Origin of the sequence: Micromonospora sp. WMMB482, from assembly GCF_019038635.1 — a bacterium.
GTDB classification, from domain to species: Bacteria; Actinomycetota; Actinomycetes; order Mycobacteriales; family Micromonosporaceae; genus Micromonospora; species Micromonospora marina.
This window is the reverse complement of the sequence record NZ_JAHOPD010000020.1, coordinates 5,373,594-5,487,469: the sequence shown is the minus strand read 5'-3', so window position 1 is coordinate 5,487,469 and position 113,876 is coordinate 5,373,594. Positions and strand designations below refer to the sequence as shown.

At 73.1% G+C, this 113,876-nt stretch carries 107 protein-coding genes (2 of these 107 cut by a window edge); 43 read left to right on the top strand and 64 right to left on the bottom strand.

Translation table 11 applies throughout. The features are described from left to right. Positions 1-587 carry the 3' portion of a sugar phosphate isomerase/epimerase gene (locus KSK32_RS26805; RefSeq protein ID WP_216933703.1) on the top strand. Its footprint begins 253 nt before the window's first position, so the window shows 587 of its 840 coding nt (coding positions 254-840); the start codon falls outside the window, past its left edge; the stop codon is at positions 585-587. A gap of 217 nt (positions 588-804) precedes the next feature. Here KSK32_RS26805 and KSK32_RS26800 read toward each other — a convergent pair whose 3' ends face one another. The 3 genes from KSK32_RS26800 to KSK32_RS26790 form a co-directional block, all read right to left on the bottom strand. Next, complete coding sequence (locus KSK32_RS26800) at positions 805-2,721, bottom strand: beta-propeller domain-containing protein (RefSeq protein ID WP_216933702.1); 1,917 nt, start codon at positions 2,719-2,721, stop codon at positions 805-807. Positions 2,722-2,823: 102 nt separating this feature from the next. Beyond that, positions 2,824-3,120: a MoaD/ThiS family protein gene (locus KSK32_RS26795; protein WP_018784437.1), complete on the bottom strand. Its 297-nt coding sequence runs from the start codon at positions 3,118-3,120 to the stop codon at positions 2,824-2,826. Continuing rightward, on the bottom strand, positions 3,117-4,232 hold the full coding sequence (locus KSK32_RS26790) for a sialidase family protein (RefSeq protein WP_216933701.1): 1,116 nt from the start codon (positions 4,230-4,232) through the stop codon (positions 3,117-3,119). The genes KSK32_RS26795 and KSK32_RS26790 overlap by 4 nt, the downstream gene beginning before the upstream one ends. A gap of 166 nt (positions 4,233-4,398) precedes the next feature. Between KSK32_RS26790 and KSK32_RS26785 the strand changes: the two genes are divergently transcribed. The 3 genes from KSK32_RS26785 (at position 4,399) to KSK32_RS26775 (ending at position 7,400) form a co-directional block, all read left to right on the top strand. Further along, positions 4,399-4,815 carry an MmcQ/YjbR family DNA-binding protein gene (locus KSK32_RS26785; protein ID WP_216933700.1) on the top strand — a complete coding sequence of 139 codons (417 nt, stop codon included), beginning with the start codon at positions 4,399-4,401 and terminating at the stop codon, positions 4,813-4,815. A 108-nt stretch (positions 4,816-4,923) separates the two neighbouring features. Beyond that, complete coding sequence (locus KSK32_RS26780; protein ID WP_254187201.1) at positions 4,924-5,811, top strand: ABC transporter ATP-binding protein; 888 nt, start codon at positions 4,924-4,926, stop codon at positions 5,809-5,811. Further along, a complete protein-coding gene (locus KSK32_RS26775) occupies positions 5,808-7,400 on the top strand; it encodes an ABC transporter permease (protein WP_216933699.1) in 1,593 nt (530 codons plus the stop codon). Before KSK32_RS26780 ends, KSK32_RS26775 begins: the two co-directional genes overlap by 4 nt. A 1-nt stretch (position 7,401) precedes the next feature. On the opposite strand, the gene KSK32_RS26770 is transcribed toward KSK32_RS26775, so the two are convergent. Beyond that, positions 7,402-7,938 carry a GNAT family N-acetyltransferase gene (locus KSK32_RS26770; protein ID WP_216933698.1) on the bottom strand — a complete coding sequence of 179 codons (537 nt, stop codon included), beginning with the start codon at positions 7,936-7,938 and terminating at the stop codon, positions 7,402-7,404. Positions 7,939-8,045: 107 nt separating this feature from the next. Between KSK32_RS26770 and KSK32_RS26765 the strand changes: the two genes are divergently transcribed. Then, positions 8,046-8,921, top strand: coding sequence for a S9 family peptidase (locus KSK32_RS26765; RefSeq protein WP_216933697.1), 876 nt, complete (start codon positions 8,046-8,048; stop codon positions 8,919-8,921). Positions 8,922-8,929: 8 nt separating this feature from the next. Here the strand turns inward: KSK32_RS26765 and KSK32_RS26760 are convergent, their stop codons facing one another. Beyond that, positions 8,930-9,505: a TetR/AcrR family transcriptional regulator gene (locus KSK32_RS26760; protein WP_216933696.1), complete on the bottom strand. Its 576-nt coding sequence runs from the start codon at positions 9,503-9,505 to the stop codon at positions 8,930-8,932. Between the two features lie 148 nt (positions 9,506-9,653). On the opposite strand from KSK32_RS26760, the gene KSK32_RS26755 reads away from it, so the two are divergent. Both KSK32_RS26755 and KSK32_RS26750 read left to right on the top strand, forming a co-directional pair. After that, positions 9,654-10,673 carry an aldo/keto reductase gene (locus KSK32_RS26755; protein ID WP_216933695.1) on the top strand — a complete coding sequence of 340 codons (1,020 nt, stop codon included), beginning with the start codon at positions 9,654-9,656 and terminating at the stop codon, positions 10,671-10,673. A 17-nt stretch (positions 10,674-10,690) separates the two neighbouring features. Beyond that, positions 10,691-11,107 (top strand): ASCH domain-containing protein, encoded by a 417-nt coding sequence (locus KSK32_RS26750; protein ID WP_216933694.1) that lies wholly within the window; start codon positions 10,691-10,693, stop codon positions 11,105-11,107. 15 nt (positions 11,108-11,122) lie between these two features. On the opposite strand, the gene KSK32_RS26745 is transcribed toward KSK32_RS26750, so the two are convergent. Then, on the bottom strand, positions 11,123-12,250 hold the full coding sequence (locus KSK32_RS26745; RefSeq protein ID WP_216933693.1) for a CaiB/BaiF CoA-transferase family protein: 1,128 nt from the start codon (positions 12,248-12,250) through the stop codon (positions 11,123-11,125). A gap of 114 nt (positions 12,251-12,364) precedes the next feature. Between KSK32_RS26745 and KSK32_RS26740 the strand changes: the two genes are divergently transcribed. After that, positions 12,365-13,771, top strand: coding sequence for an acyl-CoA synthetase (locus KSK32_RS26740; RefSeq protein WP_216933692.1), 1,407 nt, complete (start codon positions 12,365-12,367; stop codon positions 13,769-13,771). A gap of 323 nt (positions 13,772-14,094) precedes the next feature. Then, positions 14,095-14,829 carry a zf-HC2 domain-containing protein gene (locus KSK32_RS26735; protein ID WP_216933691.1) on the top strand — a complete coding sequence of 245 codons (735 nt, stop codon included), beginning with the start codon at positions 14,095-14,097 and terminating at the stop codon, positions 14,827-14,829. A 39-nt stretch (positions 14,830-14,868) separates the two neighbouring features. Here KSK32_RS26735 and KSK32_RS26730 read toward each other — a convergent pair whose 3' ends face one another. Further along, positions 14,869-15,435, bottom strand: coding sequence for a sigma-70 family RNA polymerase sigma factor (locus KSK32_RS26730; RefSeq protein WP_216933690.1), 567 nt, complete (start codon positions 15,433-15,435; stop codon positions 14,869-14,871). Positions 15,436-15,586: 151 nt separating this feature from the next. After that, on the bottom strand, positions 15,587-16,060 hold the full coding sequence (locus tag KSK32_RS26725) for a molybdenum cofactor biosysynthesis protein (RefSeq protein ID WP_216933689.1): 474 nt from the start codon (positions 16,058-16,060) through the stop codon (positions 15,587-15,589). Positions 16,061-16,151: 91 nt separating this feature from the next. Here KSK32_RS26725 and KSK32_RS26720 point away from each other — a divergent pair, with 91 nt between their 5' ends. Next, positions 16,152-17,405: a hypothetical protein gene (locus KSK32_RS26720; RefSeq protein ID WP_289256403.1), complete on the top strand. Its 1,254-nt coding sequence runs from the start codon at positions 16,152-16,154 to the stop codon at positions 17,403-17,405. A 127-nt stretch (positions 17,406-17,532) separates the two neighbouring features. On the opposite strand, the gene KSK32_RS26715 is transcribed toward KSK32_RS26720, so the two are convergent. The 5 genes from KSK32_RS26715 to KSK32_RS26695 all read right to left on the bottom strand — a co-directional run bounded on the left by KSK32_RS26715 (position 17,533) and on the right by KSK32_RS26695 (position 22,284). Continuing rightward, entirely contained in the window at positions 17,533-18,606 is a 1,074-nt protein-coding gene (locus KSK32_RS26715) for a PIN domain-containing protein (RefSeq protein WP_216933688.1), read from the bottom strand. 35 nt (positions 18,607-18,641) lie between these two features. Beyond that, positions 18,642-18,866, bottom strand: coding sequence for a hypothetical protein (locus KSK32_RS26710; RefSeq protein WP_216933687.1), 225 nt, complete (start codon positions 18,864-18,866; stop codon positions 18,642-18,644). Between the two features lie 116 nt (positions 18,867-18,982). Beyond that, positions 18,983-20,572, bottom strand: coding sequence for a DHA2 family efflux MFS transporter permease subunit (locus KSK32_RS26705; RefSeq protein ID WP_216933686.1), 1,590 nt, complete (start codon positions 20,570-20,572; stop codon positions 18,983-18,985). Positions 20,573-20,887: 315 nt separating this feature from the next. Then, the gene (locus KSK32_RS26700; RefSeq protein WP_216933685.1) at positions 20,888-21,514 is read right to left on the bottom strand and encodes a DUF305 domain-containing protein; all 627 of its coding nucleotides are present in this window, start codon (positions 21,512-21,514) and stop codon (positions 20,888-20,890) included. Beyond that, positions 21,499-22,284, bottom strand: coding sequence for a lytic polysaccharide monooxygenase (locus KSK32_RS26695; RefSeq protein WP_216933684.1), 786 nt, complete (start codon positions 22,282-22,284; stop codon positions 21,499-21,501). The genes KSK32_RS26700 and KSK32_RS26695 overlap by 16 nt, the downstream gene beginning before the upstream one ends. Positions 22,285-22,526: 242 nt before the next feature. On the opposite strand from KSK32_RS26695, the gene KSK32_RS26690 reads away from it, so the two are divergent. Then, a complete protein-coding gene (locus KSK32_RS26690; protein WP_216933683.1) occupies positions 22,527-24,584 on the top strand; it encodes a cellulose binding domain-containing protein in 2,058 nt (685 codons plus the stop codon). A gap of 7 nt (positions 24,585-24,591) precedes the next feature. On the opposite strand, the gene KSK32_RS26685 is transcribed toward KSK32_RS26690, so the two are convergent. Together KSK32_RS26685 and KSK32_RS26680 are read right to left on the bottom strand one after the other, a co-directional pair. After that, positions 24,592-25,434: a phosphatase PAP2 family protein gene (locus KSK32_RS26685; protein WP_216933682.1), complete on the bottom strand. Its 843-nt coding sequence runs from the start codon at positions 25,432-25,434 to the stop codon at positions 24,592-24,594. Positions 25,435-25,508: 74 nt separating this feature from the next. Beyond that, positions 25,509-27,149: an MDR family MFS transporter gene (locus KSK32_RS26680; protein WP_216933681.1), complete on the bottom strand. Its 1,641-nt coding sequence runs from the start codon at positions 27,147-27,149 to the stop codon at positions 25,509-25,511. Positions 27,150-27,275: 126 nt separating this feature from the next. On the opposite strand from KSK32_RS26680, the gene KSK32_RS26675 reads away from it, so the two are divergent. The 5 genes from KSK32_RS26675 to KSK32_RS26655 all read left to right on the top strand — a co-directional run bounded on the left by KSK32_RS26675 (position 27,276) and on the right by KSK32_RS26655 (position 33,792). Then, the gene (locus KSK32_RS26675) at positions 27,276-27,866 is read left to right on the top strand and encodes a TetR/AcrR family transcriptional regulator (RefSeq protein ID WP_216933680.1); all 591 of its coding nucleotides are present in this window, start codon (positions 27,276-27,278) and stop codon (positions 27,864-27,866) included. Between the two features lie 87 nt (positions 27,867-27,953). Then, complete coding sequence (locus tag KSK32_RS26670) at positions 27,954-29,285, top strand: low temperature requirement protein A (RefSeq protein ID WP_216933679.1); 1,332 nt, start codon at positions 27,954-27,956, stop codon at positions 29,283-29,285. 21 nt (positions 29,286-29,306) lie between these two features. Beyond that, positions 29,307-30,371 (top strand): SRPBCC domain-containing protein, encoded by a 1,065-nt coding sequence (locus tag KSK32_RS26665; protein WP_216933678.1) that lies wholly within the window; start codon positions 29,307-29,309, stop codon positions 30,369-30,371. Positions 30,372-30,635: 264 nt separating this feature from the next. After that, positions 30,636-32,054 (top strand): non-reducing end alpha-L-arabinofuranosidase family hydrolase, encoded by a 1,419-nt coding sequence (locus KSK32_RS26660; RefSeq protein ID WP_216933677.1) that lies wholly within the window; start codon positions 30,636-30,638, stop codon positions 32,052-32,054. Between the two features lie 28 nt (positions 32,055-32,082). Then, positions 32,083-33,792: a cellulose binding domain-containing protein gene (locus KSK32_RS26655; protein WP_216933676.1), complete on the top strand. Its 1,710-nt coding sequence runs from the start codon at positions 32,083-32,085 to the stop codon at positions 33,790-33,792. 59 nt (positions 33,793-33,851) lie between these two features. Here KSK32_RS26655 and KSK32_RS26650 read toward each other — a convergent pair whose 3' ends face one another. Together KSK32_RS26650 and KSK32_RS26645 are read right to left on the bottom strand one after the other, a co-directional pair. Then, positions 33,852-35,417, bottom strand: coding sequence for a polysaccharide lyase family 1 protein (locus tag KSK32_RS26650; RefSeq protein WP_216933675.1), 1,566 nt, complete (start codon positions 35,415-35,417; stop codon positions 33,852-33,854). A 326-nt stretch (positions 35,418-35,743) separates the two neighbouring features. Further along, the gene (locus tag KSK32_RS26645) at positions 35,744-36,658 is read right to left on the bottom strand and encodes a DMT family transporter (protein WP_289256402.1); all 915 of its coding nucleotides are present in this window, start codon (positions 36,656-36,658) and stop codon (positions 35,744-35,746) included. A 28-nt stretch (positions 36,659-36,686) separates the two neighbouring features. Here KSK32_RS26645 and KSK32_RS26640 point away from each other — a divergent pair, with 28 nt between their 5' ends. Continuing rightward, positions 36,687-38,078 (top strand): PLP-dependent aminotransferase family protein, encoded by a 1,392-nt coding sequence (locus KSK32_RS26640; RefSeq protein ID WP_216933674.1) that lies wholly within the window; start codon positions 36,687-36,689, stop codon positions 38,076-38,078. A gap of 170 nt (positions 38,079-38,248) precedes the next feature. Here KSK32_RS26640 and KSK32_RS26635 read toward each other — a convergent pair whose 3' ends face one another. The 7 genes from KSK32_RS26635 to KSK32_RS26605 all read right to left on the bottom strand — a co-directional run bounded on the left by KSK32_RS26635 (position 38,249) and on the right by KSK32_RS26605 (position 51,932). Further along, a complete protein-coding gene (locus tag KSK32_RS26635) occupies positions 38,249-42,535 on the bottom strand; it encodes a discoidin domain-containing protein (RefSeq protein WP_216933673.1) in 4,287 nt (1,428 codons plus the stop codon). A gap of 97 nt (positions 42,536-42,632) precedes the next feature. Further along, the gene (locus tag KSK32_RS26630) at positions 42,633-45,518 is read right to left on the bottom strand and encodes a discoidin domain-containing protein (RefSeq protein WP_216933672.1); all 2,886 of its coding nucleotides are present in this window, start codon (positions 45,516-45,518) and stop codon (positions 42,633-42,635) included. 113 nt (positions 45,519-45,631) lie between these two features. Further along, a complete protein-coding gene (locus KSK32_RS26625; RefSeq protein WP_216936376.1) occupies positions 45,632-47,257 on the bottom strand; it encodes a glycoside hydrolase family 13 protein in 1,626 nt (541 codons plus the stop codon). 81 nt (positions 47,258-47,338) lie between these two features. After that, complete coding sequence (locus KSK32_RS26620; protein WP_216933671.1) at positions 47,339-48,226, bottom strand: carbohydrate ABC transporter permease; 888 nt, start codon at positions 48,224-48,226, stop codon at positions 47,339-47,341. Positions 48,227-48,229: 3 nt separating this feature from the next. Then, positions 48,230-49,189, bottom strand: coding sequence for a carbohydrate ABC transporter permease (locus tag KSK32_RS26615; RefSeq protein ID WP_216933670.1), 960 nt, complete (start codon positions 49,187-49,189; stop codon positions 48,230-48,232). Between the two features lie 60 nt (positions 49,190-49,249). After that, positions 49,250-50,626, bottom strand: a complete 1,377-nt coding sequence (locus KSK32_RS26610) for an ABC transporter substrate-binding protein (RefSeq protein ID WP_216933669.1) — start codon at positions 50,624-50,626, stop codon at positions 49,250-49,252. 304 nt (positions 50,627-50,930) lie between these two features. Then, the gene (locus tag KSK32_RS26605; RefSeq protein WP_216933668.1) at positions 50,931-51,932 is read right to left on the bottom strand and encodes a LacI family DNA-binding transcriptional regulator; all 1,002 of its coding nucleotides are present in this window, start codon (positions 51,930-51,932) and stop codon (positions 50,931-50,933) included. A gap of 198 nt (positions 51,933-52,130) precedes the next feature. Here KSK32_RS26605 and KSK32_RS26600 point away from each other — a divergent pair, with 198 nt between their 5' ends. Then, complete coding sequence (locus KSK32_RS26600) at positions 52,131-54,131, top strand: glycosyl hydrolase family 28-related protein (RefSeq protein WP_216933667.1); 2,001 nt, start codon at positions 52,131-52,133, stop codon at positions 54,129-54,131. A gap of 51 nt (positions 54,132-54,182) precedes the next feature. On the opposite strand, the gene KSK32_RS26595 is transcribed toward KSK32_RS26600, so the two are convergent. The 4 genes from KSK32_RS26595 to KSK32_RS26580 form a co-directional block, all read right to left on the bottom strand. Next, positions 54,183-54,992 carry a SigB/SigF/SigG family RNA polymerase sigma factor gene (locus KSK32_RS26595; protein ID WP_018784464.1) on the bottom strand — a complete coding sequence of 270 codons (810 nt, stop codon included), beginning with the start codon at positions 54,990-54,992 and terminating at the stop codon, positions 54,183-54,185. Positions 54,993-55,133: 141 nt separating this feature from the next. Beyond that, complete coding sequence (locus KSK32_RS26590) at positions 55,134-55,697, bottom strand: GerMN domain-containing protein (protein ID WP_216933666.1); 564 nt, start codon at positions 55,695-55,697, stop codon at positions 55,134-55,136. Beyond that, entirely contained in the window at positions 55,694-57,043 is a 1,350-nt protein-coding gene (locus tag KSK32_RS26585; protein WP_216933665.1) for a cell wall metabolism sensor histidine kinase WalK, read from the bottom strand. The genes KSK32_RS26590 and KSK32_RS26585 overlap by 4 nt, the downstream gene beginning before the upstream one ends. After that, a complete protein-coding gene (locus KSK32_RS26580) occupies positions 57,040-57,714 on the bottom strand; it encodes a response regulator transcription factor (RefSeq protein ID WP_216933664.1) in 675 nt (224 codons plus the stop codon). The genes KSK32_RS26585 and KSK32_RS26580 overlap by 4 nt, the downstream gene beginning before the upstream one ends. Positions 57,715-57,863: 149 nt before the next feature. Between KSK32_RS26580 and KSK32_RS26575 the strand changes: the two genes are divergently transcribed. The 5 genes from KSK32_RS26575 to KSK32_RS26555 all read left to right on the top strand — a co-directional run bounded on the left by KSK32_RS26575 (position 57,864) and on the right by KSK32_RS26555 (position 60,988). After that, positions 57,864-58,229, top strand: coding sequence for an STAS domain-containing protein (locus KSK32_RS26575; RefSeq protein ID WP_216933663.1), 366 nt, complete (start codon positions 57,864-57,866; stop codon positions 58,227-58,229). A 9-nt stretch (positions 58,230-58,238) separates the two neighbouring features. Next, positions 58,239-58,553 (top strand): GlsB/YeaQ/YmgE family stress response membrane protein, encoded by a 315-nt coding sequence (locus KSK32_RS26570; protein WP_216933662.1) that lies wholly within the window; start codon positions 58,239-58,241, stop codon positions 58,551-58,553. Further along, the gene (locus KSK32_RS26565; RefSeq protein ID WP_216933661.1) at positions 58,550-59,116 is read left to right on the top strand and encodes an STAS domain-containing protein; all 567 of its coding nucleotides are present in this window, start codon (positions 58,550-58,552) and stop codon (positions 59,114-59,116) included. The genes KSK32_RS26570 and KSK32_RS26565 overlap by 4 nt, the downstream gene beginning before the upstream one ends. Then, positions 59,110-59,400 carry a BON domain-containing protein gene (locus KSK32_RS26560; RefSeq protein ID WP_374226730.1) on the top strand — a complete coding sequence of 97 codons (291 nt, stop codon included), beginning with the start codon at positions 59,110-59,112 and terminating at the stop codon, positions 59,398-59,400. The genes KSK32_RS26565 and KSK32_RS26560 overlap by 7 nt, the downstream gene beginning before the upstream one ends. A gap of 139 nt (positions 59,401-59,539) precedes the next feature. Continuing rightward, entirely contained in the window at positions 59,540-60,988 is a 1,449-nt protein-coding gene (locus tag KSK32_RS26555; RefSeq protein WP_216936372.1) for a cellulase family glycosylhydrolase, read from the top strand. A 44-nt stretch (positions 60,989-61,032) separates the two neighbouring features. Here the strand turns inward: KSK32_RS26555 and KSK32_RS26550 are convergent, their stop codons facing one another. After that, positions 61,033-61,935 (bottom strand): diiron oxygenase, encoded by a 903-nt coding sequence (locus KSK32_RS26550; protein WP_216933660.1) that lies wholly within the window; start codon positions 61,933-61,935, stop codon positions 61,033-61,035. Positions 61,936-61,983: 48 nt separating this feature from the next. Between KSK32_RS26550 and KSK32_RS26545 the strand changes: the two genes are divergently transcribed. From KSK32_RS26545 to KSK32_RS26530, 4 genes are all read left to right on the top strand, one after another. Then, on the top strand, positions 61,984-62,700 hold the full coding sequence (locus KSK32_RS26545) for a TetR family transcriptional regulator (RefSeq protein WP_216933659.1): 717 nt from the start codon (positions 61,984-61,986) through the stop codon (positions 62,698-62,700). Further along, complete coding sequence (locus KSK32_RS26540; protein WP_216933658.1) at positions 62,697-62,966, top strand: DUF4873 domain-containing protein; 270 nt, start codon at positions 62,697-62,699, stop codon at positions 62,964-62,966. The genes KSK32_RS26545 and KSK32_RS26540 overlap by 4 nt, the downstream gene beginning before the upstream one ends. Positions 62,967-62,987: 21 nt before the next feature. Beyond that, the gene (locus tag KSK32_RS26535; RefSeq protein ID WP_216933657.1) at positions 62,988-63,626 is read left to right on the top strand and encodes a YdcF family protein; all 639 of its coding nucleotides are present in this window, start codon (positions 62,988-62,990) and stop codon (positions 63,624-63,626) included. An 83-nt stretch (positions 63,627-63,709) separates the two neighbouring features. Continuing rightward, entirely contained in the window at positions 63,710-64,474 is a 765-nt protein-coding gene (locus KSK32_RS26530) for a glycosyltransferase family 2 protein (protein ID WP_289256401.1), read from the top strand. A gap of 106 nt (positions 64,475-64,580) precedes the next feature. Here KSK32_RS26530 and KSK32_RS26525 read toward each other — a convergent pair whose 3' ends face one another. The 4 genes from KSK32_RS26525 to KSK32_RS26510 all read right to left on the bottom strand — a co-directional run bounded on the left by KSK32_RS26525 (position 64,581) and on the right by KSK32_RS26510 (position 70,208). After that, entirely contained in the window at positions 64,581-64,703 is a 123-nt protein-coding gene (locus KSK32_RS26525) for a 50S ribosomal protein L36 (RefSeq protein WP_091575115.1), read from the bottom strand. 109 nt (positions 64,704-64,812) lie between these two features. Further along, positions 64,813-67,401 carry a discoidin domain-containing protein gene (locus KSK32_RS26520; protein ID WP_254187200.1) on the bottom strand — a complete coding sequence of 863 codons (2,589 nt, stop codon included), beginning with the start codon at positions 67,399-67,401 and terminating at the stop codon, positions 64,813-64,815. A 273-nt stretch (positions 67,402-67,674) separates the two neighbouring features. Continuing rightward, positions 67,675-68,994, bottom strand: coding sequence for a PHB depolymerase family esterase (locus KSK32_RS26515; RefSeq protein WP_216933655.1), 1,320 nt, complete (start codon positions 68,992-68,994; stop codon positions 67,675-67,677). Between the two features lie 128 nt (positions 68,995-69,122). Next, on the bottom strand, positions 69,123-70,208 hold the full coding sequence (locus tag KSK32_RS26510; RefSeq protein WP_216933654.1) for a DUF4037 domain-containing protein: 1,086 nt from the start codon (positions 70,206-70,208) through the stop codon (positions 69,123-69,125). A gap of 99 nt (positions 70,209-70,307) precedes the next feature. Here KSK32_RS26510 and KSK32_RS26505 point away from each other — a divergent pair, with 99 nt between their 5' ends. Continuing rightward, the gene (locus tag KSK32_RS26505) at positions 70,308-71,231 is read left to right on the top strand and encodes a 5'-3' exonuclease (protein ID WP_216933653.1); all 924 of its coding nucleotides are present in this window, start codon (positions 70,308-70,310) and stop codon (positions 71,229-71,231) included. Positions 71,232-71,239: 8 nt separating this feature from the next. Here KSK32_RS26505 and KSK32_RS26500 read toward each other — a convergent pair whose 3' ends face one another. Further along, complete coding sequence (locus KSK32_RS26500; protein WP_216933652.1) at positions 71,240-72,127, bottom strand: MHYT domain-containing protein; 888 nt, start codon at positions 72,125-72,127, stop codon at positions 71,240-71,242. A gap of 167 nt (positions 72,128-72,294) precedes the next feature. Beyond that, on the bottom strand, positions 72,295-75,075 hold the full coding sequence (locus tag KSK32_RS26495; protein ID WP_216933651.1) for an RNA helicase: 2,781 nt from the start codon (positions 75,073-75,075) through the stop codon (positions 72,295-72,297). 85 nt (positions 75,076-75,160) lie between these two features. Here KSK32_RS26495 and KSK32_RS26490 point away from each other — a divergent pair, with 85 nt between their 5' ends. Both KSK32_RS26490 and KSK32_RS26485 read left to right on the top strand, forming a co-directional pair. Continuing rightward, a complete protein-coding gene (locus KSK32_RS26490) occupies positions 75,161-75,925 on the top strand; it encodes an HAD family hydrolase (protein ID WP_374226729.1) in 765 nt (254 codons plus the stop codon). Between the two features lie 59 nt (positions 75,926-75,984). Then, complete coding sequence (locus KSK32_RS26485) at positions 75,985-76,947, top strand: DMT family transporter (protein WP_216933650.1); 963 nt, start codon at positions 75,985-75,987, stop codon at positions 76,945-76,947. Here KSK32_RS26485 and KSK32_RS26480 read toward each other — a convergent pair. The 3 genes from KSK32_RS26480 to KSK32_RS26470 form a co-directional block, all read right to left on the bottom strand. Then, positions 76,910-77,836 (bottom strand): diacylglycerol kinase family protein, encoded by a 927-nt coding sequence (locus tag KSK32_RS26480; RefSeq protein WP_216933649.1) that lies wholly within the window; start codon positions 77,834-77,836, stop codon positions 76,910-76,912. The genes KSK32_RS26485 and KSK32_RS26480 overlap by 38 nt on opposite strands. Before the next feature lie 107 nt (positions 77,837-77,943). Next, positions 77,944-78,594 carry a fasciclin domain-containing protein gene (locus KSK32_RS26475; protein WP_374226728.1) on the bottom strand — a complete coding sequence of 217 codons (651 nt, stop codon included), beginning with the start codon at positions 78,592-78,594 and terminating at the stop codon, positions 77,944-77,946. 120 nt (positions 78,595-78,714) lie between these two features. After that, complete coding sequence (locus tag KSK32_RS26470) at positions 78,715-79,413, bottom strand: hypothetical protein (protein ID WP_216933647.1); 699 nt, start codon at positions 79,411-79,413, stop codon at positions 78,715-78,717. Positions 79,414-79,551: 138 nt separating this feature from the next. On the opposite strand from KSK32_RS26470, the gene KSK32_RS26465 reads away from it, so the two are divergent. Continuing rightward, positions 79,552-80,496 carry an ABC transporter substrate-binding protein gene (locus KSK32_RS26465; RefSeq protein ID WP_254187198.1) on the top strand — a complete coding sequence of 315 codons (945 nt, stop codon included), beginning with the start codon at positions 79,552-79,554 and terminating at the stop codon, positions 80,494-80,496. Positions 80,497-80,687: 191 nt separating this feature from the next. Here the strand turns inward: KSK32_RS26465 and tatC are convergent, their stop codons facing one another. From tatC to KSK32_RS26440, 5 genes are all read right to left on the bottom strand, one after another. Then, the gene (gene tatC / locus KSK32_RS26460) at positions 80,688-81,641 is read right to left on the bottom strand and encodes a twin-arginine translocase subunit TatC (RefSeq protein ID WP_216933646.1); all 954 of its coding nucleotides are present in this window, start codon (positions 81,639-81,641) and stop codon (positions 80,688-80,690) included. Between the two features lie 21 nt (positions 81,642-81,662). Further along, a complete protein-coding gene (gene tatA / locus KSK32_RS26455; protein WP_091428102.1) occupies positions 81,663-81,992 on the bottom strand; it encodes a Sec-independent protein translocase subunit TatA in 330 nt (109 codons plus the stop codon). A 216-nt stretch (positions 81,993-82,208) separates the two neighbouring features. Then, entirely contained in the window at positions 82,209-82,457 is a 249-nt protein-coding gene (locus tag KSK32_RS26450) for a hypothetical protein (RefSeq protein WP_216933645.1), read from the bottom strand. Between the two features lie 10 nt (positions 82,458-82,467). Beyond that, positions 82,468-83,475, bottom strand: coding sequence for a YafY family protein (locus KSK32_RS26445; protein ID WP_216933644.1), 1,008 nt, complete (start codon positions 83,473-83,475; stop codon positions 82,468-82,470). Beyond that, positions 83,472-84,470: a YafY family protein gene (locus KSK32_RS26440; RefSeq protein WP_216933643.1), complete on the bottom strand. Its 999-nt coding sequence runs from the start codon at positions 84,468-84,470 to the stop codon at positions 83,472-83,474. Before KSK32_RS26440 ends, KSK32_RS26445 begins: the two co-directional genes overlap by 4 nt. A gap of 190 nt (positions 84,471-84,660) precedes the next feature. Between KSK32_RS26440 and KSK32_RS26435 the strand changes: the two genes are divergently transcribed. Further along, positions 84,661-85,746, top strand: coding sequence for a DUF3866 family protein (locus KSK32_RS26435; protein ID WP_216933642.1), 1,086 nt, complete (start codon positions 84,661-84,663; stop codon positions 85,744-85,746). A 12-nt stretch (positions 85,747-85,758) separates the two neighbouring features. On the opposite strand, the gene KSK32_RS26430 is transcribed toward KSK32_RS26435, so the two are convergent. Then, positions 85,759-86,307, bottom strand: coding sequence for a carboxymuconolactone decarboxylase family protein (locus KSK32_RS26430; protein WP_216936368.1), 549 nt, complete (start codon positions 86,305-86,307; stop codon positions 85,759-85,761). Between the two features lie 236 nt (positions 86,308-86,543). On the opposite strand from KSK32_RS26430, the gene KSK32_RS26425 reads away from it, so the two are divergent. Further along, positions 86,544-87,485 carry a hypothetical protein gene (locus tag KSK32_RS26425; protein WP_216933641.1) on the top strand — a complete coding sequence of 314 codons (942 nt, stop codon included), beginning with the start codon at positions 86,544-86,546 and terminating at the stop codon, positions 87,483-87,485. Between the two features lie 12 nt (positions 87,486-87,497). Here KSK32_RS26425 and KSK32_RS26420 read toward each other — a convergent pair whose 3' ends face one another. The 8 genes from KSK32_RS26420 to arc form a co-directional block, all read right to left on the bottom strand. Continuing rightward, positions 87,498-87,716 carry a hypothetical protein gene (locus tag KSK32_RS26420; RefSeq protein ID WP_216933640.1) on the bottom strand — a complete coding sequence of 73 codons (219 nt, stop codon included), beginning with the start codon at positions 87,714-87,716 and terminating at the stop codon, positions 87,498-87,500. Positions 87,717-87,775: 59 nt separating this feature from the next. Beyond that, positions 87,776-89,134, bottom strand: coding sequence for a Pup--protein ligase (gene pafA / locus KSK32_RS26415; protein WP_216933639.1), 1,359 nt, complete (start codon positions 89,132-89,134; stop codon positions 87,776-87,778). 144 nt (positions 89,135-89,278) lie between these two features. Continuing rightward, complete coding sequence (prcA, locus tag KSK32_RS26410) at positions 89,279-90,112, bottom strand: proteasome subunit alpha (RefSeq protein ID WP_216933638.1); 834 nt, start codon at positions 90,110-90,112, stop codon at positions 89,279-89,281. 54 nt (positions 90,113-90,166) lie between these two features. After that, on the bottom strand, positions 90,167-91,006 hold the full coding sequence (gene prcB, locus KSK32_RS26405) for a proteasome subunit beta (RefSeq protein WP_216933637.1): 840 nt from the start codon (positions 91,004-91,006) through the stop codon (positions 90,167-90,169). Continuing rightward, positions 90,925-91,107: an endonuclease domain-containing protein gene (locus KSK32_RS26400; protein WP_289256400.1), complete on the bottom strand. Its 183-nt coding sequence runs from the start codon at positions 91,105-91,107 to the stop codon at positions 90,925-90,927. The genes prcB and KSK32_RS26400 overlap by 82 nt, the downstream gene beginning before the upstream one ends. A 74-nt stretch (positions 91,108-91,181) precedes the next feature. Continuing rightward, a complete protein-coding gene (locus tag KSK32_RS26395; protein WP_013286106.1) occupies positions 91,182-91,388 on the bottom strand; it encodes a ubiquitin-like protein Pup in 207 nt (68 codons plus the stop codon). Positions 91,389-91,495: 107 nt separating this feature from the next. Continuing rightward, the gene (gene dop, locus KSK32_RS26390) at positions 91,496-93,013 is read right to left on the bottom strand and encodes a depupylase/deamidase Dop (protein ID WP_353939627.1); all 1,518 of its coding nucleotides are present in this window, start codon (positions 93,011-93,013) and stop codon (positions 91,496-91,498) included. Positions 93,014-93,179: 166 nt separating this feature from the next. Continuing rightward, positions 93,180-94,961, bottom strand: coding sequence for a proteasome ATPase (gene arc / locus KSK32_RS26385; protein WP_018784497.1), 1,782 nt, complete (start codon positions 94,959-94,961; stop codon positions 93,180-93,182). Positions 94,962-95,138: 177 nt separating this feature from the next. Here arc and KSK32_RS26380 point away from each other — a divergent pair, with 177 nt between their 5' ends. Continuing rightward, positions 95,139-95,432: a ferredoxin gene (locus tag KSK32_RS26380; protein ID WP_013286103.1), complete on the top strand. Its 294-nt coding sequence runs from the start codon at positions 95,139-95,141 to the stop codon at positions 95,430-95,432. A gap of 59 nt (positions 95,433-95,491) precedes the next feature. On the opposite strand, the gene KSK32_RS26375 is transcribed toward KSK32_RS26380, so the two are convergent. From KSK32_RS26375 to KSK32_RS26365, 3 genes are all read right to left on the bottom strand, one after another. After that, a complete protein-coding gene (locus KSK32_RS26375) occupies positions 95,492-96,064 on the bottom strand; it encodes a hypothetical protein (protein ID WP_013476950.1) in 573 nt (190 codons plus the stop codon). 175 nt (positions 96,065-96,239) lie between these two features. Further along, positions 96,240-97,184, bottom strand: a complete 945-nt coding sequence (locus tag KSK32_RS26370; RefSeq protein WP_216933636.1) for a tRNA (adenine-N1)-methyltransferase — start codon at positions 97,182-97,184, stop codon at positions 96,240-96,242. Then, the gene (locus KSK32_RS26365) at positions 97,181-98,239 is read right to left on the bottom strand and encodes a M50 family metallopeptidase (RefSeq protein ID WP_254188628.1); all 1,059 of its coding nucleotides are present in this window, start codon (positions 98,237-98,239) and stop codon (positions 97,181-97,183) included. Before KSK32_RS26365 ends, KSK32_RS26370 begins: the two co-directional genes overlap by 4 nt. A 214-nt stretch (positions 98,240-98,453) precedes the next feature. On the opposite strand from KSK32_RS26365, the gene KSK32_RS26360 reads away from it, so the two are divergent. The 4 genes from KSK32_RS26360 (at position 98,454) to KSK32_RS26345 (ending at position 104,452) form a co-directional block, all read left to right on the top strand. Further along, on the top strand, positions 98,454-99,365 hold the full coding sequence (locus KSK32_RS26360; RefSeq protein WP_216933635.1) for a PD-(D/E)XK nuclease family protein: 912 nt from the start codon (positions 98,454-98,456) through the stop codon (positions 99,363-99,365). Between the two features lie 830 nt (positions 99,366-100,195). Beyond that, entirely contained in the window at positions 100,196-100,879 is a 684-nt protein-coding gene (locus tag KSK32_RS26355; RefSeq protein ID WP_216933634.1) for a response regulator transcription factor, read from the top strand. A gap of 259 nt (positions 100,880-101,138) precedes the next feature. Further along, positions 101,139-101,903, top strand: a complete 765-nt coding sequence (locus KSK32_RS26350) for an ABC transporter ATP-binding protein (RefSeq protein ID WP_216933633.1) — start codon at positions 101,139-101,141, stop codon at positions 101,901-101,903. Further along, positions 101,903-104,452, top strand: a complete 2,550-nt coding sequence (locus tag KSK32_RS26345) for an ABC transporter permease (protein ID WP_216933632.1) — start codon at positions 101,903-101,905, stop codon at positions 104,450-104,452. The genes KSK32_RS26350 and KSK32_RS26345 overlap by 1 nt, the downstream gene beginning before the upstream one ends. Before the next feature lie 52 nt (positions 104,453-104,504). On the opposite strand, the gene KSK32_RS26340 is transcribed toward KSK32_RS26345, so the two are convergent. From KSK32_RS26340 to KSK32_RS26320, 5 genes are all read right to left on the bottom strand, one after another. Further along, positions 104,505-105,143, bottom strand: a complete 639-nt coding sequence (locus KSK32_RS26340; protein ID WP_216933631.1) for an HAD family phosphatase — start codon at positions 105,141-105,143, stop codon at positions 104,505-104,507. Positions 105,144-105,258: 115 nt separating this feature from the next. Beyond that, a complete protein-coding gene (locus KSK32_RS26335; RefSeq protein WP_216936365.1) occupies positions 105,259-105,999 on the bottom strand; it encodes a neutral zinc metallopeptidase in 741 nt (246 codons plus the stop codon). A gap of 210 nt (positions 106,000-106,209) precedes the next feature. Then, positions 106,210-106,392, bottom strand: a complete 183-nt coding sequence (locus tag KSK32_RS26330; protein WP_216933630.1) for a hypothetical protein — start codon at positions 106,390-106,392, stop codon at positions 106,210-106,212. 178 nt (positions 106,393-106,570) lie between these two features. Further along, the gene (locus KSK32_RS26325; protein WP_216933629.1) at positions 106,571-107,245 is read right to left on the bottom strand and encodes a cation transporter; all 675 of its coding nucleotides are present in this window, start codon (positions 107,243-107,245) and stop codon (positions 106,571-106,573) included. Beyond that, entirely contained in the window at positions 107,242-107,571 is a 330-nt protein-coding gene (locus tag KSK32_RS26320; RefSeq protein ID WP_216933628.1) for a helix-turn-helix transcriptional regulator, read from the bottom strand. The genes KSK32_RS26325 and KSK32_RS26320 overlap by 4 nt, the downstream gene beginning before the upstream one ends. A gap of 87 nt (positions 107,572-107,658) precedes the next feature. Between KSK32_RS26320 and KSK32_RS26315 the strand changes: the two genes are divergently transcribed. The 5 genes from KSK32_RS26315 to KSK32_RS26295 all read left to right on the top strand — a co-directional run bounded on the left by KSK32_RS26315 (position 107,659) and on the right by KSK32_RS26295 (position 110,503). Then, positions 107,659-107,988: a hypothetical protein gene (locus KSK32_RS26315; protein ID WP_216933627.1), complete on the top strand. Its 330-nt coding sequence runs from the start codon at positions 107,659-107,661 to the stop codon at positions 107,986-107,988. Then, positions 107,988-108,410 carry a MerR family transcriptional regulator gene (locus tag KSK32_RS26310; RefSeq protein ID WP_216933626.1) on the top strand — a complete coding sequence of 141 codons (423 nt, stop codon included), beginning with the start codon at positions 107,988-107,990 and terminating at the stop codon, positions 108,408-108,410. The genes KSK32_RS26315 and KSK32_RS26310 overlap by 1 nt, the downstream gene beginning before the upstream one ends. A gap of 3 nt (positions 108,411-108,413) precedes the next feature. Then, a complete protein-coding gene (locus KSK32_RS26305) occupies positions 108,414-108,749 on the top strand; it encodes a YnfA family protein (RefSeq protein WP_216933625.1) in 336 nt (111 codons plus the stop codon). A gap of 75 nt (positions 108,750-108,824) precedes the next feature. Beyond that, a complete protein-coding gene (locus KSK32_RS26300) occupies positions 108,825-109,823 on the top strand; it encodes an RNA polymerase subunit sigma-70 (protein ID WP_216933624.1) in 999 nt (332 codons plus the stop codon). Further along, positions 109,823-110,503, top strand: coding sequence for a DUF6069 family protein (locus KSK32_RS26295; protein ID WP_216933623.1), 681 nt, complete (start codon positions 109,823-109,825; stop codon positions 110,501-110,503). The genes KSK32_RS26300 and KSK32_RS26295 overlap by 1 nt, the downstream gene beginning before the upstream one ends. Here the strand turns inward: KSK32_RS26295 and KSK32_RS33625 are convergent. The 4 genes from KSK32_RS33625 to metH all read right to left on the bottom strand — a co-directional run. Then, entirely contained in the window at positions 110,430-110,738 is a 309-nt protein-coding gene (locus KSK32_RS33625) for a hypothetical protein (RefSeq protein WP_289256399.1), read from the bottom strand. The genes KSK32_RS26295 and KSK32_RS33625 overlap by 74 nt on opposite strands. Then, positions 110,735-110,914 (bottom strand): hypothetical protein, encoded by a 180-nt coding sequence (locus KSK32_RS26290; protein ID WP_216933622.1) that lies wholly within the window; start codon positions 110,912-110,914, stop codon positions 110,735-110,737. Before KSK32_RS26290 ends, KSK32_RS33625 begins: the two co-directional genes overlap by 4 nt. 306 nt (positions 110,915-111,220) lie before the next feature. Next, positions 111,221-112,432 carry a helix-turn-helix transcriptional regulator gene (locus KSK32_RS26285; protein ID WP_216933621.1) on the bottom strand — a complete coding sequence of 404 codons (1,212 nt, stop codon included), beginning with the start codon at positions 112,430-112,432 and terminating at the stop codon, positions 111,221-111,223. Between the two features lie 315 nt (positions 112,433-112,747). After that, on the bottom strand, positions 112,748-113,876 hold the 3' end of the coding sequence (gene metH, locus KSK32_RS26280; RefSeq protein WP_216933620.1) for a methionine synthase. Its footprint extends 2,387 nt past the window's final position; only the last 1,129 of its 3,516 coding nucleotides appear in the window; its start codon lies off the right edge, out of view; it ends in the stop codon at positions 112,748-112,750.

Here is a 113,876-nt window from a genome sequence, read left to right as displayed (position 1 = left end):
CGGACAACCGGCGCGCGATCGACGAGGCCGCCGACCTGGACGCCGCCTGCCTGGTGCTGGTCGTCGGCGGTCTGCCGCCCGGCTCCCGCGACCTGGCCGGTGCCCGGCAGCGGGTCGCCGACGCGCTGGCCGAGCTGGCGCCCTACGCGGGCGAGCGCGGCGTACGCCTCGCCCTGGAGCCGCTGCACCCGATGTACTGCGCCGACCGGGCGGTGCTGTCCACGCTCGGGCAGGCGCTGGACCTGGCCGAGGCGTTCCCGGCCGGGCAGGTGGGCGTCGTGGTGGACACGTTCCACGTCTGGTGGGATCCGGACGTGTGGCGGCAGATCGCCCGTGCCGGGGTGCGGATCGCGAGCTTCCAGGTCTGCGACTTCCTCACCCCGCTGCCGGCCGACGTGCTGCTCGGCCGCGGCATGATGGGCGACGGGCACATCGACTTCCCGCCGCTGCGACGCGCGGTGGAGGCCGCCGGGTACACCGGTGACGTCGAGGTGGAGATCTTCAACGCCGAGGTGTGGGCCACCGACCCGGACCAGGTCGTCGCCACCATGATCGCGCGGTACACCGATCGTGTGCTCGCCGACTGACCCGGCGTGACGAGTCGGGCCTGTCGGAGGATCCAGGTGGCCGCCGACCGCCGCATCGGCGAGCGGTTCGCCGCGCTGGCGTTCGGACCGGAGGGACCGTTCGCCGCACCGGAACGACGCGGGTCCTCCGGGACACGTACCCGGCGGTGTGGCGGGTCGCCGGCTGGATCTGGACCTTCGCGTGCCGGCCCTCGCCGCGCGGCGAGGGCCGTCGGTGTCAGGTCAGCGGCACCCAGGCGAGGGTGGTCATGCCGGACAGGGCGGTCGCCTTGAGACCGGCGTCGGAGACCGTCCAGAGCACACCGTCGACCACCAGCGAGCGGCGGATCGGAGCCCACTCGCCGCCGTCGGCCAGGGCCCCCGGGTGGTCGACGGCGCCGGCGACCGTGAAGCCCTTGTCGCCGATTCGCAGTGCGAGCACACCCCCGGACGGCGGGCGCTTCGTGCCGTCGGCCCGGCCGGTGTCCACGCCCGGCTGCCGCACCGGGAGCACCACCAGGCGCTCCGGCGCCCAGTAGAGGAACGCGTGCGGGTCGTGCTCGGCCTCCGACCAGCCGGCCGGGACGTGGTGCTGGGCGACGCGCGCCGGACGGGCCGGGTCGGCCACGTCGAACAGCGACACCTGGGTGCCCGTTATCCGCCCCCGGTCGGTTGCGTCCTGGCCGACCCCGATCAGGCGGCCGTCACCGGCCGGGTGCAGGTACGCCGAGTACCCGTTGATCTTCAGCTCGCCGGTGACCCGGGGCGCGGCCGGGTCGCGCAGGTCCACGCCGTACAGCGGGTCGGTCTGCCGGAACGTCACCACGTAACCGGTGCCGCCGACGAACCGCACCGCGAAGATCCGCTCGCCCTTGCCCAGGCCGGTCACCGCGCCGACCCGCTTCAGCGTGGCGCCGTCGGCGCGCAGCACGTAGACGCCGGACTGCGATGACGTTCCGCGCCCCGAGGTGTCGCCGGTGGTGGCGGCGACCCGCAGGTGACCGTCCCACTCGGACAGCGCGTACTGGCCGATCAGCCAGCCGGGCACAGACCCGGCGGCGACGAAGCGCGGCGTGCCCGCCGCCGTGTCGAACTGGTAGATCTCGGTGCTGATGTCGCGCGCCGCGGACGGCCCGCCACGCCACATCCGCCAGCGTTGGTCGTTGACGACGTAGAGGCGTGCGCCGTTGCTGTAGACGGTGTCGCCGTCGGCGGCCACGGTGACCGGGTCACCGGAGCCCAGCGCGGACGCGCCCAGGTCGAAGCTGAGCACAGTCACCATCGACGCGCCGGAGAAGCCGGCCGGCCGGCTCACCCGGTCGCAGCCGACCCGCCCGGTGCCGACGGTCCGCACGCTGTCGCGGATCTCGTAGCCGGGCAGCCAGTCGTCGAGCGTGGCCTTGTCGATGACCGCGCGGTTGGCCGCGATCCGCTGCGCGTCGGTCCGGCGGCCGGCAAGGTGGGGGAAGTCGAGCCGGGGCGCGGACCGGATCACGACGCGGGCGGTCGCGCCGACCTGCCGCGCGTCGACCAGGAGACCGTCGATCCGGTACTCCCCGGCCACGCGGGGCGGCCCGGCGAGATCCACCAGGACCAGCCGCGCCTGCGCGTTCGCGCGCTGGACCGCCGGACCGCCCGGCACCGGCCCCCTGACGGCCTGTCCGGCCCTCAGCAGCACGAGCGCCCGGTCGCCGTGCAGCAGCAGGCTCGCCTCGCCACCGGAGAACCGCTCGGCGTCGGGGTCGAGCGCCAACCGGCCGGTCACGCGCCGGGACGCCGGATCGACCACCGACAGCACTCCCCGGCTGACCGTGACGATCCGCTGCCCGTCGGTCTTGACCAGGTCCGGTTCGTCCACGCCTGCTTCGTGCACGTTGGTGCCGGAGAAGTCCGGCGTGGACGCCGACGCCGCGTCCTTGGCGGCGCCGCCGATCGCCGTCGCCCGTTCCGCGCTGAACTGCCGGAGGTCGCCCGGGCCGAACCCCCACGGTCCGACCGCTGCCTTCGCGGCCGTGCGCAGCTGCCGCAGCGCCTCGTCGCAGCTGTCGAAGGCCACCAGCCGCAGCCCGCCGGCCGGCACGACCTGCCCGGTGGGCGACGGGTCGGCGGGCGGCGGTGACGCGGTGCAGCCGGCGAGGACCAATGTGGCGGCCATCGTCCATCGGTACGTCCGGGATGCGTGACGGGTCATGCCGGTAAGACGCGGCGGTGACGAGCGCGGTTCCCGGCCGCGCCGCTCAACCGCCGGTCGCGGCTCTCAACCGCCCGCCATCGCGCCGAGCACGATGAACGGCTCCTTCCCGGCGACCACCTCCTCCGGCAGCGGGTCGTCCGGGGACTCGTTGGAGAGGTCCAGCTCGCAGGCGTAGAAACGGACGAACGGCCGGCGCTTCCCGCTGTGCCGGTCGCGGATCGTGCCCAGCAGCATCGGGTATGCGGCCTCCAGCGCGTCGAGCACCTCCCGCTGCGTGGGCGGCCCGGCCACCTCGACGCGGACCTCGCCGGTGACGTGCGCCAGGTTCTTCAGGTGCGCCGGCAGCACCACCCGGATCACGGCAGCACCTGGACCTCGACCGAGAGCACGCCCGGCAGGTCCCGCACGATCGGCGCCCACGTGTCGCCGCCGTCGGCCGAGTGGTAGACCTGACCGCCGGTCGTGCCGAAGTAGACGCCGCACGGGTCGAGCGTGTCGACGGCCATCGCGTCGCGCAGCACGTTGACGTAGCAGTGCGACTGCGGCAGCCCCTCGGTCAGCGGCTCCCAGTGCTCGCCGCCGGTACGGCTGCGGTAGACGCGCAGCCTGCCCTCCGGCGGGTAGTGCAGCGAGTCGCTGGTGATCGGCACCACGTAGATCGTCTCCGGTTCGTGCGCGTGCACCGCGATCGGGAAGCCGAAGTCCGTCGGCAGGTCGCCGCTGACCTCCCGCCAGTTCGCGCCGGCGTCGTCGGTGCGCATGACGTCCCAGTGCTTCTGCATGAACAGCGTGTCCGGCCGGGACGGGTGCTGCGCGAGCCGGTGCACACAGTGCCCGACCTCCGAGTCCTCGTCCGGGATCTCGCCCGAACGCAGCCCCTTGTTGATCGGCAGCCAGCTCGCGCCGGCGTCGTCGCTGCGGAACGCGCCCGCCGCCGAGATGGCGACGTAGATCCGGTCCCGGTCGGCCGGGTCGAGCAGGATCGTGTGCAGGCACATCCCGCCCGCGCCGGGCTGCCAGGACGGGCCGGTCGGGTGCTGCCGCAGAGCGGTCAGCTCGGACCACTTCTGGCCGCCGTCGGTGGACAGGTAGAGGGCGGCGTCCTCGCCGCCCGCGTACACGGTGTCGGGGTCGTGGCGGGACGGCTCCAGGTGCCAGATCCGCTTGAACTCCCACGGGCGTGGGGTGCCGTCGTACCAGAGGTGCTGCCCCACCTCGCCGGTGTAGGCGAAGTCGTTGCCGACCGTCTCCCAGGTCCGGCCGCCGTCGTCCGAGCGCTGGATCAGCTGCCCGAACCAGCCGCCGGACTGGGACGCGTACAGCCGGTCCGGTTCGACGGGTGAACCGGTCAGGTGGTAGATCTCCCAGCCGCCGAAGTGCGGCCCGTCGACCGTCCAGTCGTCACGCTTGCCGTCCGAGGTCAGGATGAACGCGCCCTTGCGCGTGCCGACAAGTACTCGTACGCCGCTCATGTCTCGTCCTCTCGTCCGAGGGGTTCTCCCCGCACCGACCGTGCGGCTCGCCGAAACTCATCGCTGTCGTACTCCCCGGCTACGACATTTCCTTCCCGGACGCGTGCCGGCGGGGCCGCCACGCCGGTGCGGCCACAATGTCGGGGGCTACGGCTAGCCTGCGCGCATGACCGGTCCCGGAGACGTCCCGCCCGAGCACCTCGACCGCCTGCGGCCGGTCTGTCTCGGCCTGCCGGAGACCTACGAGGAATCGGCCTGGGTGGGCGTCCGGTGGCGCGTCCGCGGTCGCACGTTCGCGCACGTGCTCACCGTCGACCCGGGCCACCAGGCGGCGTACGCGCGGGCCGCGGCGACCGACGAGCCGGTGTGCGTGATGACGTTCCGCTCCCCGGGCGACGAGATCGCCGGGCTGCTCGCGGCCGGGCCGCACTTCTTCAAGCCGGACTGGGCCGCCGACGTGGTCGGCCTGCGGCTGGACGCGGACACGGACTGGACCGAGGTCGCCGAGCTGCTCACCGAGAGCTACTGCGTGCTGGCCCCGAGGAAGTTGGTCGCGCTCGTCGACCGGCCGCCGGGGCCGTGACGGCACGGGCAGGCCTTCCCCGGGGCGGGACACCGGCAGTACGGTGGTCGTGGTGTGCCGGGAAGCCTGGTCGGCGGTCGTTGCCCCGCCGAACCCTGGAGCCGCGCGATGCGAGCGCACCCCGCCGTACACACCCGTGACCTGACCAAACACTACGGCCGCCTGGTGGCCCTCGACCGCCTGAACCTGACCGTCGCCGCCGGTGAGGTGGTCGGCCTCCTCGGCCCGAACGGCGCCGGCAAGTCCACCACCATCCGGCTGCTGCTCGGCCTCGCCCGTCCGACCCGGGGCGCCGCCCGGATCTTCGGGGTGGACGCGGCGGACGTGCGGGCGGCGCACCGGCTGCTGGCGTACGTGCCGGCCGACGTGGCGCTCTGGCCGCAGCTCACCGGTGCGGAGATCCTCGACCTGCTCGCCGCGACCGGTCCCGGCGTGGACACCGGCTACCGGGACGAACTCGTCGAGCGGTTCGCCCTCGACCTGTCCCGCCCGGCCGGCACCTACTCGACCGGCAACCGGCAGAAGGTCGCGCTGGTCGCCGCGTTCGCCACCCGGGCGCCGCTGATGGTGCTCGACGAGCCGACGAGCGGTCTGGATCCGCTGATGGAGCTGCAGTTCCGCCGAGCGGTGGGCGAGGCGCGGGACCACGGGCAGAGCGTGCTGCTCTGCTCGCACCAGCTCGCCGAGGTGGAGGCGGTCTGTGACCGGGTGGCGATCCTGCGGGCCGGCCGGCTCGTCGACATCGCGCCGGTGCCGCAGCTGCGGCGACTGCACCGCAACGAGGTGACGGTACGGTTCACCGGCTCGGCACCGGATCTGGCCGGCGTGCCCGGCGTCGAAGCGGTCGAGGAGCGGGACGGGCTGCTGCGCTTCACCCTCGCCGGCCCGCCCGCCGCCGCGCTGCGCGCCCTGTCCGGGGCGGAGATCAGCACGCTGACCGTGCGCGAGCCCAGCCTGGAGGAGATCTTCCTCGACTACTACGGGGAGCAGGCGTGACGCGCCCGGCCGGCACAGCGGTCAGCCTGCTCGCCGTCCGCGGGATCTGGCGGCCGGCCCTCGTCGTGACCGGCGTGACAGTCGGCATGTCCGCACTGGTGGTGGGCACCTACGCCAGCACCGTGGGCGAGGGCATGGACGCCGCCGCTCTGGAGGCGCTGGCGCACAACCCCGCGATCCGCACCTTGTTCGGCGAGCCGGTCGCCCTGGACACCGCGGGCGGGTTCACCGTGTGGCGCACCGGCATGGTGCTGGCCGTGCTGGTCAGCGTGTGGAGCCTGCTGGCGACCGTCCGGTTGACCCGGGGCGAGGAGGAGGCCGGCCGGTGGGGGCTGCTGCTCGCCGGCCGGCTGACGCCCGCCGCGGTGCTGCGGCGTCACCTGGCGCCGTTGATGGCGACGTCGGCGGTGGCCGGAACGCTGCTCGCGGCCGCGCTGACGATTGCCGGCACGCCGTGGCAGGGTGCGCTGCTGCACGGGGCCGGTCTCGCCTCGGCCGGGGCGTTCGCGGTCGCGGTGGGCGCCGTCGTCGTGCAGGTCCAGCCGACCCGGGCGGCGGCGGCCGGTAGCGGCCTGGCCGTGCTCGGGGCCGGCCTCCTGGCGCGGATGGCCGGCGACTCCGGACCGGCGCTGGCGTGGCTGCGATGGCTTCCGCCGTACGGCCCGCTCGCGCTCACCCGTCCCTACCACGACGACCGGTGGCTGCCGCTGCTCGTGTCGCTGGCCGCCGTCGTCCTGCTGACCGGGGCGGCGCTGGCCCTGTGTGCCCGCCGCGACGTGGGAGCGGGACTGCTGCGCCCGCCGGCCGGCCGGGCGCCGCGACGCGGCCTGCTCGGCTCGGTGCCGGCCTTCGCGGTACGACGCACCCTGCGCCCGCTCGCCGGCTGGTCCGTCGGCGTCGCCGCCTACTTCCTGCTGATCGGCGTGCTCGCCACGTCGCTGACCGGCTTCCTGGAGGAGAACCCCGCCTTCGCCGATCTCGCCGCGCGGGCGGGCTTCGGCGGGCTCGACCGGGTCCGGGGGTACGTGGCCACGCTGTTCGCGCTGCTGGCGGTACCGATCGGCGCGTTCGCCACCGCGCGGTTGAACGCCTTCGTCGCCGCGGAGGCCGCCGGCCGGCTCACGCTGCTGCGGGCCGGTCCGGTCAGCCGGGCCCGGCTGCTCGCCGCCGAGGTGGCCGGCGCGTCCGCCGGGACGGTGGTGCTGGCGCTCGCCGCCGGTCTCGCGACGTGGCTGGGAACGGCCCTGGTCGGCGCCGGCCTGCCGCTCACCGCCGCCCTCGCGGGCACGCTCAACGTGCTGCCGCTCGCCTTGCTGGGTGCCGGGGCGGCCACCCTCGCCGTCGGCGCGGCGCCCCGGCTGGTCGCCGCGCTGGGGATGCTGCCCACGGCGGGTGGTTTTTTGCTGACCGTGGTGACCGAGAGCGTGCGCGCGCCCGCCTGGATCGGCACGCTGTCGCCGTACGCGCATCTCGCCGCCGTGCCCGACGCGGCGCCGAACTGGACGGCTCAGGGCGTGCTGCTCGCGGCGGCGTTCGCCCTGGCCGCCCTGGGCGGCTGGGCCTACGGTCGCCGGGATCTGGCGGGCTGAGTCAGCCGAGCTTCTTGCGCAGCGTCTCGAACGCCAGGTCCGGTCGCAGCGGCACGCCGAACCGCTCGTCGCCGTACGGGAACGGGCTCAGCTCGCCGGTGCGCACGTAGCCGCGCCGCTCGTACCAGGCGATCAGGTCGTCGCGCTGGACGATCACGGTCATCCGCATCTCACCGGCGTGCCACTGCTCGGCCGCGTAACGCTCGGCGTCGGCCAGCAGGTCCCGGCCCACGCCGCCGCACTGCCGGCCGGGGGCGACCGCGAACATGCCGAAGTAGACGTGGTCGTCGCGGCGTTCCAGCTGGCAGCAGGCCACCAGGTCGCCGTCCTGCTCGGCGACCAGCACCACGCCGTCCGGGCCGGTGACCGCACCGGTCACCATCTCCGGATCGGTGCGCTGCCCGGCCAGCAGGTCCGCCTCGTGGGTCCAGCCCTGCCGGCTGCGCTCACCCCGGTATGCCGACTCGATCAGGTCGACGAGGGCGGCCACGTCCTCGGGGCGGGCGACCCGGACGGTACGGGGTGCGGGGCTGGTCATGGCGGTTCTCCACGGTCGGCGACGTACCTGGTCAGCGTACGCACGCGGGTGTCCCGGACGGCGGCCGGGACCACCGGGGGCGGACGGTTCGTGATTCACTGCCCGGCATGGGGACGACGGTCGGCGCGGCGGGCCTGCCCGCGGTGCTCGACCTGCCGTCCGGGCCGGTACGCGGGGGCCTGGTGGTGCTGCACGGCTCGCACGCCGGGCAGCGGTCCTACTACCTCTACGCGCACCTGGCCCGGCTGTTGCCTCCGGCCGGGATCGCGGTGCTGCGTTACGACCGCCGCCCGCGGATCGACGGGCACGATGTGCCGCTGGCCGACCAGGCCGAGGACGCGGTGGCGGCCGTGGCGGAGCTGCGCCGTCACGTCGGGTCGGTCCCGGTCGGGTTGTGGGGTTTCAGCCAGGGCGCGTGGGCGGCGGCGCTGACCGCCGGCCGGCACCCGGTCGACTTCCTGGTGCTGGTCGGGTGCAGCGCGGTGAGCCCGGCGGCCCAGATGCGTCACGGCACCGCCGAGCAGCTCCGCCGCAACGGCTACGGCCCGGCCGACCTCGCCGAGCTGGCCGAGCTGCGCCGCGTCGCCGAGGGCTACCAGCGCGGCGAGGTGCCGCGCCCGGTGGCGCAGGCGGCGATCGACGCGGCGGCGCGGCGCCGGTGGTTCCCGCTGGCGTTCCTGCCGGACGAGCTGCCCGCCACGCCCGGCACCTGGACCGACATGGACTACGACCCGGCGCCGGTGCTGGCGCGGCTGACCTGCCCGGTGCTGCTCTGTCACGGCGAGACCGACGCGTGGATCCCGATCGAGGACAGCCTGGCGGTGTGGCGGCGGGCGGCGCGCGACGCCGAGGTGACGGTGACCCGGCTGGCCGGCTGCGACCACGCGCCCACGCTCGGCGAGGGCGAGGACCTGGACAGCGTCAGCCCCCAGTACGAGCGGGTGCTGCTGGACTGGCTCGACCGGCGGCTGCCTGACGGCTGACCCGGCCGTCAGTCCCGGTACCGCAGCCCGGCGAGCAGCAGACCGACCAGCCGGCGCGCGTCGTAGCGGGGATCGCTGTCCGCGCCGATGCAGAGGTTGCCGACGCCGCGCAGCAGCTGGTACGCGTCGACGTCCCGGCGGATCTCGCCGGCTTCCGCAGCGGCCGCGAGCAGATCGGCGCAGACGGGCACCAGCCGGTCGACGAAGTAGCCGTGCAGCGCGTCGAACTGCCCGCTGTCGGCTCGCAGCGCGGCGGCGAGCCCGTGCTTGGTGACCAGGAGGTCGACGAACTGGGCGATCCACCGGGTCAGCGCCGCGTACGGGGTGGGCCCCTCGGCCAGGCAGGCCGGGCCGGCTTCGGCGCACGCCTCGACCTGGTGCCGGTAGACCGCGACGACGAGGTCGGCGCGGGTCGGGAAGTGCCGGTAGACGGTGCCCACGCCGACGCCGGCCGCGGCGGCGATGTCGCGGACCGGGGCCTCGACGCCGGAGGCGACGAAGACCGCGGCGGCGGCGTCGAGCAGCGAGCGCTGGTTGCGCCGCGCGTCGGCCCGGCGGCGGCCCGGCTCGGTGGTGTCGGTCACGTTCGGCGTTCCCTCCTGGCAGGCGCTTGTTAAGCGGAACAACGTTCCGTATGGTTACCGGAGCAATGTTCCGCATGGCCATGATGCCAGGCGGGACGAAAGATCACCGAGTCAGGCCGCGCCCGTCGCGGCCACCGGAGGGAAACCCATGCAGTACCGCACCCTGGGCCGCACCGGCGTACAGGTCAGCGCGCTCGCGCTGGGCGCCATGAACCTCGGCCCGATCGGCGGCACCACCCAGGAGGAGGCCACCGCGCTCGTCGGCACCGCCCTGGACGCCGGGATCAACCTGATCGACACCGCCGACGTCTACGGCAACGGGCTCTCCGAGGAGATGGTCGGCCGGGCGATCGCCGGCCGCCGCGACGAGGTGGTGCTGGCCACGAAGGCCGCCCTGCCCATGGGCGAGGACCGCAACCGCCGCGGCGGCTCCCGGCGCTGGCTGGTCACGGCGCTGGAGGACAGCCTGCACCGGCTCGGCGTCGACCACGTGGACCTCTACCAGATCCACCGCTGGGATCCGGCCACCAGCGACGAGGAGACCCTGTCGGCGCTCACCGACCTGCGGCAGGCCGGCAAGATCCGCTACTTCGGCACCTCCACCTACCCGGCCCACCGCCTGGTCGAGGCGCAGTGGGCGGCCCGCGAGCACCACCTCGGCCGGTACGTCACCGAGCAGCCCAGCTACTCGATCCTGCAACGCGGCGTCGAGGCGCACGTCCTGCCGGTCACGCAGCGATACGGGCTCGGCGTCCTGGTCTGGAGCCCGCTCGCGTCGGGCTGGCTCTCCGGGGCGATCCGGGCCGGCCGCGAGATCACCACCCACCGGTCCACGTTCATGCCGCAGCGCTTCGACCCGGCGCTCCCGGCCAACCGGGCCCGCCTCGACGCGGTGGAACGGCTGGCCGGTGTCGCCGACGACGCCGGTCTCACCCTGATCCAGCTCGCGCTTGGCTTCGTCACCGCGCACCCCGCCGTGACCAGCGCCATCATCGGGCCGCGTACGCCGGAACACCTGCACAGCCAGCTCGCCGCCGCCGGCACCGTGCTCAGCGCCGACGTCCTGGACGCGATCGACGCGATCGTCGCCCCCGGCGTCGACCTGGCTCCGCAGGAGAAGAACGACACCCCGCCCGCCCTGCTCGACCCGGCGCTGCGCCGCCGCTGACCGCTACCCTGCCGCGCATGGACGCCGACCTGCCCACCTTCGAGTTCGCCTTCCCCGGCCCGCTGCGCGACCAGCTCGTCGCCGCTGTGCTCGACGGGAGCAAGACCACCACCACTGGGCTGCTCCAGGACTACGAGATCGACGGTGAGCCGCTACCCGCAGTCGGCACCCGCTCGGCGGTGATCGACTCCGATGGCCGGCCGGTGGCGGTGATCGAGCTGGTCGAGGTCCGCGTCGTCCGCCTCGGCGACGTCGACCTCGACCACGCCCGGGACGAGGGCGAGGGGTTCGAGACGGTCGCCGCCTGGCGCGCCGGCCACGAACGCTTCTGGCACGGCGACGACTACCGCGGCTGGCTCGGCGACAGCGCGTTCACAGTGGACGACGACACCCCGGCCGTGCTGGAACGCTTCCGGCTGGTCGAGACGCTCTGACGGCGGCCGGACCGGTCACTCCGCGGCGAGCCAGGCGCGCAGTTCGGCGCCGTGCTCGTCCAGGTCCGGGGGCGGCAGGTCGTAGCGGGGCGGCGCCCCGGACAGGCCGATCGGGTTCCGGATCCCCGGCACCCCGCCGGTCGTCACCACCGGGTCCAGGCCCAGCCCCTGGGCCAGCGACACGCCCTCGGCCACCGAGTTGATCGGGCTGCACGGCACACCGGCGGCGCGCAGGTCGGCGAACCAGTCCGCGCTGCCGCGCCGGGACAGCGCCGCCACCAGCAGCGGACGCAGCTCGTCGCGGTGCGCGGTGCGATCGGCGTTGCGGCGGAACCGGACGTCGTCGGCCAGCTCCGGCACGCCGAGCACCCGGCAGAGGGTACGGAACTGCCCGTCGTTGCCGGCGATCACCACCAGTTCGCCGTCGGCGGTGGGCAGCGGCTCGTACGGCACGATGCTCGGGTGCGCGTTGCCCATCCGGTGCGGCGCCGCTGCCCCCGCGACGTAGGCGCTGGTGTGGTTGACCAGCCCGGACAACGCCGAGGAGAGCAGGTCCACAGTGACGTGCTGCCCGCGCCCGGTGGACTCCCGGTGCCGCAGCGCGGCCAGGATCCCGACCGCCGCGTGCAGCCCGGCGATCACGTCGAACACGGCCACCCCGGCCTTGTAGGGCGGGCCGTCCGCGTCCCCGGTGAGGCTCATCAGCCCGGCGGCGGCCTGCACCATGAGGTCGTACCCGGGCAGGTCGGCGCCCCCGGCGTCGCCGAAGCCGCTGATCGAGGCGTACACCAGGCGGGCGTTGCGGGCGGTGGCCGAGTCGTGGTCGAGGCCGAAACGGCGCAGCGCGCCCGGCCGGAAGTTCTGGATCAGCACGTCGGCCCGGTCGGCGAGCCGGTGCGCCAGCGTCAGGTCACCGGAATCGGTCAGGTCGAGCACCAGTGACCGCTTGTTGCGGTTGACCGCCAGGTAGTAGGTGGAGACGTCGTCGCGGACCGGGGGCCGCCAGCCGCGGGTGTCGTCGCCGCCGGGCGCCTCCACCTTGACCACGTTCGCGCCGAGGTCGGCCAGGAGCATCGTCGCGTACGGCCCGGCGAGGATCCGGGAGAAGTCGGCGACGAGCACTCCGTACAACGGACCCGGCATGCCACCCTCCCTCGCCGCCGACCACGATGACACATACCCGACGGCACGCCCGGCAGGGGTGGCCGGCCCGGCTACGGTCGCGGTACATCGGGCGGACATACCGGAAGGGGTGCCGTGACGCTGCTGAGCGGGCTCGCCGAGGCCACCGACGAGCGCCCGGGCGCGGTCCGGGTGGGTGAGCGGTCGCTGTCCTGGGTGGAACTGCGCCGGGCGGCCGCCGCCGTCGCCGACGACCTGCGCGGGTCGGCCCGGGTGGCGGTGCCCGCGACGGCGAGCCTGGAGACGGTGGTCGGCGTGGTCGGCGGGCTGCTCGCCGGAGCGGCGGTGGTGCCGGTGCCGCCCGACGCCGGCCCGATGGAACGCGACCACATCCTGCGCGACTCCGGCGCGCAGCTGCTGCTCGCACCGCCGGGCACGCCGGACGTCGACGCCGGCGCCGACGCGCCGCCGCTCGTGCCGCTGAACCTGGCCCGGCGCTCGGACACCCGGCACCCCGAGCCCGACCCGGCGGCCACCGCGCTGATCCTCTACACCTCCGGCACCACCGGCGCGCCGAAGGGCGCGGTCCTGTCCCGCCGCGCGATCGCCGCCTGCCTGGACGGGCTCGCCGACGCCTGGGCCTGGACCCCGGACGACGTGCTGGCGCACGGCCTGCCGCTGTTCCACGTGCACGGACTGGTGCTCGGCGTGCTCGGCCCACTGCGTGTCGGCAGCCGGGTGCGCCACGTCGGCCGGCCCCACCCCGAGCGGTACGCGGCGGCGGGCGCCACGATGTACTTCGGCGTACCCACGATCTGGTCGCGGATCGCGGCGCAACCGGCGGCGGCGCGGGCGCTGCGCGGCGCCCGGCTGCTCGTGTCCGGCAGCGCGGCGCTGCCCGAGCCGGTCTTCGCGGCGCTGGCCGGGCTGACCGGGCACCGGCCGCTGGAGCGGTACGGGATGACCGAGACCCTCGTGCCGGTGAGCGCCCGCGCGGACGGCCCCCGGCGGCCCGGCACGGTGGGCGTGCCGCTGCCCGGCGTGCACACGCGCGTGGTGGACGAGCACGGCGACCCGCTGCCCGCCGACGCGATGGGCGAGCTTCAGGTACGCGGCGGCACGCTGTTCGACGGCTACCTGAACCGGCCGGACGCCGACGCGGCCACCCGCACGGCGGACGGCTGGTTCCGCACCGGCGACGTCGCGACAGTCGGCCCGGACGGCGCCCACCGGATCGTCGGCCGGGCCGCCACCGACCTGATCAAAAGCGGCGGGTACCGGATCGGGGCCGGCGAGGTGGAGGACGCGCTGCTGGCCCACCCGGGAGTGCGGGAGGCGGCGGTGGTCGGCACGCCCCACCCCGACCTGGGGCAGCAGGTGACCGCGTACGTGGTCGGCGACGGCGTGGCCGAGGCGGAACTGATCGACTTCGTGGCGCGGCACCTGTCCGCGCACAAACGCCCCCGGCAGGTGCGGCTGGTCGGCGCGCTGCCCCGCAACGCGATGGGCAAGGTGCAGAAGTCCCGCCTGACCGAGGTGTGACCGGGCCGCTCATCGGGCCGCGGCCGCGCGGCGGACCTGGCGGCGGGCCTCGTCCGCGGGCACACCCGTGGCACGCAGCAGGTCGTTGGCGACGGTCCGCAACTGCCACACCACGATGGTGCTCAGGTCCAGTCCGCCGGTGTGCAGCGGAGACTGCCGGAGCAGTTCACGAACTCGCGTGTCACAGCGGCCCCTCCCCGGCCCGGCCTACCCGTGCCCGCCGGAGGTAGTCGCCGCCGCACCGGGGCCGGCGCCGCCGGTCGGCGCGGCGTGACCCGCACCCCGCCGGGAACCAGCGCGCCGCTTCCGACGACTATCCCTACATGGTGTGTGAGCAGTGGCGGGAGATCCTGTCGGCACAGCTGGACGGTGAGGCGTCCGGCTCGGAGATCGAGGCGGCCGAGGCGCACCTGACCGGCTGTGCCGGCTGCCGCGGCTGGTTCGAGTCTGCCGCGTCGGTGACCCGGCGGGCCCGTACGCAGCTCGCCCCGCGGGTGCCCGACCTGGTCGACACGGTCCTGGCCGCCGCTCCCCCGCCCCGGCCCGGCCGCCGCCATCGGATCACGCTCGGGCTGCGCGGGGTGCTCGGGCTGCTCGGCGCGGTACAGCTCGTCCTCGGCCTGGCGCAGATCGGCCGGGAGGCGGTCGTCACGCACGCGCACACCTCCGGCCAGCACCTGTGGCACGAGTCGGCGGCGTGGAACGTCGCCGTCGGCGCCGGGTTCCTCTACGTTGCCGCGCGCCGGTCCGCCCCGTCCGGCCTGCTGCCGATGCTCAGCGCGTTCGTCGCCACGCTCGTGCTGCTGTCGGTGAACGACCTGATCACCGGGCAGGTGGCGATGACCCGGCTGGTCAGCCACGGCTTCCTGCTGGTCGGCTGGGCCGTGACGCTGGTGCTGTCCCGCCTCGGCCGGCGCCCCGGCGACACCCCACCCGGCCAGCGCCGGCCGGACCGATCCCGGTGGGCGCTGCCGGCCGAGGAACCGGTCGCACCGGCGCTGCGGCTGGTGCCGCCCGGCCCGTACCCCACACAGGCCCGCGACCGGCGCGCCGCCTGACCGTCCACTCGGCGCGTCGGGGCCCGGCCGGTCGCGGTCTCAGCGGGCCCGGCGGTCGCGGGCGTCGGCGGACCAGGCGGCGACCAGATCCTCCCGGGCGCGGGCCACGCGGGAGCGGATGGTGCCCACCGGGCAGCCGCACACCTCGGCCGCCTCGGCGTAGGACAGGCCGAGCACCTGGGTGGCCACGAACGCCTCCCGCCGGTCCGGCGTCAGCGTGGCGATGAGAGCGCGCAGCACCACTCCGTCCTCTCCGCCGCCGTTCACCGCGCCGGCCGCCTCCGCGGCGGCCTGCCAGTCCGGCAGCGCGGCGACCCGGGGACGGGCGGTCGCCGCCCGCACGTGGTCCACCGCGACCCGGCGGGCGATCGTGAAGATCCAGGTACGCGCCGACGACCGGCCCGCGAAACCGGGCAGGCTGCGCAGCGCGCGCAGGAACGTCTCCTGGGCGAGGTCGTCGGCCTCGCCGGGCCCGGCGAGGTGGGCGAGGAAACGCCACACCGGCGCCTGGAGGGCCCGGACGAACGCGGCCGCGGCCATCTGGTCTCCCCGGGCGGCGCGTCGCGCCCACCCGGTCACCTGCTCGTCGTCGGCGTCCGCGCTCATCCGCGGCCGGCCCGCCGGTCCGGCATGCTCATGCCGGACGGTACGGATACGCGCCCCGCTCGGTTCATTCCCGGTGTCCCTCCTGCGGCGCCGGAGTGCCGGTCACCCGCCGGTTAGTCGGCCGGAGAATGGCAGAAGTTCCCGAACCGGGTCAATCGTCCACGGACACGGTGACCGGCCCGACCCGCAGGACGCCGTCGGTGAGCGGGGCGCACCGGACGCCGCCGCGGTGGCGCAGCGCCTTCCACGTACCGGGGGCGACCACCACGTCGAGCCAGGCACAGGGCGGCGCGGCCCGGTGCACCCGCAGCCGGACCGGACCGTCGCCGGAGTCGAGCGTGAGCACGAGGCCGACCAGCTCGTCCACGGGGATGCCCTCGGTCAGGACGTTGCGCCGCAGCTGGGTGAGGTCCGCGCCGGGCGGCAGCGACTCCCGCGCGATCAGCGTGACGCTCGCCTGCCGGTGCGCGGGACGGCCGAAGTAGCGGTCGCCGACGACGCCGAGCCCGGCGCGTAGCTCCACCCGGTCGGCCAGCTCGCCCGGCGGCGCGGGGGCGGGTCCGTCCGCGGGGCGGCCCACGTACCGGTGCACGGGTGAGGCCAGCAACTGGACGATCCGCGGCATCCCCGAAGTCTAATCGCGGGCATACCAGCGCCAAACCGGACGATAGCCGCGCTCACGTATCCACTCTCTCCGCAGGGGCGTTGTACCAGGCGTGACGGCGAGGCGACCCGATGCGATCGGAGCACATCCGCAGCGGCGGCTGGCCTGGGCGCGACGCGAGAACGAGCGCCGGCGCCAGGCGTACGAGTCGGCGGCCCGGATCTGGCGCCGCCGCGCCGAGCACCTCGACCGGCTGTCGATGGAGGCAGCGGGCTTCCACGGCTGCGCGCTGCCCGACACCGCGCTGCCGGTGCCGCTGGACGACGGCGAGGTCGTCTACCGCGTCCTGCCCGCCGTCGATCTGGTCGAGGCCACGGCCCGGCATCTGCCCGGACTGCCGGCGCCGGGCCGCACGCTCGCCGGCTGTCTCGGCCCGGCCGACGGCCCGCTACCGGCGGGACTGCGCGTGGTCGACAGCGGCGTCGCCGTGGTGACCGACCGGCGGGTGGCCTTCGCCGGGCACGACGTCCGGCGGGACTGGTCCCTGCCGGACGTACGCGGCCTCGGGCATCACCCGGACCGTCCGGTCACCCTGCTGCACGACGCCGACGGCGGAACGCCGGCGGGCCTGCGCGTACCGGCTGCGGGTGCGGCGAACACCAGGTTCTACCTCACCCTCGGCCACGCCGGCGCCACCGGTACGCGGCGGGCGGTCGTCGAGGACGTCGAGGCGCTGCGGTCCGCCCACCGAGCCGCCCGGCCGCGACCACCCCGGCCGCTCGGGCCGTGGGACGCCCCGGCCGAACGGGCACTGTCCCAGCGGCTGGCCGCGGCGGGTGTCGTGGCGATGGCAGTGCTGCTGGGCGTCACCTCCGCCGGCACCTGGACGGCCACCGCCGGGCAGACCGATCCCGCGTACCGGTCCCCCGCCCATCCGGTCGCTCCCGCCACGACGGCCGCGCCTCCCGCTCCCGCGGTGCCGCCCGTGACGACTCCGGTCGACCCGTCGTCGCCGGTGGTCCGGCCGACCCGGCCCGCGCCGCCACCGAAGCGCCCGAACGCGACCCCGGGTTCCGGGGCGCGGGTCGTCACCACCGCACCGCCCGTCGCCGGTTCGCCGCCGGCCCGCGTTGGCGCCCACCCGTCGACGCCTGTCGAGCCGCCCAGCCCTCCTGCCGATCAGGTGACTCCGGTGCCGACCGCGAGCCCGACGGGCGACCCGGGTCCGACCGGAGAGCCCGGTCCCACCGGCGAGCCGAGCCCGACCGTCTCGTCCGAGCCGCCGCCGCTGGACCTGGTCGGCCTGCGGCTCAGCCTGGTGGCAAGGCTCGGCGCGACAGTCCAGGTAGACGCGAACCTCTCCTGACCTGACCCCTGACCCCTGTCGATCTTGCACTTACCGCCCGCAAGATGGGCGATTCATCCCGCTTTCCGGGGTCTGCAAGTGCAAGATCGCGGAGGTGAGGGGCGAAGGGCGGGGCGGGCGGAGTGGGTCAGGGAGTGTGGGGGGTGAGGAGGTAGTCGCCGTCTTCGGGGCTCCAGCGCAGCTCCACGGCGCCACCGGTCGCCGCAGCCTTGCAGAACTGGAGGAAGCTGCGGTAGCCGAGCTTCTTCTCGCTGAAGTCCGGCCGGGCCCGCCGGAGCTGGTCCTTGAGGCCGGACAACGCCACCGCGCCGCCCTCGCCCGCGAGGTCGACCACCACGGAGCGGAGCAACCCGAACGCGACCTCCCGGTCGCCCTGTTCGGGAAGCGACACCTCCGGGTCGCCCTTGGCCGGCCCGGCGGCCAGTTCCACCACGTTGTGCGCCGCGAGGTGGCGCAGCAGTTCCCCGAAGGTGCGGAAACCGTAGTCGGACTCGCTGAACGTGGGATCCTTGCGCAGCAGCGCGCGCTTGAGCGAGGAGGCGGTCACCTCACCGCTGGAGCTGCCCTGCATGCCGGCCACCGTCTGCACGAGCTGCACGGCGAGCGTGTCGACGTCCCGCGCCGACTCGTCCTCGGCCGGTGCGGTCTCCACCGCGCGATCGGGCACCTGCTCCGCCGGTGCGGGGCGGACCGGGCGCGACCGGCGCGCGGCCGGGGGCGGTACGTCGACGCCTTCGAGGCGGTCGTAGTAGAGGAACTCGTCGCAGGCCGGCGGCAGCAACGCGGAGGTGGACTTCTCCACCCCGACGCCGATCACCCGCTTGTTGAGTTCGCGCAGCTTGTGCACGAGCGGGGTGAAGTCGCTGTCCCCGGTGCAGATCACGAACGTGGAGATGTAGCCGCGCTCGAACGCCAGCTCGACCGCGTCCACCGCCATCTTGATGTCGGCCGCGTTCTTGCGCGAGGCGCCCATCCGCTGCGGGATCTCGATCAGCTCGACGTGCGAGCGGGTGAGCATCCGCCGGTCCTCGTCGAAGTACGACCAGTCGGCGTACGCCCGGCGCACCACCACGCGTCCCCGCTCGGCGAGCGCGTCGGCGATCGGCCGGAAGTCGAACGGCCGGCCGCCGTGATGGTCCCGTACGCCCAGGGCCAGGTTCTCGTAGTCGAGGAACAACGCGATCCGGTCTTCGTGATCCACACCGGCAGCCTAGCCTGGCCGGAGCGCCGGGCCGGTCAGCGCCGCTCGTCGCGGTAGAGCGTCTCGCGGCGGGCCACCCGCTGAATCGCGTAGCTGGCGACCAGCAGTACCAGCGCGAGCACCACCTCGACGCCCGCGACGGTGCCCGTGGCGACGGTGAGACCGAGCAGCAGCAGGATCAGCCCGACGACCGCGAGCAGGCCCGCAAGCAGCAACCGGTTACGCCGTCGCGCCGACCGCTGCGCGTCGTCTGCGCTCACGCTGACCGCCTCTCCCCGGCTCCGGTTTCGATCCTAGGCGCTGGCCGGCGTCGCGGTGGCGGATCAAGAAGCCGGGGCCGGACGCGAGCGCGTGCGGCCCCGGGTCACGGCGTCGGTCAGTGGATCGGGACCGGCATCGGACGCTTGTCCTCGCCCGGTTCGGCGTCGAGCAGGTGCGAGGGCTCCCGGCGGCGGGGCAGGAACGCGGCCGGGATGAAGGTCAGCAGCACCAGACCGAACGCGACCCAGAACGTGGTGGAGAAGGAGTCGGCCGCGAAGTCGAGCCCGCGCTCGATCAGCGACGGCGGCACCGGGAACTGCTGGGTCAGCTCGGGCTGCTGCTGGGCGGCGATGGCGAGCTGGGCCTCGGTCAGCGGGGCGCCGGTGGCCGGGTCGGTGACGCCGGGGATCGGCCGCGAGCCGTTCAGCTCGCTGGTGAGGATGACCGACATGATCGCGGCGCCCACCGAACCGCCGATCTGTTGGAGGATGTTGACGAGCGTGGACCCGCGCGCCACCTCCACCGCGGTGAGCGTCTTGAGCGCCGAGGTCATGATCGGCATCATCGTGCCGCCCATGCCGAGGCCCATCACGAACAGCGAGCCGCAGAGCAGCCAGTACGACGTGTCGGTGCCGAGCTGGGTGAAGGTGAAGAACCCGGCCGCGAGGAGCACGAGCGCGAACGGCACCGTCCGGCCGACCGGCACGCGGTCGGCGAGCATGCCGGCGATCGGCATGGTCAGCATCGCGCCGATGCCCTGCGGCGCGATCAGCAGGCCCGCGGCCAGCGTCGTCTCGCCGCGCACCTGGAGGAAGTAGCTCGGGAACAGCAGGCCGGCGCCCATGAACGCGATGATGAACACGAACATGGTGACGGCGGCGATGGTCAGGCTGCGGTTGCGGAACAGCCGCAGGTCGAGCAGCGGGTGCCGGGGCCGGAACGAGTAGAGCACGAAGGCGACCACGAGCGCCCCGCCGACGAGCATCGGCAGCCACACCTTGGTGTCGGCGACGGTGCCGGTCTCGGGCAGCGTGGAGATGCCGTAGAGGAACAGCGCGAGACCCGGCGAGAGCATGAGCATGCCGAGGAAGTCGAACGACTCGGACGGCGCGGCGTTGTCCCGGGGCAGAGCCAGCTGGGCGTAGACGAGCGCGACCAGGCCGATCGGCAGGTTGATCAGGAAGATCCAGTGCCAGCTCGCGACGTCGATCAGCCAGCCGCCGAGGATCGGGCCGGTGATCGGGCCGAGCAGCATCGGAATGCCGAGCACGGCCATGAGGCGGCCGATGCGGTGCGGGCCGGCGGCCCGGGTGATGATCGTCATGCCGAGCGGCATGAGCATGCCGCCGCCCAGGCCCTGGATCACCCGCCAGGCGATCAGCTCGCCGATCGAGTCGGCGGTGGCGCACAGCCCGGAGCCGATGGTGAACAGCGCCAGCGCCACCATGTAGAGGCGTTTCGTGCCGAAGCGGTCGGCGGCCCAGCCGCTGAGCGGGATCACCGTGGCGAGCGCGAGCGTGTAGCCGGTCATGGTCCACGCGACGCGGGCGTACGTGGCGTCGAACTCGCTCTGGAACGTCGGCAGCGCCACGCTGACGACTGTCACGTCGAGGATCGACATGATCGCGCCGAGCACGACGACGCCGGCCACCTTGAGTACGGCGGCGTCGAGCTTCGTCGACGTCGCAACGGGTTGCTGGGTCACTGACGTTCTCCTGGATCCGGTCCGGCACTGGGCGGCGGTGGCGGTGCCGCGCGCCGTCTGCGGAGCGCGGGCGGAACGCGCGGCGGGGCGGCGTCCGGGCGACAGCGTAGCCACGACCTGGGACGAGGCGCGGCCGGTTTGCCGACGGGCGAACCGCACCGGCACGGCTCAGTACCCGTCACCGGCTCGGGAGCGGTCCGGCGGCTCGCGGAAAAGGGCTGGTGCGCGCCGATTCGCCAGCCTTGTCGGGCGGCGACCCGCGGTGACGACCGTGACGAAGGTCATGCCCCACACAGCCACCTCGCGGCCCGCCGCTCAGCCCAGGCCGGCCATCAGCTCGACCTCGGCCGTACGCGAGCGGTCGATGCGGCGGGCGAGGTCGCGTACCCGCTCGCTGGTTCCGGCGGCGACCTGGGCGCGGGCCAGGTCGGCCGCGGTGCGCTGGTGCCGGCTGAGCACGTCGAGCAGCACCCGGTCGGCGTCGGCGGGCGCGGCGGCGCGCAGCCGGGCCAGTCCGGCGGCGGCGTCGCTGTGCCCGGAGTGGTCGTGCCGGGCGGCCGCGGCGGCGGCCGACGGACCGGCGTCGCGCAGCCATCGGCGCATGGTGGCCAGTTCGTCGGTCTCGGTGGCCCGGACGGCAGAGATCAGCGTGCGGATCCGCCCGTCGGTGGCCCGGTCGAGGCCGAGCCGGACGATCTCCAGCGTCTGCTCGGTGTGCGCCACCATCATGGCCAGGAACAGCGCGTCGATCCCGCTGGTCGTGGCGTCCGCCCCGGCCGGGGCGGCGGCCGTGGCGGGCGGGACCGGATCCGCGGCCGGCGGGCCGCCGCACCCGGTCGGGGCCAGCAGCGCCGCGAGCAGCGCCGCGGCGGCGGACGCGCGGCGGAGCCGGGGACCGGCCGGCTCCGCCGCGCGGGTACGCGGGCTCAGATCTGCTGCCACAGCGCCGGTACGTTCGGCGGCTCCCAGCCGGCGATCGCGGTGTGCGCCTGGCGGCAGCGGTAGCTGCGGCCGTCGTAGGTGACCGTGTCACCGACCTGGTACGCCCGCCCGGCGGTCCAGGTGCCGCCCGGCGCCGGGGTGCTGGTCCGGGTGGGCGTGGGCGAGGGCGCGGGTGTGGTGGGCGCCGCGGTCGGGGTGGGCGCAGCCGTCGGGGTGGGCGCAGCCGTCGGGGTGGGCGGCGGGGTCGGGTTGCCGCCTCCGCCGCCGACCTGGAGGTCGACGCAGGAGTAGAACGCGTTGGCGGTGTCGGAGATGTTCCAGATCGCGAGCAGCTTCTGCCGGCCGGAGTAGCCGCCGAGGTTGACGGTGTGCGACACGGTCGCGCCGGGCTGGCGGCCCCCGCCGTCGACCACGGCCACCCGGGTGCCGCCGATCCAGTACTCCCAGTTTGCGGTGGCGTGCCGGGCGGTGTTGACCCAGGTGAACGTGACACTGCTGCCGACGGACGTGGCCGGCCAGTTGCGGCTGTCGTCGTTGAGCACCGCGAACTGGGCGATGCCGGCGTGGCAGCTGCGCAGGCCCTTGGGGCCCTCGACGCTTTGCGGCTCGTACTTGATCTGCCCGCAGTCGGGCACCCGGTTCTGCGCGCAGAGCGCCTGGCGACTGGGCGGGGAGGAGACGTACCCGTGGGCCTGTGCGGGCGCGGCGAGTGCCAGCGTGCCGGTGACGGCACCGGCGGTGAGCAGCGGGAGGGTGATTCTTCGGCGCATGGTGACAACTCCTTCGGGGGGAACGGAAGGTGCCCCGAACATAAATTAAAGGTTGTTAACAGTAAAGACTCCTGTCTATAAATTAAGCCCTGCGCGCCGCGCGCCAGGCGTATGATCCTGATCGATGGCTCGCCGCGCGGAGCCGATCGTCGTTCGTGGGCATCCCGCCGCCGCCAGGCGTCCGGGAGGACGACGCAGACCCGGGCATCGCCCCGTCGTCCCACTCCGAAGGACACCCCCGCATGAGGAGAACCACCGCGCTCGCGGCCAGCCTGCTGCTGCTCGCCACCGCGCTCAGCACCATCGGCGGGCCGGTCGCCGCCGCCGACCCCGCCGACCCGGTCACGGTCACCGTGAACACCCGCGCCGGGCTGGCCACCGTCCCGGCCACCGCGCTCGGCGTCAACCACGCCATCTGGGACTCGCAGCTCGGCAGCGCCGAGACGTCCGACCTACTGAAGGCCGCGGGCGTGAAGATGCTGCGCTACCCCGGCGGCTCGTACGCCGACATCTACCACTGGGAGACGCACACCGCGCCCGGCGGCTACGTCGCGCCGAACACCGACTTCGACACGTTCATGGCCGGCGCCCGCCGCGTCGGCGCCGAGCCGATGATCATCGCGAACTACGGCACCGGCACGCCCGCCGAGGCGGCGGCCTGGGTCCGCTACGCCAACGTCACCAAGGGCTACGGCGCGAAGTGGTGGACCGTCGGCAACGAGAACTACGGCAACGGCCACTACGGCTCGGCCTGGGAGGCCGACGACCACCCGGACAAGAGCGCCTCCCAGTACGCGCGGCTGGTGGTCGAGTACGCCGACGCGATGAAGGCGGTCGACCCCACCATCAAGGTCGGCGCCGTGCTCACCATGCCCGGCAACTGGCCGGACGGCATCACCGCCGGATCGGATCCGGGGCCGTGGAACCAGACCGTGCTCTCCATCGCCGGGCCGAAGATCGACTTCGTGGACGTGCACTGGTACCCGGGCGGCAGCGCCGCCGACTCGCTGGCCCGCACCAACCATCTGCCCGACGCGGCCTGGCTGCTACGCCAGCAGATCGCCCGGTACGCGGGCCCCGGCGCGGACCGGATCGGGATCAGCCTCACCGAGCTGAACGTGGACGCCGGCCGCACCACCGCGCCCGGCGCGCTGTTCCTGGCCGACGCCTACAGCGGCCTGCTGGAGCAGGGCGTGTTCACGGTGCAGTGGTGGAACGTGCACAACGGCATCGGCACCGTCTCCGAAGTGGCCGGGCAGACCGACTACGGCGACTTCGGGCTGCTGTCCAGCGGCAACTGCACCAGCGACGGCGAGGTGTGCCAGCCGGCGTTCAACACCCCGTTCGCGCCGTACCACGCGTTGTCCATGATGAACCTGTTCGCCCGGCCCGGGGACCAGCTCGTCCGCGCCGGGACGGACGAGCCGCTGGTCGCCGCGCACGCGGTGCGCCGGCCGGACGGCAGCGTCGCGGTCCTGCTGCTCAACAAGGATCCGGAGAACGCCCATCCGGTGGCGCTCGACTACGCCGGGTTCACCCCGGCCGACGAGGCGCCGACGGTGCACACCTTCACCAACGGCGCGACCGGGATCAGCACCGGCCGCTCGGGCGACGCCACCGCCCGGACGCTGCCGCCGTACTCGCTCACCACGCTCGTGCTGCGACCGGCCGGCAGCTCGGCCGGGCGGCCCGGCGCCCCGGGGCGGCCGGCGGCGAGCGCGGTGACCGACCGCGCGGCGACCATCTCCTGGCCGGCGGCCACGCCCGGCGCGTCCCCGATCGCCAAGTACGAGGTGCACCGGCAGTACGGCGCGGTGAGCGAGCAGCTCGGCGAGACCGCCGGCACGTCGCTCACAGTGGGGAACCTCGAACCGGGCGCCCGTTACACGGTCAACGTGCTGGCCCGGGACGCCGCCGGGCGGGTCTCGTGGTCGTCGCCGCCGCTGACGTTCGCCACCGGCAGCCCGGCCGAGAGTTCCTGCGCGGTGCGGTTCGACGACGACAACGACTGGGGCAACGGGTACGTGGCGAACGTCGAGGTGGTCAACACCGGCCCGAAGGCGCTGGACGGCTGGACGCTCACCTGGACCTGGCCGACGGGCTGGCAGCAGGTGAGCAGCGGGTGGAGCGCCACCTGGGACCAGCAGGGCCGCGACGTCCGGGTGACGCCCACCGCCGACAACCGGCGGCTCGCCGCCGACGGCGGGAGCACGACAGTGGGCTTCGTCGGCGCGTACAGCGGGCCGAACGTGCCGGTGGGTGCGTTCCGCCTCAACGGCACGGTCTGCACGCTGCGCTGAGCGGCGGTCAGCCCCGGCCGGGTGGCCGCAGCCGCACGTCGGCCGCCGCCGGGACCTTCGGGTTCCGGCGGCGGCCGGCCCGGCGCGGCGCCGGCACCACGTGCGGCCGCACCGGTCCGGGCGGGAGCGCGGGCGGTTCCGGCGCGGGCGTCGGCAGCACGGCCAGGATCGCCACGAGCAGCACCACCGCGACGACGCCGTCGAGCCAGTAGTGGTTGCCGGTGACCACCACCACGAGCCCGGTCACCAGCGGATGGAGCAGCCAGAGCCACCGGCGGCGTCCGGTGGTGACCGCTACCAACGCCAGCGCGATCGCCAGCGCCCAGCCCACGTGCAGCGACGGCATGGCCGCGTACTGGTTGCTGAGCCGGTCGGTGTCGGGCGGTCCGTAGACGCTCGGGCCGAACCGGGTGCCGGTGTCGACGAGCCCGGTGAGCGCGGTCAGCCGCGGCGGCGCGAGCGGGACGCAGACGTGCAGCACCAGCGCCACCGCGGTCAGCGCCGCCAGGGCCCGGCGCAGCCGCACGTAGTGGGCCGGGCGGCGCAGCCAGAGCCAGACCAGGCAGAGCACGGTCGCCGGAAAGTGCACGTAGGCGTAGTAGGAGTTGGCCAGCCGCACCAGCAGCTCGTGCGCCAGTAGCGGCCCCTGCACGAGCGTCTCGTCGGGCAGGCGCAGCAGCCGTTCCAGCCGCCAGACCCACTCGCCGTTGGCCAAGGCCACGTCGGCGTGCCCCGACACCAGCTGCCGGCCGGCCTTGTAGGCCAGGAAGAGCACGGCGACGAGCGCCAGCTCGCGCGCGGCCCGCTGCCATGCGGCGAGGCGGGCGGGCGCGGTCCGCGTCGCGTCCACGGCACCTCCTTCGGTTCGTCCCCGCACGGACCAGGGCCGCCGCCGGGGTCGGCGACGGCCCTGGGGGTACGGGCTCAGCGGCGGGCGCGTTCCTCCCGGCCGGCCGGGTCCACGCTCACCTCGTCGAAGGCGGGCGCGGCGTCGACGGCGTCCGCTCCCACCGCCACCGAACGGGCGGTGTCCGGCAGGTCGAGGCTGGAACGGAGGGTGACCGGGCGCAGCAGCAGCGCCGCCACGACACCCACCACCGCGATGGCGGCCGAGATCAGGAAGATGTGCCCCGTCGCGTCCCCGTACGCGGCCCGCACGATCTGCCGGACCGGCTCGGGCAGCGCGTCGAGGTTGAGCGTGCTGCTGCCGCCTCCGGCGGAGGCCGGGACGCCGGCGGCGGCCAGGTCGGCGGTGATCCGGTCGGTGACCCGGCGGGCCAGCACCGCGCCGAGCACTGACACGCCGATGGTGCCGCCGAGCGAACGGAAGAACGCGACAGTGGCGCTGGCCGCGCCGATGTCCCGCAGCGCCACCGTGTTCTGCACGGCGAGCACCAGGTTCTGCATGGTCATGCCGACGCCGACGCCGACGCCGAACATCGCGAGGCCGACGAAGACCAGCGAGGTCTCGTGGTCGATGGTGCCGAGCATGGCGAAGCCGGCGACGAGCACGACCGCCCCGAACACGATGTACGGCTTGACCCGTCCGGTGACGGTGATCATCCGGCCGGCGACGATCGAGGAGATCAGCACACCGGCCATCATCGGGATGGTGAGCAGGCCGGCCTCGGTCGGGCTGTAGCCACGGCCGATCTGGAAGTACTGGCCGAGGAAGACCGCGCCGCCGAACATCGCCATGCCGACCGCGAGGCTGCCCAGGATCGCCAGGGCGGTGGTGCGCTCGCGGACGATGTGCAGCGGCACCACCGGTTCGGCGGCCCGCGCCTCCACCCGGACGGCGAGCGCGAGCAGCAGCACCGCGCCGCCGACCATGGCGCCGGTCTGCCAGGACAGCCAGGCGAACGAGTCGTCGACGAACGAGATCCAGATCAGCAGCACGCTGACGCCGGCGGCGATGAGGGAGGCACCCAGATAGTCGATCTTGACGTTCTTCCGGCGCACGGTGGGCAGGTTCAGGGTGATCTGGAGCAGGAACAGCGCGACGGCCGCGACCGGAACCCCGACGAAGAAGCACCAGCGCCAGCCCAGCCAGGACGTGTCCACGATCAGGCCGCCCAGCAGCGGGCCGCCGACGGTGGCCAGGGCCATGACGCCGCCCAGGTAGCCGTTGTAGCGGCCCCGCTCACGCGGCGGGATCATGGCCGCGATGGCGACCTGCACCAGCGCCTGGAGACCGCCGACGCCGATGCCCTGGAAGGCCCGGGCGGCGATGAGCTGGCCGGCGCTCTGCGCGAAGCCGGCCGCGACCGACCCGACCAGGAACACCACGATGGCGACCTGGATCAGCAGCTTCTTGTTGAACAGGTCGGCCAGCTTGCCCCAGATCGGGGTGGTCGCGGTGGCGGTCAGCAGGGTGGCGGTGACCACCCAGGTGTACTGCGTCTGCGAGCCGTTGAGCGCTCCGATGATCTTCGGCAGGGCGGTCGAGACCACGGTGCCGCTCAGCATGGCCACGAAGAGCACCAGCAGCAGACCGCTGAGTGCCTCCAGCGTCTGCCGCTTGCTCATGGGGGCGGCCTCGGCCGTCGCGGTGGGTGCGCTCATCCGCGCGTCCTCCAGGTGTGTCGATTCGGGTCGGGCAGCCGATTCGTTGCCTCAAGCAATCAACACCAAAACCTGCCCGGTAGGCAAGTTTGCCCACTGAGAAATCCGTCACCTACGCTGGACGCCATGGACGAGTGCACCGGGCTGCGGGCGCGGAAGAAGGCGGCCACCCGCCTCGCGCTGCACGAGGCGGCGCTGTCCCTCGCCGTCGAGCACGGCCCCGACCGGGTCACCGTCGAGGCGATCGCCGACGCCGCGAACGTCTCCCGGCGGACGTTCTCCAATTACTTCGGCGGCAAGGAGGAGGCCCTCTTCCACGGCGACACGCTGCGGCTGCGCCGGCTCCTCACGCTCGTCGCGGAACAACCGGCCGAGCTGTCGCCGTGGGCCGCGCTCACCCGGGCCGCACTGGTGCAGGCCGGGGACGGCTACGACGACCCGGCAGAGCCCTGGCTCAACCGGCGCCGCCGGCTGCACGGTCACCCGAGCCTGGCCGCCCACCAGGTCGGCGCGTACGCGGCCCTGGAGCGGGAGATGGCCGCGGAGCTGGCCCACCGGCTGACCGGCCCCGGCGCGGCGCTGCGCGCCCGGATCGTCGCCGCGACGTTCCTCGCGTCCCTGCGGGTCGCCGCGCACGAGTGGCTGGAGCACCCCGGGCGGCCGTTGCGCGACGTGCTGCGCGACGTGCTCGCCCACGCCGCCCCGACTGCGGGCTGAGCACACCGGCTCGCCGCTCCCCGCCGGACCGGTGGAATGCCCGGCGAAAGCGACACCCCGCCTGACCTGGACTGACACACTCGCCCGGTGGGTGGCGACCGGTGGCGCAAGGGACTTGGGCCGGCGACCGGCGTCGCCCCCGCCACCCGGGTCGACCGGTTCGAGATCTTCTTCGACCTCGTCTTCGTGGTGTCCTTCTTCATCATCACGCGCGCCACCGCCGCGAACGTGACCCCCGGCGAACTGCTGCACGCGCTGCTGGTGCTCGCCGTGCTCTGGTGGTGCTGGGTGGTGCACAGCGCGGTCGCCGCCCGGTTGCGTCTCGGCGAGGGCTTCGTGCCGATCCTCATGGTGGTCGGCATGGTCGCGCTGTTCACGTTCGCGCTCGCGCTGCCGCAGACGTTCGGCGACCTGGACAAGGGCAGCGCCGGACCGGTCCTGGTCACGATCAGCTACGTCGTGATCCGGCTCGTGCACACCGCCCTGTACCGGTACGCCACGCGTGACGATCCGCCGGCCCGGCGCAAGCTGCGGCTGTTCCTGCCGGAGGCGCTGATCTCGGCCACCCTTCTGCTGGTGGCGGCGCTGTTGCCGCCGCGCATGTCCCCGGAGGTCGGCCCCTGGCTGCGCGACGGGCTGTGGATCGCGGTGGTGGCCATCCAGTACAGCAGTGGCCTGCTGGCCGGCACCGACGGCTGGAAGATCACCTCGGCCGAGCACTGGACCGAGCGGTACGACCTGATCCTGATCATCGCGCTCGGCGAGTCGGTCATTTCCGTCGGCGTCGGCGGCAACCTGCTCGGCCAGGCCGTGACCTGGCCGGCGATCCCGGCAGCGATCTTCGGCATCCTGTTCACGGCGGCGCTCTGGTGGGCGCACTTCGACATGATCGGCCCGTCCGCCCGGATCGCGCTGCACGCCGCACAGGGCCACGCGCGGGTGACGCTTGCCCGCGACGCGTACGCCTACCTCTACCTGCCGATGATCGCCGGGGTGATCCTGTTCGCGATCGGCGCCGAGGAACTGGTCCGCACCGTCACCGACCCGGCGGGCGGCCCGATGGAGCACGGCCACGGGCCGGCGGTGCCGCTGCTCTTCGCCGGCGTGATGGTCTATTTCGCCGCCAACATGGCGTTCCAGTGGCGCGCGCTGCGGACGCTGTCGTGGACCCGGGTCGGCGTCCTGGCCCTGCTCGCCGCGGCCCTGCCGGTCGGCCAGCACCTGCCGGCACTCGGCGCGCTGGGCCTGCTCGCCGCGATCTGCGTGGCCCTGGTGGCGGCCGAGCTGGTGATCTTCGCCGACTCCCGGGCCGCGTTGCGCCGGCTGATTCACGAGGAGAAGGCCAGCGCCGAGGAGAACGAGGCCGCCTGGCGGGCACGCTGGCACGACGGCGGCGACAGTGCCCCGCACCGGCCTTGACAGAGGCCCTAGAGTCTCCGCGTGATCGAGATCGTCACCGAGGTCGACCTGTTCCACCCGCCCGCCCGGATCTGGCGGGCGCTCACGGAACGCGCGCTGCTGGCCAAGTGGTTCGCCGACAGCGCGCCCGGGTCCGACCGGTGGATCCTGGCCACCGCCGCGCTGCCCGGCTACGACAGCGACACCGAGGTGGAGACCGTCGAGCTGCGCGCGCCGGACCGGCTGGTGGTCCGCTGCCGGGAGACCGGCCGGGCCACCCGCCTCGCCTGCGACCTGACGCCCACCGCGCACGGCACCCGGCTGTCCGTCCGGGAGGTTCTCGAAGAGGGTGACTGGGACGCCGACGCCCGCGCCGAGCAGCACGAGCAGGCGGTCACCGGCCGACTGCCGGCGATCCTCGACTGGCTGGCGTTCCAGAACGTCGACCTGCGCCGCGCCGAGGGCGGACTGACCGCCGAACTGCCGGTGGTCCGCCTGCTCGGCGACGACCGGCGGCGGTCCGGGCGCCGCCGGGTGCTGCTGGCGGCCGGCGCGGTCACGCTGATCGCCGCCACGGCCGGGGCGACGGTGTGGGCCACCGCGGGCGAGCCACCCGCGCCGGTCGCGCCGACGCCCACCACCTCGCTGGTCATGCCGTCCAGCGCCACCCCCGCCGCCCGGCCCACGACCGCGCGGCCCACGCCCGGCGCCAGCCGCCGCAGCCCGTCGCCCTCGCCGACACCGTCACCCACCCCCAGCCGTACGCCGAGCCCGACGCCCTCGACGGTGGTGGCGGCGCCGCTGAGCGCCACCTACGAGACGGTCACCGATCGGATCTTCGGCTACCGGGGCGAGGTGGTACTGCGCAATCCCGGCCCGTCACCGCGTCCGGGCTGGACGGTCACCGTGACGCTGCACGACGGCGCCACTGTGGGCAGCGTGAGCGGAGCCGAGGCCACACAGGACGGCCCAGTGGTCACGTTCACCGGTGAGGCGTTGCCGGGCGGAGAGTCCGCCACCATCCGCTTCGACGTCCGCGACCCGGACCCCTCACACAACGCTCCCACGGCTTGCACCACCGAGAACACCCCCTGCACTCCCGTCTGACCCCCGCCCCTCCCCCTTCACCCAGTCGATCATGAAGTTGGACCGCGGATTCGTCCGCATTGATCGCGGCCAAGCTCATGATCGCCCCGCACGGGCGCGGTCCGGCGAGGGCGGGGCGGGCGCTGAGGGTGGTGCGGTGGGTGCGGAAATGGGTTGTTGAGTGCGTGGGAGCGCTCCCGTAACATTCTTGACGCGGCTGTTAACGCTCACAATACAATCGCCACCGCCAATGTCGGAGCCGCCGCCCCCGCAGGAGGTAAATTCATGTCTAGATCCAGGTCAGTCAATGCCATATGGGCTTCGGCCGGCGCCGCGCTGCTCGCGTCGGCGTCGGTCGCCGTGGCGCTGCCCGCCGGGGCCGCCGCCGCGGGCTGCTCGGTCAACTACGCGATCTCGTCCCAGTGGCAGGGCGGCTTCGGCGCCAACGTCACAGTCACGAACCTGGGCGACCCGCTGTCGAGCTGGACGCTCACGTGGTCGTTCGGCGCCGGGCAGACGGTGACCCAGTCGTGGAACACCGACCTGACGCAGAGCGGAGCCGCTGTCACCGCGCGCAACGTCAGCTACAACGGGTCGATCCCGACCAACGGCAGCACCTCGTTCGGCTTCAACGGCGCGTGGAACAGCAGCAACCCGGTGCCGGCCAGCTTCGCGCTCAACGGGGTGACGTGCACCGGAGGCAGCACCACGCCGACGAGCGGTGCACCCACCACCGCGCCACCCACCACGGCACCGCCGACCACCGCACCGCCCACGACGCCGCCGCCGGGTGGTACGTGCAATCTGCCGTCGTCGTACCGGTGGTCGTCGACGGGTGTGTTGGCGCAGCCGCGGTCGGGGTGGGTGTCGTTGAAGGACTTCACCGTGGTGCCGTACAACGGGCAGCATCTGGTGTACGCGACGACGCACGACTACGGGTCGTCGTGGGGGTCGATGAACTTCGGCCTGTTCTCGAACTGGTCGCAGATGGCCTCCGCGTCGCAGAACGCGATGTCCTCGGGCACGGTGGCGCCGACGTTGTTCTACTTCGCGCCGCGTAACATCTGGGTGCTGGCCTACCAGTGGGGACCGACCGCGTTCTCGTACCGCACCTCGACGAACCCGACGAACCCGAACGGGTGGTCGTCGGCGCAGCCGTTGTTCACCGGCAGCATCTCCGGTTCCGGTACCGGTCCGATCGACCAGACGCTGATCGCCGACGACCAGAACATGTACCTGTTCTCTGCCGGTGACAACGGCAAGATCTACCGCTCCAGCATGCCGATCGGGAACTTCCCGGGCAGCTTCGGGTCGAACTACACCACGATCATGAGCGATTCGACGAACAACCTGTTCGAGGCCGTGCAGGTCTACAAACTGCAGGGCCAGACCCGCTACCTGATGATCGTCGAGGCGATCGGCTCCCAGGGCCGCTACTTCCGGTCCTTCACCGCCACCAGCCTGGGCGGTACGTGGACCCCGCAGGCGGCCACCGAGTCCAACCCGTTCGCCGGCAAGGCCAACAGCGGCGCGACCTGGACCAACGACATCAGCCACGGCGAACTGATCCGCACCACCGCCGACCAGACCTTCACCGTCGACCCCTGCAACCTCCAACTGCTCTACCAGGGCCGCTCCCCCAACTCCGGCGGCGACTACGGCCTCCTGCCCTACCGCCCCGGACTCCTCACCCTCCAGCGCTGATCCGGCCGATCGAGGAGAGAGAGGTCCGATGAGAAGGCACCAGAAGACCCGTACCGCGGTGTTGGCGGCCGGGGCCGTCCTGCTGGCGTCGACCGCTGTGGCCGCGGCGCTGCCGGCCGGGGCGGCGGCCGCCGGCTGCGCGGTCACCTACGCCGTGTCCTCGCAGTGGCAGGGCGGCTTCGGCGCGAACGTCACGGTCACCAACCTCGGTGACGCGGTCAACGGCTGGACGCTCACCTGGTCCTACGCCGCAGGCCAGACCGTCACCCAGGCGTGGAACGCCACCGTGACGCAGAGCGGAGCGGCCGTCAGCGCCCGCAACGTCGGCTACAACGGGTCCATCCCCACCAACGGCAGCACGTCGTTCGGCTTCAACGGGGCCTGGACCGGCAGCAACCCCGCGCCGACGAGCTTCGCGCTCAACGGGGTCACCTGCACCGGTGGTACGACGCCCACGACGTCGCCGTCCACCTCGCCGACCACCTCGCCCAGCAGCCCGCCGCCGACCGGGGCGGCGGACATCACCGTCAACACCGCCAGCCGCTACCAGACCATCGACGGGTTCGGCGCCGCGGTGTCGATCTGGGGCGGCGCGTGGTCGACGGCGGAGACGCAGACGCTCGTCGGGCTCGGCCCCAACCAGCTCGGCCTGTCCATCGTGCGTACCGGCATCTCGCCGGTGTCCGGCGAGTGGGGCACCCAGGTCAGCGCGCTGCGGACGGCGAAGTCGTACGGGTCGAACGTCAAGATCATGGCGTCGCCGTGGACCGCCCCGGCGGCCTGGAAGACGAACAACAGCCGGATCAACGGCGGCAAGCTGCGCACCGACTACTACGACGACTACGCCGGCCACCTCAACAGCTACGTCCAGTACATGCGCAACCAGGGCGTGACGATCGACGTCACGTCCGTGCAGAACGAGCCGGACTGGCACCCGGACTACGACTCGATGGACTGGAGCGGCACCGAGCTGCAGACCTTCGTCCGGGAGCAGGGCGCCAAGGTGCAGAACACCAAGCTGATGGTCGCCGAGGCGGTGAACCTGAACTACGGCTACACCGACCCGACGCTCAACGACGCGGCGGCCCGCAACAACATCGGCTACATCGGCGGTCACCTCTACGGCACCGAGGCGTCCGGCCGGCTGAAGCCGTACACGCTGGCGCAGCAGCACAACAAGCCGGTGTGGATGACCGAGTGGAACCTGCACGAGGCCGACGGCGGCGGCTCCAACATCTGGGGCAACCCGGCCGACGCCACGGTCTGGGACGAGACGCTCGACGACATCATGCGCACCGTGCACAGGTCGATGGAGTCGAACTGGAGCGCGTACGTCTGGTGGTACGGCAAGCGCTACTACTCGTTCATCGGCGACGGGGAGTCCGCGTACGGCACCGTGGCGGGCGCGCCGCTCAAGCGCGGGTACGCGTTCTCGCAGTACGCGAAGTACGTGCGTCCCGGCTACCAGCGGGTCGCCCTGACCAAGAGCGCGAAGGCCTCCCCGCTGGAGGTGACCGCCTATTCCGGCGACGGGAAGGTCACGCTGGTCATCCTCAACCGGTCGACCAGCGCGGTGAACAACGCGATCGTCCAGGTGCCGCAGAACGTCAGCCGGGCCGAGTACGTGGCCACGTCGCAGAACGCCAGCGCGGCGAGCCAGCCGGTGGGCGTGAACGGCAACCAGGTGACGGTGAACGTCGGCGCGCGGAGCATCTCCACCGTCGTGCTCACCCTCTGAGAGGGGACACGCACGAGGGCGGGGGCGGCCGGATCGGCCGCCCCCGCTCGTCGCACCGGCTAACTGGCGTACGTCTCGAACTCGCCGACTCTCGGCGTACCGCTGGAGCTGTTGATCTTGAAGTTGATCTTCTTCAGCGAGGTCGCGCCGAAGGTGATCTGGCCGGCCCCGCTGCCGGAGGCGAGCACCGCGCCGTTGTCGTTGTTGACGAGTTGCCACGACCCGATCGACCCCGAGGTGCCCGACGGCTCACGGATGACCACGCGGGACACGGTGGTGGCCGAGCCCCACTTGATCGAGACGGTGCCCGTCGACCCGGACGGCGACCAGTACGTGCTCAGGTTGCCGTCGCGCACGTTGCCGTAGCTGGTGCCGCCGGCCTTACTGGAGCCGTCCGCGCCGGCGCCGGAGACGAGGCTCAGGTTGGTCCCGCCCGACGGCGGCGGGGTGGTCGTCCCGGGCGGCGGCGTGGTGGGCGCGGGCGTGGTCGGCCCCGGCGTGGTCGGCGGCGGGGACTGCGGCGTGCAGCTCCCGTCGGACACCCGCAGGCCGGTGTTGGCGCCCGCCGTCTGCCGCACGATGTCCGGCACGCAGCTCGCCGCGTCGAGCCGGTACGAGTACGGGACGCTCACCGTGGTCGTGGACGTCACGTTCGGACCCGCCGGGTAGTTGTCGCTGCCGGGCGAGGACCAGGTCACGTTGTCGAAGATGTTGCCACTGACCTGCCAGGTGCCGCGCTCGCTGGTGTAGAACGTGCCGAGCACGTCCTTGGAGTTGCGGAAGTAGTTGTTGTCCACCTTGGCCCGCGCCCCGGCCCGGGAGTTGATGCCGGACTCGCGCAGGCCGGTGTAGTGGTTGTTGAACATGTGGGCGATGCCGCCGCGCAGCAGCGGCGTACGGGAGTCGATGTTCTCGTACAGGTTGTGCTCGAACGTGACGAAGCCGTTGGAGCGGTCGCTCTCGCTGGAGCCGATGAGACCGCCGCGGCCGGAGTTGCGCAGGATGCTGTACGACAGCGTCACGTACTGGGTGTCGTCCTTCATGTCGAACAGGCCGTCGTAGCCTTCCGACTCCCCGCCGGACGCCTCCAGCGTCACGTGGTCGACCCACACGTTGCGGACGCCGCTCTCCATGCCGATCGCGTCGCCGCCGTTGGAGGTGGGCGAGCCCGACTTCTTGACGTTCCGCACCGTGACGTTGCGGATGATGATGTTGCGGGACTCGCGGATGTGGATGCCGAGCTGGTCGAAGACGGCGCCGCTGCCCACCCCGATGATGGTGACGTTGCTGATCTGCTTCAGCTCGATCACGCCGGCCGCGGTGTTGCAGCTCGATCCGGAGACCTTGCTGGTGTTGCCGTGGTTGATGGTCCCGGTCACCTCGATGATGATCGGGGTGCTGCTGCTGGCCCGGCCGCACAGCGCGGCGTGGATGGCGGTGCCCGTGGTGGCGCGTACGGTCTGCCCGCCCGCGCCGCCGGTGGTGCCGCCGTTCTGGGTGGCGTAGCCGGTGGCGCTGCCGGTGGCGGCCGACGCCTGCGGAGACGGGAGCGCCACCGCGACGGCGATACCCACGACCGCCGTGGCCAGTGCCGCGTGGAGTCGCAGCGCGACTGGTCTTCTCATGTCGCCTCATTCCTTTTTCGAGCATGCGGGAATTGCCGCCGAGCAAGCGGCAGTCACCGAATGGGAATAATGAGGAGCCGCGACGCGGTCAGGCGCGCCGCCAGCGAATGTCGTTCATCTGCGATGCCCGGCCCGCAAATGAAACATCGATGTAACGCAATCGTATGAAAGCGCTTTCCAGGAAGGCAAGGGCTGGCGTTTGCAGGTTTTTTGCACTGCTCCGGGAGGTCGGGGCGCGAGGGGACGCCGCCTTGCCGGGATGCGCGTCAGGGCACTTCGTCAGGCACGCGTACGTCTCCGGCGCGACCGGCACCATCGCGGCCTGCTCAGCGGGGCCCGCCCGGGGCGCGCGCCGGCGTCACGCCGCCCCGGGTGCGCCGGATGAGCACGACGCAGGCCAGCACCGCGCCGGCCACCACGAGCGCACCGGGTGTGACCGCCTCGCCCAGCAGCACCGCCGACCAGATGAGCGTGAGCACCGGCTGGACGAGCTGGATCTGGCCGACCTTGGCGATGCCGCCCCGGGCCAGCCCCGCGTACCAGGCGAAGAAGCCGAGGAACATCGACACCACAGTGAGGTAGCCGAACCCGGTCCAGGCGGCGACGCCGCCATCCGGACGACGGGCGAGCGCGGCCACCGCCGTGACCGGCACGGTGACCGGAAGTGACAACAGCAACGCCCAGCAGATCGTGCGGGCGCCGCCGAGCTCGCGGGCCAGCCGGCCGCCCTCGGCGTACCCGAGACCGCAGAGCACCACGGCGGCGAGCAGGAACATGTCGGCCGGGGACAGCGCGCCGCGCAGCGAGCCGCCGGCGGCGAGGAACGCGAGCACCAGCGCCAGGCCGGTGGCACTGGCGATCCAGAACAGCGGCGGTGGCCGTTCGCCGGCCCGCAGCACCGCGAACACGGCGGTCATGGCTGGGAGCACCGTGACGACCACCGCGCCGTGCGCGGATGTCTGCGTGGTGAGCGCGAGCGAGGTGAACAGCGGGAAGCCGACGACGACGCCGAGGGCGACGATCGACAGCCGTCGCCACTGGTCGCGGGAGGGGCGCGGCGCGCCGGTCAGGCGCAGGTAGGCCCACGCCAGCAGCGCCGCGCCGACCGCCCGTCCGAACGCGACGAACCAGGGGTCGAGTGTGTGCACCGCGACGCGGGTGGCCGGCAGCGACATGCTGAAGGCGAGCACGCCCAGCGCGCCGAGGGCGACCCCGGCACCCGGTCTCACCGTTACCGTCACGGGTGCAGTAGCGCTACTCTGTCCTGTCATGAATGATGGTAGCGCTATCGACCGCGTGGTCCGGCATCTGGGTGCGCTGGCGGCCGGCGCCACCCCCGGCACGCGGCTGCCGTCGGTCCGGGAGCTGACCGCGCACCATCACGTCTCCCCCGTGACAGTCGCCGAGGCGACCCGGCGGCTCGTCGCGGACGGGCTGGTGGAGACCCGGCCTGGTCGCGGCGCGTTCGTGGCGGCCCGTCGCGCCGGTCCACCACGGTCGGACCTGTCGTGGCAGACAGTCGCGCTCGGCTCGCGGCGAGGCGGCGAGGACGAGATGCAGGCGCTGCTGGCGCTGCCGCCCCCCGGCGCGATTGCGCTGACCGGAGGCTATCTGGACCCGGACCTCCAGCCGGCCGCCGCGCTCGGTGCCGCGCTCGCCCGCGCGGCCCGGCAGCCGGCCGCCTGGCAGCGTGGCCCGGTCGAGGGACGCCTCGACCTGCGCGCATGGTTCGCCCGCGAGGCGGGTGGAGGACTGCGCACCGAGGACATGGTGATCTGCCCGGGCGGGCAGGCAGCCCTCTCCACCACGCTGCGGGCGCTCAGCACGCCCGGCGACACGGTGCTGGTCGAGTCCCCCACCTACCTGGGCGCGCTCGCCGCCGCGCGGGCGGCCGGGCTGCGGGTGGTGCCCGTACCCGCCGACACCGACGGGGTACGCCCCGACCAGCTCGCCGCCGCGTTCGCCCGTACCGGCGCGCGGTTGTTCTACTGCCAGCCGCTGCACGCCAACCCGCACGGCGCGACGCTCTCCTCCGCACGGCGCGCCCGGGTCGCCGAGGCGGTGCGCGACGCCGGGGCGTTCCTGGTCGAGGACGACTACGCCCGGGACCTCACCATCGACGGCGATACCCCGCCACCGCTGGCCGCCGACGACCCGGACGGGCACGTGGTCTACCTGCGCTCGCTGACCAAGTCCACGGCGCCCGGCCTGCGGATCGCCGCGATCGGCGCGCGCGGACCGGCCGGGGCGCGGCTGCGCGCCGCCCGCCTGCTCGACGACCTCTTCGTGGCCGGGCCGCTGCAGCAGGCCGCCGTGGAGTTCCTCACCGCACCGGCCTGGGACCGGCACCGCCGCAGCCTGCGCGTGCACCTGCGGGCCCGCCGGGAGGCGCTGCTCGCGGCGCTGGACCGGCACCTGCCGCCGCTGGCCCCGCGCGCCGTCCCGCACGGTGGGCTGCATCTCTGGGTACGGCTGCCCGACGGCACCGACGACGTAGCGGTGACAACGGCTGCCGCGGGGGCGGGCGTGACCGTCTTCCCCGGCCGCCCCTGGTACGCCGCCGAACCGCCGGCCCCGCACCTGCGCCTCACTTACGCCGCCGCCCCACCCGAGCAGATGGACGAGGCGGTCCGCCGCCTGTCCACAGCCCTCTCTCACTGACCCCCGCGGCGGCTCCCCCCGTCGCCCCGCCCACGCCCACCGCGCCCCACACCCGCGATCTTGCAGTTTGGTGCCCCGCATAGCGGGAGTAATCCGGCGTCACGCGGGCCGGAAGTGCAAGATCGCGGGGCGGAACGGGGCGGGACGGGGCGGGGCGGGGTGGGGTGGGGTCAGTTGCGGGTGATGGTGAAGGTTGTCGTCGTGTTCCTGATGTCCTGGGCGTTGCCGGTCAGACGGAGGTTGGTGAAGGTCGCCGCGCCGACCGCGGGGCCCTGACCCGCCTCGGGCATCTCGTTGACCCAGATGCCGAAGCCGGACTTCGCGTCGAACGCGTCACCGCTGCGCCGCGCACCGGAGATCGACACGTTCGTCAGCACCGTGTCGGTGATCGGGTTCTCCGGCTGGCTGCCGTTGTACTTGGTCTGGAACATGATCCCCGAGTACGTCGGATCGACGATGTCCACGTCGGTCACCCGGATGCCGCGGAACTCCTTCGACGCGGAGAACAACCACATCGCCGGGAACGTCTGCGCGCCCCAGAAGTGCCCGCCGGAGCGGATCAGCGAGATGTTCTCGAACCGGGTGGGCGGGCTGGCGCCGAACCCGACGAACGGGTAGCCGAAGTCCAGCGAACTGATCGTGATGCCCGAGTACGTGAGCTGGTCGGCGATGTACAGGTTGCGGAACACGTTGTCGTAGCCGCCGTACACCGCCAGCCCGGCCGCCCGCCAGGTCAGCGTGGCGGTCAGGTTCTCGAACACGTTGCCGTGGTTACCGCCGGATCCGCCCTGGTCGGTGGCGGAGAACAGCGCGAACGCGTCGTCACCGTTGGAGCGGCCCTCCGAGTTGGTGACCAGGTTGTTCGTGCTGCCGTTTGTCATGTTCACCGCGTCGGCGAAGGTGTTGCGGAACCGGCTGTCCCGGATCGTCAGCCCGTCCACGCTCACCCCCCAGTACGCGCAGACGGTGTGCTCCACCCAGACGCTGTCCAGCGTCAGGTCGTCCACGTCCTTCAGCTCGCCCCACACCTTGCCGGGACCGTCGATCCGGTTGGTGTAGTTGCCGAAGAACGCCAGGTGGGCAAACGTCGAGCCGCTCGCCGAGGACTCCACCCGGAAACCGGCGTCGGTGTTCTGCTGGTTGCGCGGCGTCTGGAACCGGGTGAACCACATGCCGGCGCCGACCACCTTCACCGCCTTGCCGTACACCTGGAACTTCTGCGCCGTCTCGTACGTGCCGGCGGGCAGGTAGACGCCGACGAGGGTGCCGGTGGTGTCCATCCGTACCGCGTCGAGCGCGTTCTGCACGTCGGCGTGGCTGAACCCGGTGGGCACCTTGTAGCGGGCCGGGTCGGGGTTGGCGCGCGGCGACACCAGCTCGGTGTCGACGAAGTCGATCGCGTACGTGGTGGTGTTCGACGGGTCCTTCTGGAGCCGGATCCGGCTACCAGCCGGGACCGTGGTGTCGAGCAGCACGTTCGCCTCGTCGTACAGGTGCCGGGGCGCGCCGGCGCTCGGCGAGTCGCTCGGCCCGGCCTCGGCGCCGTAGAGCCAGATGTGCTTCGAGGTGAGGCTCATCGGCTTGTGCAGCACGCCGTTGACGTAGACGTTGATCGTCGAGTCGATCCCGCCGCCGCCCGGCGCGTCCGGGATGGAGAATCGGGCGACCAGGGCGTTCGCGGCCGAGCGGGTGGTCCACTCGACGTACGCGCCGGTGGTGTTGAGCGTGACCGCGCGGCGGCCGGACGCCTCCCCGGCGAGGTCGCCGATGGTGCGGTTCGGGCCGACCACCTGCGCGCCGCCGCCGGTCGTGCCGTCCTCGGCCTCGTAGGCGTCGTAGCCCAGGTTGGCCCCGCGGCCGACGAACAGCGACCGGTCGCTGGTGTTGTTCTGCCGCTTCACCGGCAGCTCGTTGCCGTCGTCGGCGACCACCACCCGCACCGTGTACCGGCCGTTGGCGGCGGTCCAGGTGCCCAGTGACACCGGCCCGGCGGTGGCACCGGCGGCGATCGTGCCGCTGTACGAGCCGGTGAGCGTACGGACCACCGCGCCGGACTGGTCGCGCACGGTGAGGGTGATGCCGTGCGCGCCGCTCGCCGACGCGATGGTGCCCTGGTTGCGCAGCGTCACCGCGAAGGAGACGGCGGCTCCGGCACTCGGCGTGCCGGGCGACCAGGTGACGGCGGAGGCGACCAGGTCGGAGCTGGCGACCTGGCTGACGGTCAGCGGCGTCGGGCTGGTGGAGGAGTTGTTCGCCTCGTTCTGCTCGATCACCGCGTTCGACTCGTCGACCGTGGCGGTGAGCGGGTAACTGCCGGCGTCGCGTACGCCGATGCCCGCCGACACGGTGCTCGACGCGCCGGCGGCGAGCGCGCCGACGGCGGCGGTGCCGACCTTCGTCGCACCCAGGTAGAAGGTGACGGCGGTGGCGGCGGAGGCCGCGGTGCCGGCGTTGCGCACGGTGGCGGACAGCGTGATCGCGTCGGTCTCCACCGGCGCGGTCGGCGACGCGGTGACGGCGGTGACGGTGAGGTCCGGGTTCGGCGCCGGGACGCCGATGACCTGGAGTTCGGCGACCTGCCCGTTGGAGGAGCCGGAGTTCGCGGTGAACTGGAGCCGGACGTCCGCGGCGGTCGCGGAGACCGGGACGGTCACCGTGTTGGCGCTGTTCGGGTTGAAGGAGTACGTCGCGGAGCCGGCCAGGCTGGTGAACCCGGACGCGGACTGCTCCCGGCCGAGCACCTGGAACGTCTGGGTACGCGCGCCCCACGCCGGGTCCGGGTTGAGCTTCACCACGACCGCGCTGATCGCGGCGTTGGCGCCGAGCGCGACGGTGAGCGTGCTCGGGTACGCTCCGGGCGCGCCCTCCCAGTACGTGGTGACGTCGTTGTCGACGGCGTTGGCGGCGGCGAACACATGCACCATCGACGACGCGGTCGCCGGTTTACCGGCCGCCAGGTTGGTGCCGCCGGTGGTGCTGCCGGTGCGGGTGACGGTGTTGCTGTTCGCCGACACGTTCCCGGCGGCGTCGCGGGCCCGCACGTGGTACGAGACGGTGGCGCTGTTCGGCTGGCTGTCGGTCCAGGTCAGCGTGGACCCGCTCACTGTGGTGCGGAGCGAACCGTTGGCGTACACCTCGTAGCCGGCGACGCCGACGTTGTCCGTGGACGCGATCCAGGTCAGCCGGATCTGCCCGCTCGCCGGCTGGGTGTAGGCCAGGTTGCCGGGCGCGGTGGGCGCGACGGTGTCCCCGGTGTTGCCGGTACGGGTCACCGCGTTGCTGTTCGCCGACACGTTCCCGGCCGCATCACGGGCCCGCACGTAGTAGGAGACTGTGGTCCCGGCGGGCTGGGTGTCGGTGTACGTGAGCGTGGTGCCGCCGACGCTCGTGCGCAGCACGCCGTTGGCGTACACGTCGTAGCCGGTGACGCCGACGTTGTCGCTCGACGCGGTCCAGGTCAGCCGCACCTGGTCGGTGGCGGGCTCGGTGAGGGCGAGGTTGCCCGGCGCGCTCGGCGCCTGGGTGTCGCCGGTGGCCGGGCCGTAGACCTCCAGCTCGGCGAGCTGACCGGCGGGCCAGGCGCTGTTGGCGGTGAACAGCAGCCGCACGTACCGGGTGGACGCGGTGGGCACTGTGACAGTCACCGTGTTGCCGCCACTCGGGTCGAACGCGTACGACGCGGACCCGACGAGCGTGCCGAACGTGGAGCCGTTCGTGCTGCCCTGCACGGTGAGCGTCTGGGTGCGCGCGCCCCAGCCGGACGGCAGCCGCAACACCAGCCGGTTGACGCCGGTGGCGGCGCCCAGGTCGGCCTGGATCCACTGCGGGAACGCGTTGTTCGGGCTCTCCCAGTAGGTGGCCGCATTGCCGTCGTTGGCGTTCGCGGCGCCGTACACGTCGGCGTGGCCGCTCTCGGTCATGGTCCGCCCGAGCGCCAGGTTGGTCGAGGAGGTGACCGCGCCGTACACCTCCAGCTCGGCGAGCTGCGCGGCGGCCCAGCCGGTGTTCGCGGTGATCACGACCCGCAGGTAGCGGGCGTTCGTGGCGGTGAAGCCGAGCGTCACCGTGTTGCCGGCGGCCGGGGTGAACGAGCGGCCCGCCGCGGCGACGACAGTGGTGAAACCGCTGCCGTCGGCGCTGGCCTGCACGGACAGCGTCTGGGTGCGTGCCTCCCAGGCGGCCGGGAGCTCGAGCACGACCTGGTCGACGGCACGGCTGGTGCCGAGGTCGATCTGCGCCCACTGGGGCAGCGCGCCGCTGCTCTCCCAGTAGCTGCCCTGGTTGCCGTCGGTCAGGTTGGCCGCGGCGTAGGGGCCGTTGACGCTGCTGGCGGTGGCGGTGCGCCCGGCGGCGAGGTTCGGGCCGCCGGCGGCGAGGGCCGGTGGGGCCGGGGCCGCGGTGACGACCAGGCCGACCGCGGCGAGCACCGCGACGATTCCGGTACGAAGTCTGGACATGGTGGACGGACACCTTCTTCCGGAGGGAGGTGGAGAGGCGTTCGGGGTGGGGGTGCGGTGGCGCGGCGGGGACCGGGCCGGTCCCCGCCGCGCCGGGTCAGGAGGCGTACACCTCGAACTCGGACAGCTGGCCGGCCGGCCAGCCGGTGTTGCCGGTGAAGGTCAGCCGCACGAAGCGGCGGTCACCGGCGGGCAGCGCGATCGACACGCTGTTGCCGCCCGCCGGGTCGAACGTGTAGCCGGCCGCCGCCTTCACTGTCGAGAACGACGAGCCGTCGCTGGAGCCGAGCACTGCCACGGTCTGGGTACGGGTCTGCCAGGCCGCCGACGGGGGCAGCTTCAGCACCACCCGGGCCACCGGGCGGGCGCTGCCCAGGTCGACCGTCACCGACTGGGGGAAGGCGTTGTTCGCGCTCTCCCAGTAGGTGTTCGCGTTGCCGTCGACGGTGTTGGCGGCGCCGTACACGTCGGCGTGGCTGGTCTCCGCGACCGGCCGGCCCGCCGCGAGGTTGCCGGCCGGCGGCGCGGTGGTGGGCGGCGCTGTCGTGGGCGGCGGAGTCGTGGTGGGCGGCGGTGTGGTGGTGCCGCCGCCGTACACCTCCAGTTCGGCGAGCTGGCCGGCCGGCCAGCCGGTGTTGCCGGTGACGGTGACCCGGACGAACCGCCGAGCGCCGGACGGCAGCGTGATCGACACCGTGTTGCCTGCGGCCGGATCGAACACGCGGCCCGCCGACGCGGCGAGCGTGGTGTACGAGGAGCCGTCGGCGGAGCCGAGCACCGACAGCGTCTGGGTACGCCGTTCCCAGCCGGCCGGGAGCTTGAGCACCACCCGGTCGACGGTGCGGGACGCGCCGAGGTCGACGGTGAGCGACTGCGGGAACGCGCTGTTGGCACTCTCCCAGTAGCTGACCGGGTTGCCGTCGACGGCGTTGCCGGCGGCGTACGTCTGGGTGGTGCTGGTGGCGGTCGCCGGCCGGCCCAGGGCCAGGTTCCCGCCGGCCGGCGGCGGCGTGGTCGGCGGCACGGTGGTCGGCGGGGCCGTCGTCGGCGCTGCCGTGGTCGGAGGCGGGCTGGTGGGCGGCGGGCTGGACGGGCCGTTGCCCCACTGCGGCTGCGGCCACGGACCGCAGTACGGGGTGGGCGTGTACCAGCCGGAGTTGCCGGTGCCCTGGGTGATCTGGAAGCCGCTGCCGACGCAGTTGTGGATCGGGTTGGACTGGGCGATGCCGGTGGCCCGCACGTTTGTGAACCGGACCTGGCTGGGCGCCTGCACCTGGAGCGCGTACGTGCCCGCGCCGTCGATGCGGACGTTGTCGAACGAGATGCCGCTGGTCTGCCCCTCGATCCAGTGCAGCGCCGCGTACGAGCTGTCCAGGATGTCGGTGTCGGTGACGGCGATCGTGGCGCCCTGGATCGGCTCGTTGAGCGCGGAGAACCAGATCGCGCCGACGCCGAACTGCCAGTTGTAGTCGGAGTTGCCGTTACGGATCAGCGTGTTACGGGCCACCGTGATGGTGCCGGACACGGCGGTCGGCCCGGTGACGCCCGGATAGCGGTTGGCGACGTGGATGCCGCCGCCGTTGGTCACCGAGTCGGCGGTGACGTTGTCGGCGATGGTGATGTCCCGCCCGCCGTACGTGACCAGGTGGTTGGCCAGGATCGTCACGCCGACGGTGTTGCGGGTGAAGGAGTTGCCGACGTTCGGCACGCTCTGCGCCCACATGGCCAGCGCGTCGTCACCGGTGTTGCGGACGAACGTGTTCGTCACCGTCGAGTTGGTGACGCCCCAGTGGAAGTTCACCCCGTCGGCGGTCTGGTCGAGGATGCGGCTGTTGCGGATGGTGAAGTTGTCCATCGGGCCGTCCATCCAGGCGCCGACCTTGGTGTGCTGCAACCACAGGTTGTCCACCACCGAGTTCGTCATGGCGCCACCGATGGCGTTGACCTGGTCCTCGTCGACGCGCTCCCGGATGTCGCCGATGATGGCGAAGTCCCGCAGCGTGACGTTGCGGCTGGGCCCGCCGGCCTCGTGCGGCCGGATCTCGCCGGAGTAGCCGCCGCCCGGCACGTACTTGCCGTAGATGCCGGCGGCCCGTTTGCGGTCGGTGGGGTGCCGGCCGCCGAGCACCGAGTACCAGGGGCCGGCGCCGCGCAGCGTCACGCCGTCGACCACCACGTGGTCCCAGAGCGTGAACGTGCCGGCCGGGATCCACACCGCCCGGCCCTGCGCCTTGCCGGCGTCCACTGCGGCCTGGAACTTCGCCGTCGAGTCGGTGGCGCCGGTCGGGTCGGCGCCGAAGTCGGTGACCACGTCCAGCACGCCGGAGGGCTTGGTGATCTGTGCGCCGACCAGCTCGAAGTCGGCCAGGTCGATGGTGAACGTGGGTGACTGGGCGGTCGAGGAGACCTGGAGGCGGATCTTCGTGCCGGCCGGATACGTGGTGCCGAACATGGTCCGGGTCTCGTCGTAGAAGTGGTGCGGGTTGGTGTCGCCCGGGTTGTTGTTGAACGGGTAGCCGCCGTAGTACCAGCCGTACCGGGAGGTGACCGGCACGGCCTTGACGAGCGTGCCGTTAGCGCGCAGGTCGATGCTGGCGTCGCGGCCGGTGCCGGCGGCGTTGTCCGGCAGGCTGTACCGGAACGTCACCGCGTTGGCCGGGGCGGTGAGCGTGAACTCGACGTACTCGCCGACGGCGTCGAGCGTGACCGCCTCCCGGCCGGACGCCTCGGACGGCAGCGTGCCGTAGCGCCGGTCGGGGCCGATCTTCGTGCCGGTGTGTGCGGCGTGCTCGGCCTCCTGCTCCCGGAACGGCACCGTGGCGCCGCGTCCGGTGATGTCGAACGGGGACAGTCCGGCGGCGCGCGCCGGAGTGGCGGTCGTGGTGAGCGCCACGACGACGAGTGTCGAGGCGGCGAGCGTGGCGGCGGCCAGGGCGGCCACGCCGGTGCTGCGGTGGCGGTGCGCGGTGCGGTGCTCGGCCATGCGGGGTGTGCTCCCTTTCGTCGGTGGCCAGATCCCCCGTGCGGCGTTGCTCTCCTTCCTCCTCCCCAGGTGTGCGGCGCGGTGGCGGCCGGGACGGGCCGCCACCGCCGTGGTCAGGCCGATCGGGTACGCAGCCAGACCGCGGTGTCCGGTGGCAGCCGGTCGTCGTCGAGTGGGCCGCTGGCCAGCAGCAGCCGGTCGTGCGCGCGCAGCGGCACGGCCGCGACGCCGAGGTTGACCAGGCAGGTGAAGCCGGGTTCGCGGGCGAACGCGAGCACCCCGTCCGGTGCGGGCAGCCAGGTCAGCGTGCCGTCGCCGAGCGCGGGTTCGGCGCGGCGCAGCGTCAGCGCGGCCCGGTACAGCTCCAGCATCGAGTGCGGGTCGCCGGTCTGGGCGCGGACCGTGCGGTCCTTCCAGTCGGCCGGTTGCGGCAGCCAGGGCGCGACGGCTGCCCCGTCGGGGCTGAACCCGAACGGCGGGGTGTCGCCCTGCCAGGGCAGCGGCACCCGGCAGCCGTCGCGGCCGGGGTCGATCCGCCCGGACCGCTCCCACATCGGGTCCTGCCGCAGTTCGTACGGGATGTCCTCGACCTCCCAGAGGCCCAGCTCCTCGCCCTGGTAGACGTAGGCGGCGCCGGGTAGCGCGAGCGACAGCAGCGCGGCGGCGCGGGCCCGGCGGGTGCCCAGTTCCAGGTCGGTGGGGATGCCCTCGCGTTTCGCGGCGAAGCTGAACCGGGTGTCGGCGCGGCCGTACCGGGTGACGTGGCGGGTGACGTCGTGGTTGGACAGCACCCAGGTGGCGGGCGCGCCGACCGGGGCGTGGGCGGCGAGTGTGCCGTCGATGCTCTCCCGCAGCGCGGTGGCGTCCCAGGCGCAGCCGAGGAAGTCGAAGTTGAAGGCGGTGTGCAGCTCGTCCGGGCGCAGGTAGTTGGCGAAGCGCTGCCGGTCGGGCAGCCACACCTCGCCGACCAGCGCCCGCTCCCCCGGGTAGGAGTCGGCGATCCGCCGCCAGGCCCGGTAGACGTCGTGCACGCCGTCCTGGTCGCGGAACGGGTGCGGCCGGTCCGGGTGGACCTCGGGCAGCGTGCCGTCCTTGACCAGCAGACCGGCCGAGTCGATCCGGATGCCGTCCACGCCCCGGTCGAACCAGAAGCGCAGGATGTCCTCGAACTCGGCGCGGACCCGGGGGTGGTCCCAGTTGAAGTCGGGTTGCTGCGGGGCGAACAGGTGCAGGTACCAGTCGCCGGGGGTGCCGTCCGGGTCGGTGGTGCGGGTCCAGGTCGGTCCGCCGAACTCGCCGGTCCAGTCGGTGGGCGGAAGGTCACCGCCCGGTCCCCGGCCGGCGCGGAACCAGAACAGGTCCCGCTCGGGTGCGCCCGGCCCGCCCGCGAGCGCCGCCTGGAACCAGGGGTGCGCGTCGGAGCAGTGGTTGGGCACGACGTCGACGACGCTGCGGATGCCGAGCGCGTGCGCGTCGGCGATCAGCGCCTCGACCTCGGCGAGCGTGCCGAAGACCGGGTCGATGTCGCGGTAGTCGGACACGTCGTAGCCGGCGTCGGCCATCGGCGAGGGATACCAGGGGCTGAACCAGATCGCGTCGACGCCGAGCGCGGCGAGGTGATCCAGGCGGGACCGGATGCCGGCGACGTCGCCGATCCCGTCGCCGTCGCCGTCGGCGAAGCTTCGCGGATAGACCTGGTAGATCACCGCGGAGCGCCACCACGGGCTGTTGTCGGCCATGGACACGGGCACCTGCTTTCTGCGGGGTCGGTTCGGCGGCGGGCGGGCGGGCTCACGCCGGCGGCGGGCGGTGGCGCCCGGTCAGCCCTTGAGGCCGCCGGTGGTCAGGCCGGACATGATGTTCCGTTGGAAGATCAGGAACAGCACGACGGTGGGGATCGCGGCGATGACCGAGGCGGCGATCACCACGTTCATCGGGGTGCCGCCGGCGAAGGCGTAGATACCGACGCTGACGGTCCGCGTCTCCGGCGACGGCATGACCAGCTTCGGCCAGAGGAAGTCCTTCCACACGGCGGTCACCGCGAAGATCGCCACCACACCGAGGATCGGCCGGGACATCGGCAGGACGATCGACCAGAGTGTGCGCAGCGGCGAGGCACCGTCCATCACCGCCGCCGACATCAGGTCCTCGGGGATCGAGTCGAAGAACCGCTTGAGCAGGAAGATGTTGAACGCGTTGGCGACCAGCGGCAGCCAGATCGCGAACGGCGAGTCGAGCAGGTTGACGTGCACGATCGGCAGGTCGATCACCGTCACGTACTGCGGGACGATCAGCACCATCGCCGGGATCATCAGCGTCGCCAGCATCATGCCGAGGATCAGCTTGCCCAGCACCGGGCGCAGCTTCGACAACGCGTACGCGGCGGCGGTGTCGAGGACGAGCTGGAACAGCACCGCCCCGGTGGCGTAGTAGAACGTGTTGAACAGCAGCTTCGCCAGGTCCAGGTTGGTCCAGGCGTCGACGTAGTTGCCCGGCTGCGGGTCGCGCGGGAACAGCGTCGGCGGCGTCTGGGCGATCTCCTGGCCGGACTTCAGCGCGCCGGTGACCATCCAGTAGAGCGGGCCGAGGAACACCAGCGTGAACCCGGCCACGACCACTGAGAGCACGGCCCAGTAGAGGACGCGGCCACGGCCGCGCCGTAGCTGCGTGTGGGAGATGAGGGTACGGGTGGTGGTGTCGGCGGCCATGTCCTAGTCCTGTCTCGCGGTCAGTCGCAGGTAGACGGCGGAGAACCCGGCCAGCACCACCAGCATGATCACGCCGAGCGCGGCGGCGCCGTTGAGGTCGTTCTGGAAGAACCCGTGCTGGTAGATCAGGTACGCCACCGAGGTCGCCGAGTCCTGCGTACCGGCGCCGTTGGCGAGGATCAGCGGCTCGATGAACAGCTGCATGGTGGCCACGATCTGGAGCATCGCCAGCAGCGCCAGGATCAGCCGGGTCTGCGGCACCGTCACGTGCAGGATGCGCCGCCACAGCCCGGCGCCGTCGATCTCGGCGGCCTCGTACAGCTCGCCGGGGATGTTCTGCAACGCGGCCAGGTAGATCAGCACGGCGCCGCCCATGTTCATCCAGGTCGACGCGATCACCATGGCGGGCATCGTCATCGTGGGCGACTGCATCCACTCCGACGTGGGCAGTCCCAGCGCGGTGAGGATCGCGTTGAACAGGCCGGCCTCGCTCGGGTCGTACGCGTAGAACTTGAACAGGAACAGCGCCGAGGCCGGCGGCAGCATCACCGGCAGGTAGACCAGCACCCGCAGGTAGCCCTTGGCGTGGCGCAGCTCGTTGAGCAGGATCGCCACGAAGAACGGCACCAGGTAGCCGAGCACCAGCGCCAGGCCGGTGAAGACGAACGTGTTCTTCCAGGCGGTCCAGAAGCTCGGATCGGCGATGATCCGGCTGTAGTTGTCCCAGCCCACCCAGGTGGTCTCGCCCCGGCGGGTGCGCTGGAAGCTCATCACGACGCCGCGAACCATCGGGTACCAGGAGAAGACGGCGAAGCAGACGACCGCGCCGATGAGGAACGTGTGGCCGGTGAGGTTGTCCCGGACCTTGCGGCCGAGGCCGGCGCGGCGTCCGGCGGTACGCGACGGCGTCGGCGCGAGCGGTCCGGTACGGCGGGTGGCGCCGGGGGCGGCGGTGAGCGCCAAGGCGACTCCTGCGGTGCTCGGGGAGGTGGGGCCGGTGGGCCGGCCCCACCTCCGGTCGGGTCAGCTCTGCGCGGCCAGCAGTTGGTTGACCTTGTCCTCGGCGGTCTTGAGCAGCGCGTCGATGTTCGCGTTCGGGTCGGTCAGCACACCGGACATCGCGGCGTCGAGCACCGCGTAGATCGCCTGGGCGTTGCGCGGCTCCCCCTTGATCGGCACCGGGTTGGCCTCGAAGACCGCGAAGTTGGTGGTGTCCACGTTCGCGTTGGCCTTGCGCAGCTCCAGCTCCTGCTTCTGCGCGTCGCTGCCGTTCGTGAACAGCAGCGGCTGGGGCAGGCCGACCGGGTAGTTCTGCGGCTTGGCGCGCACGTAGTCGAACTGGCCCTTACCAGGGGTGAGCTTCTGGTAGGCGAGCCACTTCAGGCCGGCCTTGACCTGCTCCGGGCTCAGGCCCTTCTTGAAGAAGTAGCCCTCGCCGCCGCCCAGCGTCGCCTTGGCGGGCCCGTCCTGGCCGGGCAGCGGGCCCATCGCCCAGTCCTGGTACTTGCCCTGGAACTGGCTCACGATCGCCTGGGTCGCGTCCGGCGCGCCGATGAACATGCCGACCTTGCCGGCGCCGGCGTTGGTGAGCAGGTCACCCCACTGGAGCAGCTGCCGGCTGCCCATGCTGTTGTCGCCGTAGCGCATGTCCTTGAGGTTCTGCAGAACCTGCTTGCCCATCGCGTTGTTGAAGTCGGCCTTCTTGCCGTCGGCGCTGAGCACCTGGCCGCCCTGGGAGTAGAGCAGCGAGGTGAAGTGCCAGCCGCCGGTGTTGCCGGCGCTGTACTCGGCGTACCCGGCGATGCCGTCGCCGAGCGCGGAGATCTTCTTGGCCGCGGCCCGCACCTCGGGCCAGGTCTTCGGCGGGTTGTTGACGTCGAGCCCGGCCCGCTGGAACAGCGCCTTGTTGTAGATCAGGCCCATCGAGTAGTTCTTCACAGGTACGGCGTAGAGCTTGCCGCCGTCGGTGAAGACCTCCTTGAGCGCCGGGTCCACGCTGTCCCAGGTCGGGATGGTGTCCTTCGTGGCGTACTGGCCGATGTCCATCGCCTGGCCGGAGTCCAGCACCTGCTGGAGGTCGGTCATGTAGCCGTAGAACACGTCGGTGACGGTGCCGCCGGCCAGGCGGGCGGTGAAGTCCGGCGGGTTGTTGCACTGCTCGCCGACGCTGACGCTCTTGACGACGATGTCCGGGTTCTGCCGCTGGAACTCGGCGACGTCGTCGTTCCAGTTCTTCAGCAGCTCCTTCTGCGCGCCGACCGGCTGGCAGTCGACGGTGATGGTGACCTTGCCGCCGGCGTCGCTGCTGTCGTCGCTCTTGGTGGAGCACGCCGCAAGGCTGAGCCCGAGGCCGGCCGCGAGCGCTGCCGCCGCGACCTTCCGATACTGCGGTACGGACATCTGTCCATCCCTTCGGGAACGGGTGTATCCATGGCCTTCACTGATGTGCGGTGACCGCGCGGCTGCCCTGGTGGTGGTGCGGCAGCCGGCACGCGCCCTGCCTCCGGAAACCGCGCCCCGGGTCAGGTGTGAGTGGAGTCACTGTAGCGACGCGGACCGAAGGCAGCAAGATGCGGACGCAAGAATGCAAGAACTCGACTCCCGCGCCTGACAACGCACAGGACCACCCGGCGGCGGGCATGAGTTGTCCACCCGGGACCGAGTGGGCACGGGAAAGGAGAGACGGGCGGAACCGCCCGGGGGATCAGCGGCGAGGGGCGGGGGCGGTGGAGCCGCGTACCACCAGCTCGGGCTCGAACAGCAGCTCGTCGTGCAGCACGCCGGCGCCCTCGATCTGGGTCACCAGCAGGTCCACGGCGGCCTGGCCCATCGTCTCGATCGGCTGCCGCACCGTGGTCAGCGGCGGGTCGGTGCAGGTCATGAACGCCGAGTCGTCGAAACCGACCACCGAGACGTCGGCCGGTACGGCGCAGCCCAGGCGGCGGGCGGCCCGGATGGTGCCCAGCGCCAGCACGTCGCTGGCGCAGACGATTCCGGTCGCGCCCCGCTCGATCAGCTTCGTGGCGGCGACCCGCGCGCCCTCCATGGAGAAGCTGGACCGCTCCACCAGGGACCGGTCCTCACCCCAGCCGGCGGCCCGGACCATGGCGTCGAGCTTACGGCGCGAGGGCACGTGGTCGGCCGGGCCGAGCACCATGCCGATCCGGTTGTGGCCGAGGGAGCGCAGGTGCCCGTGCGCCTGCTCGACGGCGACCGCGTCGTCGGTGGACACCCGCGGGAAGCCCAGCTCCTCGACGCCGGCGTTCACCAGCACCACCGGCAGGCCGCGGTCGGTCAGGCGCCGGTAGTGCTCGTGCGAGGCGTCGGCCAGGGCGTACGAGCCGCCGGCGAAGATGACGCCGCTGACCTGGTGGTCGAGCAGCATCTCCACGTACCCGGACTCCGGCACGCCGCCGATCGTGCGGGCACAGAGCGCCGGGGTGAAGCCGCGCTGCGCGAGCGAGCCGGTCACCACCTCGGCCAGGGCGGGGAAGATCGGGTTCTGCAGCTCCGGCAGCACCAGGCCGACCAGGCGGGCGCGCTCGCCGCGCAGCTTCGTCGGGCGCTCGTAGCCGAGCACGTCGAGGGCGGTCAGCACGGCGGTCCGGGTCGCCTCGGACACACCGCCGCGGCCGTTGAGCACCCGGCTCACGGTCGCCTCGCTGACACCCGCCTTGCGGGCCACCTCGGTCAGGCGCTTCGTCACGGCGGCAATCGTACGTCGGATTCTTGCAAGAAATGAACAGCCGATGTGGTCAGTTCTTGCCGTTCGGGCGGTCGATGGGTCCGAAAGATGCGAGCAGACTGATGCTTGAAACGGAACAGAGCGCCGGAATAATATGAGGATCCCTGTCGATGGCCTGCGCCGCCGAGGCCACCCGTCCCCGAGAAAGTGGGTGCTCCGATGTCGCGGAGCGTGCCGAGGATCCTCGCGGCGCTGGTCGTCGCCACCGCCCTGCTCGTACCGCCCGGGGCCGCCACGGCCGGCCCGCCGAGTGGGCCGGCTCCCGTGGTGACCCGCGCCGGGCTCGACCCCGCGCTCGTCGCCGGTCGCGGTGCGACGGTGGACTACGTCGAGCAGGAGGCGGAGCACGGCCGGACCACCGGCACCGTGATCGGGCCGGACCGGTCGGCGTACACACTCGCCGGTGAGGCGTCCGGCCGCCGCGCCGTGCGCCTGCTGCCCGGACAGTACGTCGACCTCACACTCCCCCGGCCCACGAACGCGCTGACCGTGCGCTACAGCATCCCGGACGCGCCGGGCGGCGGCGGGATCACCGCGCCGCTGCGGGTGGCCGTCGGGCGCGCGCCGGCCCGCACCATGACACTGACCTCGCAGTACGCCTGGCTCTACAACCAGTACCCGTTCACCAACGACCCCGGCGCCGACCTGCTGCACCCGGACTGGTGGATCACCGAGTGCTCCTGTGTCCCGGCGGCCACCACGCCCGGGCCGGTGATCAGCAAGCCGTTCCGGCCGCACCACTTCTACGACGAGCAGCGGATGCTGCTCGGCCGTACCCACCGGGCCGGCGAGGTGGTCCGGCTGACCGCGCCGCGGGGCACGGCCGCCGCGTGGACGGTGATCGACCTGGTCGACGCACACCTGGTCGCCCCGCCCCGGACGATCCCCCGCGCGGTGAACGCGCTGTCCTTCGGCGCCGACCCGACCGGCCGCCGGGAGTCCGCCGAAGCGTTCGACCGCGCGATCGCGTACGCCCGCCGGGTGGACCGCCCGCTCTACCTGCCGCCGGGCGTCTACCAGGTCAACCGGCACGTCATCGTCGACGACGTGACGATCGCCGGGGCCGGCAGCTGGTACACGATCGTACGGGGACGCGAGGTCGCGCTGGACACTCCAGCACCCGACGGCTCCCGCCACACGGGCGTCGGCTTCTACGGCCGCGACGCCGCCGACGGCGGCAGCAGCGACGTGCACCTGTCCGGCTTCGCGATCGAGGGCGACGTACGGGAGCGGATCGACACCGACCAGGTCAACGCCGTCGGCGGGGCGCTCAGCCACAGCACGATCGACGGCCTCTACCTGCACCACACCAAGGTCGGCATGTGGTTCGACGGGCCGATGACCGGCCTGCGGGTCACGAACACGGTGATCGCGGACCAGATCGCCGACGGGTTGAACTTCCACACCGGCGTCACGCACTCGTCGGTGACGAACTCGGTGGTCCGCAACAGCGGCGACGACGCGCTCGCGATGTGGTCGGAGGGCACCGCCAACGCGTCGAACACGTTCGCGTACAACACCGTGCAGTCGCCGGTGCTCGCCAACGGCATCGCGCTGTACGGCGGCGCCGACCTGACCGTCGCGCACAACCTGATCGCCGACCCGGTACGCGAGGGCAGCGCGATCCAGGTGGGCTCCCGGTTCGGGGCCGAGCCGTTCACCGGCCGGCTGCGGATCACCGGCAACACCACTGTGCGGGCCGGCACGTACGACCTGAACTGGAACATCGGCCTCGGCGCGATCTGGTTCTACGCGCTGGACCGCAGCATCGACGCCGCCGACATCCAGGTGAGCGGCGACGCGTACCTGGACAGCACCTACAACGCGATCATGCTGGTCAGCGACTGGCCGGTGAAGGACAGCGTGCGCATCGACAACGTCCGCTTCCGCGACATCCGGGTCGACGGCACGGGGACGTCGGTGGTCAGCGCGCGTACGGCGGGCGGGGCGAGCTTCGCGAACGTCGACGCCCGCAACGTGGGCGCGGTCGGCGTGAACAACTGCGGGTCGTTCCACTTCACCGCGGCGGGATCGGAGTTCGGCCTGACCGACCTCGGCGGCAACGACGGCGGGTGGCTGGCACCGTGGCTGCTGCCGAACACCATCACCTGCGACGACCGGCCGCCGGTGGTGCCGCCGCCCCCGCCCTCGCGCTGGTGACACGACGCGACCCCCGCCGGACGGGCCGGCGGGGGTCGCGGTGCGGGTGGCTCAGGCCTCGGTGAGCTGGCCGCGCAGCTTGGTCAGCGCGCGGGCGAGCAGCCGGGACACGTGCATCTGGGAGACACCGACCCGGGCGGCGATCTCGCTCTGGGTCAGGTTGCCGTAGAAGCGCAGCGTGAGGATCTTCTGCTCGCGCTCGTCCAGCGTGGCGAGCGCCGGGCCCAGGGAGGCGCGCAGCTCGGCCAGCTCGTACTCGTTGTCCTCGGTGCCGAGCGTGTCGCCCAGCTCGGTGGCGCTGTCGCCGTCGCCGATCGGGGTGGACAGCGAGACCGCGTTGTACGCGCGGGCGCCCTCCAGGCCCTCCAGCACCTCTTCCTCGGTGACGTCGAGGTGGGCGGCGATGTCGGCGACGGTCGGGGCCCGGTTGAGCGTCTGGGTCAGCGTGCTGTTGGCCTCGGAGATGCGCAGCCGCAGCTCCTGGAGGCGACGCGGAACCCGGATGTTCCAGGTGCGGTCACGGAAGTGCCGCTTGATCTCGCCGAGGATGGTCGGGATGGCGAAGCCGGCGAAGTCGACACCGCGCGAGGCGTCGAACCGGTCGACGGCCTTGATCAGGCCGAGCGCCGCGGTCTGGGCCAGGTCGCCGGCCGGCTCGCCGCGGCCGCTGTAGCGGGCGGCCAGGTGGTTCGCCAGCGGCAGCCACGCCTCGATGACCTGGTTGCGCAGGGCGGCCCGCTGCGGGTGGTCGGCGGGCAGTGCGGCGAGCGCCGCGATCAGCTCGCTGGCGCGGGACTCCTCACCCGTCTGCGGCGCGCGGTGCACCTCGGTGGCGGTCGATCCCATGGTCATCGTGGTCATGCTGCCCTTCCTGTCCTCGGAGAACGGGTGGCCTCCCACACCGGTCGTGCCAGCCACACTAGACCAAAGGTCACCGTCAAATCAACCGAAAGGACGATGGAGATTTCGGGTGATAACCGGACACGGCGGCTAGGAAGACCGTCAGCGAGGCAACAGCGGGCGGTAGTCGGCGGCCGTGAGCGGCAGCGCGGAGAGGCTCCCGTCCGCGCGTGGCACCTCCAGCGGCTGCCCGTCCCGGCGGAACGCCACGCTGTACACGTCGGGCCGCTGGGTGAGGCTGCACACGATCTGCCCGAAGGCCAGCACCTCGTCGTTGCGGCCGGTCTCCTCCCCGGCCTGGCGCACGTCGACGGTGGCCAGCGTGCCGTCCAGCGTCGCCCCGGCCACCGCCACCGTGCCGGGCAGAGCCGTGGCCAGCCCCCGACTGCGTTCGCCGCCGTCCGGCCCGGCCAGCAGGTGCTGGAGGTGCGAATCCACTCCCGGCAGCCCGTCCACCCTGCGCTTGACCACGACCAGCCCGTCGTCGCGGACGAAGCAGAACGGCTCGTCCACCCGCCCGTCCCCGTCGGCGGTCGAGGAGACGGTGGGCGTCGGGAAAGCGCCCGGAGGCGTCTGCACGAGGCGGGGCTCCTCGTCCACCGGCACTCCGCAGCCGGCCAGCAGCACCACAGCGAGCAGGCCCGGCAGGAGCCGCCGGCGGCTCATCGCAGCGCTCCGGGCAGCTCGACCCGGAACCGGGCGCCGGGCTCGCGGTCCAGCACCGCGGCCGTACCGCCGTGCGCGGCGGCGTGCTGCGCCACCAGCGCGAGCCCGAGGCCGGTGCCGTCGGTACCGGCCCGGTCGTGTGCCGCCCGCCCCCTGACGAATCGGTCGAAGATGATCTCGCGGTCGCCGGGCGGCACGCCCGGGCCGTCGTCGTCGACCTCCAGCACACCCACGCCGTCACGCCCGCCGAGGCGTACGGCGACCGGCCCGCCGCCGTACCGCTCGGCGTTCTCCACCAGGTTCAGCAGCGTCTGGGCGAACCGGCGCCGGTCGACCCACCACAGGCGCGGGGCGTCGCCGTCGACAGTCACCAGGCTCTCCGGCAGCGACCGCTCCCGGCAGACGGTCCGCGCCAGCTCCGCCACGTCGACCGTCTCGCGGTGCGCCGGCTGCTCGGTGCGGGCCAGTTGGATGAGGTCGTCGACCAGGCGCTGGAACCGGGTGACCTCGTCGGCGACCAGGCCCGCCGCGGTGGCGGTACGTTCGTCCTGGTGCTCCCGGCGGCGGTTGAGCACGCTCGCGGCGGCGGCCAGGGTCTGCAACGGCGAGCGCAGCTCATGGCTCACGTCGGCGGCGAAGCGCCGGTCCCGCTCGATGTGGCGCACCAGCTTGTCGACCATCTCGTTGAACGAACTGGACAGGCGGGTGAGGTCGGGATCGGTGGTCGGGTCCAGCCGGGTGGCGAAGTCGCCGGCCGCGATCCGTTCCGCCGCGTCGGCGACCGCTGTGAGCGGCCGCAGGCTGTGCCGGGTGGCGTACCAGCCCAGCGCCGCGCCCGCACCGGCCACCATGATCGCCACGGCGATCAGTGCCAGCCCCACCACCTGGAACGTCTCCTCGACCTCCCGCAGCGAGGTCAGCTCGTAGTAGCCGAGCGCGCCGGGCAGCGGCACGCCGACCAGCAGCGCGGGCTGCCCGTCGAGCCGGATCCGCTGCACCGCGGGCTTGCCGTCGGCCACCATGCGCTGCAACTCCACCGGCACCGAGCTGGCGCCCACGTCGGCGGTACGGGCGTACCAGCCGTCGGGCAGGTGCAGCAGCGGGCGGCGGGCGCTGCCGGTGTCGAGCGAGCGCAGCACGGCCACCACGTCCGGGGTGCCGGTGTCCAGGCCGGAGCGGACCACGGCGGCGTCGTAGTAGGCGGCCCGCACCGCGGTGCGCTCCCGCTCGTCGAGAAGCGATCGCCGGGTCAGGTCGTACGAGAAGAGGGCCATCAGCGCGGACAGCAGCAACGCCCCGACGGCGAACGCCGCGGTGACCCGGGCGCGCAGGCCGGGCCGGGTCATCGCTGGAGCTTGTAGCCGAGGCCGCGCAGCGTGACCAGGTGGCGCGGGTTGGCCGGGTCGGATTCGATCTTCTGCCGGAGCCGGCCCACGTGCACGTCGACGAGCCGCTCGTCGCCGGTCTCGTAGCCCCAGACCCGGCTGAGCAGCTGCTGGCGCGACAACACCCGGCCGGCGTGCTCGGCCAGCTCGCAGAGCAGCCGGAACTCGGTGCGGGTGACCGGCACCGGCTGTCCCGAGCGGCGCACCTCGCCGGCCTCCGCGCTGATCTCCAGGTCGCCGAAGAACTGGGCGGGCACCGGGCCGGCCACCGTGCGTGCGCGGCGGCGCAGCGCCCGCAGCCGGGCGGACAGCTCCTTGATCGCGACCGGCTTGACCACGTAGTCGTCGGCGCCCGCCTCCAGCGCGGCGACGATGTCGTGGGTGTCGTCGCGGGCGCTGATCACCACGACCGGCACGTCGTCGTCCCGGCGCAGCTGACGGATGCAGTCGAACCCGTTCATGCCGGGCAGCATCAGGTCGACGAGCACGTAGTCCGCCGGCTTCTCCCGCTGCCGGCGCAGGCCGTCCTCGGCGGTCGGCGCGCCGTACGCCTCGTAGCCCTCCTCCTCCAGGGCGAGCTGCAGCGCGAGCCGGATGCGGTCGTCGTCCTCGATCACCAGTACGGCCGTCATATGGGCATCATGACGGGCCTGGCACGGGTCGCCCAATCGCGTGGGCCGTTCGTGGTTTTTGTCATCGAACCGTCATACAACCGTCCGGTGACCTCCAAGATCCCTGCGCAGAGTGGGGTCTGACCCGATCCCACCACGGAAGCGACCCGATGCCTGCCAGCCTGCCGTCCCCGCCGGAGTCCGCCGTGCCGCACGTGCGCGTGGACATCACCGACGAGCTGGACCTCGCCGGGCTGCCCGAGGTCGCCCACGTGCTGGACCGCATCCTCGCGCTCCGGCCCCGCGAGCTGACCATCGACCTCGCCGGGTGCCGGCATGTGGACGCCGCCGCCGTCGCGCTGCTGCTGGACGTGCACCGCCGGCTGGCGCGGCAGGACGGCCTGCTCACGCTGAGCAACCCACATCCGCGGATCCGGCGCATCCTGGAGAACTCCGGGCTCGGCGCCGTGCCCGTCGTCGACACGCCCCGACCGGCCGCGCGCGGCCGGGCCCGGGTCGCGTCCGCATCACGCTGAGGAGGAGTGGTGACCGCCAGCACGCTCGTCGGAGCGCTCGTGGTAGGTCTGGCCGTCGGCGGGCTGGGACGGCTCGTCCTGCCGGGGCGCAAGGCCGTCCCGGTGTGGTTGACACTCGCGCTCGGCGTGGCGTCCGCGCTGCTCGGCGCGATCGTGGTCGGGCTGGTGGACCACCGCACCGACGGATCGCCCGTGCTGCCGCTGATGGTGCAGACCGGCTTCGCCGCCGTGGCGGTCGTGCTGGCGGTGGTCGCCGCCGGCCGGCCGGAGGCGGAGGGGCAGACGCCGCCCGGTACGGGCGGCCGGCGGAAGGAGGAGGTGTGACCGTCGTACCCACGGACCACCTCATGATGCTCATCTGCGACGGCTGCGGCGACAGCGTCACCGGCACGGGCGCCACGCTGCCCGACGCCGAGGTGGTGTGGACGCTGGTGTTCGAGCACGACTGGGTCGGCTCGCCGTTCGCGTCCGGACCGCATCACTGCCCCCGGTGCAGCGCCCGAGCGGCCATCGCCGACGACGGTCTGGGCCTGGACGACCTGGAACAGGTCGCCGGCACCCCGGCCGCCCACGACGCCGACCCGGCCACGGCGGTCCGCCGCGCTCTCGACGAGCGTTCGCTGGGCGACGACATGGAACTGGTCGACCTGTCCCGCCTGGAGGTGATCGACTCCGCCGGGCTCAGCCTGCTGGTGCGCGCGCACCAGGACGCCCGGCGCGACGGTCGGCGACTGTGCCTGATGTCCCCGTCGCGGTTCGTGCTCACCGTGCTGCACACCATGCGGCTCGACGGCGTCTTCACCGTCGTCGACGGCCGCGTCCCGGTGCCGGGCCCCGCGTCCCGGCGACCGGTCCTGACCGAACAGAAGGAGCCCTCCCCGTGGTGATGCCCTGGCCGTACCCCGAGTTCCCGTTCACCGGCGGCGGACCGGAGCCCGACGACGCGGACACCCGGCTCGCGTCGCTCGTCGCGCAGCGGCTCAGCGCCGACTGGACCACCCGCCGGCAGCAGATCACCGTGACCGTGCAGAACCGCGTGGTCATCCTCGCCGGCCTGGTGGCCGACCCGGGGACCCGCCTGGTCGCGGCCGAGCTGGCCTGGGACGTGCCGGGTGTGTTCGACGTCTGCAACGCGCTGCGGCTCTACGGCGGGCGGCGCGGCGGCCGCTGAGCGGCGGCGGTTGCACGCATCGGCGTCCACCTCTACGCTCGGCCGTGGGAGCGCTCCCCCAGGCCGCCGCGTCGGGCTTTCCGGGCAGGTTCACGACGGGCACCTTCCGATCACCATCCAGACGATGGGACCTTCCCGCATGTTCTCGATTCCCCGCCCGTCCCGGCGGCACCTGCTCGTCGGCGGCGCGGTCGGCGCGCTCGCCCTGGCGGCGACGGCCGTCCTGCCGTCGCCCGATGCGATGGCGGCGACCGGCTGCGCCGTCACCTACACCACCAACTCCTGGCCCGGCGGCTTCACCGCGAGCGTGGCGGTACGCAACCTCGGCGACCCGGTGAGCGACTGGACGCTGGGCTTCACCTTCCCCGACGGCGGCCAGCGCGTGGTGCAGGGCTGGTCGGCCACCTGGCAGCAGAGCGGCTCGGCGGTCACCGCGCGCAGCATGGACTACAACGGCGCACTCGGCACCGGCGCGAGCACCACGATCGGCTTCAACGGCTCGTGGACCGGGTCGAACCCGAACCCCACGTCGTTCACGCTCAACGGCACGGTCTGTACCGGCGGCACGAGCACCCCTCCGCCGAGCACGCCCCCGCCGAGCACGCCCCCGCCGAGCACCCCGCCGCCCACCACGCCCCCGCCGACCGGCACCACGCCGGTTGCCATCAACGGCCAGCTCCAGGTGTGCGGCGTCAACCTCTGCAACCAGTACGGGCGGCCGATCCAGCTGCGCGGCATGAGCACGCACGGGTTGCAGTGGTTCCCCAACTGCTACACCGACACCTCGCTGGACGTGCTCGCGAACGAGTGGCGGTCCGACCTGCTGCGCATCTCCATGTACGTGCAGGAGCAGGGCTACGAGACCAACCCGGCCGGCTTCACCGCCCAGGTGAACACGCTCGTGGACAAGGCCGAGGCCCGGGGCATGTACGCGCTGATCGACTTCCACACCCTGACGCCCGGCGACCCGATGTACAACCTGGACCGGGCCAAGACGTTCTTCGCGAACGTGTCCGCGCGCAACGCCGCCAAGAAGAACGTGATCTACGAGATCACCAACGAGCCCAACGGGGTGAGCTGGTCGACCATCCGCAACTACGCCGAGCAGGTCATCCCGGTGATCCGGGCCAACGACCCGGACGCGGTGGTCATCGTCGGCACCCGGGGCTGGTCCTCGCTGGGTGTCTCCGAGGGCGGCAACTCCGACGAGATCGTGAACAACCCGGTGCGGGCGCAGAACATCATGTACACGTTCCACTTCTACGCCGCGTCGCACAAGGACAACTACCGCAACGAGGTGCAGCGGGCGGCGAGCCGGCTCCCGCTGTTCGTCACCGAGTTCGGCACCGTCACCTACACCGGTGACGGCGCCGTCGACACCGCCAGCAGCAACGCCTGGCTCGACCTGCTCGACCGGTTGAAGATCAGCTACGCGAACTGGACGCTCTCCGACGCCCCCGAGGGCTCGGCGGCGCTGCGGCCGGGCACCTGCGCGTCCGGCTCGTTCGGCGGGACGTCGGTGCTCACCGAGTCCGGCGCGTTCATGCGCGAGCGCATCCGTACCGCCGACGACTTCCCCACCTCCTGACCGGGCGGCCGGCGGCGGTCCTTTCCCCTTCGGGTCGCCGCCGGTCAGCCCTCCACCAGCCCGGCCCGGCGCCACAGCGCCCGGCCCGGCCCGGCGACCAGCCCCAGCTCGGTCAGGTGGTCGGCGATCCGCTGCGCGGACCAGCGCAGCGTGGCCCGCCAGTGCGGGTTGGACCGCGCCGCGGCCCGCCCGGCCGCCGGGTCGATCCCGACCGCCGCGTACGCCCGCGGGTGCACCAGGCGCCGCGTGATCGAGTACGCGGCCCGGCCGATCACCAGCCGCGCGTACGCGAGCGCGACCGGCCCGGCGGCCTCGACCTGCCGGGTCAGCTCGTCGCGGGCGAAGCGTACGTGCCTCGCCTCCTCCACCACGTGGATGCGCGACACCATCCGGATCAGCGGCTGCAACGACTCGTCGGCCATGATCTCGCGCTGGAACGAGTCGAGGATCTCCTCGGCGATCAGGATCGCCGCGTACATCTGCGGGCCGGTCGCCGTGGACTTGAGCCAGCGCCCGAGCAGGTGGTCGAACGGCTCGGCGCGGTAGACCGGCGCGCCGGCGGCCTCGATGAGCCGGCCGAACATGATGGAGTGCCGGCACTCGTCGGCGACCTCGGTGAGCGCGTACTGGGCGTGCCGGCTGGTCGGGTCGGCGTCGTAGTAGTGCCGGATCAGCATCTGCATGAGGATCGTCTCGAACCAGATCCCGGCGCTGGCCGCGCTGACCACCTCGTGCTTGGTCAGCTCGACCCGCTGGTCCTCGGTCATGGCCTCCCACAGTGGAGTGCCGTAGAGGCTGCTGCGCGACGGCGGAAGCCAGTACGCGCCGGGCACCGGCGGCGCCGACCAGTCGATGTCCACCACCGGGTCGTAGCTGGTGCGTACCGAGGCGGAGAGCAGGCGGTCGGCGACCGCCTCGCGCGGGAACCCGGCCGTCGTCCGCTCCATGACCCCTCCGTATTGACGTTACTTCGAGTAACTGTTACGAGTGGTAGCATGCGACGGACCACCACCGATGTCAATGGCCCCGACGCTCCACCGGAGCCGGCCGCACCCCGCCCCGGCGGGCGGCGCGACCGCTGGGCCGACCACCGCGAACAGCGGCGGCAGGAACTGATCGCCGCCGCCGTGCAGGCGCTGCTGAGGCACGGCCCGAGCGTCGACATGGACCAGGTCGCCGCCACGGCCGGGGTCAGCAAACCGGTGCTCTACCGCTACTTCGCCGACAAGGCGCAGCTCTGGCTGGCGGTCAGCGAGGTGGTCGCGGCGCGCGTGGTGGCCGCCATCGCGCCCGCCGTCGAGCAGGTACGCGAGGAGCGCGCGCTGGTCGAGGCGACGATCGACGCGTACCTGAGCGTGGTGGAGTACGAGCCGTCGCTCTACCGGTTCCTCGTGCACGAGTCCGGGCATCCCGGCATCCAGCAGGTGGTCACAGGCACCAGCCGGCAGGTCGCGACCGGGCTGGCCCGGGTCATCGGCGACCGGCTGCGCGCGCTCGGCCTCGACGCCGGCCCGGCCGAGCCCTGGGCGTACGGGCTGGTCGGGTTCGTCCAGGCGGTCGGCGACTGGTGGACCACGCACGGGCAGCCGATCCACCGGGCCGCGCTCACCGAATACCTGACCACGCTGCTGTGGAACGGCATCGAGGGGGTCCGCCGGGGCGCGGACCTGCCGCCGGAGCTGACCCGCGCGCACGAACGGATCGACAGGTGACCTGGCAGGGCCCGGCCGAGATCGCCGGCACCACGGTCCGGCTGCACGGCGGCGGGCGGTTCGAGCCGGTCGACGGCCGCTACCACTGGGCCGGGCGGGCCGAGCCGGAACCGCGCCTGGTCCGGCTGCTGCGCTCCGGCCGCCGCGACGTGCAGGTCCGGATCGGCGAGCGGGTCGCCCGGGCCCGGCTGGCCGAGGTGGACCCGTGGGGCGGCGTCCGCATCACCGGCGTCGGCACCCCGCCGTGGCCGCCGGACGACGAGTGATCCGGCCCGTACCGTGAAGGGATGACGCCTCCCGCCACCGTGCTGCTGGTCTTCGGCCGTGGGGTGGTAGCCGGCGAGGACGGCTACCGGCTCACCGCGGAGAGCGTCGCGCGCACCGAGGCGGCGGTGGCCTACGTCCGCGCGCACGCCGAGGCGTTCCGCCGCGCGCCCGGCGCCCGGGTGGTGTTCACCGGCGGCTGGCCGCACGGCCCGGCCGGAGCGCCCGCCCCGCCCGCCGGATACCGGGAGGCGGAACTGATGCGGGCCCTCGCACGCGCGGCCGGGCTCGACACGTACGCCCGGTCGGCGGCCGAGACCCGCTCCCGCACCACCGTGCAGAACCTGGCGCACACCGTCCAGGACGGGCTCCTCGACGCGGCGGAGTTCACCGCGCGGCGCCCACTCGGGCTGGTCTCCCACCCGTGGCACCTGCCCCGTGTCCGGCTGCTCGCCGCGCGCGTGCTCGGCCTGTCCGGCCCGGCGCTGGCCGACGTGCCGGTGACCGCGGCCGACCCGGTGCCCGTGCGGCGGGAGCGGGCCGCCCGGGCGTTCAGCCGGATCGGCTTCCTCGGTGTGCGTACCCCGGAGGCGTCGCTGCGCCGCGAGCGCGCGCTGACCCGCGCGGCCGACCGGATCGGACGCCTCACGCCCCGCCGGTGATTCACCGCCGCGCGCCCGGGGTACGAGCATCCTCGATCGACCCGGCGGGCCGTACCGGCGGGCGAGTCCACCCGGGAGGTTCCGTGATCGTGCTCGTGCCGGTGTACCGACCGGGCGACCGGCTGCCGCCGCTGGTCGGCGACCTGCGCGCGGCGCTGCCCGGCGCGGACGTGCTCGTCGTCGACGACGGCAGCGGCCCGGCCGCCGCCGGGGTGCTGCGCGCGGCCCGCGACCGGGGCGCGACGGTCCTGCGCCGCCGGGTCAACCGGGGCAAGGGCGTGGTGCTGCGCACCGGCTTCCGGTACGCCTCCACGCGCCACCCGGGGCGCGTGGTGGTCTGTGTGGACGCCGACGGACAGCACGGCGTGCCCGACGTGTGCCGCGTGGCGGACCGGATGCTCACCACCGGGGCGCCGGCGCTCGGCGTCCGCGAGTTCGACGGTGAGGTTCCGGCGCGCAGCCGGTTCGGCAACGCGGCGACCCGGGTGGCGTTCCGCCTGGCGACCGGCCGGGACGTCCGTGACACCCAAACCGGGTTGCGCGCCTACCCGGCCGCGCTGCTCGGCTGGCTCACCACGATCCCGGGTGACCGCTTCGAGTACGAGATGACCGTGCTGCTGCGGATGGTGCGTGCCGGGCTGCCGGTGGAGCAGGTAAACATCGTCACCCGGTACCACGGCGACAACTCGGGATCGCACTTCTCCGCGCTCGCCGACTCGGTGCGCATCTACCGGCCGCTGGCCGCCTCCGCCGTCGCGCGCCTGCTCTCCCCCACGCCCTCGGAGCCGCACCCTCCGGCGGGCGGCGTCGCACCCGCGCGTCCCAGACCGGTGACTCGCACTCCCTGAGCTGGTCGCGCAGCCGCGAACGGGTGCGCGGTGCGGTAGAAGTGGTCGGGTGGTCGTCGACGCCGGGCCGTTCCAGCGGGCGGTGGACACCTCACGCCCCGGGGGCTCAGCCCTGCCGGGCCTTCTGCCGCCGGTCGGCCTTGTTGATCACGAACAGCTTGCCGCGGCGGCGGACCACTATCGAGTTTGCCTTGCGCTTCAACGCGCGCAGCGAGCTCCGGACCTTCATCTCACCCCTCCCGTTCCCGCGGTGTCTCCTCCGGTGCGGGTACCCGCCGGGGTGGCGGTCATGCCCCGGGGGCGGCCGGCCCGTGCGGCCGGCCGCCCCCGAGCCCCGGTCAGGGGTAGCTGACCACGTTCACCGGCACGGTGTTCGTGCCCTGCGCGGTGCCACCGGTGTCGTTGATGACGTGGGTGATCGACCCGTTCCCGCCGAGCGAGACGGTGAGCAGGTCGTGGAACCGGACGCCGGACCTGGTGGGGGCCTCGAAGGAGTGGTAGGCCGCGATGGTGGGGTCGACATTGAAGTAGCAGTAGCTGCCCATGCCCCACCCCTCGAACGTGGTGACCGTGTCGGCGACCTTGAACGCGGCGTAGCCCACCCGGGAGCCGTTCATCCAGGAGGCCGCGTTCGGCGGGTCGTACGGCAGCTCGTTCTGGAAGAAGATCGTCCGCCCGTTGTTCCCGTTCCAGATCACCTCGTACTTCTGGTAATGCTCGACGAAGAGCCCGAGCGCGGTCACGTTGTCACCGTTGACGATCAGGCCGGTGTCCGCGGTGTTGACGGTCCAGCCGATGCCGGCGCCGTGGTCACCCCGCCAGGCCCAGATGTGGTCGATCAGCGCGTCGTCCTGGTTGATCACCAGGCTGGTGGTCGCCTTGCCGGCGTGCGCGCCCCCGATCCGGAAGAAGACGTCCTGGACCGACGTGGGGTTCGCGGCGTGACGTGCGGTGGACCCGGCCGGGCCGACCTGGAGCAGCACCGGCGAGTTCACCGCGCCGGCATCGAAGAGCAGCCCGGCGAGACGGACGCCGTCGACGTCGGCGACGGTCATGGGCACCACGCCGTTCTGCGGCACCAGCGTCGGGTACCCGATGCCGAGCACCACGGTGCCGGCCCGGTTGACCGCGATGGTCTGGTCGACGCTGTACACGCCGGGGGTGAAGAGCAGGTTCAGGCCCTGGGCCAACGCCGCGTTGATGGTGGCGGCCGAGTCGCCGGGCTTGGCCACGTAGAACTGGCTCAGCGGTATCGACGTGCCCGCGGTGGCGCCGCCCAGCCAGGACGCCCCGCTGGCGTTGGTCCGGGTGGACGGCACGAAGACCTGGTAGTTGCCTCCGCCGTCGAGGTAGAGGTAGGGCACGTCGCGGCTGACCGGAGTCTGCGCCAACGTGGTGTACGGCGGGTTCGGGAAGCTGGTCGCGGGCGCGCCGACCACCCCGGAGTTGGTCACGTTCCACACCGCGTTGAGGTAGCCGCCCACGTTGCTGTCGCGGGTGTACCACTGCTGCTGCGAGTACGGCTGGACCACGCCGGTCACCCGGCTGTCCGCGATGTAGCCGCCGCTGGCCCAGCCGTAGCCGTTCGGGGCCAGATTCAGGTCGCCCTGGATGTCCATCCGGCGGAACGGCGCGGCCTGCGACACCGCCCAGCGGGTGAACCCGGCCGACGGGAAGACCTGCATGTTCGACGCCGAGCGCCAGAAGTTCTGGGTGGCGTTGCCGTTGAACCAGCCGGCGTCCACCGTGACGTCGCCGTGGATACGCACGTCGCCAGGGTTCCGGCCGAGCCCCATGATCGAGGTGTAGAAGCCGATCTGCGCGTTGATCCCGGAGTAGTCGCCCGGCTTGAACAGCAGCGCGTACCGCTGGGTGCCGAACTGGTTGGACTCCTGGGTGCGGAAGACGGAGTCGAGCTGGGCCTGGATGCTGGCGGCCGGCATCGACGGGTCGAAGGTGATGACGTTGGGCCCGAGCGGCCCGCCGCCCGGCAGGGTGCCGCCGCCGGTGGTGTGCACTGTGAACTCCCACAGCGAGTAGCCCCAGCCGGTGGCCCGGGCCGTGCCGTAGACACGCACGTAGCGACCGGAGCCGTCGACCGTCAGGGTGTCGGTCCCGCCGTCGCCGCTGGTGGTGCTGTAGACGGAGGTCCAGGTGGCGCCATCGGTCGAGGTCTGGATCTGGTACGCGCGCCCGTAGGCCGCCTCCCAGCTCAGCACGACCCGGCAGACCGTGCGGACACTGCCCAGGTCGACCTGGATCCACTGCGGGTCGCTGGCGGCGCTGGCCCAGCGGGTGCCCGGGTTGCCGTCGACCGCCGCGCCTGCGGGGGTGCCGGCGTTCTCGGTCGAGGAGGCGGTGGCCGGCCGGCCCTGGGCCGCATTCGTCGCGGTGTCGCAGCCGCCGCTGCCACCGCCGGTGCTGCCGTAGACCTGGAACTCCCAGAGCGAGTAGCCGTAGCCGGTGGCGCGGGCGGTGCCGTACACCCGCACGTAGCGGCCGGTGCCGCTGACGGTCAGATCGTCGGTGCCGCCGTCACCGTTTGTCGTGCTGAACACGGTGGTCCAGGTGGCGCCGTCGGTCGAGGTCTGCACCTGGTACGCCCGCGCGTAGGCCCCCTCCCAGCCCAGGCTGACCCGGGAGACGGTAGCGGTCGCGCCGAGGTCGACCTGGATCCACTGGGGATCGGCGAACGCACTGGACCAGCGGGTGCCGGAGTTGCCGTCGGTGGCGTTGGACGCCGGGGTACCGGCGTTCTCGGTCGAGGAGGCGGTGGTCGGCCGGCCCTGGGACAGCAGCGGGTCGGCGGCGCGCGCGGGGCCGGGCGGGCCGACCAGCGCCACGGCGGCGAGCAGGACGGTCAGTGTGGCGACCGTCCGCCGGGCCGACCGGCGGGGTGGGGACAGCAGGAGTCGTACGGGTGACATGGGCATCTCCGGGACGGGTGGAGTGCGGGACGGGGCTTGCGGTTCCGCCGCGGCGGACGGGTTCCGGCCGGACGACCGGTGCCGCCCGTGCGGTGGACCATCCCCGCACGCAGTGGTGCATGTCAATTCCCGGACGCCTCATCCACTACTTTTTTCGCGCCTTGTGAAAAGTCCGGAACAAAGGCTCTCGCCATGATCGGATCCGGCGCGCCGGAGTGGTGGCATCCTCACGGAGCGATGCGGCCACCCCGGCCGCGACCCGGGTCAGCGGGCTCAGGCGACGGCACACGGGCTGCCGTTGAGCGTGAACGCGGCCGGACTACCGGTGTCGCCGGTGTGGGTGGCCTGGAAGCCGATGGTCACCGAGCCGCCCGGCGCGATGGCGCCGTTGTAGGAGACGTTGCGGGCGGTCACCGCCCCACCGGCCGGCGCGTACGTGGCGTTCCAGCCACCGGTGATCGTCTGCCCGCCCGGCAGGGTGAAGGCCAGGCTCCAGCCGGTGACCGGCGAGGTGGCCGTGTTCGTGATCGTCACGGACGCGGTCAGCCCGGTGTTCCAGGCGTTCACCACGTACCCGACCCGGCACCCGCCCGACGACGGCGGCGTGGTCGGCGGAGGCGTGGTGGGCGGAGGCGTGGTGGGCGGCGCGGTCGTCGGTGGCGGCGTGGAGTCCAGGCCGAAGAAGCGGATGGCCTGGGCCGCGTCGACCGGCAGGTTGTGCGAGACGCCCTGCATGCTGATCGCCTCGACGGTCGCGGTGCCGCCGGTGCCGCCGTAGCGGGTGCGGGTGTAGCCGGCCTGCGGACTGTCCGTGTACGCCGGCGTCTGGCCCAGCCCGTGCACGTCCGTCCACTGGTCGACCTGCTCGCCGAAGTTCGGGTAGCGCAGCGTCTCGTCGTTGGTGCCGTGCCAGATCTGCATCCGCGGGCGCGGGCCGGTGTAGCCCGGGTACGCGCCCCGCACCAGGTCACCCCACTGCTGCGGCGTCTTCAGCACCTGGCCGTTGGCACACTCGCTGTTCCACTCCGAGTCGTTGGTGGTGGCGAAGCAGCCGAACGGCACACCGGCGAAGGCGGCGCCGGCCCGGAACACGTCCGGGTAGTCGCCGAGCAGCACGTTCGTCATCATCGCGCCCGACGAGGTGCCGGTGGTGAAGATCCGCTGCGCGTCGACCGGGTAGCGCTGCCGCACGTGGTCCACCATCGACTTGATGCCCATCGGATCGCTGCCGCCGTCGCGGCGCAGCGCCTGCGGCGAGGAGACGTCGAAGCACTTGCTGCTACGCGTCACCGACGGGTAGACCACGATGTAGCCGTACCGGTCGGCGAGCGCCGCGAACTGGGTGCCGGAGTACATGGCCGGACCGCTGCCGGTGCAGTAGTGGTTCACCACGAGCAGACCGGGACGGGCCGCGACGGTGTCCGGGACGTACAGGTACATGCGCAGGTTGCTCGGGTTGGCGCCGAAGTTCGTCACCTCGGTCAGCGCGGCGGCCGAGGCCGGCCCGGGGGCGGCGAGCGCCGCTGCGACGGCCAGCCCGGCGGCGGCCAGCGCCGCGCCGAGCAGCCGGAGTCTGCTCCTTCTAAACAGCATGCTGTTCTCCTCGGGGGTGGGAACGCCACGTGTGGCGGCGTTCTCGCCGGCGAGGCGCCTGCGACGGGCGGCCCGGACCCTCGGAGACGAGATAGACGGTCGCGGATCGATGCGACTCGAATCGGAGTTTAGGCTCCGGCCGGCGGGCCGACAACCGCCGTGGCCACCCGGCGGGCGCGGCCGGGATGGGTGAGCACGTCCACGCTGTCCACGTACTGGTCCACCGCGCCCACCGGCGGCCGGTCGCGCAGCTCCGGGTCGGTGATCGCGGCGAGCAGCGTCTCGACGAACCGGCAGGCGTGCAGCACCAGGAACGGCCGGTCGTGGAACGGCCGCGCCGCCGGGTCCACGGGCGGCGCCATCGCTGCGTCGTTCGTCCAGCCGGCGACCGTCTCCAGCGCCCGGACCAGGCCGGGCTCCCGGGCCGCCCAGTCGCCGGGGCCGAGCGCGGCGGCGAGCCCGGCCACCACCGGCGCCGCGTCCGGCAGCGTCGCGAACACCGTCCCGAGCCATTTCGCGTACGGGGGCCAGCGGCGGTGCAGCAGCAGGCCGAGGCGCATCAGATCCCGGGCCAGTCCGGCGACCACGACCCGGCTGCCCAGGTCGTCGCCGACCTCGGCGCACCGGCCGGCCAGGTGCTCGGCCTGCGCGACCCGCTGCCACCCGGAGGCGAGCACGTACCGCCACACGTCGTCCGGATACCAGGCGAGCCGGGCGCGGACGCCGGTGAGCGCGCCGTCGAGCCCGTCGTGGAACACCGCTCCCCCGGTCAGCTCGGCCAGCCGCTGCGTCGGCGTCGCCAGCCAGTCCGCCGCCGTGAGGCCCGCGCGCGGGTCGGCGCCCAGCCGCTCCCGCAGCCACCCGCCGAGTTCGTCCACGCTCACGCCGTGCCGGTCGCCGCCGGCGTGGACCGTGCCGAGCCGCGTCGTCGGTCCTCCCGTGTACCGGGTCGGCCAGTCGAGGAACCACGCCGGCAACTCCGCGTCCAGCACCGCCCGTACCGGCGCCACGTCGTGCGCGCTGCCCACGAAGAGCTGGGTACGCGGACCCCAGTCGTGGTCGGTGGAGCGCGGCGTGTCGAGGCCGAGCAGCTCGGAGCCACCGTCGAGCAGGCCGGCGGAGTACCGCAGGCCGGGCAGCCGCCGCGCCAGCAGCGGACCCACCACCTCGTCGTGGAACCGGCGGGCCAGGGTCAGGCCGGGTACGAAGCTCACCCCGCCAGTCTGCGCATCGGACGCTCGTCGCGCGCCCGGGTTTCCGGTCCGGCGGTCACCTCCCCCATCTCGTCACAGGGCTGTGGAAGGCTTGTCCGCGTGGCACATCGACAGCCGATCCTCCTGATCGACTCCCCCAGCCTCTACTTCCGCGCCTACTTCGGCATCCCCGAGTCGGCCGCGAAGACCGGCGACGGCCAGCCGGTGAACGCCGTACGCGGCTTCCTCGACATGCTCGCCCAGCTCGTGCGCACCCGCCGGCCCGACCGCATGATCTGCGCGCTCGACCACGACTGGCGGCCGGCGTGGCGGGTCGAGCTGCTGCCGTCGTACAAGGCGCACCGGGTCGCGCCCGGGGGCGGCGAGGTCGTGCCGGACACGCTGTCCCCGCAGGTGCCGATGATCCTGGAGGTGCTGGACGCGCTCGGCATCCCGGCGGTGGGGGCCACCGGCTACGAGGCCGACGACGTGCTCGGCACGCTCGCGGTGACCCAGCCGGGCCCGGTCGAGGTGGTCTCCGGCGACCGCGACCTGTTCCAGCTCGTCGACGACGCGCACCCGGTGCGCCTGCTCTACGTCGGCCGGGGTGTGGCCAAGCTGGACGACTGCGACGACGCGGCGGTCCGTACCCGCTACGGCGTACCGGCCGACCGGTACGCCGACTTCGCGGCGCTGCGCGGCGACCCCAGCGACGGGCTGCCCGGCGTGGCCGGGGTCGGTGAGAAGACCGCCGCCCGGCTGATCGACCGCTACGGCGGGCTGGACGGCATCCTGGCCGCGCTCGACGACCCCCGCTCCGGTTTCGCGCCGGGGCTGCGGGCGAAGCTGGACGCCGCCCGTGACTACCTGGCCGTGGCGCCGAAGGTGGTCCGGGTCGCCACCGACGTGCCGCTGCCCGAGCTGGACCCGGCACTGCCCGCGTCCCCCGCCGACCCGGACCGGCTGCTGGAGCTGGCGCAGCGCTGGAACCTGGCCGGCTCGTGCCGCCGCCTGGTCGACGCACTGGCGGACGACCGGTCGTGATCAGTTGATCACGAAGGGCGGTCGGCGCTCCGGCGGGACGGGAACAGCGCGCCGGGCTGCGCCAGCGTCGAACGGGCCCGCAGGCCGACGGGGTCCGGCGCGGGTTCGGCGGCCACCGTCTGCGGCGCCACGTCGAGCCGCGAGCTGACGTACGCGGCCCCGGCGCGGTCGTCGTCCGACGGCGCGGCGAGCAGCGCGTAGACGAGCCCGACCACGCCGAAGACCACTGCCAGCACGATCGGCACCAGCAGGCCACTGACCTCGGTGCCGGAGACCGGGCCGCTGCTCTCGTGCAGGTGCACCGACAGTGCGCTCATGCCGGTGAAGTGCATGCCGTTGACCGCGATGCCCATGACCAGTGCCGACGCGGCGATGGCGAGCCCCCGTCGGACGGTCATCGCCAGCCAGAGCGCCACGGTGGCGGCCACGATCGCGATGACCACCGACAGCGTGACCCGCAGCGGGTCGTAGCCGAGCGAGCCGTCCAGGCGCATGGCGGCCATGCCGGTGTAGTGCATGGCGGCCACCCCGGCGCCGGTGAAGAACCCGCCGGCGAACAGCCGCGGCGCGGCCAGCCGGCCGGTGCCCACGATGGCCAGCCCGATGCCCACCGCGGCCACCGCGATCGCCGTGCTGGCGGCCGTCAGCGGCACGTCGTAGCGGATCCGGGTGCCGCCCACGGCGAAGCCGAGCATCGCCATGAAGTGCATGGCCCAGATGGCCGTGCCGCCCAGCGCCCACGCGGCGAGCAGGCCCCACCAGGCACGCTGCCCGCCGCTGGTGGCGGTCCGGATCCGCCCGGCGCAGACCAGCCCGAGCGCCGAGCCGAGCACCGACAGCGCGTAGCTGAGCGCGGGGGTGATCCACCCGTACTCAAAGTGATTGATCTCGCCCACGACGCCTTCCCTCACCATCGGCTGGAGGGCGACCCACGGCGCGCCCCGGGCAATGATGGGATAGGCCCTGACCAGGGCGCACAGCGGCCCCCTGACAATTCGCGGGGTGGCAGTGCCGTGACGCAGCGGTGCGTCGGTTTCCGGCAATCGGTGACCGAAAGTGACCGTTAGGCGGAGGCGTGGTAGGCCAGTACGCCCCGGTTGACCGCCGCGATGGCCTGCCGTGCGGTGCCGCGCAGCTCGGCCGAGGCGCCACCCGAGTCGGCGACCTGCCCGAGCAGGTCGACCACCTGGCGCGCCCAGCGGACGAAGTCGCCGGCCGGCATCTCCCCGTCGATCTGGTGGCCGCTGGCCAGCACCTTCGCCAGCGCCTCGCCGCGCGCCCACCGGTAGATCGGCCAGGCGAAGCCGAGATCGGGCTCCCGGGTCACGGCCAGGCCGCGCGCCGCCTCGTCCGCCTCGATGTCGCCCCAGAGCTTGAGCGTCTCGTCGACCGCGTCGGCCACCGCGCCGCGCGGCAGCGACGCCCGCTCGTCGACGTCGCGCCGGGCCTCGAAGACCACCACCGACACGGCGGCGGCCAGCTCGGCCGGGGACAGGCCGTCCCACACCCGGCGGCGCAGGCACTCGGCCACCAGCAGGTCCGCCTCGGTCCAGATCCGCGCCAGCATCCGCCCGGCGTCGGTGACCTCGCCGTCGGCGGCCAGGTAGCCGCGCGCCGTCAGCAACGCGACGATCCGGTCGAAGGTACGGGCCAGCGAGCCGGTCCGCCCGGACACCCGCTGGCGCAGCTCCTCGGTGTCGCGTTCCAGCCGGCGCCGCCGCTCCGCCCAGCGGGCGTGTTCCTCCCGGTCCGGGCAGGCATGACACGGGTGGGCGCGCAGCTCGACGCGGAGCTGGCTGAGGCGGTGGTCCTCCCCCACCGCCTGACGGGACCGGCCACCCCGGCGGCCGCCGTGCCGGTCCAGGCCGGTGCCGCTGACCGCGGCGGCCAGATCCCGCCGGGCCGCCGGTGAGCGGTGGTTGAAGTGCTTCGGCACCCGGATGCGGGTGAGCACCTCGGCCGGGGTGGTGAAGTCACCAGGGGTGACCCGCCCGGCCCAGCGGTCCTGGGTCAGGACCAGTGGGCGGGGCTCGCCGAAACCGCCGGTGGCCGGGTCCAGCACCACCGCCAGGCCGGCCCGCCGCCCGGACGGCACCCGGATCACGTCACCGACCCGCAGCCGCTCCAGCGAGGCGACGGCCGCCGCCTTGCGCTGGGTCTGCCCCTGTCGGGCGATGGCGCGTTCCCGGTCGGCGATCGCCACCCGCAGCGCGAAGTACTCGTCGAAGTCGCCGTGGTGGCAGGCGGCCTCCGCGCCGTACGCGTCGATGGTCTCGGTGTTGCGCTGCACCTGCCGGGCCAGGCCGACCACCGACCGGTCGGCCTGGAACTGCGCGAACGAGGACTCCAGCAGCTCCCGGGCCGGTGCCGCGCCGACGCTGCCGACCAGGTTGACAGCCATGTTGTAGGACGGCCGGAAGCTGGAGCGCAGCGGATAGGTGCGGGTGGAGGCGAGCCCGGCGACGTGCCGGGGGTCGGTCTCCGGCGACCAGACGACGACCGCGTGGCCCTCCACGTCGATGCCCCGGCGGCCGGCCCGGCCGGTGAGCTGGGTGTACTCGCCGGGGGTGAGGTCGACGTGGGCCTCGCCGTTGAACTTCACCAGGCGTTCCAGCACCACGCAGCGGGCCGGCATGTTGATGCCCAGCGCGAGCGTCTCGGTGGCGAAGACGGCCTTGACCAGCCCGCGGACGAACAGCTCCTCGACCACCTCCTTGAACGCCGGGAGCATGCCGGCGTGGTGCGCGGCGAGGCCGCGCTCCAGCCCGTCGAGCCACTCCCAGTAGCCGAGCACGGACAGGTCCTCGCCGGGGATGGCGGTGACCTTGGACTCCACCACCCGGCGGATCTCGGCGCGCTCCTCCGGGGAGGTGAGGCGCAGCCCGGCGGCCAGGCACTGCTGCACGGCGGCGTCGCAGCCGGCCCGGCTGAAGATGAACAGGATGGCCGGGAGCAGCCCCTCCCGGTCGAGCCGGTCGACGACGTCCGGGCGCATCGGGCCGCGCCAGCGCGGGCCGCGCCGTCCGCCGCCGGGGCCGGCGCTGCGGCCCTCGCCGAGCTCCAGCCTGCGCATCGTGTCCCGGGTGTAGCGCAGCAGTTCGGGATGGACGTCGTGCTTGCGGGCCGCGTCGGCGTCGTGGAACAGGTCGAACATCCGCTTGCCGACGAGCATGTGCTGCCACAGCGGCACCGGCCGGTGCTCGGAGACCACCACGGCGGTTTCGCCGCGTACGGTGACCAGCCAGTCCGCGAACTCCTCGGCGTTGGAGACGGTGGCCGACAGCGACACGAGCGTGACCGACTCGGGCAGGTGGATGATCACCTCTTCCCAGACCCCGCCGCGGAACCGGTCGGCCAGGTAGTGCACCTCGTCCATCACCACGTACGCCAGGCCCTCCAGGGTGGCCGAGCCGGCGTAGAGCATGTTGCGCAGCACCTCGGTGGTCATCACCACCACCGGCGCGTCGCCGTTTATCGCGTTGTCGCCGGTCAGCAGGCCGACCTGCGCGGCGCCGTAGCGGTCCACCAGATCGTGGTACTTCTGGTTGGACAGCGCCTTGATCGGCGTGGTGTAGAAGCACTTGCGCCGGGTCGCGGGCGCGTCGCCGCCGGGCCGGCCGCGCAGTGCCAGGTGCACCGCGAACTCACCCACCACGGTCTTCCCGGCGCCGGTGGGAGCGCACACCAGCACACCGCTGCCCCGCTCCAGCGCCTCGCACGCCTCGCGCTGGAAGTCGTCGAGATCGAACCCGAGATCCAGGGAGAATTCGTCCAGGGCCGGGAAGGCGGAGGCCTGCGCGGCCCGGCGGCGCGCCGCGGCGTACCGCTCGGCGGGGCTCGACATGGTTCCAAGATTAATCGGTGCCGCCGACGAGTACCGGTCAAGGCCATCCGGCAGGACGGCCGGAGCGGTCGGTAGGGTGCACGACGTGCCGGACCGTACCGAACTGCCCCACGTCTCGAACGGCGCCGACGACGCCGTCCGCCCGGGCCCGTCCCGCCGGCCCGTGGAGGCGGTGCTCTTCGACTTCCACGGCACCCTCGCCCAGGTGGAGGAGCCACTGGCCTGGGTGCTCGCCGCCGCGTCCGCCTGCGGCGTCGAGCTGGACCGGATCCGGGCCACCTCGCTGGCCGACCGGCTGCTCACCGCCGGGCGGGCCGGTGGCCCGCTGCCGGCGCGGGTGCCGCCCCGGCTGGCCGAGCTGTGGGCCGACCGTGACCTCTACCCGCACGCGCACCGGGGCGCGTACACCGGGCTGGCCGAGACGGTCGACACCGGTATCGACGGGTTCGCCGACGCGCTCTACGAGCGGGTGCTGGTGCCCGAGGGCTGGGTGCCGTACCCGGACACCGCGCCGGTGCTGGGCGCCCTGCGGTCCGCCGGGGTGAAGGTGGCGGTGGTCAGCAACATCGGCTTCGACCTGCGGCCGCTGTTCGCCGCCTGGGATCTCGACGCGCTCGTCGACGCGTACGCGCTGTCGTACGAGGTGGGGCGCTGCAAGCCGGACCCGGGCATCTTCCTGCGGGCCTGCGGGATGCTCGGCGTCGACCCGGAGCGCACGCTCATGGTCGGCGACACACCGGCCGACGCGGGCGCGGTGGCGGCCGGGTGCGGGGTGCTGGTGCTGCCCTGCGCCGACGCGGGCCGCGCGAACGGGCTCGGCGCGGTGCTGGACCTGGCCGGGGTCGCCTGACCGCTCGGCGGGGGTGAGCGGCGCGGACCCGTCCCCGGGGCACCGGCTACCGTCAGGGCATGACCGGTGCCCACCCCTTGCCGCCGCGTGCGCCGGGACGGCTCGGCGGGGTCGCGCTGGTGCTCGGTGGGGCGCTGTCGGTGCAGTTCGGCTCCGCGCTGGCCGCGCTGCTGTTCCCGCGGACCGGGGTGGCCGGGGCGGTGACGTTGCGGCTGACCATCGGCGCGCTGCTGATGCTCGTGGTCTGCCGACCACGGGTACGCGGGTACGGGCGCCGCGACTGGGCGGCGGTGCTGGCGTTCGGGCTGGCCCTGGCCGGCATGAACTCGATCTTCTACCAGGCGATCGAGCGGATCCCGCTCGGCCCGGCCGTCACGCTGGAGGTGCTCGGCCCGCTGGCGCTGTCCGTGATCGCCGCGCGCCGGCCGGGCGCCTGGTGCTGTGCCGCGCTGGCGCTGGCCGGGGTGGTCCTGCTCGGCCAGGGCGGGTTCGACCGGCTCGACCCGGCCGGCGCCGCGCTCGCGCTGACGGCGGGCGCCATGTGGGCCGCGTACATCGTCTGCTCGGCGCGGATCGGCGCGCGGTTCCCCGGTGCCGACGGGCTGGCGCTCGCGCTGACCGTCGCCGCGCTGCTGACCCTGCCGTTCGGGCTGGCCGACGGCGGTGGTCGCCTGGCCGATCCGGTGGTGCTGGGGCTCGGCACCGGGCTGGCGCTGCTCGCCTCGGTGCTGCCGTACAGCCTGGAACTGGCCGCGCTGCGGCGGCTGCCGACCGCGACGTTCGCGGTGATGATGAGTCTCGGTCCGGCGATCGCCGCGGTGGCCGGCTGGCTGGTGCTCGGCCAGGCGCTGCGCCCGGTCGAGGTGCTCGCCATCGCGCTCGTGGTCGCCGCGAGCGCGGGCGCGGTCCGCGCCGCCGCACCTGCGCCTTCTCCCGCGCCCCCGGCCGTTCCCGGCCCGCCGGGTGCCGAGGATCCGGCGGCGGTCAGCGCAGCAGCCGCAGCGCCGCCGGCTCGGCGGTGACGGTCACCGGCAGGTCGAAGGAGCGCTCCCCGTCGGCGTACGCGGTGATGCCGTCGGCGGACAGCTCCACCGTCCGCGCCCGGTAGACGCGCGCCAGCGGGTGCGTGACATGGGTGCCCTGGTAGATCTGCGGCTTGACCCGCATCAGGGTGCGCCTGTCGAACCGGCCGCCGACCACCACGTCGAGCAGGCCGTCGTGCGGGTCGGCGTCCGGGCAGATCCGCATGCCGCCGCCGTAGCTGGCCGTGTTGCCCACCGCGACCAGCACCGCGTCGACCTCCTGCGCCACCCCGTCGAGGACCAGCCGGTAGCGGCGTGGCCGCAGCCGGGCCAGCTCCACCACTATCGCCAGGTCGTACCGGCGCGGGCCGCGCGGCCAGCGCATCCGGTTGGCGCGTTCGTTGACGATCGCGTCGAAGCCGGCCGCGAGCACCGCGCCGAACCAGCGGTCCGTCTCCCCGGCCCGCGACAGCCGTGCCAGGTCGACCGGGCGGGCGCGGCCGGCGGCGAGCGCCGCGGTGATCACCTCGACGGCGGCGATCGGGTCGGCCGGGAAGCCGGTCTCCACCGCGAAGTCGTTGCCGGTGCCCGCCGGGACCGGCCCGAACGCCACGGCCGTGCCGGCGACCGCCTGCATCGCCCGGTGCACCGTGCCGTCGCCGCCGACCGCGACGAGCGCCCCGGCGCCGCCGGCGACCGCGGCGTGGCACGCCGCCTCCGCCTCCTCGGGGGTACGCGCGCGCAGCAGCTCGACCGGGCGGCCCGCTCCGGCGAGGCGCTCCAGGATCCCGGGCAGCAGACCGCGGTGCCGCCCCCGGCCCGCGGTCGGGTTGGCGAGCACGGCGACGGGGCCGGGCGGGACATGATCGTGCGCGGTCACGGCGAGCACCGTACGGCACGGCTCACGCCGCCCACCAGAGCCAGGTCGCACCGCAGGCGGACGGCACACGCCGACGGCGCCCGGCAGGGGGTGCCGGACGCCGTGGCGGGGGTGGTTCAGGGGAGGTCGACCGGGCGCAGCACCCGGTTCACCGCGTGCGCGATCTGCTTGTTGCCCTTGTTGATGTCGTACCGCACCACCCGCGCGTCGCGGTCGCTGGTGTCGGCGTCGACCAGCCGCACCTGCCGGCCGAACCAGTAGCGCTTCACGTCCACCTCGACGGTCGCGCCGAGCGCGGTGGTCAGGTCCGCGCCGTCGGCCTTCAGCGCCGCCTTCCGGTCGATCGTCGCGCCCGGCACGACGTGGTAGAGCAGGACGTCCTCGACGGTGTCCACGCCCAGCCCGGCGACCGCGTCGAACGCGGCCTTCTCGCCGGGCAGCCGCTTCGCGGCGGTGATGTCGCGGACCAGCTCGCGGAACGCGTAGTCGTTCGGCACGAACGCGGTCAGCGCGACGGTGCCGTCGGTGAGCACCCTGACCGGCGAGTCCGGCTTGGCCTGCAGCACCGTCAGGACCGCCTTCGCGAGGACGTCGAAGTCCCACGGGTTGTGGTCGAAGCCGCTCTTGTCGGCGGTGAGCACGGCGGCCAGCGACCGCGTACCCGGCTGCTTGGCACCGGCCTGGGCGGGCACGGCGACGGCGGTGGTGGCCACCGCCGCGGCGGTGGCCACCACCGCCAGCCGGGCGGCGAGACGAGCGATGTTCATCGGGGAGCCTTTCGTCGAAGCGACCAGGTCCGTGACTGCCGTCACGACCATTGCTTCGCCCCGGCCGTCCCCGGTGGATGCACCCGGACCGACCGGCTTCGGATCGGCCTTCCCCGCGCCTCAGCGCACCACCAGCGGCCTGCTCACCGACGGCACGCCGTCACCCTTGACCTTCAGCGACCAGTCCCCCGCCGCGCCCAGCGTCACCACCGTCTCGGCGGTGCCGTTGGCCTCGGCCTTCATCTCGGCGACCCGCTTGCCCTCGGGGTTGAGCACGTACAGCGTCCGGGCCCCGGCGGTCTTGTTCGTCACCTTGAACGCGAGCTTCTCGCCGGGCTCGGCGATCAGGGCGTCCACGCCGGTCATCGCGTCGTCGGTCAGCTCGATCGTCACCGACCGGTCGTAGGCCACCTCGGCCGCGGCGCTGGCGAGGTTGCCGTCGTCGGAGACGGTGATCGTGGTCCGGACGCCGTCGCCCTGCCGGCCGGGCTTGCAGGCCACCTCGTACGTGCCGGTCTGCAGCGACGCGCGCAGGTCGCCGGTGCGGCCCGCCGGCACGTCCGCGACCTCGGCGATCACCTTGGTGAAGGCGCCGCCCTCCCGGCCGTAGACGTAGACCCCGGTGGCCTGCTGACCACGGTTGGTCACGGTGAAGGTGACGGTACCCGGGGTGAACAGCGTGGTGGTGACCTCGCAGCTGGTGTCGGTGGCGGTCACCGGCACCTGCTGTCCTTTCGGCGCGGGCTCGTCGTCACCGCAGGCGGTGAGCGCGGTGGCCGCGCAGAGGACGGTCAGGACGGCGGCGGTACGGCTCTTCATCGGGCTCTCCGGAGCGCAGGTCAGACGGACTGACCGGAACGGGGCGCCGACGCACCCCGGCACACCGCCCGGGGGGCTCGGCGGAGTCAGCAGAGTCTAAGCGGGTACGGCGTCCCGGCAAGGCCCGAGGGCGACCCGATGTCCGTTCCGGACCGGCCCCGGGGCGCGGCGGTCCGCGCGGGGGGCATGATGGCGGGCATGCGGCTGGTCTCCCTCCTCCCCTCCGCCACCGAGATCGCGTACGCGCTCGGCCTCGGCGACGACCTGGTCGGCGTCACGTTCGAGTGCGAGGTGCCCGCGCGCTACCGGTCGGGCACCACAGTGGTCGTCGGCGGCCGGGACACCCGGGGCATGAGTCCCGGCGAGATCGACGCGTACGTCCGGTCGCAGGTCGCGGCCGGTGCCGACCTCTACACGCTGCACGCCGGCGCGCTGGCCGGGCTCGACCCGGACCTGATCCTCACCCAGGACCTGTGCCGCGTCTGCGCACTGCCCTCGGGCCGGGTCGCCGACGCCGTGGACCATCTGGGATGCCGGGCCGACGTGCTGTCGCTCGACCCGTACACCCTGGACGACGTGCTGGAGTCGATCCGCGCGGTGGGCGCGGCGGCCCGGGTGCCGGATCGCGCGGAGGCACTGGTCGACGGCCTGCGTGCCCGGCTCGCGGCGGTCGGCGCGGCGGTGGCGGGCCGGCCCCGGCGCCGGGTCGCGGTCGTCGAGTGGGTGGACCCGCCGTTCGGGGCCGGGCACTGGATCCCGGACCTCGTCGACGTCGCCGGCGGCGAGCCGGTGGCCACCCATCGCGGCGCCCGGTCCACGCCGACCACCTGGGCGGCGCTGCGGGCCGCCCGCCCCGAGGTGGTGCTGGTCGCGCCGTGCGGGTTCCGTCTCGACGGAGCGGCCGAGCAGGCCGCCGCGGTGGCCGGGCACTTCCCGGAGGCACAGGTGTGGGCGCTGGACGCGGACGGGCTGATCGTGCGCGCCGGCCCGCGCCTGGTCGACGGCGCCGAGACGACAGCCGCGATCCTGCACCCCGGCGCGGTCCCCCCGCCCCACCCCGAAGCAGCCCGCCGCATCACCTGACCCCCACCCCGCCCCCGCCCGCCCGCCCGCCCGCGGCGATCTTGCAGTTTCGGCCCCGACAAAGGGCGGATATCGGGCACTGGAGGGGCACAAAGTCCAAGATCAACGTGGGATGGGCGTCGGGGCGGCTGCGGAGACGCGGACGCCGCCCCCGGGAGGCGGGGACGGCGTCCGGCGGTGCGCGGGGCCGGTCAGGTCATGTCGTCGTAACGGCGCTCGATCGGCTTCGGGGCGACGATCGGCTCGGGTGCGCCGATCGGCCCGGACGCCTCGATCCGGCCGCCCGCGGGCACCGGCTCGTTCGACAGGTCCAGCGGTGACACCTCGTCGTCGGCGATGCCGGCGTACACCTCACGGCCGCGACCGCGCCGCTTGTCGTTGAGGAACGCCACCCCCACCGCGGCGAAGTAGAGCGCGCAGAGGCAGATCGCCAGCGCGCTCATGCCGAACGGGTCGGGTGTCGGCGTGACCACGGCGGCGAACGCGAAGAACACGAACACCGCCACCCGCCACCAGCTGAGCAGCCGCTTGGCGCTGGCCAGGCCGACGAAGTTGAGCATCAGCACGATCAGCGGGAACTCGAACGCCACCCCGAACAGCAGGATCAGGTTCGTGACGAACCCGATGTAGCGGGTGATGTCGAGAGTGGTGGTCACGTCGCCGCCGCCGGAGACGTTGAGCAGGAACTCCAGGCCCTTGGACGTGACGAAGTACGCCAGCACCGCGCCGGCACCGAACAGCGGGGCAGCCAGAGCGGTGAAGAAGTACGCGTACCGCCGCTCGTGCCGGTGCAGGCCAGGCGCGATGAACGCCCAGAGCTGGTAGAGCCAGATCGGCGCGGCGATGATCAGGCCTACCCAGAGGGCAACCTTCATCTGCAGAAGGAACAGGTCGGCGGGACCGAGCTGGACGAAGTTGCAGTTGCCGTCGATCAACCGCGCCTTGGGCAGGTCGCAGTAGGGCTTCTGCAGGATGTGCAGCACCGGCCCGGACAGCCAGACGCCGAACCCGAAACCGACAAGGATCGCCAGCGACGCCCGGAACAGCCGGTTGCGCAGCTCACGGACGTGCTCGATGAGCGTCATCGAGCCGTCGGCCGCGCGCGCGAAACTGCTCGGGCCGCGCTTCTTCAACCCGAAGGCCACGGTGGTTGGGGCCCTCTCGGATCAGTTCTCGCGGACGCGCTGCACCGGGTCGGCCGGCGGGGCCACGGGCTGCTGCGGCTGCGGCGCGTACGGCTGCTGCTGGGCGTACTGCTGCTGCACGTACGGCTGCCCCTGCACCGGCTGCTGCGGCTGGAGCGGCTGGTAGCCGGCCTGCGCGTCCGCCTTCTCGGCGAGGTCGCGGTCGTCGTCGTGCAGGCTCTTGGTCTCGGCCTTGATGATCCGCAGCGAGCGGCCCAGCGAGCGGGCCGCGTCGGGGAGCCGCTTCGCGCCGAACAGCAGGATCAGCACGACCACGAGTACGGCGATGTGCCACGGCTTGAGGGCACCCATGGGAAGCTCCAGTCGCTCTGTGTCGGTGAGGGGTGGGTCGTCGCCCATCGTACGTGTGTCGCAGCGGCTTGCCACCCCCGCGGGCCTGCCGGTGCGGGCCCGATCGGTGAAGTTTCGACCAACCCGAAGTGTCCCGTCAACCGTCCAGGTCCGCGCATTTCTGCGCGTAACCGCCCGGGAACGCGCAGCCGACGCTCACCGGACGACCGACGTCGATCAGTCCCCGCGCCTGGCCTTGATCAACGTGATCCGCTCCTGCGCGAGCGCCGCCCGCTCCTGGAGCGACTCGGCCCGCGCCTGCAACTGCTCGGCGGCCGACCGCAGCCCCTCGGCCTCGGCCGCCCGGCGCTGCAACGCCAGCGCGGAACGGCGCAGCCCGGGCAGGCGGCTCACCACCGGACGGACCGCCAGGGCCAGTACGACCAGCGCGAACACCACGACCCCGAGCACGATCCACGTCACCACGGCGGTCAGCCTATCGGGTGACGCCGACGGCCGCCCGGTCGGCGCTGCCGGCCGGGGTGGCGTACGCGTCGAGCGCGGCCACGGCCTGGGCGCGTACCTGCTCGGCCAGCTCGGCCGGGGCCACCACCGTCACCTCCGGGCCCAGCCCGAGCACGAACCGCCGGGCCCACCCGAGGTCGGTGACGCGCAGCGACACCAGCCACTGCTCGCCGTCGGCCTCGACCCGCTCGCACGGATAGTATTCGGTGATCCACCGCTCGCCCCGGCCGATCCGCAGCGTGATCAGCGGCAGGTCGGCCGACGGGTGGAACACGCCGTCGCGGAGATCGTGCGGGCGTGCCTGCGGCGGCACCACCGCCTGTTCCGGCAGCTCGGTCACCGCGTCGATCCGGTCGGCCCGGAACAGCCGCACCGCCTCGGCGCGGCGGCACCACGCCTCCACGTACGCCCGGCCGCCGACCATCAGCATCCGCAGCGGGTCGATGGTGCGTTCGGTGGTCTCGTCCCGGGCCGGGGTGTAGTAGGTGATCCGCAACGCCCGGCCGCGCTCGACGGCGGCGCGCAGCTCGCGAACCCGTGCGGAGTCGCCGGGCAGGCGGACCTCGACCGGCGCCCCCGCCAGGTCACCCGCGGCGCTCTCGATCTTGGCGAGGGCCCGCTCGACCGCCTCCCGGTTGGCCACGCCCGGCGTCTCGGCGAGCATCCGCAACGCCACCACCAGGGCCAGGGCCTCGTCCGGGGTGAGCCGCAGCGGGCGGTCGATCCCGGCGTCGTAGGTGATCGTCACCCGGTCGCCGTCGAACGCCATGTCGATCAGGTCGCCGGGGCCGTAGCCGGGCAGCCCGCACACCCAGAGCAGTTCCAGGTCCTCCCGGAGCTGCTTCTCGGTCACCCCGAGGTCGTGCGCCGCCTCGGCGATCTCGATGCCGGGGCGGGCCAGCAGGTAGGGCACCAGGTTGAGCAGCCGGGCCAGCCGGTCGGCGGAGGCACGGCCCGCGCGGGCCGCCGGGCGGGTCACCGGGCACCCCCGGTCACCGCGAGCTCGTCGTGGCGGGCGGCGACCTCCTTGAGCCGCTGGATGACCGCCTCCCGCACCTCCGGTGGCTCCAGGACGCGGACGTCCGGGCCGTACCCGACGATCTGGCCGGCCAGGTAGTCGGCGTCGGCGTACGGCAGCACCAGCCGGTCGCCGTCCGGACCGGCCTGGCACTCGACGGCCCAGCGGCGCAGCCCGGCCGCGCGGCCCGGCGTGGCCAGCACCGTGGCCCGGCCGGTGTGCTCCACCGGCCCGGACCAGCGGGCCACATGGCTGATCAGGTCGACCCCGGCGGGCGGCTCGTAGGCCCCCGGCTCGCCGGTCGACCGCACCGTGCCGACCACCCGGGACAGCCGGAAGCAGCGGGTCGCCGCCCGGTCCAGGTCGTGGCCGACCACGTACCACCGGCCGCGCCAGCAGACCACACCCCACGGTTGCACCCGGCGGCGGGTGGGCGCGTCCCGGTCCGGGACGCGGTAGTCGAAGCTCACCTCGCGCCGGTCCCGGGCGGCGGCGGTGAGCGGCGCGAACGCCGGATCGACCGTCACCATCGGCTCCAGGCCCAGCGTGGCCTGCGGATCGACGTCGATGCCGGCGGCGCGCAGCTTCGCCAGCCCCGACGACGCGGCGGCGGCCAGCCCGGCGTGCTGCCACAGCCGGGCGGCGATACCCACGGCGGCGGCCTCGTCCGGTTCGAGCGGGATGTCGGGCAACGCGTACGCGCGCGGCGCGATCCGGTAGCCCGGCTCGGCGTCGAAGACGCTCGCCGTGCCGGTCTCCAGCGGCACACCCAGCTCACGCAGCTCGGCCTTGTCGCGCTCGAACTTGCGCTGGAACGCCTCGTGGTCCTTGGCGTCGTCCGGGTCGTGCTCGTAACCGGGCACGGTCGCGGCGATCTGCGCGGCGGTCAGGAAGCGTCGCGTCGACAGCAGGCAGATCACCAGGTTGACCAGGCGTTCGGTACGGGTCCGGGACACGCCCAAACGCTAGCAGCCCGCACGTCGGGCGCGGGCACCCGCGCGGCGCGGCGCGGGGGTCTTCCGCCCGGTCCCGTCCGGGCGGCCGGACCGCCCGCACCACGCAGGACGGGGCGGGCCGCCCGGCCGACGACCGGAACCCCTGACCCGCCCGGGGGCCGTCGCGGCGGCGGCCGATACCGTGCACCGCATGGTGCGATGGCGGTCCGGCACGGTCACGGCGGTACGGCGACGGTGGGCCGGCGCTGCCGAACTCGACGTCGACCTGCCCGACGGCGCCCGGATGCGCGCCCTGGCCTACCCGGCGCTGGTCGGCGAGCCCGAACCCGGCGACCGGGTGCTGCTCAACGCCGGGGCACTGCTGATGGGCCTCGGCACCGGCGGCTACGCGCTGGTCGTGGCGCTGCCCGACCGCCTGCCCCCGGACCCGCCGCGGGCCGGCGACAGCCGCGACGCCGGGCACCTGGTCAAGGCCCGCTACACGCCGCTGCAACCGATCCTGCTCGGCGTGGACGAGGAGGCGTCGCCGCACCACGACCGGCTGGCCGCCGCCGACACCGTCGACGGCATGCCGGTGGTCACCGCCGACCTGCACTCGGCGCTGCCGGCGATCCTGGCCGGCGTACGCGCCGACGCCCCCGACGCGCGGGTCGCGTACGTGCTGACCGACGGCGGGGCGTTGCCGGCCTGGTTCTCCCGCACCCTGGCCGGGCTGGCCGGGCACCTCGTCGGCACGGTGAGCGTCGGCCAGGCGTTCGGCGGTGACCTGGAGGCGAGCACGCTGCACACCGGCCTGCTCGCCGCCCGGCACGTGCTCGACGCGGACCTGACGATCGTGGCCCAGGGGCCGGGCAACCTCGGCACCGGCACCCGCTGGGGCTTCTCCGGCGTCGCCGTCGGCGAGGCCGTGAACGCGGTCGCCACGCTGGGCGGGCGTCCGGTCGGCTCGCTGCGCATCAGCGACGCCGACGCCCGCCCCCGGCACCGTGGCGTCTCCCACCACAGCCTGACCGCGTACGGCCGGGTCGCGCTGGCCCCCGCGGAGCTGGTCGTGCCGGACGGCCTGCCCCCGGGCCTGGCCGGGGAGGTCGCCGCGGCGCTGACGCCGCTGGCCGACCGGCACCGGATCGTCACAGTGCCCACAGACGGCCTCGACGCGGCGCTGCGGGCCGCCCCGGTCGGCCTGTCCACGATGGGCCGGGGCCTGGACGCCGACCACGCCTACTTCCTGGCCGCGGCCGCCGCCGGCCGGTACGCCGCCGGCCTGCTCGGCTGAACCGCGCCGCCGTCAGATCGCCCGGTAACCGTTCGCGACGAGGTGGCCGGCGGCTCGCGCGTACGCCTCGGGATCGCGCGGCGTCCAGGTGCCCAGCCCGTCGACGTAACGGTTGAACATGCAGAACGCGGCGGCGATCAGCACCGTGTCGTGGATCTCCAGGTCGGTGGCGCCCGCCGTGCGGGCCGCCTCGACCAGTCCGGTGGTGACCTCCCGGCCGCTGCGGCGCACCGCGGCGGCGATCTTCAGCAGTGCCCGCAGCCTGGCGCCGACCGGGGCGGTGCCTACGTCCGCGCGCACCTGGTCGACCAGCGGCATACCGGCGGGCAGCTGCGCGGCGGCGAACGCCGCGTGCGACGAGCAGCAGAAGTCGCAGTCGTTGAGGCCGGACACGTACGCCGCGATCAGCTCCCGCTCGCCCGGCGTCAGCGTGGGATGAGGAGCGCGCAGCAGCACCTCCGTCAGCTCACCCAGCGGCTTCGCCGTCTCCGGCCGGAACCGCAGCGGCCCCTGGATGCCCGGATGTGCCTTCTCGTCCAGCCCGAGATCGATGTGTGCGATGACGTCACGCTCCCTGTCCGTGCCGGGCGGCGCCCGCGGCCTCGCCGTCCAGAGTGCCGTCACCGCTGGCACCGGAGAAGACGCCCGGGACAGGTCAGCATGATGGAAGAACCAGAGGCCCACCCGGTCTTTCCATACTGGCCGGGTACTCGACCCCGGCCCCACCGCTCCCCCTGACAGGCGTCGTCCCCGGCTGCCCGGGGAACCTGTGCGGCCGCCGTTCAGGAGGCCGACCCATGACACTGCGACAGTTCCCGGACGCGACGCCCAGCGGGATCTCCCCCCACCGCCCCCGACGCCGGCTCATGCTCGCCCTGGTCAGCGCGGCGGCCGGCGTGCTGCTGGCCGTCCTGTGGTCGTTCGAGCTGGTCGACAAGGTCATCGGCGACAGCGTCGCGAACACCGTGCTGGGCCATGACGCCAAGGAGACCGCCATCACCGGTGCCGCCGCCGGGATGATCTTCGCCTTCGTCTCCGGCTTCGCCGGCACCTTCACCGCCTGCAACATCGCTGTCGCGGCCTCGGTCGGGCCGATGAGCCAGGTCTCCGGCGCCGACCCCGCCGGCGGCACCCGGCGGGCGCTGCGCGCCCTGCTGCGCCCGGTCGGCTGGCTCACGGTCGGCATGGTCGTCGTCTCCGCCGGGTACGGCGTCATCGGTGTGCTGGCCGGCGACCGGCTGCCCCAGCTGTCCACCGAGGCGGTCGGCGGAGTTCCGGTACGCCTCATCCAGTCGTCGGTCGTCTTCGGCGTCATCGGGCTCGCCCTGACCTACCTGGGACTCGCCGCGCTCAAGCTGGTGCCGGACGTCTTCGCGCGCCGGCCCGTCGCCCGGGTGGTGACGATCGGCGCGCTCGTCGGCGGCTTCCTCGTCGGCCGGCCCTACCCGATGTTCAACAAGCTGTTCCACTGGGCCGTCGACACCGGCAACCCGCTCTACGGAGCGCTGGCGTTCACGCTGCAGTCGCTCGGCAACATCGTGCTCGTCACAGTCGTCTTCACCGTCGCCGTGGCGCTCAGCCGGGGACGCCTCCTCGCCTGGACGGCCGACCCCCGCCGCGCCGCCGCGGTCACCGGAGCGCTGCTCGTGGCGTTCGGCGTCTTCACAGTCGTCTACTGGGACGTACGCGTGCCGGCCCTGTTCGGCTTCGGCTGGTTCCCCCGGATGCCGTACAACTGAACCGCCCGGGACTCAGCCCAGGAACAGGATCAACGCCAGCCAGGCGCCCACGATCAGCGCGAGCGCCGCCGCCAGCACCCAGGTCGGCACCGTGTAGTCGCCGCGTCTGTTGCGCTCGATCTCGGCGCGGATCTTCTCCCGCCGACGGTCGATCCAGTTGAGCTTCTCGGTGCCGTCACGGTCCGAGGACGTCTCGCGGCCGGACCCGCCGGCGGATTCGGAAGTGTTCATCGCGACGCCAGCGTACCCGTGGGCGGGCGGCCGGTGCCGGGCACCGGCCGCCCAACCGATCACATGCTGGCGATCAGCCGTTCCACCCGCTCGTCGTAGGCCCGGAACGGGTCCTTGCACAGCACCGTGCGCTGCGCCTGGTCGTTCAGCTTCAGGTGGACCCAGTCCACGGTGAAGTCGCGCCGCTTCTCCTGGGCGTGGCGGATGAACTCGCCGCGCAACCGCGCCCGGGTCGTCTGCGGCGGTGTCTCCTTCGCCTCGAAGATCTCCGGGTCGGTGGCCACCCGGTCCACCTCGCGGCGGCGCTCGAGCAGCCCGTACAGGCCGCGCCCGCGCCGCAGGTCGTGGTAGGCCAGGTCCATCTGCGCCACCCGCGGGTGCGACAGCGGCAGGTCGTGCTTGCGCTGGTAGCGCTCGATCAGCTTCAGCTTGGTGACCCAGTCGATCTCCCGGGCCACCGGGTCCAAGTCGCCGGTCTCGACCGCGCGCAGCACCCGGCCCCACAGGTCGACCACCCGCTTCGCGGTCTGGTCACCGCCCCGGCGCTCCACGAACTCCGTCGCCCTGGCCAGGTATTCCTGCTGGATCTCCAGCGCCGAGACCTCCTTGCCGGAGGCCAGCCGCACCTTGCGCCGGCCGGTGATGTCGTGCGACACCTCGCGGATGGCCCGGATCGGGTTCTCCAGCGTCAGGTCGCGCATCACCACGCCGGCCTCGATCATCCGCAGCACGATGTCGGCGGTGCCGACCTTCAGCAGCGTGGTGACCTCGTTCATGTTCGAGTCGCCGACGATCACGTGCAGCCGGCGGTAGCGCTCGGCATCCGCGTGCGGCTCGTCGCGGGTGTTGATGATCGGCCGGCTGCGGGTGGTCGCCGAGGAGACGCCCTCCCAGATGTGCTCGGCCCGCTGGGACAGGCAGTAGACCGCGCCCCGCGGCGTCTGCAGCACCTTGCCCGCGCCGCAGATCAACTGCCGGGTGACCAGGAACGGGATGAGCACGTCGGCGAGCCGGCCGAACTCGCCGTGCCGGGACACCAGGTAGTTCTCGTGGCAGCCGTACGAGTTGCCGGCCGAGTCGGTGTTGTTCTTGAACAGGTAGATCTCGCCCGCGATGCCCTCGTCGTGCAGCCGCTTCTCCGCGTCGACGAGCAGCCCCTCCAGGATCCGCTCACCGGCCCGGTCGTGCGCCACCAGGTCGGTCACCGAGTCGCACTCCGGAGTCGCGTACTCGGGATGCGAACCGACGTCGAGATAGAGGCGGGCGCCGTTGCGCAGGAACACGTTGCTCGACCGGCCCCACGACACCACCCGCCGGAACAGGTACCGCGCGACCTCGTCGGGGGACAGTCGGCGTTGCCCGCGATAGGTGCAGGTGACGCCGTACTCGGTTTCGAGGCCGAAGATTCGCCGCTCCATGATGAGACACTAGCCGCCCGGAGCCTCCGATGGGCAGCGCCGACGCTCGCCGCTTGCGATCTCCCGCGCAGATCGGGGAGGTGGCGGCATCCGTACGCGAAAGACCCCGCCACCTCGGGAGGTGGCGGGGTCCGCAGACGGACGTCACTCGGCGGGTTTGTCCTCCGCGTTGCCCTCCAGATCGGCCGAACCCGCCGACGTCGTCGGCTTCTTCGCCTCCTCCGTCGGCACCGTCGGCGTCTTCGCCCGGCCCGGCGCGGGCGCGGTGTCGGCCTCGGCGTCGCCCTCCAGCAGCGCGGTCAGCGCCGCGCCGGTCACCCGCCGGAACGTACGCCCCACCCGGCCCCGGTCCAGGACCGCCACCTCCAGCTGGTTCGCGGCGATCGTGCGGGCCGCCCCGCCCTCGCCGCCGACGCTGCTCAGCGCCTTCATGGCGGCGCGGACCGCCTCCGACAGCGACATCTCCGGCCGGTGCTCGTTCTTCAGCACCCCGCTGATCGCCTCGGCCTGCCCGCCCATCGCCATCCGGCCCGGCTCGTCGTTCACCGAGCCGTCGTAGGTCACCCGGTAGAGGGAGTCGTCCTCGGCCGTGGCGCCCACCTCGGCCACGCAGATCTCCACCTCGAACGGCTTCGACTGCTCCGTGAAGATCGCGCCGAGCGTCTGCGCGTACGCGTTCGCGAGCGCCAGGCCGGTCACGTCCCGGCGGTCGTAGCTGAGCCCGTTGAGGTCGGCCATCCGCACGCCCGCGCGGCGCAGGTTCTCGAACTCGTTGTACCGGCCGACAGCGGCGAAGCCGATCCGGTCGTAGATCTCGCTGACCTTGTGCAGCGTGCTGGACAGGTTCTCGGCGACGAAGAGCACCCCGCCCGCGTAGCTCAGGACCACCGCGCTGCGGCCCCGGGCGATGCCCTTGCGGGCCAGCTCGGAGCGGTCGCGCATGATCTGCTCGGGCGAGGCGTAGAACTGCATGGCCACGGCGGCGGTTCTCCTTCTGCGGGACTGCTGACTCGGTGGACGGTGGGAGCGGCCTCAGCCGCCGGGGTTCTCCATCCGGCCGGACACCACGCTCTCCGCGATCGCCGCCGTCTCGGCGTCGGTGAGCCGGTGGGTGCCCTCGGCGGTGGCGGTCATCACGACCGGGTAGATCCGCCGGGTCAGGTCGGGGCCGCCGGTGGCGGTGTCGTCGTCCGCCGCGTCGTACAACGCCTCGACCGCGAGCCGCGTCGCGTCCTCGACCGGCAGGCCGGCCCGGAACCGCTTCTTCAGCGCGGACTTGGCGAACAGCGAACCGGAGCCGATGGCGTCGTAGCCGGTCTCCTCGTACGGGCCGCCGGTCACGTCGAAGCTGAAGATCCGCCCGGCCCGCGCCGGGTCGCTCGCGGCCAGGTCGAACCCGGCGAACAACGGGACCACGGCCAGGCCCTGCATGGCCGCGCCCAGGTTGCCGCGGATCATCGACGCCAGCCGGTTGGCCTTGCCGTCGAGCGAGAGCATCGCGCCCTCGATCTTCTCGTAGTGCTCCAGCTCCACCTGGAACAGTCGCATCAGCTCGATGCCGATGCCGGCGGTGCCCGCGATGCCGACCAGCGAGTACGCGTCGGCCGGGTGCACCTTCTCGATGTCGCGCTGGGCGATCAGGTTGCCCATCGTGGCGCGCCGGTCGCCGGCCATGACCACGCCGCCGGCTGCCGAGATGGCCACGATGGTGGTCGCGTGCGGGGCCATGTCGGCGGCCATGCCGGGCGGCAGCGGCCGACGGCCGGGCAGCATCTCGGGGGCCACCTTGCTCAGGAACGCTGTGAAGGAGGACGTCCCCGCGTTGGTGAACACATCTGGAAGACGCCCGGATGGATCAAAACCCGCTGCCACGTGGTTCCTCTCAGGTACGTGATCGCCCTGGCCGGCCCCACGGGAGTGTCCCGGGACCGGCCAAGACCACCGTTGCAGTTGAAGCAGATTATCCCGCGCACCCGTCCGGTGCGATCATCGTGGTGCCGGGCGGTCGGCTCGCCCTTCGCCCTGCCGGACGAAACGGACTTGTGCCCTATTGGCCGCCCTTTTGTACGTAGCCCCTCACGAACTCTTCGGCGTTCTCCTCCAGGACGGAGTCGATCTCGTCGAGCAGGTCGTCGACGTCCTCGGTGATCTCGGCGTGCCGCTCGGCCACCTCGGGGTTGGCCTCAGCGGTGACCTCCTCGACCTCCTCGCGGGACTTGCCGGACTGGGTCTGCCCACCCTCTTGCGTCGCCATGGTGGTGCCTCCTCCACGATCGCCTGCGATCAACTTACCTCGCGGGAGCGACGAAAGGCCCGTCGCGTGCCCGTTTCCGGCACCCGGCGGGCCTTCCGGCATCGGGGTCACCCGCCGGTGAGCGTCTCCAGCAGATCCTTGGCGCTCTCGCAGCGGTCGAACAGCTCGCCGACGTGCGCGCGGGTGCCCCGCTCGGGCTCCATCATCGGCACCCGGACCAGCGACTCCCGGCCCACGTCGAAGATGACCGAGTCCCAGCTCGCGGCGACCACCTCGGAGGCGTACTGCGCCAGACAGCGGCCCCGGAAGTAGGCCCGGGTGTCCTCCGGCGGCTCGGTCATCGCGGTGCGGGTCTGCTCGTCGGTGAGCAGCGTCTTCATCGAGCCGCGCTGCACCAGGCGGTGGTACAGGCCCTTCTCCGGCCGCACGTCGGAGTACTGCAGGTCGACCAGTTGCAGCTTGTGCGAGCCCCAGCCCAGCTTCTCCCGCTCCCGGTAGCCCTCCAGCAGCCGCAGCTTGGCCACCCAGTCCAGCTCGTCGGCGCACTCGAACGCGTCCCGGCCGAGCCGGTCCAGCACGCTCTCCCAGCGGCGCAGCACGTCCGCGGTCTGCTCGTCCACGTCCTGGCCGTGGCGGTCGTCCACGAAGGAGGCGACCCGCTCCAGGTACGCCCACTGCACGTCCAGCGCGGTGAGCTTGCGACCGTCGCGCATCCGCATCAGGTGCTTGAGCGACGGGTCGTGGCTGACCGCGCGCAGCTCGGCCACCGGGTCGGCGATGCCCAGGTCAGCGCCGAGCGCCTTCTCCTCGATCATGGCGAGGATCAGCGAGGTGGTGCCGACCTTCAGGAACGTGGAGATCTCGGAGAGGTTGGCGTCGCCGATGATGACGTGCAGCCTGCGGTACTTGTCGGCGTCGGCGTGCGGCTCGTCCCGGGTGTTGATGATGGGCCGCTTGAGCGTCGTCTCCAGGCCCACCTCGACCTCGAAGAAGTCGGCCCGCTGGGAGATCTGGAAACCGCTCTGGCCGCCGTCCTGGCCGATGCCGACCCGCCCGGCGCCGCAGACGATCTGCCGGGTGACGAAGAAGGGCGTCAGGTACGCCACGATGTCGGCGAACGGCGTCTGCCGGCGCATCAGGTAGTTCTCGTGCGAGCCGTAGCTGGCGCCCTTGTTGTCGGTGTTGTTCTTGTACAGGTGGATCGGGTGGGTGCCCGGGATGGTCGCGGCGCGCCGGGCCGCCTCGGCCATCACCCGCTCCCCCGCCTTGTCCCACCGCACCACGTCCAGCGGGTTCGTCACCTCGGGCGTGGAGTACTCCGGGTGGGCGTGGTCGACGTAGAGGCGGGCACCGTTGGTGAGTATGACGTTGGCGAGCCCGAGATCCTCGTCGGCGAGCGCCTCGGCCGGGTCGTACGCGGCACCGGAGTAGGTGAACCCGCGGGCGTCGCGCAGTGGCGACTCCTCCTCGTAGTCCCAGCGGGCCCGGCCGCCCCGGTTGAGTTCCGGTCGCGCCCCGTAGGCGTTGACCACCTGGGAGGAGGTGACCATCGGGTTGGCTCCGGCCTGACCGGGCACGGAGATGCCGTACTCGACCTCGGTGCCCATGATCCTTCTGACGCTCATCGACCTGCCCGCTCCGCTCGCCGTCGGGGTCCCCGTCACGTCGAGCGTAGTCGGCGTGACGCGCGCAGGGGGCATGGCGGCAGCGCCGGGTCCGGTGTGGCGGCCTCCCCGGGTACACGCGAAGGCCCGTGGCGGATTCGCCACGGGCCTCCGTCGAGGGGTCGGACTACAGGTACTGGCCGGTGTTGCTGGCGGTCTCGATGGACCGTCCGGCCTCGGCGCCCTTGCCGCCGGAGACGAGCGTGCGGATGTAGACGATCCGCTCGCCCTTCTTGCCGGAGATGCGGGCCCAGTCGTCGGGGTTGGTGGTGTTGGGCAGGTCCTCGTTCTCGCGGAACTCGTCGACGCAGGCGTCGAGCAGGTGCTGCAGCCGCAGCCCCTTGCGTCCGGAGGTGAGGAACTCCTTGATGGCCATCTTCTTGCCCCGGTCGACGATGTTCTGGATCATCGCGCCGGAGTTGAAGTCCTTGAAATAGAGGACTTCCTTGTCGCCGTTGGCGTAGGTGACCTCGAGGAAGCGGTTCTCCTCGGTCTCGGAGTACATCCGCAGGACCACCGCGTCGATCATCGCCGCGACCGTCGCCTGGGCGTCGCCGCCGTGTTCGGCCAGGTCGTCTGCGTGCAGCGGCAGGCCGGCGAGGATGTACTTGGAGAAGATGTCCTTCGCCGCCTCGGCGTCCGGCCGCTCGATCTTGATCTTCACGTCGAGCCGGCCGGGGCGCAGGATCGCCGGGTCGATCATGTCTTCCCGGTTGGAGGCGCCGATGACGATGACGTTCTCCAAGCCCTCGACGCCGTCGATCTCGCTGAGCAGCTGCGGGACGATGGTGTTCTCCACGTCGGAGGAGACGCCGGAGCCGCGGGTGCGGAACACCGAGTCCATCTCGTCGAAGAACACGATCACCGGGGTGCCCTCGCCGGCCTTCTCCCGCGCCCGCTGGAAGATCAGCCGGATGTGCCGCTCGGTCTCGCCGACGTACTTGTTGAGCAGCTCGGGGCCCTTGATGTTGAGGAAGAAGCTGGTGTGCCGCTCCTTGCCCTCCCGCTCGGCGATCTTCTTGGCCAGCGAGTTGGCCACCGCCTTGGCGATGAGCGTCTTGCCGCAGCCGGGCGGGCCGTAGAGCAGGATGCCCTTCGGCGGCCGGAGCTGGTGCTCGCGGAACAGGTCGGAGTGCAGGAACGGCAGTTCCACCGCGTCGCGGATCTGCTCGATCTGCGCCTGGAGGCCACCGATGTCCTCGTAGTTGACGTCGGGCACCTCCTCCAGGACCAGTTCCTCGACCTCGCTCTTCGGGATCCGCTCGTACGCGTACGCCGAGCGGGGCTCGATCATGAGCGAGTCGCCGGCCCGGATCGCGCTGCCGATCAGGGTCTCGGCGAGGTGCACGATCCGCTCCTCGTCGGAGTGCGAGACCACGAGCGCCCGGTCACCCGGAGCGCCCTCGGGGCCCGCCAGGATCTCCTTGAGCATCACCACCTCGCCGACCCGCTCGTAGCCGAACGCGTCGACGATGTTGAGCGCGTCGTTGAGCAGGACCTCCTGGCCACGGCGCAGCTCGTCGACCTCCAGCGAGGGCGAGACGGCCACCCGGAGCTTGCGCCCGCCGGTGAACACGTCCACCGTGCCGTCGTCGTGCTTGGCCAGGAAGACGCCGTAGCCACTCGGCGGCTGGGCGAGCCGGTCGATCTCCTCCTTGAGCGTCACGATCTGCGCGCGAGCCTCCTTGAGGGTGCTCACGAGCCGTTCGTTGTTCTCGGTCAGCCGCGCCAACTGTGCCTGGGTGGCCGCCAGCCGCTCTTCGAGCTGCCGGACGTGTCGGGGGCTCTCGGTCAACTTGCGCCGCACCAGAGCGAGTTCCTCTTGCAGGAACGCGACCTGCGTGGAGAGATCGTGGGCTTCCTTTTCCCACCGTGCGGCGCGCGAGTCCGCGTCGTCGCTGCGTGCCACGTCCCACCTCCCCGGGGGGCTTGAACGTTCTGACCTAACACTAGCCGCTATGAGCCCGATTCGGTCCACAGCAACGCGCTCGTCACCGAAGCTTGATCGCGAAGGGCTGGTCGCGGGGCGGGTACGGGCGTTCGGGTACCGTCGGAGCGTGGGACGGGAGAACATGGGGGGTGCTTCGTGACCGACGTCGCGACCGACCAGTTGCAGGTCTGGGTGGATCAGGATCTCTGCACCGGTGACGGGCTCTGCGTGCAGTACGCGCCGGAGGTCTTCGAGTTCGACGTCGACGGCCTCGCGTACGTCAAGGGCCCCGACGGCGAGCTGCGGCAGGCCCCGGGCGCCCGGGTGGACGTGCCGGAGCACCTGCGCCTCGAGGTGATCGACTCGGCGAAGGAGTGCCCGGGCGAGTGCATCCACGTCGTGCGCGGCAGCGACGGCGTCGAGGTGGCCGGCCCGGAGGCCGAGGACTGAGGCGGAGACGGGCACGACGGGCCGGGGACGTGTGGTCCCCGGCCCGTCGTGCGTCCGCCTCAGAGCAGGGGCCGGCCGACGACCGAGGCGACCAGCCGGGCGAACTCCTCCAGCCGGGCGATCTGCCCCGCGCCGCCGTCGTCCAGGGTCTTGCCGAAGCGCAGCGCGTCGTGCCGGGGCGCGCCGATCGCCTCGTCGCTGGGCGGTGCCTCGTCGAGTGAGCTGAGCAGCAGGTACACGTCGATGCTGTCGACCCGTACGGTGCCGTTGTCGGCGCGCATGAGCCGCCGCCGGCAGCCGACCTCGGTGACGGTGGACAGCGGCACCACCCGCAGCGACGAGGTCATCGCGCCGGGCGGCCCCTCCCCCGGCGGCACGTCCTCGCCGTGCCAGAGCACCAGCCGGCTGCCGTCGCAGACGACTACCTCCTGCCACACCCCGTTCACCTCGTTGACGAAGCGCTCCAGCGTGAAGCCGAGCACCGACGCGCCGCGCAGCACGCCGTCGAGCGCCTCCAGCGCGATGTCCGGGTCGCGCAGGTACGCCCGGGCGGCCGACTCCAGGTCGGTGTAGGGCGACCAGTCCGGGAAGACGGCGGGCAGGTCGCCGTTGCCGTAGCCGGGGTTGCTCACGCCGCCTCCCGCCCGGCCGCGCCGCCGTGCTGCCACCGGTCCCGGTCACCGGCACGGGCGCGCCGCCCGACGCGCGCCCCGATCCGCTCGCTCATGCCACCGTCTCCACCCGCTCAGGTGTCGTCCCCACCGGCACACATGATCCGCCCGTGCGCGCACGGGCGCGCGGCGGGGGTCAGGACTGCTCCGGCTCCTCCGCCGCGCGGGCCGCGGCGGCGGCGCGCAGGGCGTCGCGGCGCTGCGCGTACGCCTCGGCGCCCTTGCTGGGCTTGCGGCGGCGCGGCGGCGCGGTGACCCCGGGGGCGAGCTTGCGGGCGGAGACCAGGAACGCGGTGTGGGCGATCATCCGGTGGTCCGGGCGGACCGCGAGCCCTTCGGCGTGCCAGTCGCGCACCAGCGACTCCCAGGCGCGCGGCTCGGTCCAGCCGCCGCGTTCGCGCAGCGCCTCGACCAGCTCGGACAGCTGCGGGGTGGTGGCCACGTAGCCGATCAGCACGCCGCCGGGCACGAGCGCCCGCTCGACCATGTCGAGCATCTCCCACGGGGTGAGCATGTCGAGGATGATCCGGTCGAAACCGGTCTCGGCGCAGTCCGCGACGTCGCCGACGTGCAGCCGCCAGGCCGGGTGCGGCCCGTTGAAGAACGCCTCGACGTTGCGGCGGGCGATCTGGGCGAAGTCGTCGCGCACCTCGAACGAGTGCAGCTCACCCTCGGTGCCGACGGCCCGCAGCAGCGAGCAGGACAGCGCGCCGGACCCGGCGCCGGCCTCCAGCACCTTGGCGCCGGGAAAGATGTCACCCATGGCGACGATCTGCGCCGAGTCCTTCGGGTAGATCACCTGGGCGCCGCGCGGCATGGACAGCACGTAGTCCGACAGCAGCGGCCGCAGCGCCAGGAACGCGGTGCCGCCGCCGGCGGTGGTGACCACGCTGCCGTCGGGCAGGCCGATCAGGGTGTCGTGCTTGAGGATCCCCCGGTGGGTGTGGAACTCCTTGCCGGGCTCCAGCGTCACGGTGTGCATCCGGCCCTTCGGGTCGGTCAGCTGGACCCGGTCGCCCGGCCGGAACGGCCCGCGGTGGACCGGGGGCAACGCCGGGACGGTGGAGATCTCTGCGGTCACGTGTTCGTCTTCCGTTCGGGTTCCAGGAGCTGGGCGAGATCCGCGATGTGCAGCACGCCGACCACATCTTCGCCTGACGTCACCACGTACTGCGCGCCCGGGTGGGTGCGCACGGTCTCCAGCACCCGCTCGCCGTCCGTCCCGAGCGGCAGCGCCGGCACGGCGGACAGGTCGCGGGCCACCTCGTCCACCGCGACCCACGGCCTCCGCTCCGGGGGTACGGCGGCGACGCGGGCCGGGTCGACCAGGGCGACGGTACGGCCGGCCGAGTCGACCACGCCGAGTGCCGCCCCCGGGGTGCCCGTCTCGTCGCGGCGGCGCTGGGCCTCGGCCAGCGGTGTGCCCGCGGGCACGGGCAGCACCGGGCGGCCCAGCCGGGCCAGGTCGACCAGGTGCAGCCGGCGGCCGATGCGGGCCATCCGGATCGACTGCCCGGCGCCGCGCCACAGCGTCAGCGCGACGAGCAGCAGCAGCGGCAGGGCCAGCGGGGCCAGCGCCCGGCGCATGGTGAGCACCACGACCAGCGCCAGCGTGCCCAGCGCGACGGCCCGGCCCACCCAGCCGGCCACCTCGGTGCCGCGGTGCCGGTCGCGGGTGAGCGCCCACACCGCGGCGCGCAGCGCCCGGCCGCCGTCCAGCGGCAGACCGGGCAGGCTGTTGAAGATCGCCACCACCACGTTGCTGACCGCGAGCTGGAAGGCGAGCTGGTGGCCGAGCGTGCCGGCGGGCAGGGCGAGGGTGGCGGCGACCGCGCCGGCGCCGAGCACCGCGGACACGGCCGGGCCGGCCAGGGAGATCAGCAGCTCGACCCGGGGGCTGGGGGCGTCGCGGTCCATCTCGGTGTAGCCGCCGAGCAGTTCCAGCGTGATCCCCCGCACGCCGATGCCGTACCGGCGGGCGGTCAGCGCGTGCCCCAGCTCGTGCAGCAGCACGGAGCCGAGCAGCGAGATCACGAAGCCGAGGCCGACCAGGTAGCCGCCGAGCGGGCCGAGGTCGAGCTGGCGGCGGGCCAGCGCCGCGTACAGCACCGTGACCACGACGGTGAGCAGCAGCATCGAGGCGTCGACGCGCAGCGGCACCCCGAGGATCCGGCCGAGGCTGAGCCCCGGTCGGCGGGATCCTCGGCTCCGCTGCTGCACCGGCCCGATGCTACGTGAGCCGAGCTTCGGCGAGCCCCGCAGCCGCGGACGACGGACGCCACCGCGATCCCGATCATGCTTCGGTGCGGCGACGGCGGCCCTGTCACACGCGTGCCCTAACCTTCCGGTCATGACGGCGGAACCGATGATCGACAGTCACGGCGACCAGACGGCGGCGCCGGTCACCGTGCGGGCCTCGCTGTCGCCGTCACGGGCGGCCGACTTCAAGACCTGCCCGCTGCTCTACCGGTTCCGCAGCATCGACCGGCTGCCCGAGCGGCCGACCGTCGAGCAGGCCCGGGGCACGCTCGTGCACGCCGTACTGGAGCGGCTGTTCGACCTGCCGGCCGCGGCGCGCACCCCGGAGTCGGCGGGTGACCTGGTCGTCCCGCAGTGGGACCGGCTGGTCACCGAGGAGCCGGAGCTGGCCACGCTGTTCGCCGACGGCGACGTCGTCGGGCCGCAGGAGTTCCTCCGGTCGGCGACGGCTCTGCTGGACGGCTACTTCGCGGTGGAGGACCCGCGCCGGCTGGAGCCGGCCGAGCGTGAGGCGCTGATCTCCGCGGTGGTGGACGACGAGTTGCTCATCCGGGGCTATCTCGACCGGCTCGACGTCGCGCCGGACGGCGCGCTGCGGGTGGTCGACTACAAGACCGGCGGGGCACCGCGGGAGGCGTTCGAGTCGCGGGCGCTGTTCCAGCTCAAGTTCTACGCCCTGGTGCTGTGGCGCACCCGGGGCGTGGTGCCGCGCGTGCTGCGCCTGCTCTACCTCAAGGACGCCGAGGTGTGCGACTACGCGCCGGACGCCGACGAGCTGGTGCGGTTCGAGCGAACAGTGGTGGCGCTGTGGCGGGCGATCGAGCAGGCCACCGCCCGGCAGGACTTCCGTCCCCGGCCGAGCCGACTGTGCGACTGGTGCAACCACCAGGCGCTGTGCCCGAGCTACGGCGGGACGCCGCCGCCGTTCCCGGCGCCCGCCGCCGCACCCGACCCGCTCGTGGACGCCCGCTCCCGCCCGGTGGCACCCGGCGCCGACGAGTAACCTCCGCTCCCGCCGGACGGTGCCCCGGCTGGTAACCGCCGCTCCCGCCGCAGGGTGCCCGGGCCGACAACCTCCGCTCCCGCCGCAGGGTGCCCGGGCTGACGCCTGGCCGGACCGCCCCCGGACCGGCGGGCGATCCCGCGCAGGGCCGGCCCGCGATCCCGCGCGGCCCGGCGCGGAGCGCGCCCGATCCCGATGCGCTCCCGGCGGGCAGAGCGCCGTAAGAGTGGACCGACGACACCGACCCGGCCCGCTCGGCGGTGGCCGAACGGGCCAGTCGCCCTGGGCCGCCGGCCCGTCCGGTCGGTGATGACCGGGCACGCGAGCCACCTCGGGGAGGTGGCGGGGTCAACGGGGGTGGGATGCAGCCACCTCGGCGAAGTGGAGTCGATCATGGGTGCGGGCGTGTCCACCAGCGGCGAGGGGCTCGCCGAGCGGAGCGCGGCGCTCCCCGAGCCGGGCGTGTCCGGGGCCCAGTCACCGCGGGGCGAGTCCGGCGCCGGGTCACCGCGGGGCGAGCCGGGCGCCGGGTCACCCTCGGACGAATGCGGTGCCGGGCCACCGTGCGGCACCGGCGATCCCGCGCGAGCCCGGCACACAGACCACCCGCGACCTCACGCGAGCCCGGCACACAGACCACCCGCGACCTCACGCGAGCCCGGCGCGCGGAGCCCGGCCAACCTGCGGGATCGGGGCGGCCTGATCGGCGACCACGCCAGCGGCGCCCTCTACGGTGGTTACCGCGGCCCGGTTCACGCCGGATGGATCGCGGGCGCGTGCCGGCGCCGACGGGTCCCGGCCGGACCGCCGCCCGGACGACGAGGGGGACCATGACCGAGGGCGCCGTCTCCCGGCCGGTGCGGGTTCTGCTCGCCGACGACCAGCCGCTGCTGCGTACCGGATTCCGGATGGTGCTCGGCGCGGAGGACGACCTCGACGTGGTGGGTGAGGCCGGCGACGGCGTGGAGGCGGTGGAGCTGTCCCGGCGGCTGCTGCCCGACGTGGTGCTGATGGACATCCGGATGCCGCGCCTGGACGGGGTGGCCGCCACCCGCGCGATCGTGTCGGCCCGGCTGCCGGTACGCGTGCTCGTGCTCACCACGTTCGCGCAGGACGGCCACGTCGTCGGGGCGTTGCGGGCCGGGGCGAGCGGCTTCCTGACCAAGGACGTGCCGGCCGAGGACCTGGTCGCCGCGATCCGTGCGGTGGCCGCCGGGGGCGCGGTGATGTCCCCGCGCGTCCTGCGCCGGGTGCTGGACCGTTTCGCCCAGGTGCTGCCGGACCCGGCCGCCGCCCCGGCACGGGCGTTGGAGCCGCTGACCGACCGGGAGCGGGAAGTGCTCACACACATGGCGCGCGGCTTGTCGAACGCGGAGATCGCCCGGGTGCTGTCGGTCAGCGAGACCACCGTGAAAACCCATGTCGGGCATGTGCTGACGAAGCTACGGTTGCGCGACCGGGTCCAGGCGGTCGTGCTCGCGTACGAGACGGGCCTGGTCCGCCCCGGCGGCTAGGTGGCGCGCGTCGCCTACCGTGACCAGCGGCGGGGCTGACGTGTTGACCGTCACGTGGGGTCAGGCCCCAGCGTCGGCGTCGCCCGCCGGTCAGGGGTCACCCTGAGCCCGGATGGGGGTCGACCCTCACCGGAAATTCGGCGCGGATTCCACCCCAGGTCGGAGGGCTTCCGGGCTCCCGACCCCGAGGATGGATTCCGCCGCACCGGCCAGCGGGGGCGGTGCGGCATGAGAACGACAAACGGAAGAGGTAGATGACGTGACCGCGACGGTGGGCCGAGAGCAGGCCGCGGCCCGGGCGAACGACGTGTGGAAGGTGTACGGCAGCGGCGAGGCACAGGTCGTCGCGCTGCGGGAGGTGAGCGCCGAGTTCGAACGCGGCCGGTTCACCGCGATCATGGGGCCGTCCGGCTCGGGCAAGTCCACTCTGATGCACTGCCTCGCCGGGCTGGACACGGTGACCAAGGGCACGGTCATGATCGGCGACACGACGGTGACCGGGCTCAACGACTCCGGCCTGACGAAGCTGCGCCGCGACAAGGTGGGCTTCATCTTCCAGCAGTTCAACCTGCTGCCCACGCTCACCGCGCAGGAGAACATCCTGCTGCCGCTGTCGATCGCCGGGCGCAAGCCCGACCCGGCCTGTTACGACACGGTGATCGACACGGTCGGCCTGCGGGAGCGGCTCGGGCACCGCCCGGCGCAGCTCTCCGGCGGCCAGCAGCAGCGCGTGGCGTGCGCCCGGGCGCTCGTCGCCCGTCCCGAGGTGATCTTCGCGGACGAGCCGACCGGCAACCTGGACTCCCGCTCCGGCGCCGAGGTGCTCAAGTTCCTGCGCAACTCGGTACGCGAGCACGGCCAGACCATCGTGATGGTCACGCACGACCCGACGGCCGCCGCGTACGCCGACCGGGTGGTGTTCCTCGCCGACGGGCAGATCGTCTCGGAGCTGATCGAGCCGACCGCCGAAACGGTGCTGGACATGATGAAGAAGCTGGACGCCCCGGTCGAGGTGGGCAACTGATGCTGCGGGCAACGCTCAAGAGCCTGTTGGCGCGCAAGCTGCGCCTGCTGCTGTCCGGCCTGGCGGTGGTGCTCGGCGTCATGTTCGTCTCCGGTTCGTTCGTGCTCACCGACACGCTCGGGCGGTCCTTCGACGCGGTCTTCGCCGACGCGTACTCCGAGGTCGACGTCAGCGTCGAGGCGAAGCCGAAGATCGAGGTCTCCACGACCGAGGGCATGCCGGTGAGCACCCCGATGCCGGCGTCGGTGCTCGACCGGGTCAAGGCGGTGCCGGGCGTGGCCGACGCCGAGGGCGTGGTGGCCGCCGAGGGCGCCCGCATGATCGGCAGCAACGGCAAGGTGGTCACCTCGTTCGGCCCGCCGCAGCTGGGCCAGAACTGGCTCGGCGAGGGCGACCTGCTGGAACTACGCGAGGGGCGCGGCCCGCAGGCCGACGACGAGATCGTGATCAACGCCGCGCTGGCCGAGGCCGGCAAGGTCAAGGTCGGCGACCGGGTCGGCGTGCTGACACTCGCGCCGAAGAAGGAGTTCACGATCGTCGGCGTGTTCGGCTACAGCGGCGGCCGGGACTCGATCGGCGGGGCCAACGAGGTCTACTTCACCACGCCGGTGGCGCAGCAGCTGATGCTGGGCGAGCCGGACGTGTTCAGCAGCGTCAGCGTCCAGGCCGCCGGTGGCACCACGCCGGCGGCGCTGCGCGACGAGGTGGCCCGCACGCTCGGCGCCGACTACCAGGTCAAGACCGGCGAGCAGCTCGCCGCCGACGCCTCGGCCGGCCTCAAGGAGGGGCTGTCGTTCTTCAACAAGATCCTCCTCGGGTTCGCCGCGGTGGCACTGCTGGTCGGCACGTTCCTGATCCTCAACACGTTCTCGATCATCGTGGCCCAGCGCACCCGTGAGCTGGCGCTGATGCGGGCCATCGGGGCCAGCGGCAAGCAGGTCATCGGCTCGGTGGTGCTGGAGGCGCTCGCGGTCGGCCTGATCGCCTCGGTGCTGGGCCTCGCCGCCGGCGTCGGCGTGGGCGCGCTGCTGGCGTACCTGTTCGGTCAGCTCGCCGGCGGTCTGAGCCTGGCCGGGCTGGGTGTGCCGCCCTCGGCGGTGATCGGCGCGTTCGCGGTCGGCATGCTGATCACGGTGGTCGCCGCGCTGCTGCCTGCGGTGCGCGCCTCCCGCATCCCGCCGATCGCCGCGATGCAGGACGTCGCCACGCCGGACCGGCCGCTCACCAAGGTCACCGTCGGCGGCGCGGTGGTCACCGGCATCGGCGCGGTGCTGCTGTTCCTGGGCCTCGGCGGGCACGCGGGCGACAGCACCCTGGCGACCATCCTGGGCGGCGTCCTGTTCGCGTTCATCGGCGTGGCGCTGCTGACGCCGATCATCAGCCGGCCGGTGGTGGCGCTGCTCGGCGCGGTGTTCTCCTGGTCGGTGCCGGGCAAGCTGGGCCGGCTCAACTCGGGCCGCAACCCGCGCCGCACCGCGATCACCGCCGCCGCGCTGATGGTGGGCATCGCCCTGGTCACCGGCGTGACGGTGATCCTGGACTCGGCCAAGGGCAGCCTCGGCAAGCTGGCGGAGGACACCATCAAGGCGGAGCTGGTGATCTCCGGCGACTCGTCGGGGCCGCGCCCGGCGAGCTTCGACCCGGCGGTGCTGGAGAAGGCCGCCGCGATCCCGGGTGTGCGGATGGTCAGCGGCGAGTACGGCGACCTGGCGGTGGTCGGCGGCGAGCGGACCTGGGTGTCCGCGTCGAGCAACGTGGCGGCGCTGCAGCAGATCTTCGGGGCGAAGGCCGCCGCCGGTGACATCAGCCGGCTGGCGCCGGACCAGATGCTGGTCAGCTCGGACACCGCGAAGGCACGCAACCTCACCGTCGGTTCGACGGTGCCGGTGCAGCTGTCCCGCGGCGAGGCCCGCACCTACACGGTCAGTGGCATCTACGAAAGCTCGCAGCTGACGAACGCGGTGACGCTGCCGCCGCAGGCCACTGCGGACTTCAGCATCCCGCAGCCGATCCAGGCCTTCCTCCAGCTCGCCCCCGGCACGTCTGTCGACGCGGTCCAGCCGCAGGTCGAGCGGCTGCTGGCGGACAGCCCCGAGGTGTCGGTGGCCGACCGGGCCGCGTTCATCGATCAGCAGACCGGGCAGCTGGACTCCCTGCTCCAGATGATCCAGATCCTGCTGGCGCTGGCCATCGTGATCGCGGTGCTGGGCATCATCAACACGCTCGCGCTGTCGGTGCTGGAACGGACCCGGGAGCTGGGCCTGCTGCGGGCGATCGGCCTGCGCCGCGCCCAGACCATGCGCATGATCACGGTCGAGGCGGTGGTGATCTCCATCTTCGGCGCGCTGCTCGGCGTGGTGGTCGGCACCGGTCTCGGCGCGGCGGTCGTCGAGGCGCTCAAGGACGAGGGCATCACCGACCTGGTCCTGCCCTGGGGTCAGATGGCGACGTTCCTGATCCTGGCCGCGATCATCGGCGTGGTCGCCGCGGTGCTGCCGGCGATCCGCGCCGCGCGGATCAACGTCCTGGGTGCCATCGCCCACGACTGACCTGAAAGGAAGGGCCCCTTCTTAACGCCTCGTGCATGAGAAGGGGCCCTTCCTAACGGTTGAGCAGGGCCGCGAGCAGCTCCAGGTCCGCCCCGAGCAGGCTCTCCAGCTGGTGTACGCCGTCGGCGGGCGCCAGGGGCACCTCGGCCGGTACAGCCAGCACCGCCGCCCCGGCGGCCAGCGCGCTCGCCACGCCGGTCGGTGAGTCCTCGATCGCCACACACCGCTCGACCGGCACGCCCAGCAGACGCGCGGCGGTCAGGTACGGCTCCGGGTGCGGCTTGGCCGCGCCCACCTCGTCGCCGCAGACCACCGCGTCGAAGCTGTCCCGGCCCAGCGTGTCCAGGGCCACCTCGACCAGGGGCCGGCCACTGGAGGTGACGAGCGCGGTGGGGATGCCGGCGGCGCGTACCGCCCGCAGCAGCGCCAGCGCGCCCGGACGCCACCGCAGCCCGGTGCGGAACAGGTCCAGGATCCGGGCGCTGATCCAGTCGGCGCTTGCCTGCACGTCCCGCTCCGGCTGGCCCAGGTCGTCGTGCACGATCCGCATCGCGTCGGCCATCCCGGTGCCGACGATCGCGCGACGGGCGTCGTCGGACAGGACACCGCCGTACACGGCGGCCAGTTCCTGCAACGCGACGTCCCACAGTTTCTCGCTGTCGACCAGGGTGCCGTCCATGTCGAAGAGCACGGCGGCGGGGTGCTTGCTGCTCAGCGGGGGCCTCCTTCGGTACGCGTACCCCGCCGATCCTGCCAGCCGCGCCCGGTGCGCCCGGCACCGTCCCCGGTCGGGGTGACCCGCGGCATCACCCGAGGCCGCAGGCGCCGAGCGACTTCTCGTACCCCCGGAAGAACGAGTCGCTGCGCTGCTCGGCGGTGCCGTGCGAGCCCTCGGCGAACCACGGCTGGTCGGGGTCGTCGCCGACCGCGAGCAGCCCTTCCCGGAACTCCTCCAGGTCACCGTCCTCCAGCTCCAGCGCCCCGGACCGCACGCTGTCCCCGAGGTACGCCCCGGCCATGCAGTCGGCCTGCAACTCCTGCTGGATGGTGAAGTTGTAGCGGACGCCCAGCCGTACCTGCATGCCGTGGGCGTACTCGTGGCCGAGCAGGTAGAACAGGAACGCGTCGCCGATCTGCCGGAATGCCGCCACCGACCAGTTCACGTCGTAGGCGATGAAGTCGCCGGCCGAGCAGTACACCGCGTTGTTGCGCGGCAGCCCCTGCCCGGCGCAGGCCACCTCGCCCTCGCGGCTGTAGGGCACCACCCGCCGGATCGGGGTGAACCGCTGACCGGAGGCGCGGAACTGCTGTGCCCAGTACTGTTCGGCCAGCCGGACCGCGTCCTGGATGTCCCGCTGGAACTCGGCCACGCTGGTGGTGCCGTCGGCCCGGGTGGTCTGCGACTCGGGCTGCGCGCTGCGCGGGGGTGCGGGCCGCTGCGGCTCGCCCTGGTCGTAGCCGCCGGCCACGCAGCCGGCCGCCACCAGCGCGGCCACCACCAGCCCGGCGATCGGCCCGCGCCCCTGACGTCCCGCCCTGTCCCCCACCATGACCTCCCGGCTGTCGCACCCGTGTCCCGCAGCAGTACCCCCGGCAGGCGCCGGTGACGCTCACCGGCTCTCACGTACCGCCGCCGGGAAACGTTCACCGGCGGTGGGGAGGGTGACCAGCAGCAGCGGAAGCCGGCAGGTCGCGGCGCCACCCTCAGCGGTGGTGCGCGCCGCGTTCCGGCGGTGCGGGAAGGAGGCCGGGCGCGGTCAGTCCAGGCCGCGCATGATGTGCGGCTCGCCGTCGTCGTCGCCGAAGCAGCGGTGCAGCACCTGGGCGCGCGCCCACAGGTCCAGGCTGCTCGGTGGTCCGACCGGCCCGGCGCCGGCGGCCGTGGTGGTCAGCACGGGTGCCGGTTCCGGCGGGACCTGCGACGTCACCTCGTCGGTCATGTCCGCCCCTTTCGTCGTTCCCATGCTCGCCTGCGGGCGTTTCCGTGACGTCAACGGAACGGCTCGGGCGTGGACGCGGCGCGGCTGACCCGCGCCGGGCCGTACTCCGGTGACGGTAGCCCGCCGGGCCGTCGAGCACAGCCGTATTCCCGACGTCGCCGCAGGTCGCGGCCGGTGATCACGCCCGCGCGCCGCGCCCGTCGCCCGGACCACAGGTGACACAGCAGGTGTCGCCGCGCCAGGCGTCGCGCCCCTCGCGGACCGCGACCACGGCGATCACCAGCGCCGCGACCGGGTCGGCCCAGGACCATCCGAGCAGGCCGTTGAGGGCAAGCCCGACGAGCAGGACCACCGAGAGGTACGTGCACAGCAACGTCTGCTTCGAGTCGGCCACCGCCGACCGGGAGCCCAGTTCACGCCCGGCGCGCCGCTGCGCGGCCGAGAGCACCGGCATCACGATCACCGAGAGCCCGGCGAGCACCAGCCCGACCGGCGAGTGCGCGGCCTCGACGCCGCCGAGAAGCGCCCGGACCGCCTCGACGCCGACGTACGCGGCGAGCGCGAAGAACGACACCGCGATGACGCGCAACGCGACTCGCTCCCGGGCCTGCGGGTCGGTGCCGGTGAACTGCCACGCCACCGCCGCTGCGGACGCCACCTCGATGATCGAGTCCAGACCGAAACCGATCAGTGCGGTCGAGGATGCGGCGGTGCCGGCGCTGATCGCGACCACCGCCTCGATCACGTTGTAGGTGATCGTCGCGGCGACCAGCAGGCGTACCCGGCGGGTGAGCAGCGCGCGGCGGGCCGGCGCCGGGCCGGCGGGCGTGGCGGGGATCAGCGGCAGGCTCATCGGCAGCAGCCGTCCGCCGCGTCCGGACAGGCGGCCGGGTCGATCGCGAGCACGACACCGACCAGGTCGCCGAGCGCGTGGGCGAGGCGGGAGTCGGCCAGCTCGTACCGGGTGCGGCGACCCTCCGGTACGGCCACGACCAGCCCGCAGCCGCGCAGACAGGCGAGGTGGTTGGACAGGTTCTGCCGGCTGGTGCCGAGCGCCTCGGCCAGTTCGGCCGGATAGCCGGGCCCGTCGCGCAGGGCCAGCAGGAGCCGGGCGCGCAGCGGGTCGGACAGCGCGTGGCCGAAACGGGACAACGCCTGGGAGTGGTGCAGCGTCCGCATGCCGCAACTGTACAGCACCTGCTGTATTCACGAAGCAATGTACCGGCGCTTGCATCCGGTACCCCGGTACGGGCTTACCGTCGAGGCGTGACAGACGATTCCTGGGTACCCGACGCCTGCACGCTGCCCACCACCGAGCGGCCGCTCCGACTGGCCGAGTTCGACGGGCTGTTCCGCGACGCGCTGCGCGGCGTCGACCGGCCGGCCGCCCGGCACCTGCGGCTGCACCTCGACGGCGACGCCGAACCGGTCGCCCGGGACCTGATCGCCCGCGAGTCGGCGTGCTGCTCCTTCTTCACCTTCGACCTCGTCCGCCCGGACGGCGACGCGCTGACGCTCGACGTCCGCGTTCCGGCGGCCCGTGTCGCCGTACTCGATGCCCTGGCCCTGCGGGCCACGGCCGCGCGGGGCCGGTGATGGGCGAGCCGGAACTGCGCAGCGGCCAGGTCGCCGACGCGGCCGGGGTGAACGTGCAGACGCTGCGCTACTACGAACGGCGCGGGCTGCTGGCCGCGCCCCGGCGGTCGCCCGGCGGGCATCGGCTCTACCCGGCCGAGACGGTCACCCTGCTGCGGGTGGTGAAGGCCGCGCAACGTCTCGGCTTCACCCTCGCCGAGGTCGCGGACCTGCTGGCGGCCGGGCCGCACGACGCCGGCCTGCGGACCCGGGCCCACGACAAGCTCGCCGAGGTGGAGCGCCGGCTCGCGGACCTCACCGCCGTCCGCGACACGCTGCGAAAGGCGATCTCGGCCGGCTGCGACGACCTGATCACCTGCGCCGGCAGCTCCCGCTGCCCGCTGCCCTTCGCCGATCCGGACCACGGCCCGGCTACGGTCTGACGCATGACTGTCGTCCGGTCCGTCCTGCTGTTCCTGCTCGCCGCGCTCGCCGAGATCGGCGGCGCCTGGCTGGTGTGGCAGGGCTGGCGGGAGAACCGCGGGCTGCTCTGGATCGCCGCCGGGGTCATCGCGCTCGGCGCCTACGGATTCGTCGCCACGTTCCAGCCGGACCCGAACTTCGGCCGCATCCTCGCCGCCTACGGCGGCGTCTTCGTCGCCGGGTCGCTCGCCTGGGGCATGGTCGTCGACAAGTTCCGGCCCGACCGCTACGACCTCGCCGGCGCGGCCGTCTGCCTGGTCGGCGTCGCGATCATCATGTACGCCCCGCGCACGAGCTGACGGCGCGGTGATGAGTTTCCGCGCCCGTGCCCGTCACATCTACGACGGGACACGACGACGCGGAAGGATGACGTCATGGGTACGGACATGCGGCTGCAGGAGCTGGGCGTACGCGACCTGGCCGAGGTCGACGAACCGGCGTTCACCGGGCTGGCGCAGCGGCACCGGCGGGAGCTGCACGTGCACTGCTACCGGATGCTCGGGTCGTTCGAGGACGCCGAGGACACCGTCCAGGAGACGTTCCTGCGGGCCTGGCGGCGGCGAGAGACGTTCGCGGGACGCTCGACGTTCCGGGCCTGGCTGTACCGGATCGCCACCAACGCCTGCCTGGACCTGCTCGCCAGGTGCCGCCCGGAGCCCGCGACCGGCGGCGAGGTGCTTTGGCTCCAGCCGTACCCGGACCGGCTGCTCGACGAGCTGCCCGCCACCGGCGCGGACGAGCCGGAAGCGGTCGCGGTGGCGCGGGAGACGATCGAGCTGGCGTACCTGGTCGCGGTGCAGCACCTCGCGCCGCGCCCGCGCGCCGTGCTGATCCTGCGCGACGTGCTCGGCTGGCCGGCCAAGGACGTCGCGGAACTCCTGGGCGACTCGGTCAACTCGGTGAACAGCGCGTTGCAGCGGGCCCGCGCGGGCATGCGGGAACACCTGCCCGCGCAGCGGCAGGACTGGACCGGCGACGAGACGGACACCCGGACCCGCGAGCTGGTACGCCGCTTCACCGACGCCAGCATCGCCAAGGACGTCGACGGGCTCGCCGCCCTGCTGCGCGACGACGTGCGCTGCTCGATGCCGCCCACCCCGGGCCTGCAGATCGGCCGCGACGCGGTGGTGACCGACTGGATCGCGGACGGCTTCGAGAGCCTGGGCAGCCTGCGGGCCGTGTCCACCGCCGTGAACCGGCAACCCGCCGTCGGGTTCTACCTCTGGCAGGGCAGCGAGGGCGCGTACCTGCCGCTCACCGTCGACGCCCTGCGCATCACCGGCGGGGCGATCACCGAGATCGTCACGTTCCACGCCGACCAGTTCCCGCGGCTCGGGCTGCCGGAACGCCTGCCCGCCGACCGCACGCCGTAGTGCCCGCGCGGACGCTCGCGCTGCCCCGCGGCGCGCGCGTTCCGGTGGTCGCGGCCAGGTGGCAGCACACGTACGGCGTGGTCACCCGCGGGCGGGTGCAGCTGAAGCTGCGCGACGGCAGCCCCGGGCCGGTCCTCGGCCGCGACGCCGGGTTCTGGCTGCGCGGCACCAGCGTACGCGCGCTGCGCAACCCCGGCCGTCGTACCGCGACGGTGCGGATCCTCACCCCTCTTGCCGGACTTCGGAGGAACGACATGATCAGCAGCACTGACACCGGCGTCACAGTGAGCCGCCGGCACGGCTTCCGGCGGCTCGCCGTCACCGGCCTGGCCGCCACGGTTGCGACAGTGGTGGTCACCACGCTGGCGGCCGCGCTCGCCCGGGCCGCCGGTGTGGACTTCGAGATCCCGGACGGCGGCGAGACCATCCCGCTGGGCGGGTACGCGGTGGTGACCGGCTTCTTCGCGCTGGTGGGCGTCGTCATCGCCGCCGTGCTGCTGCGGTTCAGCGCGCACCCCGCGCAGCGGTTCGGGTGGGCGGCGGTGTGTCTGACCGCGCTGTCGATGGTGCCGCCGTTGATCGCCGGGGGCGACGCAGCCACCACTGTCACGCTGATCGGGTTGCACCTGGTCGCGGCGGCGGTGATGATCCCCGCCCTGACGCGAAGCCTGCGACAGTGACTCCACCATCGACGGCCTCCCTGGTCCAGCCGAGGAACCGGCGATGCAGCACGCCGGCCGGCGTCCAGGGCATGTCCTCGGTGGCCTGGACGAGGTAGGCACCGAGGTAGAGGGCCAGCGACACCGGAGCATCCGCGTACTCCGCCCGCAGCTCGCGCTTGCGGGTCGGGCACGGCCAGGGCAGGTCGCAGCCGCCACAGCTCCAGACCGGCATGACCGGGCCGTGGGTGGTCACCGCGCACCCTCCAGGAACCGCGCGGTGATCGCCCGCGCCTGCCGGCTGGTCGCCCATTCCACCTGCCAACAGGGGTACGGCGTGAGCCGCGCCCACCACGCCCGGCAGCCGGCACACAAGCCGTCGAGCCCTCGTACGTGAACCGCGACGATCGCCTGTTCCTGCCCGCTGGTCACTGCTCACCCTCCGACGGCCAGTGGCCCCGATTGATCGGAATCCGATGCCGGGCGCGGCAGGGCAGGTCGGACCCACAGCGGCAGATGCGCCGCCAGAGCCGCCACGACCACACCGGCCGGTGCCTGCGAGCAAGAGTCAGCGCGGTGGCAGAAAGGTATTCGTCATACGAGACGCGCCGCACGGACCCTCCCTCTCTTCTGAGGGGGACGCGGCGACCAGGCGATACCCGCACCGCCCGCCGCATCCCGTGAGCAGGACGCTACGGTCGGTCGCGGAGCGGAATGGGTAAGGTTCCTACCCCTGGATCAGGAGAGGAGCCCGACCTTGACCGCGAGGTCACGGGCGTCGTCACGGGCGGAGCGTGGACCGTCGAGCAGGTCCAACGTGATCTGGCGGGCGTACCCGTTGAAGCGGATCGTCTCCGGGGCCGACTCGTACGCCTGCCTCAGCGTCGTCACGGCCGCTTCCTTGTCGTCCTTGCCGTAGTGTGCCCGCGCCACCTCGATGAGGTGGCGTGCCCGGCGCGGCCTCGACGGGATGGCCGCCGAGTCGTGGCGGCGCGCCTGCCGTACCGCCTCGCCGGACTTCTGCAACTCCACCGCCACTGTCACCGCGTGGGCGCCCATGATGACCCGGGAGAACGACGTCTGCGGCTGATAGAAGCCCTCCGGCAGACGCTGCGCCACCCGGTCCGCCCGATCCCAGTACCGCCAGGCCCGGCCTTCCTCGCCGGCACGCGCGGCGGTGTACGCGGCCTCGAAGTTGAGCGCACCCCACAACGCCAGCAGATTCGCGCCCCCGTCAGCCGCCCTCGGCTCCAGACCCGACATAACGTCGTGGGTCACCACCATGGCGGTGTCCCAGTCCCCGGCGTCCCGATGCACCTGACACAGGAACCATGCCGCGAGAGCCACCGCCTCCGGGTCACCGGAATCCTGCGCCGCCACCATCGCCCGGTCCGCGACCCGCCACAACAACTCAGCGGCCGGCTGGTACGCAAGGAACATCTGCGTCAACCCGAACGTCTCCGCCAACAGCGACTGCGCCCGCCGACGCTCAACGCCCTCGTACACCAGCGCGGCCCGCTGCACGTCGTGCAGAAGTCTCGGCAGCAGCCCACCCAGCACCGTCCGGTGATCGGACGCCTGATGACGCGCCCGCCACGCCACCGCAAGCCGCTCACGCAAACCGGCCAACGACTCCGGCTCAGCGTCGTCAGCGAGCACGACACGGTTCACCGCGTCCCGCACCGACGCCAGCGCCGGATGCTCAGGCCCGTTCACCACAGCCGACCGGTCACTCAGCTCGCCCGCCAGGGCCGACACGTCGACCTTCAGCGCACGCGCGATGCGATCCAGCATGTGGATGCGCGGCGGCAGGATCCGATCGGTCTCCACCGCCTTGACCCACTCGGCGCTACGGCCCACCAACCCACCAAGCACCGCGCGAGTCTTTCCGGACCGCTCCCGGTAGACCTTCAACCGCTGCCCGAAGGTCAACTCCGGCAAGGACTCCATCCCGAACCTCCTCGTAGGGCGGGATGCACCATCGGCACCCGGAGCCATCTCGCCAACAACGCTAGCGAGCAGGCCGCGCCCTCATAACCCCTCACACGCGGCTCGCCACACTTCGGAAGAGAGATTCCCCACCCATCAGGTGGGAGGTTCTGAGCGCCTCGTCCGGCCCTTGCCCGTCGACAGTCATCCCTGACGTACGACCAACGGCCGGAGGCGAGCCCTGTTGTGGACGGCTCTGTTCGCCGGATGGTGTCGCCCCGCTCTCGACTGCCCTGATGGCTCGCTGTAGCAGTCACAGCTCAGGCACGTGGCGCCTCACTTGGCGTTGAAGTAGTTCGCCTCCGGGTGGTGCACCACGATCGCATCGGTCGCCTGCTCCGGCACCAGCTGGAACTCCTCGGACAACTGCACCCCGATCCGCTCGGCGCCCAGCAGCTCCACGATCTTCGCGCGGTCCTCCAGGTCCGGGCAGGCCGGGTAGCCGAACGCGTACCGGCAGCCCCGGTAGTCGGTGCGCAGCAGACCGGCCAGGTCGGCCGGGTCCTCGTCGGCCACCGTGCCGCCGCCGGGCAGCACCAGCTCGGCCCGGATCCGCCGGTGCCAGTACTCGGCCAGAGCCTCGGTGAGCTGTACCGACAGGCCGTGCACCTCCAGGTAGTCGCGATACTCGTTGCCGGCGAACATCTTCGCCGTGTACTCGCTGATCGGCTGCCCGACGGTGACCAGCTGCAACGCCACCACGTCGAGCTGGTCACCCCGGGGCCGGAAGAAGTCGGCCAGGCACAGCCGCCGCTCCTGCCGCTGCCGGGGGAAGGAGAACCGGGCCCGCTCGCTGTGCCCGTTCTCGTCCAGCACCACCAGGTCGTTGCCCTCGGAGTACGCCGGGAAGTAGCCGTAAACGACGGCCGCCTCCAGCACCTGATCCGAGATGAGGCGGTCCAGCCAGTACCGCAGCCGGGGCCGGCCCTCGGTCTCGACCAGTTCCTCGTACGACGGTCCCTTGCCGCCGCGGGCGCCGCGCAGCCCCCACTGGCCGAGGAACGTGGCCCGCTCGTCGAGCAGCGCCGCGTAGTCGGCCAGCGGCACACCCTTGACGACGCGGGTGCCGAAGAACGGCGGCTTCGGCACCGCCACGTCGGCGGCCACGTCGGAGCGGACCGACGCGTCGTCCAGTTCGGGCAGCGCCTCGCGGACCTGCGCCCGCTGCCGTTCCCGGCGCTCCCGGCGGGCCGCCAGCGCGGCCTCCCGCTCCGGGTCGACAACCGGCGCGCCGCCGCGCTTGGCCGCCATCACCCGGTCCATCAGGGACAGCCCTTCGAACGCGTCGCGGGCGTAGTGCACCTGGCCCGGGTAGATCGACCGCAGGTCGTCCTCCACGTAGGCGCGGGTCAGTGCGGCGCCGCCGAGCAGCACCGGCCAGCGCTCCGCCACGCCCCGGGAGGCC

Excerpts from the sequence above, each read along its gene's own strand:
- KSK32_RS26610 (WP_216933669.1), bottom strand. The coding sequence starts at position 50,626 with ATGTCCGTACCGCAGTATCGGAAGGTCGCGGCGGCAGCGCTCGCGGCC.
- KSK32_RS26780 (WP_254187201.1), top strand. The coding sequence starts at position 4,924 with ATGCGAGCGCACCCCGCCGTACACACCCGTGACCTGACCAAACACTAC.
- KSK32_RS26305 (WP_216933625.1), top strand. The coding sequence starts at position 108,414 with ATGACTGTCGTCCGGTCCGTCCTGCTGTTCCTGCTCGCCGCGCTCGCC.
- KSK32_RS26770 (WP_216933698.1), bottom strand. The coding sequence starts at position 7,938 with ATGACCAGCCCCGCACCCCGTACCGTCCGGGTCGCCCGCCCCGAGGAC.
- KSK32_RS26520 (WP_254187200.1), bottom strand. The coding sequence starts at position 67,401 with ATGTCACCCGTACGACTCCTGCTGTCCCCACCCCGCCGGTCGGCCCGG.
- KSK32_RS26285 (WP_216933621.1), bottom strand. The coding sequence starts at position 112,432 with ATGGAGTCCTTGCCGGAGTTGACCTTCGGGCAGCGGTTGAAGGTCTAC.
- KSK32_RS26325 (WP_216933629.1), bottom strand. The coding sequence starts at position 107,245 with ATGAGCCTGCCGCTGATCCCCGCCACGCCCGCCGGCCCGGCGCCGGCC.
- KSK32_RS26725 (WP_216933689.1), bottom strand. The coding sequence starts at position 16,060 with ATGCCGCGGATCGTCCAGTTGCTGGCCTCACCCGTGCACCGGTACGTG.
- KSK32_RS26300 (WP_216933624.1), top strand. The coding sequence starts at position 108,825 with ATGGGTACGGACATGCGGCTGCAGGAGCTGGGCGTACGCGACCTGGCC.
- pafA (WP_216933639.1), bottom strand. The coding sequence starts at position 89,134 with ATGGAGCGGCGAATCTTCGGCCTCGAAACCGAGTACGGCGTCACCTGC.
- KSK32_RS26620 (WP_216933671.1), bottom strand. The coding sequence starts at position 48,226 with ATGGCCGCCGACACCACCACCCGTACCCTCATCTCCCACACGCAGCTA.
- KSK32_RS26755 (WP_216933695.1), top strand. The coding sequence starts at position 9,654 with ATGCAGTACCGCACCCTGGGCCGCACCGGCGTACAGGTCAGCGCGCTC.
- KSK32_RS26750 (WP_216933694.1), top strand. The coding sequence starts at position 10,691 with ATGGACGCCGACCTGCCCACCTTCGAGTTCGCCTTCCCCGGCCCGCTG.
- KSK32_RS26465 (WP_254187198.1), top strand. The coding sequence starts at position 79,552 with ATGTCCGTTCCGGACCGGCCCCGGGGCGCGGCGGTCCGCGCGGGGGGC.
- KSK32_RS26655 (WP_216933676.1), top strand. The coding sequence starts at position 32,083 with ATGAGAAGGCACCAGAAGACCCGTACCGCGGTGTTGGCGGCCGGGGCC.
- KSK32_RS26630 (WP_216933672.1), bottom strand. The coding sequence starts at position 45,518 with ATGGCCGAGCACCGCACCGCGCACCGCCACCGCAGCACCGGCGTGGCC.
- KSK32_RS26515 (WP_216933655.1), bottom strand. The coding sequence starts at position 68,994 with ATGCTGTTTAGAAGGAGCAGACTCCGGCTGCTCGGCGCGGCGCTGGCC.
- KSK32_RS26365 (WP_254188628.1), bottom strand. The coding sequence starts at position 98,239 with ATGCTGCTGCTCACCGTCGTGGTCACGGTGCTGTACGCGGCGCTGGCC.
- KSK32_RS26425 (WP_216933641.1), top strand. The coding sequence starts at position 86,544 with ATGACACTGCGACAGTTCCCGGACGCGACGCCCAGCGGGATCTCCCCC.
- KSK32_RS26360 (WP_216933635.1), top strand. The coding sequence starts at position 98,454 with ATGACGGCGGAACCGATGATCGACAGTCACGGCGACCAGACGGCGGCG.
- KSK32_RS26580 (WP_216933664.1), bottom strand. The coding sequence starts at position 57,714 with ATGACGGCCGTACTGGTGATCGAGGACGACGACCGCATCCGGCTCGCG.
- KSK32_RS26800 (WP_216933702.1), bottom strand. The coding sequence starts at position 2,721 with ATGGCCGCCACATTGGTCCTCGCCGGCTGCACCGCGTCACCGCCGCCC.
- KSK32_RS26625 (WP_216936376.1), bottom strand. The coding sequence starts at position 47,257 with ATGGCCGACAACAGCCCGTGGTGGCGCTCCGCGGTGATCTACCAGGTC.
- KSK32_RS26330 (WP_216933630.1), bottom strand. The coding sequence starts at position 106,392 with ATGACCGACGAGGTGACGTCGCAGGTCCCGCCGGAACCGGCACCCGTG.
- KSK32_RS26735 (WP_216933691.1), top strand. The coding sequence starts at position 14,095 with ATGGTGTGTGAGCAGTGGCGGGAGATCCTGTCGGCACAGCTGGACGGT.
- KSK32_RS26790 (WP_216933701.1), bottom strand. The coding sequence starts at position 4,232 with ATGAGCGGCGTACGAGTACTTGTCGGCACGCGCAAGGGCGCGTTCATC.
- KSK32_RS26435 (WP_216933642.1), top strand. The coding sequence starts at position 84,661 with ATGGTGCGATGGCGGTCCGGCACGGTCACGGCGGTACGGCGACGGTGG.
- KSK32_RS26535 (WP_216933657.1), top strand. The coding sequence starts at position 62,988 with ATGACGCCTCCCGCCACCGTGCTGCTGGTCTTCGGCCGTGGGGTGGTA.
- KSK32_RS26525 (WP_091575115.1), bottom strand. The coding sequence starts at position 64,703 with ATGAAGGTCCGGAGCTCGCTGCGCGCGTTGAAGCGCAAGGCAAACTCG.
- KSK32_RS26765 (WP_216933697.1), top strand. The coding sequence starts at position 8,046 with ATGGGGACGACGGTCGGCGCGGCGGGCCTGCCCGCGGTGCTCGACCTG.
- KSK32_RS26345 (WP_216933632.1), top strand. The coding sequence starts at position 101,903 with ATGCTGCGGGCAACGCTCAAGAGCCTGTTGGCGCGCAAGCTGCGCCTG.
- KSK32_RS26640 (WP_216933674.1), top strand. The coding sequence starts at position 36,687 with ATGAATGATGGTAGCGCTATCGACCGCGTGGTCCGGCATCTGGGTGCG.
- KSK32_RS26680 (WP_216933681.1), bottom strand. The coding sequence starts at position 27,149 with ATGAGCGCACCCACCGCGACGGCCGAGGCCGCCCCCATGAGCAAGCGG.
- KSK32_RS26485 (WP_216933650.1), top strand. The coding sequence starts at position 75,985 with ATGACCGGTGCCCACCCCTTGCCGCCGCGTGCGCCGGGACGGCTCGGC.
- KSK32_RS26475 (WP_374226728.1), bottom strand. The coding sequence starts at position 78,594 with ATGAACATCGCTCGTCTCGCCGCCCGGCTGGCGGTGGTGGCCACCGCC.
- KSK32_RS26660 (WP_216933677.1), top strand. The coding sequence starts at position 30,636 with ATGTCTAGATCCAGGTCAGTCAATGCCATATGGGCTTCGGCCGGCGCC.
- KSK32_RS26470 (WP_216933647.1), bottom strand. The coding sequence starts at position 79,413 with ATGAAGAGCCGTACCGCCGCCGTCCTGACCGTCCTCTGCGCGGCCACC.
- KSK32_RS26420 (WP_216933640.1), bottom strand. The coding sequence starts at position 87,716 with ATGAACACTTCCGAATCCGCCGGCGGGTCCGGCCGCGAGACGTCCTCG.
- KSK32_RS26635 (WP_216933673.1), bottom strand. The coding sequence starts at position 42,535 with ATGTCCAGACTTCGTACCGGAATCGTCGCGGTGCTCGCCGCGGTCGGC.
- KSK32_RS26575 (WP_216933663.1), top strand. The coding sequence starts at position 57,864 with ATGCCTGCCAGCCTGCCGTCCCCGCCGGAGTCCGCCGTGCCGCACGTG.
- KSK32_RS26545 (WP_216933659.1), top strand. The coding sequence starts at position 61,984 with ATGCGACGGACCACCACCGATGTCAATGGCCCCGACGCTCCACCGGAG.
- KSK32_RS26785 (WP_216933700.1), top strand. The coding sequence starts at position 4,399 with ATGACCGGTCCCGGAGACGTCCCGCCCGAGCACCTCGACCGCCTGCGG.
- KSK32_RS26495 (WP_216933651.1), bottom strand. The coding sequence starts at position 75,075 with ATGTCGAGCCCCGCCGAGCGGTACGCCGCGGCGCGCCGCCGGGCCGCG.
- KSK32_RS26355 (WP_216933634.1), top strand. The coding sequence starts at position 100,196 with ATGACCGAGGGCGCCGTCTCCCGGCCGGTGCGGGTTCTGCTCGCCGAC.
- KSK32_RS26395 (WP_013286106.1), bottom strand. The coding sequence starts at position 91,388 with ATGGCGACGCAAGAGGGTGGGCAGACCCAGTCCGGCAAGTCCCGCGAG.
- KSK32_RS26745 (WP_216933693.1), bottom strand. The coding sequence starts at position 12,250 with ATGCCGGGTCCGTTGTACGGAGTGCTCGTCGCCGACTTCTCCCGGATC.
- KSK32_RS26675 (WP_216933680.1), top strand. The coding sequence starts at position 27,276 with ATGGACGAGTGCACCGGGCTGCGGGCGCGGAAGAAGGCGGCCACCCGC.
- KSK32_RS26590 (WP_216933666.1), bottom strand. The coding sequence starts at position 55,697 with ATGAGCCGCCGGCGGCTCCTGCCGGGCCTGCTCGCTGTGGTGCTGCTG.
- KSK32_RS26585 (WP_216933665.1), bottom strand. The coding sequence starts at position 57,043 with ATGACCCGGCCCGGCCTGCGCGCCCGGGTCACCGCGGCGTTCGCCGTC.
- tatA (WP_091428102.1), bottom strand. The coding sequence starts at position 81,992 with ATGGGTGCCCTCAAGCCGTGGCACATCGCCGTACTCGTGGTCGTGCTG.
- KSK32_RS26650 (WP_216933675.1), bottom strand. The coding sequence starts at position 35,417 with ATGAGAAGACCAGTCGCGCTGCGACTCCACGCGGCACTGGCCACGGCG.
- KSK32_RS26600 (WP_216933667.1), top strand. The coding sequence starts at position 52,131 with ATGTCGCGGAGCGTGCCGAGGATCCTCGCGGCGCTGGTCGTCGCCACC.
- KSK32_RS26730 (WP_216933690.1), bottom strand. The coding sequence starts at position 15,435 with ATGAGCGCGGACGCCGACGACGAGCAGGTGACCGGGTGGGCGCGACGC.
- KSK32_RS26695 (WP_216933684.1), bottom strand. The coding sequence starts at position 22,284 with ATGCGCCGAAGAATCACCCTCCCGCTGCTCACCGCCGGTGCCGTCACC.
- KSK32_RS26595 (WP_018784464.1), bottom strand. The coding sequence starts at position 54,992 with ATGACCACGATGACCATGGGATCGACCGCCACCGAGGTGCACCGCGCG.
- KSK32_RS26310 (WP_216933626.1), top strand. The coding sequence starts at position 107,988 with ATGGGCGAGCCGGAACTGCGCAGCGGCCAGGTCGCCGACGCGGCCGGG.
- KSK32_RS26550 (WP_216933660.1), bottom strand. The coding sequence starts at position 61,935 with ATGGAGCGGACGACGGCCGGGTTCCCGCGCGAGGCGGTCGCCGACCGC.
- KSK32_RS26320 (WP_216933628.1), bottom strand. The coding sequence starts at position 107,571 with ATGCGGACGCTGCACCACTCCCAGGCGTTGTCCCGTTTCGGCCACGCG.
- dop (WP_353939627.1), bottom strand. The coding sequence starts at position 93,013 with ATGAGCGTCAGAAGGATCATGGGCACCGAGGTCGAGTACGGCATCTCC.
- KSK32_RS26690 (WP_216933683.1), top strand. The coding sequence starts at position 22,527 with ATGAGGAGAACCACCGCGCTCGCGGCCAGCCTGCTGCTGCTCGCCACC.
- KSK32_RS26555 (WP_216936372.1), top strand. The coding sequence starts at position 59,540 with ATGTTCTCGATTCCCCGCCCGTCCCGGCGGCACCTGCTCGTCGGCGGC.